This window comes from Xanthomonas arboricola pv. juglandis (assembly GCF_001013475.1).
Classification (GTDB): domain Bacteria; phylum Pseudomonadota; class Gammaproteobacteria; order Xanthomonadales; family Xanthomonadaceae; genus Xanthomonas; species Xanthomonas arboricola.
This window is the reverse complement of record NZ_JZEF01000002.1, coordinates 805,318-920,660: the sequence shown is the minus strand read 5'-3', so window position 1 is coordinate 920,660 and position 115,343 is coordinate 805,318. Positions and strand designations below refer to the sequence as shown.

At 65.2% G+C, this 115,343-nt stretch carries 95 protein-coding genes, 1 other RNA gene and 3 pseudogenes (2 of these 99 only partly in view); 43 read left to right on the top strand and 56 right to left on the bottom strand.

All coding sequences use genetic code 11. From position 1 onward, the window contains the following. Positions 1-267 carry the final stretch of a DUF72 domain-containing protein gene (locus XARJCFBP2528_RS09350; RefSeq protein WP_047124599.1) on the top strand. The gene continues 516 nt to the left of window position 1, outside the view, so 267 of the gene's 783 nt are visible here — the last part of the coding sequence; its start codon lies off the left edge, out of view; the stop codon is at positions 265-267. A gap of 406 nt (positions 268-673) precedes the next feature. Then, positions 674-2,347, top strand: a complete 1,674-nt coding sequence (treA, locus tag XARJCFBP2528_RS09345; RefSeq protein WP_047124598.1) for an alpha,alpha-trehalase TreA — start codon at positions 674-676, stop codon at positions 2,345-2,347. A gap of 145 nt (positions 2,348-2,492) precedes the next feature. On the opposite strand, the gene XARJCFBP2528_RS09340 is transcribed toward treA, so the two are convergent. The 3 genes from XARJCFBP2528_RS09340 to XARJCFBP2528_RS09335 all read right to left on the bottom strand — a co-directional run bounded on the left by XARJCFBP2528_RS09340 (position 2,493) and on the right by XARJCFBP2528_RS09335 (position 3,783). Then, positions 2,493-3,269 (bottom strand): arabinan endo-1,5-alpha-L-arabinosidase, encoded by a 777-nt coding sequence (locus XARJCFBP2528_RS09340; protein ID WP_016902974.1) that lies wholly within the window; start codon positions 3,267-3,269, stop codon positions 2,493-2,495. A 21-nt stretch (positions 3,270-3,290) separates the two neighbouring features. Continuing rightward, the gene (locus XARJCFBP2528_RS23980) at positions 3,291-3,452 is read right to left on the bottom strand and encodes a hypothetical protein (protein ID WP_016902973.1); all 162 of its coding nucleotides are present in this window, start codon (positions 3,450-3,452) and stop codon (positions 3,291-3,293) included. Positions 3,453-3,543: 91 nt separating this feature from the next. Further along, positions 3,544-3,783 (bottom strand): hypothetical protein, encoded by a 240-nt coding sequence (locus XARJCFBP2528_RS09335; protein ID WP_144422389.1) that lies wholly within the window; start codon positions 3,781-3,783, stop codon positions 3,544-3,546. 203 nt (positions 3,784-3,986) lie between these two features. On the opposite strand from XARJCFBP2528_RS09335, the gene XARJCFBP2528_RS09330 reads away from it, so the two are divergent. Together XARJCFBP2528_RS09330 and xopV are read left to right on the top strand one after the other, a co-directional pair. Continuing rightward, positions 3,987-4,682 (top strand): AIM24 family protein, encoded by a 696-nt coding sequence (locus XARJCFBP2528_RS09330; protein ID WP_016902971.1) that lies wholly within the window; start codon positions 3,987-3,989, stop codon positions 4,680-4,682. 430 nt (positions 4,683-5,112) lie between these two features. Continuing rightward, positions 5,113-6,135: a XopV/AopV family type III secretion system effector gene (xopV, locus tag XARJCFBP2528_RS09325; RefSeq protein ID WP_047124597.1), complete on the top strand. Its 1,023-nt coding sequence runs from the start codon at positions 5,113-5,115 to the stop codon at positions 6,133-6,135. A 149-nt stretch (positions 6,136-6,284) separates the two neighbouring features. Here the strand turns inward: xopV and cycA are convergent, their stop codons facing one another. Further along, the gene (gene cycA / locus XARJCFBP2528_RS09320; RefSeq protein WP_016902968.1) at positions 6,285-7,661 is read right to left on the bottom strand and encodes a D-serine/D-alanine/glycine transporter; all 1,377 of its coding nucleotides are present in this window, start codon (positions 7,659-7,661) and stop codon (positions 6,285-6,287) included. Positions 7,662-7,860: 199 nt separating this feature from the next. Between cycA and XARJCFBP2528_RS22330 the strand changes: the two are divergent. After that, positions 7,861-8,966, top strand: a pseudogene (locus XARJCFBP2528_RS22330) (expansin EXLX1 family cellulose-binding protein); the annotation flags it as partial. 62 nt (positions 8,967-9,028) lie between these two features. On the opposite strand, the gene XARJCFBP2528_RS09310 reads toward XARJCFBP2528_RS22330, so the two are convergent. Continuing rightward, positions 9,029-9,244, bottom strand: coding sequence for a hypothetical protein (locus XARJCFBP2528_RS09310; protein WP_026064430.1), 216 nt, complete (start codon positions 9,242-9,244; stop codon positions 9,029-9,031). A gap of 173 nt (positions 9,245-9,417) precedes the next feature. Here XARJCFBP2528_RS09310 and XARJCFBP2528_RS09305 point away from each other — a divergent pair, with 173 nt between their 5' ends. Continuing rightward, positions 9,418-10,209, top strand: coding sequence for a transporter substrate-binding domain-containing protein (locus XARJCFBP2528_RS09305; protein ID WP_016902965.1), 792 nt, complete (start codon positions 9,418-9,420; stop codon positions 10,207-10,209). Between the two features lie 136 nt (positions 10,210-10,345). On the opposite strand, the gene XARJCFBP2528_RS09300 is transcribed toward XARJCFBP2528_RS09305, so the two are convergent. Then, the gene (locus XARJCFBP2528_RS09300; RefSeq protein ID WP_016902964.1) at positions 10,346-11,221 is read right to left on the bottom strand and encodes a DMT family transporter; all 876 of its coding nucleotides are present in this window, start codon (positions 11,219-11,221) and stop codon (positions 10,346-10,348) included. Positions 11,222-11,471: 250 nt separating this feature from the next. Between XARJCFBP2528_RS09300 and XARJCFBP2528_RS09295 the strand changes: the two genes are divergently transcribed. Both XARJCFBP2528_RS09295 and XARJCFBP2528_RS09290 read left to right on the top strand, forming a co-directional pair. Continuing rightward, positions 11,472-12,374, top strand: coding sequence for a class I SAM-dependent methyltransferase (locus XARJCFBP2528_RS09295; protein WP_374057773.1), 903 nt, complete (start codon positions 11,472-11,474; stop codon positions 12,372-12,374). Between the two features lie 206 nt (positions 12,375-12,580). Continuing rightward, positions 12,581-13,135, top strand: a complete 555-nt coding sequence (locus XARJCFBP2528_RS09290; protein ID WP_016902962.1) for a hypothetical protein — start codon at positions 12,581-12,583, stop codon at positions 13,133-13,135. A gap of 171 nt (positions 13,136-13,306) precedes the next feature. On the opposite strand, the gene XARJCFBP2528_RS09285 is transcribed toward XARJCFBP2528_RS09290, so the two are convergent. After that, positions 13,307-13,519, bottom strand: a complete 213-nt coding sequence (locus XARJCFBP2528_RS09285) for a hypothetical protein (protein ID WP_016902961.1) — start codon at positions 13,517-13,519, stop codon at positions 13,307-13,309. Positions 13,520-13,938: 419 nt separating this feature from the next. Between XARJCFBP2528_RS09285 and XARJCFBP2528_RS09280 the strand changes: the two genes are divergently transcribed. Next, entirely contained in the window at positions 13,939-14,484 is a 546-nt protein-coding gene (locus XARJCFBP2528_RS09280) for a hypothetical protein (protein WP_016902959.1), read from the top strand. Positions 14,485-14,549: 65 nt separating this feature from the next. Here the strand turns inward: XARJCFBP2528_RS09280 and XARJCFBP2528_RS09275 are convergent, their stop codons facing one another. The 3 genes from XARJCFBP2528_RS09275 to XARJCFBP2528_RS09265 all read right to left on the bottom strand — a co-directional run bounded on the left by XARJCFBP2528_RS09275 (position 14,550) and on the right by XARJCFBP2528_RS09265 (position 18,330). After that, positions 14,550-15,449, bottom strand: coding sequence for an NAD(P)/FAD-dependent oxidoreductase (locus XARJCFBP2528_RS09275; protein WP_016902958.1), 900 nt, complete (start codon positions 15,447-15,449; stop codon positions 14,550-14,552). A 425-nt stretch (positions 15,450-15,874) separates the two neighbouring features. Continuing rightward, complete coding sequence (locus XARJCFBP2528_RS09270) at positions 15,875-16,315, bottom strand: Rrf2 family transcriptional regulator (RefSeq protein ID WP_016902957.1); 441 nt, start codon at positions 16,313-16,315, stop codon at positions 15,875-15,877. A 140-nt stretch (positions 16,316-16,455) separates the two neighbouring features. Further along, the gene (locus tag XARJCFBP2528_RS09265) at positions 16,456-18,330 is read right to left on the bottom strand and encodes a GGDEF domain-containing protein (RefSeq protein ID WP_047124596.1); all 1,875 of its coding nucleotides are present in this window, start codon (positions 18,328-18,330) and stop codon (positions 16,456-16,458) included. A gap of 440 nt (positions 18,331-18,770) precedes the next feature. On the opposite strand from XARJCFBP2528_RS09265, the gene XARJCFBP2528_RS09260 reads away from it, so the two are divergent. Next, positions 18,771-19,862, top strand: coding sequence for a DUF1615 domain-containing protein (locus XARJCFBP2528_RS09260; protein WP_016904218.1), 1,092 nt, complete (start codon positions 18,771-18,773; stop codon positions 19,860-19,862). Between the two features lie 50 nt (positions 19,863-19,912). On the opposite strand, the gene XARJCFBP2528_RS09255 is transcribed toward XARJCFBP2528_RS09260, so the two are convergent. Further along, on the bottom strand, positions 19,913-21,346 hold the full coding sequence (locus tag XARJCFBP2528_RS09255) for a GAD-like domain-containing protein (RefSeq protein ID WP_016904219.1): 1,434 nt from the start codon (positions 21,344-21,346) through the stop codon (positions 19,913-19,915). 403 nt (positions 21,347-21,749) lie between these two features. On the opposite strand from XARJCFBP2528_RS09255, the gene XARJCFBP2528_RS09250 reads away from it, so the two are divergent. After that, a complete protein-coding gene (locus tag XARJCFBP2528_RS09250) occupies positions 21,750-24,074 on the top strand; it encodes a S9 family peptidase (protein ID WP_016904220.1) in 2,325 nt (774 codons plus the stop codon). Positions 24,075-24,394: 320 nt separating this feature from the next. Here XARJCFBP2528_RS09250 and XARJCFBP2528_RS09245 read toward each other — a convergent pair whose 3' ends face one another. Together XARJCFBP2528_RS09245 and XARJCFBP2528_RS09240 are read right to left on the bottom strand one after the other, a co-directional pair. Beyond that, complete coding sequence (locus tag XARJCFBP2528_RS09245) at positions 24,395-25,570, bottom strand: HBL/NHE enterotoxin family protein (protein ID WP_016904221.1); 1,176 nt, start codon at positions 25,568-25,570, stop codon at positions 24,395-24,397. Positions 25,571-26,050: 480 nt separating this feature from the next. Next, positions 26,051-26,386, bottom strand: a complete 336-nt coding sequence (locus tag XARJCFBP2528_RS09240) for a DUF3817 domain-containing protein (protein ID WP_026064749.1) — start codon at positions 26,384-26,386, stop codon at positions 26,051-26,053. 147 nt (positions 26,387-26,533) lie between these two features. On the opposite strand from XARJCFBP2528_RS09240, the gene XARJCFBP2528_RS09235 reads away from it, so the two are divergent. The 3 genes and pseudogenes from XARJCFBP2528_RS09235 to XARJCFBP2528_RS09230 all read left to right on the top strand — a co-directional run bounded on the left by XARJCFBP2528_RS09235 (position 26,534) and on the right by XARJCFBP2528_RS09230 (position 28,021). Then, complete coding sequence (locus XARJCFBP2528_RS09235) at positions 26,534-27,157, top strand: YiiX/YebB-like N1pC/P60 family cysteine hydrolase (RefSeq protein WP_016904223.1); 624 nt, start codon at positions 26,534-26,536, stop codon at positions 27,155-27,157. 45 nt (positions 27,158-27,202) lie between these two features. Next, a pseudogene (locus tag XARJCFBP2528_RS23400) lies at positions 27,203-27,343 on the top strand (alpha/beta hydrolase); the annotation flags it as partial. A gap of 216 nt (positions 27,344-27,559) precedes the next feature. After that, positions 27,560-28,021: a membrane protein gene (locus XARJCFBP2528_RS09230; RefSeq protein ID WP_016904225.1), complete on the top strand. Its 462-nt coding sequence runs from the start codon at positions 27,560-27,562 to the stop codon at positions 28,019-28,021. Between the two features lie 142 nt (positions 28,022-28,163). On the opposite strand, the gene XARJCFBP2528_RS09225 is transcribed toward XARJCFBP2528_RS09230, so the two are convergent. The 3 genes and pseudogenes from XARJCFBP2528_RS09225 to XARJCFBP2528_RS23395 all read right to left on the bottom strand — a co-directional run. Next, positions 28,164-28,559 (bottom strand): VOC family protein, encoded by a 396-nt coding sequence (locus tag XARJCFBP2528_RS09225; RefSeq protein ID WP_016904226.1) that lies wholly within the window; start codon positions 28,557-28,559, stop codon positions 28,164-28,166. Between the two features lie 79 nt (positions 28,560-28,638). After that, positions 28,639-29,613, bottom strand: a complete 975-nt coding sequence (locus XARJCFBP2528_RS09220; RefSeq protein ID WP_016904227.1) for a glutathione S-transferase family protein — start codon at positions 29,611-29,613, stop codon at positions 28,639-28,641. A 173-nt stretch (positions 29,614-29,786) separates the two neighbouring features. Then, positions 29,787-29,906, bottom strand: a pseudogene (locus XARJCFBP2528_RS23395) (SPFH domain-containing protein); the annotation flags it as partial. 219 nt (positions 29,907-30,125) lie between these two features. On the opposite strand from XARJCFBP2528_RS23395, the gene XARJCFBP2528_RS09215 reads away from it, so the two are divergent. From XARJCFBP2528_RS09215 to XARJCFBP2528_RS09195, 7 genes are all read left to right on the top strand, one after another. Then, positions 30,126-31,712 carry an SDR family NAD(P)-dependent oxidoreductase gene (locus XARJCFBP2528_RS09215; protein ID WP_047124693.1) on the top strand — a complete coding sequence of 529 codons (1,587 nt, stop codon included), beginning with the start codon at positions 30,126-30,128 and terminating at the stop codon, positions 31,710-31,712. A 135-nt stretch (positions 31,713-31,847) separates the two neighbouring features. After that, positions 31,848-32,873, top strand: a complete 1,026-nt coding sequence (locus XARJCFBP2528_RS09210; RefSeq protein WP_016903877.1) for an alpha/beta hydrolase — start codon at positions 31,848-31,850, stop codon at positions 32,871-32,873. A 286-nt stretch (positions 32,874-33,159) separates the two neighbouring features. Then, entirely contained in the window at positions 33,160-33,786 is a 627-nt protein-coding gene (locus XARJCFBP2528_RS09205; RefSeq protein ID WP_016903878.1) for a GntR family transcriptional regulator, read from the top strand. A gap of 397 nt (positions 33,787-34,183) precedes the next feature. After that, complete coding sequence (locus XARJCFBP2528_RS23390; protein ID WP_016903879.1) at positions 34,184-34,324, top strand: lasso peptide xanthomonin 1; 141 nt, start codon at positions 34,184-34,186, stop codon at positions 34,322-34,324. A gap of 48 nt (positions 34,325-34,372) precedes the next feature. After that, the gene (locus XARJCFBP2528_RS23385; protein ID WP_016903880.1) at positions 34,373-34,519 is read left to right on the top strand and encodes a benenodin family lasso peptide; all 147 of its coding nucleotides are present in this window, start codon (positions 34,373-34,375) and stop codon (positions 34,517-34,519) included. A 108-nt stretch (positions 34,520-34,627) separates the two neighbouring features. After that, positions 34,628-35,302, top strand: a complete 675-nt coding sequence (locus XARJCFBP2528_RS09200) for a lasso peptide biosynthesis B2 protein (protein WP_016903881.1) — start codon at positions 34,628-34,630, stop codon at positions 35,300-35,302. Continuing rightward, positions 35,302-37,035, top strand: a complete 1,734-nt coding sequence (locus XARJCFBP2528_RS09195) for a lasso peptide isopeptide bond-forming cyclase (RefSeq protein WP_016903882.1) — start codon at positions 35,302-35,304, stop codon at positions 37,033-37,035. The genes XARJCFBP2528_RS09200 and XARJCFBP2528_RS09195 overlap by 1 nt, the downstream gene beginning before the upstream one ends. Before the next feature lie 70 nt (positions 37,036-37,105). On the opposite strand, the gene XARJCFBP2528_RS09190 is transcribed toward XARJCFBP2528_RS09195, so the two are convergent. From XARJCFBP2528_RS09190 to XARJCFBP2528_RS09150, 9 genes are all read right to left on the bottom strand, one after another. Further along, positions 37,106-39,181 (bottom strand): Atxe2 family lasso peptide isopeptidase, encoded by a 2,076-nt coding sequence (locus XARJCFBP2528_RS09190; RefSeq protein WP_230673721.1) that lies wholly within the window; start codon positions 39,179-39,181, stop codon positions 37,106-37,108. A gap of 69 nt (positions 39,182-39,250) precedes the next feature. Further along, positions 39,251-41,698: a TonB-dependent receptor plug domain-containing protein gene (locus XARJCFBP2528_RS09185; protein ID WP_047124595.1), complete on the bottom strand. Its 2,448-nt coding sequence runs from the start codon at positions 41,696-41,698 to the stop codon at positions 39,251-39,253. Positions 41,699-42,390: 692 nt separating this feature from the next. Next, positions 42,391-42,714, bottom strand: a complete 324-nt coding sequence (locus tag XARJCFBP2528_RS09180) for a DUF4880 domain-containing protein (protein ID WP_016903885.1) — start codon at positions 42,712-42,714, stop codon at positions 42,391-42,393. A 94-nt stretch (positions 42,715-42,808) separates the two neighbouring features. Beyond that, a complete protein-coding gene (locus XARJCFBP2528_RS09175) occupies positions 42,809-43,381 on the bottom strand; it encodes an RNA polymerase sigma factor (RefSeq protein WP_100224805.1) in 573 nt (190 codons plus the stop codon). A gap of 462 nt (positions 43,382-43,843) precedes the next feature. Then, positions 43,844-44,257 (bottom strand): hypothetical protein, encoded by a 414-nt coding sequence (locus tag XARJCFBP2528_RS09170; protein ID WP_026064667.1) that lies wholly within the window; start codon positions 44,255-44,257, stop codon positions 43,844-43,846. A gap of 166 nt (positions 44,258-44,423) precedes the next feature. Beyond that, positions 44,424-44,909, bottom strand: a complete 486-nt coding sequence (locus XARJCFBP2528_RS24145; RefSeq protein ID WP_230673725.1) for a hypothetical protein — start codon at positions 44,907-44,909, stop codon at positions 44,424-44,426. A gap of 59 nt (positions 44,910-44,968) precedes the next feature. After that, a complete protein-coding gene (locus tag XARJCFBP2528_RS09160; protein ID WP_016903889.1) occupies positions 44,969-46,435 on the bottom strand; it encodes an XVIPCD domain-containing protein in 1,467 nt (488 codons plus the stop codon). A 14-nt stretch (positions 46,436-46,449) separates the two neighbouring features. Next, positions 46,450-47,079: a hypothetical protein gene (locus tag XARJCFBP2528_RS24140; protein ID WP_047124594.1), complete on the bottom strand. Its 630-nt coding sequence runs from the start codon at positions 47,077-47,079 to the stop codon at positions 46,450-46,452. A gap of 86 nt (positions 47,080-47,165) precedes the next feature. After that, positions 47,166-47,582, bottom strand: coding sequence for a SymE family type I addiction module toxin (locus tag XARJCFBP2528_RS09150; protein ID WP_047124593.1), 417 nt, complete (start codon positions 47,580-47,582; stop codon positions 47,166-47,168). Positions 47,583-48,232: 650 nt separating this feature from the next. Here XARJCFBP2528_RS09150 and XARJCFBP2528_RS24135 point away from each other — a divergent pair. From XARJCFBP2528_RS24135 to XARJCFBP2528_RS09115, 6 genes are all read left to right on the top strand, one after another. Continuing rightward, positions 48,233-48,670, top strand: a complete 438-nt coding sequence (locus tag XARJCFBP2528_RS24135) for a hypothetical protein (protein WP_016903261.1) — start codon at positions 48,233-48,235, stop codon at positions 48,668-48,670. Beyond that, positions 48,663-48,953, top strand: a complete 291-nt coding sequence (locus tag XARJCFBP2528_RS24130) for a hypothetical protein (RefSeq protein ID WP_230673728.1) — start codon at positions 48,663-48,665, stop codon at positions 48,951-48,953. The genes XARJCFBP2528_RS24135 and XARJCFBP2528_RS24130 overlap by 8 nt, the downstream gene beginning before the upstream one ends. A gap of 176 nt (positions 48,954-49,129) precedes the next feature. After that, the gene (locus XARJCFBP2528_RS09135) at positions 49,130-49,528 is read left to right on the top strand and encodes a hypothetical protein (protein ID WP_230673731.1); all 399 of its coding nucleotides are present in this window, start codon (positions 49,130-49,132) and stop codon (positions 49,526-49,528) included. Between the two features lie 22 nt (positions 49,529-49,550). Beyond that, positions 49,551-50,423: a hypothetical protein gene (locus tag XARJCFBP2528_RS09130; protein ID WP_047124691.1), complete on the top strand. Its 873-nt coding sequence runs from the start codon at positions 49,551-49,553 to the stop codon at positions 50,421-50,423. Positions 50,424-50,852: 429 nt separating this feature from the next. Further along, complete coding sequence (locus XARJCFBP2528_RS23365; RefSeq protein WP_144422368.1) at positions 50,853-52,025, top strand: hypothetical protein; 1,173 nt, start codon at positions 50,853-50,855, stop codon at positions 52,023-52,025. 1,049 nt (positions 52,026-53,074) lie between these two features. Continuing rightward, a complete protein-coding gene (locus XARJCFBP2528_RS09115; protein WP_047124591.1) occupies positions 53,075-53,959 on the top strand; it encodes a hypothetical protein in 885 nt (294 codons plus the stop codon). A gap of 219 nt (positions 53,960-54,178) precedes the next feature. On the opposite strand, the gene XARJCFBP2528_RS23360 is transcribed toward XARJCFBP2528_RS09115, so the two are convergent. The 6 genes from XARJCFBP2528_RS23360 to XARJCFBP2528_RS09095 form a co-directional block, all read right to left on the bottom strand. Next, positions 54,179-54,928: a hypothetical protein gene (locus XARJCFBP2528_RS23360; RefSeq protein ID WP_146011214.1), complete on the bottom strand. Its 750-nt coding sequence runs from the start codon at positions 54,926-54,928 to the stop codon at positions 54,179-54,181. A 98-nt stretch (positions 54,929-55,026) separates the two neighbouring features. Beyond that, the gene (aceE, locus tag XARJCFBP2528_RS09110; protein ID WP_016903264.1) at positions 55,027-57,714 is read right to left on the bottom strand and encodes a pyruvate dehydrogenase (acetyl-transferring), homodimeric type; all 2,688 of its coding nucleotides are present in this window, start codon (positions 57,712-57,714) and stop codon (positions 55,027-55,029) included. Positions 57,715-58,030: 316 nt separating this feature from the next. Then, positions 58,031-59,032: an arabinogalactan endo-1,4-beta-galactosidase gene (locus XARJCFBP2528_RS09105; RefSeq protein WP_026064500.1), complete on the bottom strand. Its 1,002-nt coding sequence runs from the start codon at positions 59,030-59,032 to the stop codon at positions 58,031-58,033. A gap of 844 nt (positions 59,033-59,876) precedes the next feature. Continuing rightward, positions 59,877-59,952: non-coding RNA, sX9 sRNA (locus XARJCFBP2528_RS22310), on the bottom strand. 86 nt (positions 59,953-60,038) lie between these two features. After that, positions 60,039-61,364 (bottom strand): XVIPCD domain-containing protein, encoded by a 1,326-nt coding sequence (locus tag XARJCFBP2528_RS09100; RefSeq protein WP_026064501.1) that lies wholly within the window; start codon positions 61,362-61,364, stop codon positions 60,039-60,041. After that, on the bottom strand, positions 61,361-62,020 hold the full coding sequence (locus XARJCFBP2528_RS09095) for a hypothetical protein (RefSeq protein ID WP_026064502.1): 660 nt from the start codon (positions 62,018-62,020) through the stop codon (positions 61,361-61,363). Before XARJCFBP2528_RS09095 ends, XARJCFBP2528_RS09100 begins: the two co-directional genes overlap by 4 nt. Positions 62,021-62,257: 237 nt before the next feature. Here XARJCFBP2528_RS09095 and XARJCFBP2528_RS09090 point away from each other — a divergent pair, with 237 nt between their 5' ends. From XARJCFBP2528_RS09090 to XARJCFBP2528_RS09075, 4 genes are all read left to right on the top strand, one after another. Further along, on the top strand, positions 62,258-64,207 hold the full coding sequence (locus XARJCFBP2528_RS09090; RefSeq protein ID WP_209236020.1) for a SpoIIE family protein phosphatase: 1,950 nt from the start codon (positions 62,258-62,260) through the stop codon (positions 64,205-64,207). After that, on the top strand, positions 64,207-64,638 hold the full coding sequence (locus tag XARJCFBP2528_RS09085; RefSeq protein WP_016903270.1) for an ATP-binding protein: 432 nt from the start codon (positions 64,207-64,209) through the stop codon (positions 64,636-64,638). The genes XARJCFBP2528_RS09090 and XARJCFBP2528_RS09085 overlap by 1 nt, the downstream gene beginning before the upstream one ends. Next, complete coding sequence (locus XARJCFBP2528_RS09080) at positions 64,635-65,054, top strand: STAS domain-containing protein (protein WP_005923815.1); 420 nt, start codon at positions 64,635-64,637, stop codon at positions 65,052-65,054. The genes XARJCFBP2528_RS09085 and XARJCFBP2528_RS09080 overlap by 4 nt, the downstream gene beginning before the upstream one ends. A 244-nt stretch (positions 65,055-65,298) precedes the next feature. Next, positions 65,299-65,922 carry an HAD hydrolase-like protein gene (locus tag XARJCFBP2528_RS09075; RefSeq protein WP_016903271.1) on the top strand — a complete coding sequence of 208 codons (624 nt, stop codon included), beginning with the start codon at positions 65,299-65,301 and terminating at the stop codon, positions 65,920-65,922. Positions 65,923-66,079: 157 nt separating this feature from the next. Here the strand turns inward: XARJCFBP2528_RS09075 and XARJCFBP2528_RS09070 are convergent, their stop codons facing one another. From XARJCFBP2528_RS09070 to mdcA, 9 genes are all read right to left on the bottom strand, one after another. Beyond that, positions 66,080-66,799: a GntR family transcriptional regulator gene (locus XARJCFBP2528_RS09070; RefSeq protein ID WP_016903272.1), complete on the bottom strand. Its 720-nt coding sequence runs from the start codon at positions 66,797-66,799 to the stop codon at positions 66,080-66,082. Between the two features lie 79 nt (positions 66,800-66,878). After that, a complete protein-coding gene (locus XARJCFBP2528_RS09065) occupies positions 66,879-68,219 on the bottom strand; it encodes an SLC13 family permease (protein WP_016903273.1) in 1,341 nt (446 codons plus the stop codon). An 87-nt stretch (positions 68,220-68,306) separates the two neighbouring features. After that, positions 68,307-69,227 (bottom strand): malonate decarboxylase subunit epsilon, encoded by a 921-nt coding sequence (gene mdcH / locus XARJCFBP2528_RS09060; RefSeq protein WP_016903274.1) that lies wholly within the window; start codon positions 69,225-69,227, stop codon positions 68,307-68,309. A 178-nt stretch (positions 69,228-69,405) separates the two neighbouring features. Beyond that, complete coding sequence (gene mdcB / locus XARJCFBP2528_RS09055) at positions 69,406-70,218, bottom strand: triphosphoribosyl-dephospho-CoA synthase MdcB (RefSeq protein ID WP_026064503.1); 813 nt, start codon at positions 70,216-70,218, stop codon at positions 69,406-69,408. Positions 70,219-70,568: 350 nt separating this feature from the next. Further along, positions 70,569-71,210 carry a malonate decarboxylase holo-[acyl-carrier-protein] synthase gene (gene mdcG, locus XARJCFBP2528_RS09050; protein ID WP_016903276.1) on the bottom strand — a complete coding sequence of 214 codons (642 nt, stop codon included), beginning with the start codon at positions 71,208-71,210 and terminating at the stop codon, positions 70,569-70,571. Positions 71,211-71,212: 2 nt separating this feature from the next. Next, a complete protein-coding gene (gene mdcE / locus XARJCFBP2528_RS09045; protein WP_047124590.1) occupies positions 71,213-71,917 on the bottom strand; it encodes a biotin-independent malonate decarboxylase subunit gamma in 705 nt (234 codons plus the stop codon). Continuing rightward, the gene (locus tag XARJCFBP2528_RS09040; protein ID WP_016902873.1) at positions 71,908-72,828 is read right to left on the bottom strand and encodes a biotin-independent malonate decarboxylase subunit beta; all 921 of its coding nucleotides are present in this window, start codon (positions 72,826-72,828) and stop codon (positions 71,908-71,910) included. The genes mdcE and XARJCFBP2528_RS09040 overlap by 10 nt, the downstream gene beginning before the upstream one ends. A gap of 244 nt (positions 72,829-73,072) precedes the next feature. Continuing rightward, a complete protein-coding gene (gene mdcC, locus XARJCFBP2528_RS09035) occupies positions 73,073-73,390 on the bottom strand; it encodes a malonate decarboxylase acyl carrier protein (protein ID WP_016902872.1) in 318 nt (105 codons plus the stop codon). Positions 73,391-73,399: 9 nt separating this feature from the next. Next, positions 73,400-75,046, bottom strand: a complete 1,647-nt coding sequence (gene mdcA / locus XARJCFBP2528_RS09030; protein ID WP_016902871.1) for a malonate decarboxylase subunit alpha — start codon at positions 75,044-75,046, stop codon at positions 73,400-73,402. Between the two features lie 192 nt (positions 75,047-75,238). On the opposite strand from mdcA, the gene XARJCFBP2528_RS09025 reads away from it, so the two are divergent. Together XARJCFBP2528_RS09025 and XARJCFBP2528_RS09020 are read left to right on the top strand one after the other, a co-directional pair. Continuing rightward, on the top strand, positions 75,239-75,781 hold the full coding sequence (locus XARJCFBP2528_RS09025; protein WP_026064409.1) for a PadR family transcriptional regulator: 543 nt from the start codon (positions 75,239-75,241) through the stop codon (positions 75,779-75,781). A gap of 356 nt (positions 75,782-76,137) precedes the next feature. Continuing rightward, complete coding sequence (locus tag XARJCFBP2528_RS09020; RefSeq protein WP_039811469.1) at positions 76,138-76,926, top strand: siderophore-interacting protein; 789 nt, start codon at positions 76,138-76,140, stop codon at positions 76,924-76,926. Positions 76,927-77,333: 407 nt separating this feature from the next. On the opposite strand, the gene XARJCFBP2528_RS09015 is transcribed toward XARJCFBP2528_RS09020, so the two are convergent. Both XARJCFBP2528_RS09015 and XARJCFBP2528_RS09010 read right to left on the bottom strand, forming a co-directional pair. After that, positions 77,334-78,065 carry a YceI family protein gene (locus XARJCFBP2528_RS09015; RefSeq protein ID WP_016902868.1) on the bottom strand — a complete coding sequence of 244 codons (732 nt, stop codon included), beginning with the start codon at positions 78,063-78,065 and terminating at the stop codon, positions 77,334-77,336. A gap of 229 nt (positions 78,066-78,294) precedes the next feature. Then, the gene (locus tag XARJCFBP2528_RS09010; RefSeq protein ID WP_016902867.1) at positions 78,295-78,885 is read right to left on the bottom strand and encodes a malonic semialdehyde reductase; all 591 of its coding nucleotides are present in this window, start codon (positions 78,883-78,885) and stop codon (positions 78,295-78,297) included. A 136-nt stretch (positions 78,886-79,021) separates the two neighbouring features. Here XARJCFBP2528_RS09010 and XARJCFBP2528_RS09005 point away from each other — a divergent pair, with 136 nt between their 5' ends. The 4 genes from XARJCFBP2528_RS09005 to XARJCFBP2528_RS08990 all read left to right on the top strand — a co-directional run bounded on the left by XARJCFBP2528_RS09005 (position 79,022) and on the right by XARJCFBP2528_RS08990 (position 82,449). Beyond that, positions 79,022-79,969 carry a mitochondrial fission ELM1 family protein gene (locus XARJCFBP2528_RS09005; RefSeq protein ID WP_016902866.1) on the top strand — a complete coding sequence of 316 codons (948 nt, stop codon included), beginning with the start codon at positions 79,022-79,024 and terminating at the stop codon, positions 79,967-79,969. Between the two features lie 50 nt (positions 79,970-80,019). Continuing rightward, a complete protein-coding gene (locus XARJCFBP2528_RS09000; protein ID WP_039811472.1) occupies positions 80,020-80,883 on the top strand; it encodes a DUF2145 domain-containing protein in 864 nt (287 codons plus the stop codon). Further along, positions 80,880-81,383 (top strand): hypothetical protein, encoded by a 504-nt coding sequence (locus XARJCFBP2528_RS08995; protein WP_016902864.1) that lies wholly within the window; start codon positions 80,880-80,882, stop codon positions 81,381-81,383. Before XARJCFBP2528_RS09000 ends, XARJCFBP2528_RS08995 begins: the two co-directional genes overlap by 4 nt. 508 nt (positions 81,384-81,891) lie before the next feature. Beyond that, complete coding sequence (locus tag XARJCFBP2528_RS08990) at positions 81,892-82,449, top strand: VUT family protein (protein WP_024937878.1); 558 nt, start codon at positions 81,892-81,894, stop codon at positions 82,447-82,449. Positions 82,450-82,584: 135 nt separating this feature from the next. Here the strand turns inward: XARJCFBP2528_RS08990 and glnE are convergent, their stop codons facing one another. The 9 genes from glnE to XARJCFBP2528_RS08945 form a co-directional block, all read right to left on the bottom strand. Then, on the bottom strand, positions 82,585-85,416 hold the full coding sequence (gene glnE / locus XARJCFBP2528_RS08985; protein WP_016902862.1) for a bifunctional [glutamate--ammonia ligase]-adenylyl-L-tyrosine phosphorylase/[glutamate--ammonia-ligase] adenylyltransferase: 2,832 nt from the start codon (positions 85,414-85,416) through the stop codon (positions 82,585-82,587). Between the two features lie 970 nt (positions 85,417-86,386). Then, positions 86,387-86,737 carry a DUF3325 domain-containing protein gene (locus tag XARJCFBP2528_RS08980; RefSeq protein WP_016902861.1) on the bottom strand — a complete coding sequence of 117 codons (351 nt, stop codon included), beginning with the start codon at positions 86,735-86,737 and terminating at the stop codon, positions 86,387-86,389. Beyond that, positions 86,725-87,048, bottom strand: coding sequence for a hypothetical protein (locus tag XARJCFBP2528_RS08975; RefSeq protein WP_016902860.1), 324 nt, complete (start codon positions 87,046-87,048; stop codon positions 86,725-86,727). The genes XARJCFBP2528_RS08980 and XARJCFBP2528_RS08975 overlap by 13 nt, the downstream gene beginning before the upstream one ends. After that, positions 87,045-88,643, bottom strand: coding sequence for a PepSY-associated TM helix domain-containing protein (locus XARJCFBP2528_RS08970; protein WP_087962322.1), 1,599 nt, complete (start codon positions 88,641-88,643; stop codon positions 87,045-87,047). The genes XARJCFBP2528_RS08975 and XARJCFBP2528_RS08970 overlap by 4 nt, the downstream gene beginning before the upstream one ends. 64 nt (positions 88,644-88,707) lie before the next feature. Next, on the bottom strand, positions 88,708-91,239 hold the full coding sequence (locus XARJCFBP2528_RS08965; RefSeq protein WP_052767994.1) for a TonB-dependent siderophore receptor: 2,532 nt from the start codon (positions 91,237-91,239) through the stop codon (positions 88,708-88,710). Between the two features lie 118 nt (positions 91,240-91,357). Continuing rightward, positions 91,358-92,407, bottom strand: coding sequence for a FecR domain-containing protein (locus XARJCFBP2528_RS08960; RefSeq protein WP_016902857.1), 1,050 nt, complete (start codon positions 92,405-92,407; stop codon positions 91,358-91,360). Positions 92,408-92,416: 9 nt separating this feature from the next. Beyond that, positions 92,417-92,926 carry a sigma-70 family RNA polymerase sigma factor gene (locus tag XARJCFBP2528_RS08955; RefSeq protein WP_016902856.1) on the bottom strand — a complete coding sequence of 170 codons (510 nt, stop codon included), beginning with the start codon at positions 92,924-92,926 and terminating at the stop codon, positions 92,417-92,419. Between the two features lie 420 nt (positions 92,927-93,346). Continuing rightward, positions 93,347-95,761: a hypothetical protein gene (locus tag XARJCFBP2528_RS08950; RefSeq protein WP_016902855.1), complete on the bottom strand. Its 2,415-nt coding sequence runs from the start codon at positions 95,759-95,761 to the stop codon at positions 93,347-93,349. Between the two features lie 205 nt (positions 95,762-95,966). Beyond that, the gene (locus XARJCFBP2528_RS08945; RefSeq protein ID WP_026064407.1) at positions 95,967-98,144 is read right to left on the bottom strand and encodes a translocation/assembly module TamB domain-containing protein; all 2,178 of its coding nucleotides are present in this window, start codon (positions 98,142-98,144) and stop codon (positions 95,967-95,969) included. Positions 98,145-98,532: 388 nt separating this feature from the next. Here XARJCFBP2528_RS08945 and scpC point away from each other — a divergent pair, with 388 nt between their 5' ends. Continuing rightward, the gene (gene scpC / locus XARJCFBP2528_RS08940; protein WP_016902853.1) at positions 98,533-100,047 is read left to right on the top strand and encodes a succinyl-CoA:acetate CoA-transferase ScpC; all 1,515 of its coding nucleotides are present in this window, start codon (positions 98,533-98,535) and stop codon (positions 100,045-100,047) included. A gap of 438 nt (positions 100,048-100,485) precedes the next feature. Here the strand turns inward: scpC and XARJCFBP2528_RS08935 are convergent, their stop codons facing one another. The 3 genes from XARJCFBP2528_RS08935 to XARJCFBP2528_RS08930 form a co-directional block, all read right to left on the bottom strand. Beyond that, entirely contained in the window at positions 100,486-101,559 is a 1,074-nt protein-coding gene (locus XARJCFBP2528_RS08935; protein WP_016902852.1) for a 3-deoxy-7-phosphoheptulonate synthase, read from the bottom strand. 27 nt (positions 101,560-101,586) lie between these two features. Then, on the bottom strand, positions 101,587-101,796 hold the full coding sequence (locus tag XARJCFBP2528_RS23355; protein WP_144422112.1) for a hypothetical protein: 210 nt from the start codon (positions 101,794-101,796) through the stop codon (positions 101,587-101,589). Between the two features lie 224 nt (positions 101,797-102,020). Then, positions 102,021-104,912 carry a TonB-dependent receptor plug domain-containing protein gene (locus tag XARJCFBP2528_RS08930; RefSeq protein WP_047124589.1) on the bottom strand — a complete coding sequence of 964 codons (2,892 nt, stop codon included), beginning with the start codon at positions 104,910-104,912 and terminating at the stop codon, positions 102,021-102,023. A 423-nt stretch (positions 104,913-105,335) separates the two neighbouring features. Here XARJCFBP2528_RS08930 and xopX point away from each other — a divergent pair, with 423 nt between their 5' ends. Continuing rightward, positions 105,336-107,453 (top strand): XopX family type III secretion system effector, encoded by a 2,118-nt coding sequence (xopX, locus tag XARJCFBP2528_RS08925; protein ID WP_016903374.1) that lies wholly within the window; start codon positions 105,336-105,338, stop codon positions 107,451-107,453. A gap of 118 nt (positions 107,454-107,571) precedes the next feature. Here xopX and groL read toward each other — a convergent pair whose 3' ends face one another. Together groL and XARJCFBP2528_RS08915 are read right to left on the bottom strand one after the other, a co-directional pair. Further along, positions 107,572-109,212, bottom strand: coding sequence for a chaperonin GroEL (gene groL / locus XARJCFBP2528_RS08920; RefSeq protein WP_026064539.1), 1,641 nt, complete (start codon positions 109,210-109,212; stop codon positions 107,572-107,574). 147 nt (positions 109,213-109,359) lie between these two features. After that, positions 109,360-109,647, bottom strand: a complete 288-nt coding sequence (locus XARJCFBP2528_RS08915; protein ID WP_003483210.1) for a co-chaperone GroES — start codon at positions 109,645-109,647, stop codon at positions 109,360-109,362. A 432-nt stretch (positions 109,648-110,079) separates the two neighbouring features. Between XARJCFBP2528_RS08915 and XARJCFBP2528_RS08910 the strand changes: the two genes are divergently transcribed. The 4 genes from XARJCFBP2528_RS08910 to aroQ form a co-directional block, all read left to right on the top strand. Continuing rightward, entirely contained in the window at positions 110,080-111,891 is a 1,812-nt protein-coding gene (locus XARJCFBP2528_RS08910; protein ID WP_026064538.1) for an endonuclease, read from the top strand. A 230-nt stretch (positions 111,892-112,121) separates the two neighbouring features. Continuing rightward, entirely contained in the window at positions 112,122-112,454 is a 333-nt protein-coding gene (gene cutA / locus XARJCFBP2528_RS08905) for a divalent-cation tolerance protein CutA (protein WP_026064537.1), read from the top strand. Positions 112,455-112,459: 5 nt separating this feature from the next. Further along, positions 112,460-114,784, top strand: coding sequence for a protein-disulfide reductase DsbD family protein (locus tag XARJCFBP2528_RS08900; RefSeq protein ID WP_016903369.1), 2,325 nt, complete (start codon positions 112,460-112,462; stop codon positions 114,782-114,784). A 449-nt stretch (positions 114,785-115,233) separates the two neighbouring features. Next, positions 115,234-115,343: the 5' portion of a type II 3-dehydroquinate dehydratase gene (aroQ, locus tag XARJCFBP2528_RS08895; protein ID WP_016903368.1), read on the top strand. The gene runs 376 nt beyond the window's last position; only the first 110 of its 486 coding nucleotides appear in the window; it begins with the start codon at positions 115,234-115,236; its stop codon lies beyond the right edge, outside the window.

Below are 115,343 nucleotides of genomic sequence, written 5' to 3'. Positions count from 1 at the left end.
GCGCCGGTGCCGGACGCCGCCACACCGGGTGCGACAGCCGGCCCGCAGTACTGGCGCTGGCATGGCGCACCGCGCATCTACTACAGCAGCTACGACGACAGTGCGCTGCAGACACTGGCCGACGCGGTGCGCAACGCAGCGCAGGACGCAGCGCACCCGCAGGCAGAACGCTGGGTGATCTTCGACAATACCGCCGCCGGGCTGGCGGTGCCCAACGCGCTGCAGCTGCAGCGTTTGTTGCAGACCGATCGGGAGCACCAAGGCTGACGCGCGAGGACGGCACGCCATCTGGCTTTATCCGGCGTGCCGCCGGGCGCGTCCACGCGGCGCTGCAATTGGTCAGGCGAGCAAGGCCGAACTGCTGCGGGCCGTTCCCACGTCCGCCGGCTGCCGTGCACAGGCAGTGCCGCCCGCCGCGCGCTGTGGCGCGCATCTTGCAGCAATGTCGGCAATCCGACGCGGTCTGCACACGGCTCAAGCTGCCTCGATCCGGGCCGATAGGCCTGAATCGGCAACGCAACCCGCGCAACCACCTGCAGCACCGCGTCGGATCACCTTGCTGAATCCAGTCGTCTCCGTGCGAAGCCTGTCGCCTGCCGACACCGTCGTCCGGCCCCGCCCGCCACTTCGGTCGTTTACCATGCCGCACGTCACTGCCCGTTCTGGAGATGCCATGAGTTCTGCCGCGCCCCCGTGCTGCACGTCGCTGCTTGGCCTGTCGCTGAGCATGTTCGTGGCCCCCTGCACGCTGACCGCCGCGCCCATGGACACCCAGGTCGTCAACGCACCGGCGGCCACACCGCCCACGCCCGACCTGGCCTACCCGGAACTGTTCCAGGCGGTGCAGAGCGGCGAGCTGTTCGACGACCAGAAGCACTTCGTCGACTTCCTGCCGCTGCGCGACCCGGCGCTGATCAACGCCGACTATCTGGCGCAGTACGATCACCCCGGTTTCGACCTGCGCAAGTTCGTGGACGCCAATTTCGAAGAGTCGCCGCCGGTGCAGACCGACGCGATCCGCCAGGACACCGCGCTGCGCGAACACATCGACGAGCTGTGGCCCAAGCTGGTGCGCAGCCAGACCCACGTGCCGCCATACAGCAGCCTGCTGGCGCTGCCGCATCCATCCGTGGTGCCGGGCGGGCGCTTCCGCGAGGTGTATTACTGGGATTCCTACTTCACCATGCTGGGCCTGGTGAAGAGCGGCGAGACCACGCTCAGCCGCCAGATGCTGGACAACTTCGCCTACCTGATCGACACCTACGGGCATATCCCCAACGGCAATCGCAGCTACTACCTGAGCCGCTCGCAGCCGCCGTTCTTCTCCTACATGGTGGAACTGCAGGCCGGCGTGGAAGGCGAAGCGGTCTACCAGCGCTACCTGCCGCAGCTGCGGAAGGAATACGCCTACTGGATGCAGGGCAGCGAAGACCTGCAGCCTGGCCAGGCCGCGCGCCATGTGGTGCGTCTGGCCGACGGCAGCCTGCTCAACCGCTACTGGGACGAGCGCGACACCCCGCGCCCGGAAGCCTGGCTGCACGACACCCGCACCGCCGCCGAGGCCGGCGACCGCCCGGCCGCCGAGGTCTACCGCGACCTGCGCGCCGGCGCCGAGAGCGGCTGGGACTACACCAGCCGCTGGCTGGCCGATGGGCAGAACCTGCGCACCATCCGCACCACCGCCATCGTGCCGATCGACCTGAACAGCCTGCTGTATCACCTGGAGCGCACCCTGGCCCAGGCCTGTGCGCAGCCGGGTGCCGAATGCGCGCAGGACTATGCGGCGCTGGCACTGCGCCGCAAGCAGGCCATCGATGCGCACCTGTGGAACGCGGCCGGTTACTACGCCGACTACGACTGGCAGACCCGCAAGCTCAGCGACCAGGTCACGGCCGCGGCGCTGTATCCGCTGTTCACCGGCCTGGCGACCGACGCGCATGCCAAACGCACCGCCAGCACCGTGCGTGCGCGCCTGCTGCGCCCCGGTGGCCTGGCCACCACCGCAGTGAAGACCGGCCAGCAGTGGGACGAGCCCAATGGCTGGGCACCGCTGCAATGGGTGGCGGTGGACGGCCTGCGCCGTTACGGCGAAGACGCGCTGGCGCGCACCATCGGCGAGCGCTTCCTCACCCAGGTGCAGGCGCTGTTCGCGCGCGAACACAAGCTGGTCGAAAAATACGGTCTGGAAGCCGATGCGGCCGGCGGCGGCGGTGGCGAATACGCGCTGCAGGACGGCTTCGGCTGGACCAACGGCGTCACCTTGATGCTGTTGAATCTATACCCGGACACAGCGACCAAGCCGGCGCCGGCCAAACGCGCGCGCAAGCCCGAAGCGGCCGCGCGCTGAGTGTGCGCCAGGGCTGCCGGGCACTGCCCGGCAGCCCTGGCGGCCTTGCGGTTCTGCAGTCGGCAACACCGGCGGATCGCTGCACCATCCATCGCCTGATCGCTGCGCCAGTGCAGCGCGCAGCAGCGTGTTCGATTGGTTGCTGCTACTGCACCACCGGCCATGCACTGCCGTCGTAACCCAGCCGGTTGATGCCCAGGCGCGCGTCGCCGCGGTCGTCGTAGTAGTGGTAGACCAGGATGTCGCCGTCGCCATCGCGGAACACCGATTGCCCGCCCGGCCCATGCATGCTGCCCAACCCGGACTGGATCACCGTGCCGCCGCCGTTGCGCATGTCCACACCGGCGCGATCCAGGTACGGCCCGGTCACCGAGCGCGCACGCCCCACCGCAATCTTGTAGGTGCTGCTGCCGCCCTTGCAGCACGCATCGAACGACACGAACAGGTAGTACCAGCCATTGGCCTGCTGGATGAAAGGCGCCTCCACCGCGCCCGGGGACGGCCGGCTCGCCAGGCTGTAGCGCGTCGTGTTGCCGGACAGCTGCTTGCCGGTGCCGGGATCGAGCTGGATCAGCTTGATCCCCGACCAGAACGAGCCAAACGCCAACCACCACTTGCCATTGCCGTCCACCACCAGATTGCCGTCGATGGCGTTGTAGTCGTCGCTGCTCTTGGAGGTGTAGACGATGCCTTGATCCTTCCACGAGCCAGGCTTGCCGGTGCTGCTGCTGGCAAGCGCAATCGCCGAGGTATTGGTGGCGAACTTGGAGGCGGTGTAATACATCAGATACTTGCCACCGTGGAAGGACACATCCGGCGCCCACAACTGGTTGTCCGGGTTGTAGCTGCGCACCCAGCTCGGCATGCTGCTGAAGATCGCGCCCGCATTGCTGAACTTGGTGCGGTCGGTACTGGTGACCACGCCGGTGGTGGCATAGATGTACTAACGCCCATCGCTCAGCTTGAGCATCGACGGATCGTGCACGATGGTGTCGCCGCTCACCACACCCGGCCCCACTGCCGCTTGCGCGGGTGCGCTATGCAAGCCAGTGGCAGCAGCGGCCAGGGCCAACAGCGACGCGATCGCGCCACCACGCAGCGACATTCCAGACCAGCCCCCTTCCACTCGACTGCCACCAACAACGCGCATCGCCCAACTCCTTGAACAACGTAAAGACGTTTTCTGCAGGAGCAATCTAGCCCTGCAGCAATGCCACGAATCCGACGCCGATCTCAGAAGCACGGTGCAGGCCGAGCGGTTGTTTTATTTGCGACGTGCCTTCGTGCCGAACTGTGTAACGCAGCTGAGATTTCATATGCTGGAGCGTGGCGCGCATAGAGTCACTGCACCAGTGGCGTATCGGCGTTATCTCTTCATCGTCGTGCAGTGCGTCGATGCCACCCCGCATCCATGACGCTGCAAAAAGCTGCAGCACCACTTCACCACGACGCACAGATCTTGATGGATGGGCACCTGGTTGTGGCTGTCATCGCGCGCGACGCGCTGACTGAGCACCATGTGCGCCGCAACATCGGCGCGCCATCTGTGCACACGCACAGCGACGCGCACACCAGTACGCTTCGAAGATACAGGCCTGCCGCGTATCATGCGCACTCTTTCACCCTCCAGGACGGACCCATGGCCGTACGCACGCTCAACGCATTTCTCGCCCATTCCAAGGAAAAGGACGTCAGCCCCGATCCGTTCGAACTGGAAAACCCGCACCTGCTGGAAGTGCGCCTCGACGGCATGGTGTGGTCCAAGGCCGGCGCCATGGTCGCGCGCACCGGCAACGTCAAGTTTACCCGCGAGGGATTGCTGGAACAGGGCCTGGGCAATCTGCTGAAGAAGGCGGTCAGCGGCGAAGGCATGCAGCTGATGAAGGCCGAAGGCCAGGGCCGGGTGTATCTGGCCGACCTCGGCAAGCTGGTGACCTTGCTGCGTTTGAATGGCGAGGCGATCTTCGTCAACGGCAACGACGTGCTGGCGTTCGAATCCGGCGTCGAGCACAAGATCACGATGATGCGCAAGGTGGCCGGCATGCTGTCCGGCGGCCTGTTCAACGTGCGCCTGAGCGGCCACGGCATCGTCGCCATCACCTCGCACTACGAGCCGCTGACCCTGCCGGTCACCGCCGCCAGCGGCCCGGTGTTCACCGACCCCAATGCCACCGTGGCCTGGTCGGGCACGCTGTCCCCGGAGCTGGTCACCGACGTGTCGATCGGCACGCTGTTCGGCCGCGGCTCTGGCGAAAGCCTGCAGATGCGCTTTGCCGGCGAAGGCTGGGTGGTGGTGCAGCCGTATGAAGAGGCCAGCTTCCAGGCCAAGGGCTGATCCAGACCCCCGGCAGCAATCAACAATGCGCATCGCCTGGTTGCATGCTACGCAGCTGGTCAGTTTTCCAGTCACGGCGCAGTGCGCAGTGACAGCTGCGCATCCCAGCCACCCTGTAGGAGCGCCCCTGGGCGCGAGGGCCTTCCCGGTAACGCCATGGATCGTAATCATGCGAGCGCGCGCGTTCGGTTGCGAATGGACGCCGAGCATCCTCTGCGTCCAATCCAGCGTCAATGCCGGCGCAGGCAAAGACCGCGCCTGGCGCTGCAGCAGCGCAGCGCCAGTCAGCTGCAGAACCAGCGATGCCCTGCTTCCTTGCCGGCAATGGCTTGTGACCCTGTTTCGCCGAGCCCCACATCAATTCGGAATCGTGCCTGCGCAGACGCACAGTTCCGTCCGACAGTGTGCTTTGACCCACTGGAGCAATCACATGAAAGTCTCCGCAACCCTTTCCCCGACAGCACACGCAGCACCGGATGGCATCGATCCGCCGGGCCCCAGCGCAATCTCCCAGCGTGGCGCCGCGCCCGCCGGCGGGCCGCTCGAGAGGCTGCCACGCCTGCGCCGCAGCAAGTCAGCTGCGGCATCCGCAGCGGCATTCCCGACAGACAGTGAACGCCTCGACGCGCTGTTCGGCAGCGCTCAGCCGGCACGCGGAAAGCTGCTCGAGACCGAGCAAGGGACCGTCCATCGAACGCCAATCCAGAAGCAGGAAATAGAGAATCTCGGCGACGGCCGCGCGCGGGTGAAGATCAATCCGACACGCCTGTTCGTCTCCACCGCCCCGGCGCTGGGCGCGGCAGATCGCAGTGATGCCTCCACGCTGGCTGCGCGATTCAACCTGCGCAGCGATCAGACCCAGCGCATGTTGAGCACGCCAACGTTCCATGCACATACCGAAAGAAACCCTGCAGGCACCTCGCAAGCCTCGCTCGCGCAGCGCCTACGGCTGGACGATCTCCGCGAGAAGAAAGTCGAATACAAATGGAACATCGCAAAGAACGGCAGCCTGGTGATCGGCGAGGTGCATCCGGGCGTGCCCCTGGATGAGCCGATGACAACCAAGCAGGCACGCAAAAAGAAGCAACCGTTCGCGCAAGGCCACGTCACCCTGATCGGGGGTCAGCCATGGCAGGAACCGTGGCAAGGCAATCGCCTGATCCCCGAAGCCCGCATCTGCGGCACGCTCTATTACGACGAACACGGCGAACTGTGCATCGATAACGATTCCGGCCGCTTCAGCGAGTATGCGGATCGCACGCCCGGGCATCTTGCGCGGGTCGCTGACATCTTCGCGCAGTATGGCCTGGCGGTGACACCGAAATGGTTGAAGAAAGAGCCCGTCGCACTGCGACATCAACCCGGCGCAATGCAGAAGGCGGCGCAAGCACAAGGCCAGTCCAGGGACGACGCCCAGGACGGTCGATTCGATACCTCACCTTTCGCAACCTGAGCGATACCCGCGCGCATGAGCAAACCGTGATCGTCCCGGGAAGATGGCCAGTGCTGCATGCGCACTAGGCGTCATTCGAATGACGCCTAGTGCAAACATGCGGCAACCGCCGTACCTCATATCGCACTGCTGCCAGGCAGACCTGCAGATCAGTGCTTTGGCTCCGATAGCCGCTTGATTCCGTAGCCAATCGCCAGCAGCAGGAACCACACCGGACTGGCCAGCAAAGCCTGGCGCGTGTCGGCCTGCAAGGTCAGCAGCACGATGACGAAGGCGAAGAACGCCAGGCACACGTAGCACATCAACACGCCACCGGGCATCTTGAATGCCGAGGCCGCGTGCTGCTCCGGGCGCTTGCGCCGATACGCGATATAGGCGCACAGGATCAGCGACCACACTAACATGAAAAGCACCGCCGACAACGTGGTGACCAGCGTGAACGCAGTGACCAGGTTGGGGATCAGATACACCAGCATCGCGCCCAGCAACAGGCATACGCAGGAGAACAGCAGCCCACGCGCCGGCACCGCTGCGCGCGAGAGCTTGGCGAAGCCCTTGGGCGCATGCTGCTCCTCGGCTAGGCCGTAGAGCATGCGGCTGGTGGAGAAGATGCCGCTATTGGCCGAGGAGGTGGCCGAGGTCAGCACCACGAAGTTGATCAGGCTGGCCGCCGCCGGCACGCCGGCCAGCACGAACAACTCCACGAACGGGCTCTTGTCGGCCACCACCTGCCGCCACGGCGTCACCGCCATGATCGCGATCAGCGCCAGCACGTAGAAAATCAGGATACGTACCGGGATCGAGTTGATCGCCTTGGGCAGGTTGCGGCGCGGGTCTGCAGTTTCCGCCGCAGTGGTGCCGACCAGCTCGATGCCGACGAAGGCGAACACCGCGATCTGAAAACCGGCGAAGAACCCGCCAATGCCCATCGGGAACATGCCACCGTCGTTCCACAGGTTCGACAGCGAGGCCACATTGCCCGAGGGCGAGCGGAAGCCCCACGCCACCAGCCCGGCGCCAGTGATGATCAACGCAGCGATGGCGACGATCTTGATCAACGCGAACCAGAACTCCATCTCGCCGAACAATCTGACCGTCACCAGGTTCAAGCTCAGCAACAACAACACGCACGCGATGGCCGGAATCCACGGCGCCAATCCCGGAAACCAGAACTGCGCATACGCCGCAATCGCGATGACATCGGCGATGGCGGTGATGATCCAGCAAAACCAGTACGTCCAGCCGCAGAAGAACCCGGCCCACGGCCCGAGCAGATCGGTGGAGAAGTCGATGAACGACTTGTACTCCAGGTTGGACAGCAGCAGCTCGCCCATCGCGCGCATCACGAAGAACAGCATCGCCCCGATGATCAGATAGACGAACAGGATCGACGGGCCAGCCAGGCTGATGGTCTTGCCCGAACCCATGAACAGCCCGGTGCCGATCGCGCCACCGATGGCGATCAGCTGCAGGTGGCGATTGGAGAGACTGCGTTGCAGATGATCGGGCGCGGACGGATCGGACATGGGGCACGGCACCGGCAAGTGAACAAGCCATCAAAAATACGAGATCGCGGCAGCGCGCACCAGCGGTTTGAACACCAACGCCGGGTAGGCCGGCAAATACGCCTGCGCATGCCGAGCGGACAGCGCCATGCTGCGGTGCGCACAGTGCGGGTTGCGCGCACCGTGTTGCACCATGCAGCTTAGGCTGCGCCCTGGCAGCGGCATGCAAGCCCTGCTCGCATTCGCCGATGGCGGTTGTGACAACTTCTCACCGCAGTTGGGCACGCAGCAGCAAGCCTGGACAGCCGGCTTGAGCACCTTCGCTACCCGCTACGCCAAGAACGCCGGCGTGATCGGCATCGACTTGGGCAGCAGCGGTTACCGCAATGCCACCTGGGCCGGAAACAGCGCAGATGCCGACTGGAATCGCATCGCCTCACGCGCGGCGCCCTGGGCGATGGCGACCCGCGCGACCCCGCATGGCAACAGGCATTGAGCGGCTATCTGGCAAGCACCGGCATGCGCAGTGCCTTTCTGGGCAGCTGGGAAGTAGGCAATGCCAACAATGGCGGCCTGCTCGCCAGCGATGGCAGCCCGCGCAGCGACAAGCTGCAGATCCTGCATCAAGCGTGGGGATGGGCGACAGCTACATCTGCCAGCGCATCCGCAAAAAGCGCGAGCACCGCCAACGCGAGCAAGGCGACCACCTGGAACAGCACCTTCAGCGGCACAGCGACCTACACCGGCTCCGGCTATTCCGGCGGTGCGGTCCTGCTGGATCCGATTCCCAGCAACGCGTTCATCACCGCACTCAACCCGACCCAGATGAACTTCGGTGGGGTCAAGGCCGCACTTGCCGGCGCGTATCTGGAAGTGACCGGCCCCAAGGGCAAGACCGTCGTCTATGTCACCGACCTGTATCCGGACGGCGCATCCGGCGGCCTGGACTTATCACCGAATGCCTTTGCTGCAATCGGCGACATGGTGCAAGGGCGCATCCCGATCAGCTGGAAGATCGTGCGCGCACCCATCACCGGCAACGTGCAATACCGCATCAAGGAAGGCAGCTCGCGCTGGTGGGCCGCGATCCAGGTGCGTAACCACGCCTACCCGGTGGTCAAGTTTGAGGTGAAACAAGGCAGCAGCTGGAAGAGCCTGCAAAAGATGGATTACAACCACTTCCTCGGCGAGCAGCTCGGCAACCAGCCCTTGTCCATTCGCATCACCGATATCCGTGGCAAGGCCATCCTCGATACCATTCCCGCGCTGCCAGAAGACGGCAACAAGCCTGTGTACTTCGAACCGGGCAACGTGCAGTTCCCCTGACGTGTTAATCAAATCGGACGTGTTAATCAAATCGCAAAACGCAGCCCAGCAACCAACACTTACTAGCCCCCAGCAAGCCCACCACCTACACGGCCCGGCAGTGCCTGATCGTCATCCTCTTCCAGATCGCCTACCTCCTCGCGCAAACCGCCTTGCTGCGGCGCCTGCTCCTCCAACGGAATTTCTTCTTCGTTGGTATCCGGATCGGGCGTGCCATGCCCCGCCACGCTTGTGGTGAATGTGGTCATCGGGCGAGCAGTACGTGGATTGAGATGCATGGACGACTCCGTTGCGTTCAGTGGTGCATCAACGCTAGGCCGCACAACGCTAGCGCGCCGTGAGCCTGAGCATCGCCGCGCTGACACGCTGTTGACGTGCGTTTGTTGAAAACGCGCCGAAACCAGCGGTGTAGTCCATCGTTATCATGACGACTCATCTTCGAGGCCAAACCATGCGTTATCGCACTCTGCTCGCATTCCTGCTGACCTGCGGCAGCGCGCAGGCTGCCGAGCCTGCCTCACGTCTGGATGCAGTGCTGCAATCCGGCGTGCTGCGCGTATGCACCACCGGCGACTATCGTCCTTATTCGTTGCTGCGCGCAAACGGGCAATTCGAAGGCAGCGACATCGCGCTGGCACAGTCGCTTGGCGCCAGCCTGGGTGCACGCGTGCAATTCGTACGCACCAGCTGGCCGCAACTGATGCCCGATCTACTCGCCGATCGTTGCGACATTGCAGTCGGCGGCATCTCGGTGACCTTGCAGCGGCAACGCCAGGCCAGCTTCAGCACGGTGCTGGACGTGGACGGCAAGATCCCGCTGGTGCGCTGCGCCGACCAGACGCGTTACCGCAACATCGCGCAACTCAATCGACCCGACGTGCGCGTGATCGAACCGCCCGGCGGTACCAACGAGGCCTTCGCGCGCCAACAATTGCCGCGCGCACACCTGCGCCTGTTCGCCGACAACACCACCATCTTCCAGGAGCTGCTGCAGCAGCGCGCGGACGTGATGATCACCGACGCCTCCGAAGCGCTCCACCAGCAGGCACGCCTGCCCGACCTGTGCGCAATCGCACCGGAGCAGCCGCTGCAATACGGCGAAAAAGCCTTCCTGCTACCGCGCAACGACCAGCCCTGGAAAGCGTACGTCGACCAGTGGCTGCACCTGAGCAAGGCCAGCGGCGAGTACGCGCGCATCGTTGAAACCTGGCGCGCACCGCGCAAGGAATCCACTGCGCCGTAGCGGGAATCGGGAATCGGGAATCGGAAATCGGAAATCGGAAATCGTAATAGCATCGAGCGCAGCGCGGCAGTTCGAAGCACCGCCGTTCCGATTCCCCATTCCCGACTCTCCATTCCCGCGGCGCACAGCGCCGCCCTCAAACAATCTTGGTCCGCCGCCACCACCGCGACACCTGCTCCTCGCGGATCAGCGTGAACAGGCCCGCGCCCAGAATCAGTGCGATGCCGACCGCCATCGGCCAGTCCAGGTGGTCGTGGAACAGCAGGTAGCCGAAGGCGATCGCCCACAGCATCTGGCTGTATTGGGTGGGCGCAACCACGCTCACCGGCGCCATGCGCGTGGCGTACATCAGGCAGATCGCCGCCAGGCCGGCAAGCAGGCCGTAGCCGGCCAACAGCCCCCACTGATACAGCGTGGGCCAGACAAAGGTCGGCAACATCATGATCCCGCCCATCACCAACGGGCCGATCACCCCGGCGCCGTACAAGGTCAGGCGTTTTTCGCTATGCCCGGCCATGCGCAGCGTGATGACCGAGATCGCACCGACCAGGCCACACACGATCGCGGCCACATGCCCGTGGGTGAGATGGCGAAAGCCCGGGCGCAGCACGATCAACACGCCGATAAAGCCGACGATCACCGCCGACCAGCGCCGCCAGTGCACTTCTTCCTTGAGGAACACCACCGACAGCACGGTGACGAAGATCGGCATCAGGAAGATCAGCGCAAACGCCTCGGCCATCGGCAAGGTGGTGAACGCAATCACCGAGGTCAGGTTGCCGATGGCACCGGTGAGCGCACGCAACAGCCACAGGCTGGGTTGCTTGGCCATCACCAGTTCGCGCAACCGGTCGTCCGGCTTCTTCAAAAATGGCACGGCCACCAGCATCAGCAGTGCACCGAGAAACAGCACTTCGTAGACCGGCAGCGTGCCTTCCAGCAGCTTCACGAACGCATCGCTGATCGAATAGGCCGCATAACAGGCAAACCCCAACAACACACCCTTCAGCATTGCCGATCCTCCACGGTTGGCGCCAATCGGACAACATGTCGACGGGGGCAGTGCGCAGTATGCGGTGCGGCGTGCGTCAGAGGAATCGGCGCACGCATCCGGGTACGACGGCTCATGTATCGCACCGTCACCGTCGCAGACGACCCGGCGGCTCGTGTCGCTGCAGATAAGCGCCGCTGCGCCGCCGCGCCATCATGCCGACGCTGCGCTGGATGCGCATGCGTGATGGGGTCGGTTACGATGCCAGTCCATCCCTCGCACCAGCAGCGCGCGTGACGCGCGCCCACCAGACCAGCGACTCGTGCCCCACTACTCCGGCCCATTACTCATTTCCTCCGATGCCCAGGCGCTGCTTGCCGCGCGCGGCAGTGGTCTGACCCAATGGACCGGCTCGCTGGACCTGGGCCGCAGTACCGGCACCGCGCAGATGGATGCGCAGACCTGGCAGTGGCGCGGCAGGGGCTACCCGTATCCGGGCAAGTTCAAGGAGCGCACGCTGTACTTCTGGGACGGTGATGATTTCGCCCCGATCTCGCGTTTCAGCGGTGCGCTGATCAAGCTCGTTCCCACCGAATGGGGTGCGCCCACCTTCGAGATCGATGGCATCAAGATGCTGCCGTCGGCGCAGCTGTCGCCGTTCGACGATGCGCGCCGCAAGGTGGCGCTGGTCGACCCGCGCGGCAAGATCGTGCTGGATACCTGCGGCGGGCTGGGCTACTTCGCCGCCTGCTGCCTGGAGGCCGGGGTGGCGCAGCTGCACTCGTTCGAAAAGAATGCCGACGTACTGTGGTTGCGCACGCTCAATCCCTGGTCGCCGGACCCGGACGATGCCGCCTACGGCGGACGCCTGCAGCTGACCCACGCCGATATCTCGCAGCACATCACCACGCTGGCAGACGATTCGGTCGATGCCATCCTGCACGACCCGCCGCGCTTCGGCATTGCCGGCGAGCTGTATTCGCAGCTGTTCTATGACCAGCTGGCGCGGGTGTTGCGTCGTGGCGGCCGCCTGTTCCATTACACCGGCGCGCCCAACCGGCTCACCAGCGGGCGCGATGTGCCCAACGAAGTGAGCAAACGCCTGAGCAAGGCCGGCTTCAGCACGCAACTGGCGCTGGATGGTGTGCTGGCGACGCTGCCGGCGCGGCGCTGATTGCGGGATTTTTGCGGCAACTGAAAATGCGCAGATCGGTCGCGGCCAGCTGCAGGTCGGCGCTGCACGCCAAGCCGCAATGCAGCAGACAGATGCCGACCCGGGCACTGGCCGCCTCCGTCTGCCTGGAGTGCAGCCGGTGTGCCAGCCACGCCTGACCAGCAAACGGATCTGCGATACTGCAGCGCCCACGACAAGGACGTTGCATGCGCATCCGCTTTCCGACCTGGTTGCTCGCCGCGCTGTTGGTGATGACCGGCGCACACGCGCAGACCGCGCCGCAGACGTCGTCGCCGCCGCAGCCCATGTCCGAAGTCACCACCCGCCATCCGGTGACCACCGCGGTCCTTGCCGGGCGTACGATTCGCCTGGGCGAACACGCCGGCAAGTGCGCAATCCTGCGCGATGACGAAGTGCTCCCGCTAGGCATCGGCGCACCGTGCTACTTCAGCACCAATCGCCAACACGGCGCCCAGGTGCACCATTTCCACGGCAGCGACATCGTGCTGGTGCAACACGCCCACCCCACCTCTGCGCCGGACTGGGATATCAAGCTGTACGGGGCGATCTGCGCGTTCGAAGCGCAGGCCGTGCGCGAAGTCGATGGCGTGCTGGAACCCGGCAGCGTCGCCAGTTCCTGGCACTGCGACCCGACCATGGGAGGCGATCAGAAGCAGTTCGTCTACAGCTATGACACCTGGCCCAAGCGCGAGACGCAGCCGCCATCACGCAAGCAAAAGCAAAAGCAGACACAGCCCTGATGGCCGCATGATGCGCAGGCATCGATCGGCGCAAACGGTCGCCACGGCCCTGTGACCCGACGGCTGATCAACACCGTGTACCAAACAGCGGCTTGCCGCACGCCTGCGCAGCCGCGTCGTCGTCGACAGTGCGGCACCGCAGTTGCGCATGCTGTGCAACCACCGCGCAGGTCATCGCCTGCCGCGTCGGTACGTCGTCCAGGCAACGTAGGTGAACCAGGCGATGATCGCCAACGGCACACTGGTCAGCAACGCATCCCAGCAGACGGCGATCCAGAACCGCTGCGGGTCTGCATCCGCGTAGAAGATCCTGGTCGGCCGGCCGCGGATGACGCTGATATAGCGCCCCGTGACGATCGCCTCCAGCACCAGCCACAGCCGCATGCAACAGGCGATCGCCACGACAACGGCTCCACCGCCGATGATCCATTCGTGGATCCGGGATGCTGCGGGAGCTGGCGCAGGTGGCGGTGATTTGGGCCGCTTTTTTTTCACGCAGGCATCGGTTCGATGGTGGCGGCGCAGTGTACGCGCAGCGCAACCGGCCGAGGCCATCCATCGCACGCATGCAGCACCTGGTGGTCGCGCAACGAGCGCATGACACGCACCTGCCGGCTGCGCGCGGCCGTTATACTGATGGCGCAGCGCACTCGCTCAGAGTGAATGGAATGCTCCACGCTGCATTCGTCTCAGGGAAGATGGCCAGCAACAATGCAACATGGATTGTCCGGGCGCTTCCTTGGGGTTTTTGCCGTCTTCGCCATGCAGTGGCGACAACGGCCTCGTACCAAGGATCTTTCGCTTTGAAGACGTTCACCACCTTCCTGCTTGTCTCTCTCAGTCTGCTGCTGGCTTCCTGCGGTGGCGGTACCACCACCGGCGCCTCCAAGCTCTCCTCCAGCGACTACCTGCTACACAACATCTCGGTCTGGAATGGCGCGGTCACCATCATCGACCCGTGGGTGTCGGGCGATCGCGGGCAGAGCCTGGTGGCCGATGCCGTCGCGCACAAGCCGCTGGACAGCTACAAGACCGCACTGGGCAGCCAGCGCAAGGCACTGGCCGCCAACGCGCAGGCCAATACCGCCGTGGCCTCGGGCGTGCCCGACAACGCCAAGGACCTGGACGGCAAGCTGTCGGCCTACCTCAAGCGTGCCGACGCGATGATGGCCGCGCTCGAACGCGTGGCGGCCCTGCCCAACGGCTACGGCAACGCCGAGCTGGCGCCGTTGGCCAAGGATCTGGAAACCGTGTCCGCCCAGCTCAACACCGATATGGAAGCGCTGAATACCGCGCAGCGCGCGTATTCCAAGCAGCACAAGATTGCGATGCAGGAAGTCAGCCAGTAAGCAGCGCAGCCACGATCTCCCCTGCAGGCCGGCATGGTCTGCATGGGTTGATCGCAACACGCCGCTCAGTTGCTCAGACCGAACATCAACGAGCGATGCGTTGCCACGCCGGCCATTGCGCCGCTGGCAACCGCAAAGGCGATCGATGCCGCCGGGTTGGCCACATCACCGCAGGCAGCGATACCCGGCACTGAAGTGGCCTGCATGGCATCCACCGCGATATGACGGCCCAGCGGCCCATCGCTGGTGCTGCATCCCAGCGATGCGGCCAAGGCACTGAGTTCGGTCTGGGTGGTGATGAACAAGCCATCCAGCGCACAGACCTGTCCATCCCGTAACACCAGCTCCAGCACGTCGCCGTCGCCTTGCAGCGCCGCCACTGCGCCGCCCACCACGTGCACGCCACGTGCCTGCAAGTGCGCGTGCTGTGCCTCTTCCAGCACCACCGCGTCGTTCAAGAACAGCTGTGTTGCACCCCAGTCCGGCAGCATGGCCGCCTGATGCACCGCAAAGGCGGAGGTGGCGAGCACGCCGATGCGCCCCTGGCCCAGCTCATAGCCGTGACAGTACGGGCAGACGAACACCTGCGTTCCCCAGCGCTGCGCCAGGCCGGCCAGCGCCGGCAGACGATCGACCACCCCCATCGCCAAAACAACGCGACGCGCGGTATGCGTGGAGCCATCGGCCAGCGTCACCTCGAAGGCTTCCGCCTCGCCGCGTAGCCGTGTCACCTGGCCGTCGGCCCATTGCACGCTCGGATAGGCCAGCAGCTGCGCACGTCCGGTCTCGGCAATCTGCGCAGGTGATGCACCGTCGCGGCTGAGAAACCCGTGCGAGGTGGTGGCAAAGCGATTGCGGCGCTGGCCGCTATCGATCACCAGGATCGTACGCCGGGCACGCGCCAGCTGTAGCCCGGCCGACAGTCCGGCATAGCTGCCGCCAATGATGATCACGTGGTGCTGCATGTCCGCTCCCGGTTGAAATCCGCTTTATGTACTTTTCGATGTTACATGAAAAGACCGGCGATTCAACCGCGCTGTGCTGACGTTGCTATCTGCTCGATGGTTGACGGGTTGCGCATGCGACCGAGGGTCGATGCGTTGCCCGCTGTCGCGCTTGCCGTGATCGGCTGCGATTCGCGTCATCGCCTGAAAGCAATGGGCAGTGCGGCGTGGCGGTGCTGCGCGGGTGCGCATATACACGCCACGTCAGGAAACGACAGCGTCCTGGCAACTGCGCCTGGCTAAGCGCGCCCTGTCTGCGATCGATGCCGACCAGCTGCCGCAAAGCGCATGCCTATGCCGCACGGGACTGCAAGCACAGGCACACCGCGCGTCTGCCATCCCGGCTGCACGCCATGTACAACGGCGTATGCAACAGCTGGTGTGCGTCAGCGCCTGCGTCTGCCTGTCGGCAGACCGGCAGGCAGCGAGGCTGTCGTGCACAGTGCATCGAACTCGTCCGCCAGCGTTGCCAGCGTCACCGTGCCCAGGCGCTGCAGCAACACGGCTTGCGCCTCGGCCAGCGCGTCGGCGATGGCTGCGTTGACCACGCGCTCCACGCCACATTGCGGGTTGGGGTGATCGGCGCCGATCGCAAACAAATGCGGGCCTCCCACTGCACGGTGCACGTCCAGCAATGTCACCTGGGTCAGGTCGCACGCGATATGCCAGCCACCGTTGTGGCCCTTGCTCGACTGCACGTAGCCGGCAGCACGCAAGCCGGCCATGGTCCGACGCACCACCACCGCATTGGTCGACAGCATGCCGGCGATCTGCTCGGAGGTCATCGGCTGCTGGCTTCTGCCCATGTGCAACAGCACATGCAGCATGCGGGAAAGACGGCTATCGGTTCGCACGCGGTCTCGGTTCGCTCAATCGACGGAAGGCAACGTGGCAGCGCCACCGCACGATTGTGCCGCAGCCCCGCGCAGATGTCGCAGCCGGAGCCGCGTAGCCGCGCATGCGGCACTCAAACCACCGCCCATTGATCGCGCCCGGCGGTCTTGGCGGCGTATAGCGCAAGATCGGCCTGCCCCAGCAGCACATCCAGGCCGCTCCCCGCAGTGACGCTCACCGCGCCCATGCAGAAGCGCACCGGCTGGTCGGCGGGCAGGCCGGCGATCTCGATCGCGGCCACCGCGTTGCGCAGCCGTGCGAACACCGCCGGAATCTCCTCTGCGCTGCAGCCCGGCAGCACCAGCAGGAATTCTTCGCCGCCCAGCCGGCCCAGCCGATCCTGCGTGCGCAGCGCCAGCCTGGAGGCGCTGGCAAGCGCCTTGAGCACGGCATCGCCGGCGGCGTGGCCATGCATGTCGTTGATCAGCTTGAAGTGGTCCAGATCGATCAATGCCAGCATGCACGGGACCTGCGAGCGCACCGATTGCTCGACCTGCTGCTGCGCCTCGGCGCGAATGGCGCGGCGATTGGGCAGGCCGGTGAGTTCGTCGCGCATCGCCAGCCGCGAGAGTTGCCGCCGGTGGCGCGCACCGAAGGCCAGCACCACCAGCGCGCCCAGCAACAACAGGCAGGCCGCGCAGAGCGCAATCCACAAGGCGCGTTGCCCGGCTTCGCGGGCCTGCAACGCCAGTTGCGCGGTCTCGCTGCGGCGGCGCAGCTCGGCGGTTTCCGCGCCGCGGCGCGCATCTTCATAACGCGCCTGCAGGCGCAGCATCACGGTGTCGCGCTGGCGATCCAGGCTCTGCGCGCGCAGCGTGTTGGCGCGCTGCAGTTCCTGGTAGGCCTCGGCATGCCGCCCCTCCGCCGCCAGTGCCTGGGCAATGGCATCGAGCAGTCGCGCGCGCCGCACCAACGGCAGATTGGGGTCGTCCGCTGCCCTGGCCGCGATGATCTCCATGCCGAGGCTGCCGGCCTTGAGCGCGGTCAATGCCCGCAACAACACCGCATGGCAGGCGGCCACGCGGCCGACATTGCCCTGGCGTTGCATCAACGGCAGCGCCTCGCGCGCCATTGCCAGTGCCGCGGTGGCATCGCCGGCGTCGATCAGCACCTCGCTGGCGCTGGTCAATGCCGCTGCCACGCCAGCCTGGTCGCCCAGCTCGCGGCTGAGCGCCAGCGCGCGCCTGAAATGCAGCAGCGACGCGTCCGGCTGCTGCGCTGCCAGCGAGGTGCCGTATTCGTATTCGATCAGGCTGCGCTGGAAGCGTGCCGGCTGGCCGCGCAGGCGCGCCAGGGCGCGCTGCAGATAGTCTTCGGCGTCGTTGTCTTCCGCCGAACGGCCCCCCACCCGGCTGGCCAACGAGCCGAGCTGGGTCAAGGCATCCAGCTCCAGGCTCAAGTTGTGTTCGCGCACCGCGCACTGGTAGCTGGCCTGGGCCGCGTTCCAGGCCTCGTCGCTGCTGCCGGAGGCGAGCATGCTCCACATGTCGACCGCTTCGATCTCGCACAGCAGATCGTTGCGCCCCAGCGCGCGCGCTTGCTGACGCAGCGCTTCCAGCCGCGCCAGCATGCCGCGGTTGGGGCTCTCGCGCACATCGCTGAGCGCCTGCACGATCGCCAGCCACAGCTGCGCCTGCGCCGCGTTGCCGCGCACCCGTTCCAGCAGCGCATGCGCCTGGGCCAGGGCTGCCTGGCGGCGCTCGGTCTCTTCCAGCGAAATCAGCACGCGCGCCTGCGCCAGCGAGGCCCAGAACTGCGCATCGGCGTCGCCATCGCTGCGGGCACGCTCGAACGCGGCCTGGGCGGCCTGCAAGGCGGCCCTGGGGTCGTCGATCGCGGCGGTCTCGATGCTTTTCCACGGCTGCGGCTGCGCCCACAGCGCCGCGCTGAACAGCATTGCAGCCATCCCCACGACCATGCGCCGCCAGCGTGGCGTCGCACTGCTCATCGACACCTCACGGCAACGATGAGCCACACCGCATGGCTGCCGTGCACAGCAAGCGCCGCCCGGCCCGTATCGGGTTTGCTGGTTGCTGCGGCACTCGAGCTCTCCCATGGTTGGCTGGCGGTGGAATCGGGGCGATGTCGGCGTCTGACTGACGCCACTTCGATGCAAAAACACGCGGTCATGATGACCGGCGAACACGGCAGGTCATGTGATCGCCACGCTATGCCTCAAGAGCGTTAGCGGCCTGCGTGCAGCGGGCTTGAATCGGCCTGCAGATCGCATGACCGCGGCCTGCGGCCGTGCCCCTTGGCAAGCGCTGCGGCCCGGCGGGCGACCCGCGCCGTCGCGGCTGCTGCACATCGCCGCATGCAACCACCCCGCGACAGCCACGTAAACTGCGGCACGGCACCTGCTGCCGCCCCCCGGATCCTGGAGACGCCGTGACATCCCGCCTGCCCCGCCTGCACACGCTGCTCGCCGTCGCCTTGCTGTCGGCCTGCGCCACCCAGGCGCCGCGTGCGCCACAGCGCTCCCCGGACGCGGTCAAGGCCGACATCGCGCGGCGCCTGCCGGCCACGCTGGGCGATCGCAACGGCTGGGCCGACGATGTCTACGTGGCGCTGTCCTCGCAGGGGCTGGACACCAGCGCCGAGCACATCTGCGCGGTGCTGGCGGTGACCGAGCAGGAGTCGACCTACCAGGCCAACCCGGTGGTGCCCAATCTCGGCAAGATTTCGCGCGCCGAGATCGACCGCCGCGCCAGCGCGCACCACATCCCCGGCTTCATGGTCGATGCCGCCCTGCGCATCGACTCGCCCGACGGCCGCAGCTACGCCACGCGCATCGCGAGCGCGCGCACCGAGCAGGAGCTGAGCCGCATCTTCGAAGACTTCACCGGCAGCGTGCCGCTGGGCGCGCGCCTGTTCGACGGGCTCAACCCGGTGCATACCGCCGGGCCGATGCAGGTCAGCATCGCCTTTGCCGAGCAGCATGCCGAGCGCTACCCGTATCCGCCCGGCGACTCGATCCGCCACGAGGTGTTCGGCCGTCGCGGCGGGCTGTGGTTCGGCACCAGGCACCTGCTCGGGTATCCGGCCAGTTACGACGCCCTGCTGTACCGCTTTGCCGACTTCAATGCCGGCTGGTACGCCAGTCGCAATGCCGCCTTCCAGGCGGCGCTGAGCAAGGCCAGCGGCATCGCGCTGACTCTGGATGGCGACCTGCTGACACCCGGCGCCGGCCTGGATGCGCCCGGCGGCACCGAACGCGCCGCACGCGCCCTTGGCAGCCAGCTGGCGATGAGCGACCGGCAGCTGCGCCGCGCCCTGGAAGCCGGCAACTCTGCCTATTTCGAAGACACCGCGCTGTATCGCCAGGTCTTCGCGCTGGCCGAGCGCAGTGCCGGCAAGCCGCTGCCGCGCGCGGTGCTGCCCGGCATCACGCTGGAAAGCCCCAAGATCACCCGCACCCTCACCACCGCCTGGTTCGCGCAGCGGGTGAACGAGCGCTGGAAGCGCTGCATGGGCAAGTAAGCCACTGGCTTGCCGCGCTGCGAGCACTGCCTGCGCTGCGCACCGCCATCTCATTCCCCGCTCAGGCGACTGGTCAACACATCGCCGACAACAGGACCATGTTCCACCTTGCCATCGCTACCGCGTTGATAGTTGATGCCGACCCGACACGCGGCAGGGTGCATCTCCCAGACCCAGCCATACAGGGCGCGCCCGGTGTCTGGCGGCGAGCGCAGCGGCATGTTCATGCGCAGCCCATCGTCCTGGCCTCGGTCCAGTGTGCACATGACGGTGCCGGCGCCGTCGTCTTCAGCATCCGGGTCGACGTCGTCCACATGGGTGATGGTGGCGATGATCGCTTCGGCAGTCACCCGTTGCTGTAACGCGCGTGGAAGATCGGCAAGCGGGGGCGCAGCGCGTCCACCGGATGGCTCCTCGACAAATGCATCGCCCAACCCCACCTTGCGAAAGTAGTACTCGCTTCGGCCCAGCGTTTTCGAGCCATCCATGGCCGTTGCCATGTCTGCCAGCTCGTCGGCGCGCAGCAGAAACATGTCGGTACCCGAGCGCATGACCACCAGCTGCGCATCGTTGGCATCGCTACCACTGGAGTCGCTGCGCAACCGAATATCGAGCGTCACCTGTTCGTCGCCAATCTCGGTATGCGTTACCTCGTAGCGGCCCGCATACGCACGCACATCGGTGCGTGCAAGGATGCGATGATCGATTTTCCAAAACAGTAGGCGATACTGGCCGTTGGGCTCGAGCGCCAGCATGCGATGCCAATCGATGTAAGACGACAGGTACACGCCCTGCAGGTCGTTGCTGCACTGTGGCGCGTTGAAGATGCCCTCGAACATAGAGCGCTGCGCTGCGGGCAATGCATCGCCATTGGTCGTAGGTGCATCGGCAACGATTACAGGGCCGTCGACAGCATCGCCAAGTCGGCTGTGCAGCGCCAACGCATCGACCTTGTTGACCCGCAACATCTGCATCGAAAACAACATCTGATCAATCTCGTAGACCTCGCCCGCCGCGAGCGGCCCGCACTCTTTGCGTGCGGCGGCAAGCAGGTCGGATGGAATCAGGCAATCACAGGATGCGGCGTCGCGCAGGTACTGATTGAAGAAGTCGTCCAGGTTCCAGGTCAGATCGCCAGTCGCTTTCGAGACCGGGTCCAGATAGGCCACGTCTTCGTCGGTGGCAGTCAGCTTGCGGTAGTACACCAAGACGCCGAAAGGGGTAAGCGCGATCGGAATACGCCGTACCGCGTCAGGTGGCGAGACGATCCAGCGATCCAGCACCGGTTGCCATTGCCGGGGGTCGATCAGCGCGAGTTGCATGTCGCCATAGTGCCCCAGTCCTTCTTGGCGCCACAGCTCAAGCAGGCTGGCAGGCAGCAGCGGCGCATAGGCGGCAATCAGGTCCGCCGGGGCAGGCTGCGTCTTGCGCGGCGGGTGTGCCTTGATAAAGGGGGACAGTGCCAAGCGGCGGAACCATGACATCAGACGGCCTCCAGTCAACGTTGCGTGCGTGCAATAGATCCAAATCGTGCCCAATGGCCCTGTGTGGACGCCGGGAAGCGTAGTTCATGCCGGGACATTCCCGCCGTCAGTGGCTGGCCGATCACCGGCGCGCGTGCGGTCCACGGGTGTGATCTGCCTCGATGGGCATCGCGCTCGACGAACCCCATCGGTCACGCTGTGGCGGTGCCGGACCGGCCGATGCGCTCGGCAACCGCTCCATCACAGGTCCGCCCCGCTTCGGTCGCCGAAACGCGTGCGGCCCGCCCCGGTCGACAATGGCGCGAACACGACTTCTGGCAGAGGCGCCCAGCCCATCTGGCGGGTAGCATCGGACGGTCGCGCCGACCGCGTTGCGCGCTCCTTTCGTCCCGGAGAGTCTTTCATGCCCACCCCGTTGCCGTTGCGGCAGCTGTTCGCCGCCATCGCCCTGGCCACCCTGCCGGCACTCGCCAGCGCACAGACGCCTGCCGTGACCGAGGCCGACTACGCCCGCGCCGAGCGCCTCACCAGCTATCTGGCGCAACCGTTGGTCGATCACCAGGCCACCCGCATCGACTGGCTGGACGCCACCCACGTGGTCTATGTCGACCACGATGCCAAGGGCAACCAGCTGTTGCAGCTGGACACCGCCACCGGCAAGAGCGCGCCGATCTTCAAGCAGTCCGCGCTGGTCGCCTCGCTCAATACGCTGCTGAAGACCGGCGACAAGCCGCTCAAGGCCGACACCTTCGCCCCGGTGGTCAAGCGCACCGCCGATGGCCGCTACCGCCTCAACGTGCGCGACACCGCCGTGGTCTGCGATGCGCGTGCGCGCTGCAGCAAGCTGTACGCAAAGGACAAGGCCGAGCCGGGCGTGCTGTCGCCGGACAAGCGCAGCGAAGCCTTCATCCGCAACTGGAACCTGTGGGTGCGCGATCTTGCCAGCGGCCAGGAGACCCAGCTCACCCGCGACGGCGTGGAAAACTTCGGCTATGCCACCGACAACGCCGGCTGGCAGCACAGCGACAACGCCATCGTTGCGTGGTCGCCGGACTCGCGCAAGATCGCCACCTTCCAGCAGGACCAGCGCAAGACCGGCGACATGTACCTGGTCAGCACCAAGCTCGGGCATCCGGAACTGCAGTCGTGGAAATACCCGCTGGCCGGCGACAAGGACGTGACCATGATCGAGCGCGTGGTCATCGACGTGCCCACGCGCAGCGTGCTGCGGCTGAAACTGCCGCCCGACCAGCACCGCTCCACCCTGTGCGATGACGTGAGCTGCTCGCCGGGCCTGTGGGACGATGTGAAGTGGGCGCCGGACGGCAAGACGCTGGCCTTCGTGTCCACCTCGCGCTTCCACAAGCAGGCCTGGTTGCGCATTGCCGATGTCGCCACCGGCGACGTGCGCACCGCCTTCGACGAAACCGCCAAGACCTATTACGAAAGCGGCCAGGTCGCCGCCAACTGGGCGTACCTGCCCGGCAGCAACGAGGCGGTGTGGTTTTCCGAGCGCAGCGACTGGGGCCAGCTGTATCTCTACGACCTGGCCACCGGCAAGCCCAAGCGCACGATCACCACCGGCGAGGGCAACGTCACCGAATTGCTGCGCGTGGATCCGGTGACGCGCACTGCGTGGTTCGTCGGGGTGGGCCGCAGCCCGGGCGTGGACCCGTACTACCAGCAGCTGTGGAAGGTGAGCCTGGACGGTGGTGAGCCGGTGCTGCTCACGCCGGAAGTCGCCGATCACAGCATCGCGCTGGCGCCCGATGGCGCGCGCTTTGTCGATACCTATTCCACCTCGATCACCCCGCCGGTCACGCTGTTGCGCGATGCCGGCGACGGACGCACGGTCAGCACCATTGCCACTGCCGATATCAGCCGCCTCAAGGCGGCCGGCTGGGTGCCGCCGGAGCCGATCACGGTCAAGGCGCGCGATGGCAAGACCACCCTGTATGGCCTGATGTTCAAGCCCAGTAACTTCGACCCGGCGCGCAAGTACCCGGTGATCGATTACGTCTATCCCGGCCCGCAAACCGGCTCGGTCCGCGGCCGCAGTTTCCTTGCCGGCCATGGCGACAATCAATCGCTGGCGGAGCTGGGCTTCATCGTGGTCGCCATCGACGGCATGGGCACACCGTGGCGCTCCAAGACCTTCCACGACACCTGGTACGCCAACATGGGCGACAACACCCTGCCCGACCAGGTGGCCGGCCTGAAGGAACTGGGCCAGCGCTATCGGTGGATCGACCTGGGCCGCGTCGGCATCTGGGGCCACTCCGGCGGCGGCAATGCATCCACTGCCGCGATGCTGCGCTACCCGGATTTCTTCAAGGTGGCCTGGTCGGAAAGCGGCAACCACGACAACCGCGGCTACGAGGACGACTGGGCCGAGAAGTATCACGGCGAGCACATCGTCAACCAGGACGGCAGCTCCAACTACGACGACCAGGCCAACGCCACCCACGCCGGCAAACTCAAGGGCAAGCTGATGCTGGTGCACGGCACCCTGGACGACAACGTGCCGCCGTATCTCACCCTGCTGGTGGCCGATGCCCTGATCAAGGCCAACAAGACCTTCGACATGCTGATGCTGCCCAACGCCAAGCACGGCTATGGCGAGCTCACCCCGTATGTCAGCCGCCGCCGCTGGGACTACTTCGTGCAGCACCTGCTCGGCGCAATGCCACCGGCCGACTATCAGATGAAGCCGATGCCCAAAAACTGAGCGGTGTGCACGGCATCGCTCCTTAGGACGCCAATGCAGCACCGTGCAGACGACGAACCGCCACCCGCGCCACTCGGGGTGGCGCCGGCCGTACGTGCTGGTGCTGTACGCTTCCACACTGCTGGAACCTGCTGACGACGACTGTGCACCGGCAACCGGAACATCGCTGGCCGCCGACGCGCTTCAGAAGGCGGGCTGACGGAAGCGTGTGGACATCCACATGCCTCCGCCAGCCCGGCCACATGCGCACCCGTCCATGACGACCCGATGCACGTGGCTCGGCAGTGCAGCCACCTCATCCAACAATGCGATGCCGATCGTCAGGCAGTGGCGGGGTCGGGAATCGTCGCGGTGGCGGGCGTTGCCTGGTTGTACTTGATCGAGGCGATTGTATTGCACAGTCCCACCAAGGTCTGCCAATCCTGGTTGGCGGAATTCAGATTGGACTGAAGCTGCGGCAGGTTCAAATTGGTGACGTTTCCGTTGCAGTTGGTCAAATCCGTCACCACGGTATTCAACTCGGACTCAAGCTCTTCCCAGACCTGCAATACCAGGGAAATCTGCGTGCTGGCCGCTTGCGAAAGCGTGATCAATCCATTGACCTGGTCATTCAGCACCGCCAGGCTCGCCGCCTGCTGGGTCACAGCATTCATATTGCTGTTGTCGGCCTCTACCTGGCTCTTCAACGCCTGAATCTTATTCGATGCGATGACCATCGTCGTGATCAGCGCTGCTGCGGCGACGATCCCGAATGCCAAGCCGATCCCAAACGAAAAAATTGCAATCACCGCGCCGGTAAAGAAGGCGACACCTGCAGCAATCGCGGATGCCGTCTCGACGGTTTGCCAATGGCTGATTTCCGACTGCAGCGACGCGATATCGGCCTTGAACGCAGCGATCTTGGCCTGATCCACCGCCTGCTCCTTGGTCGAGTCAACGACTGCCTGCGACAGCACTGCCGCATCGGAGGTCAGGTTATTGCTGAATGTAGTGATGGACTGCTGGACAGTCACCGCGCTCTGCGTATAGGACGTGATTTGGGAAATCATGCTGCCGAACTGAGACTTCAGCGCAGCAATCGCAGCGGCATTGGTCGGATCGTTCTGCAGCACCGCCACCAGGGAATTGATGGTGGACATGCTGACATTGAAGGAAATGCCATAGCCCGCAATCGAGTTGGGGATACTGACGAGATTGGTCGCAATCGGATACCAGCCATTGGCGTGAATCTGTGCATCGCTGAACGCTGTCTGGAACGTGCTGTACCACGTGGGCGAAGGCGAGATCGTCGGCAACTGCGTATTGCCGATGCCCAAGACATAAGCCATGACCGCATTATTGGCATTGAATGCGTTTGCAAGTTGCTGATCGATGGGCAAGGGATCGTTGGAGACGGCGGCCAGTACACGCGAGGTACCGATCGCACTCGCGATGCTGGTCACCTGCGGGGCCGAACTCAGAGCAAAGGGGAAAAACGGCTTCTTCTGCGCTTGCATGGATCGTCTCCTGATGCTGTCAACCAATGAATCGAGGAATGTCACCGCTAGATCCGGACCGCTGGCTCCCGGAATCAGACGTTCTGTTTACCTCACGTGCGTGCTGCCCAATGAATCCATCCACCTTGGATCCATGCCCGGTTGCGACCACCGATGCCCGAACCCGGACGCGTTGGACGCTCCATCAACGCTCGCCATTCACATAGCGACTGCCGGTCTGCTGGCACAACGGGACAGCACCGGTGATCGATGCTCTCAAGAACTTTGCCGTGCTATCTGCGAAAGCACCGAGTGCCCGAGAACCCAGCATCCCCTAACGGATGTGCACCGACCCGTCGATTTGTCTCAGCCGGCACATCGTCCGGCAGGTGCAGGCTCTACCACGCCGATCGCCAGGGACGTCCATGAACAGCGGATGCGCTGGTCGATCACTTCCACTGCAATGGCGATCACGCTGCATCGGGGTTCACCCCGACGCGGTCAGCCGGCAGTTCGCGTCGGCACACCCAACAAACCGATACGCCGGAACCACATTTCCAGCGGCACCGTCACCAGCGGCGGCAACGCGGCCAGCAGGCTCAGCGCCCACGCCCACCACGGCCAGCGCAGGCGCAGTGCGGCAAGCACGCTGACCGCCACATAGAACAGGAAGGCCGCGCCATGCAGCCGCCCGAACAGCCACACCACAAGCTCGGTGGTGTGCGTGCCGTACTTGAGCAACATGCCGAGCAACAACCCGGCCCAGGTCAGCCCTTCGATAAAGGCGGCCACGGCAAACAGCCGGCCGATCGGCGACAACGCAGAAGAAGCACGCATGCAACACTCCAGACGGACAGGGATTGCCGCGACGCGATGGCGGCGGCGACGCCCGCTGGCCGCTGTAGTTTACAGCGGGCATCGCGTGCCCGCCGCCCGCCGCCGTTCCTGGCGATAATGGTGGCCCTTGCACTCCCTGCCGCCCCCATGCGCACCCTCCTCCTGCTCGCCGTGCTTGCACTGGCACTGCTGCCCGCAACCTCCATCGCCGTACAGCTACAGGACGGCGACCTGCTGTTCGTCACCGCCGCCCGCACCGGCCTGAGCGGCGCCATCGACGATGCCACCGCCAGGCAGGATGCTCCCAGCTTCGATCATGTGGCACTGCTCGCCCATGGCGCTACCGGACAGGTGCTGCTGCACGCAGACGAACAAGGCTCGCGGCAGCAGCCGCTGCAGGCATTCGTCGAAGAGGCCAATGCCAAGCATCGGCAGGTCCATGTGTACCGGCTGGCCGCAGAACACCGCAGTGCGATCCCCGGCGCCATCGCGCAGGCGCAGCGCATGCTCGGCAAGCCTTACAACACCACCTACGTGCAGGACGACAACAGCTACTACTGCTCGGACTTCATTGAACGCGCGTTCCGTGCCCAGCACGTCTTCGCCCTGCAACCGATGAACTTCAAGAACCTGCAGACCGGTAAGATCTCGCAGTACTGGACCGACTTTTACCGCAGCAGGGGCATGGACGTACCGCAAGGCTTGCCCGGCACCAACCCGAACGATATGGCGGCCGCTCCCGTGCTGGCGTATGTCGGCCGTTTGAAGTGATGCGCGGGAATGCCGGCGACAACAGGCGCCTGCTTCGCCAGTAAGCTAGTGCAGACGCTGCGCGCGGCACAGTATCCGTCGCTGCAGCTGGAGCTGGAGGTGCTCAACGACGAAGATCACCTGAGTGTCGCACCGCGCGGCATCACCCATGGGCTGAAGTTCCTGTTGGGCACCAAGGCACCCTGAGTGCAATGCCGCGCGCCTGGTTGCGCGGCGCAAGCCGATACATTCCCGGCAGCGCATCGCAAGCACATCCAGTGCCGTGCGGGCGCCGCCCATGCACGGCATGCACAAGCTCTTGCCAATGCCCATACATGCACCGTCCTAGTGTGTGCACATCCATACAGCGTGCCGCACGCAGCGCATTCCGCCTGCGATTGTTGAGCACATGCAGAGGTGTACATGGCTTTGATTCATTCCATCCTGATGGGCGCCGTCGCCGGCATGCGCTCGATGACGCCGCTGGCGGCGGTCACCAATGCTGCGCGTACCGGCAAGCTTCCTGCCGACAACGGCGCACCGCCGCTGCTGGCCAATCCGCTGGCATCGGCCGGCATGCTCGCGCTTGCCGGCGGCGAGCTGGCAGGCGACAAGATGAAAACCGCGCCCGACCGCATCGTGCTGCCCGGCATGATCGCGCGCATCGCCACCGGCGTGATCGTCGGCGCGGCCCTGGCTCCCCGCCATCAGCGCGGCATCGCCGCACTGCTGGGCGCGTCCACCGCAGTGGCGGCCGCCTACCTCACCTTCAACCTGCGCATGCGTGCGATCGACCGCTACGGCCAGACCAGCACCGGCGTGGTCGAGGACGCGATCACGGTGGGCGCGGCGACGTTGATCATGCGCGATGCGGCCAAGCACTAGCGCGAGGTCCCTTGCCTGAGCCTGTCGCCCACCGCATCCACAGGGCGCGCTGTGGCGGCGGCCGTTCCACCGTCGCCATAGCAAAGCAATAACACGGTGCGCGGTCGCGCTGCGGCAGTCGCAGCAGCGCAGGGATCACAGCCTACGCAGGCCGGTAGACCGCGCAGAGCTTGTTGCCGTCCGGGTCGCGCACGTAGGCCAGCCAGACCGGCCCCATGCGGCTCTCACGCACGCCCGGCGGATCTTCGATGGACATGCCACCCGCCGCCACCGCAGCGTCGTGGAACGCCTGCACCTGCTCGGGCGAGCCGCAGCTGAAGCCCACGGTGGCGCCGTTGCCGCTGGTCGCGGGCGCATCGTCGATCGGCTCGCTGACAACGAACGTGCTGCCGGCATGGCGATAGAACAGGCGCACGTGGCCCGAGCCGGCAGGATTGACCAGTGGTTCGGCGGCACCGAGGACGCCGCCGAGCACCGCATCGTAAAACTGCCTGGATCGCGCGATATCGTTCGATCCCACCATCACATGATTCAGCACGCATCACTCCTGTCCGTATCGAAGGCGCACAGCTTAGGGCAGCGCGTGGATATCCGGCAGCATTCGGCGAGTAGCTGCATCAGCCGCCACGCCCATGCGGCGCCTGCAGATCCAGCACCGGCCCCAGCGGCAAGATGCCGGTGGGGTTGATCATGTCGTGACTCTGGTAGTAATGGTGCTTGATGTGCTGGAAATTCACCGTGTCTGCGATACCCGGCATCTGATACAGCTCACGCAGGTAGCCGGACAACTGCGGATAATCGGCAATGCGCCGCAGGTTGCATTTGAAATGGCCGACATACACCGCGTCGAAACGCACCAGCGTGGTGAACAGGCGCCAGTCCGCTTCGGTGAGCCGGTCGCCACACAGGTAGCGCTGCTGGCCCAGGCGCGCATCCAGCCAATCCAGGCTCTCGAATAGCGGCACCACCGCCTCTTCGTACGCAGCCTGCGTGGTGGCAAAGCCTGCCTTGTACACGCCATTGTTGACGGTGTCGTACACGCGCGCATTGATCGCATCGATCTGCTCGCGCAGCGGCGCCGGATAGAAATCGCCGGGCGCAGCGCCGACCGCGTCGAAGGCGCTATTGAACATGCGAATGATGTCGGCCGACTCGTTGCTGACCACCGTGTTGCGCTCGCGATCCCACAACACCGGCACGGTCACGCGCCCGGAATACTGCGGATCCGCCTTCAGATAGACCTCGTACAGATGCTGCGCCTGGTGGAGCGCATCGCCCACCACGCCCGGCCCTGGCGCAAACGTCCAGCCCTGCTTGCCCATCAGCCAGTGCACCACCGACACGTCGATCATCGACTCCAGACCTTTCAGGCGCCGGAAGATCAATGTGCGATGCGCCCACGGGCAGGCCAGCGACACATACAGGTGATAGCGCCCGGGAGCGGCCTGAAAGCCACCGTCCCCATGCGGGCCGGTGCTGCCATCGCGCGTCACCCAATTGCGGAACTGCGATTGCGAGCGTTCGAAACGCCCACCGCTCTTGTCGGTGTCGTACCAACTGTCCTGCCACTTGCCATCGACCAACAGGCCCATGCTGCCTTCTCCGCTACCACAGTAGGCCGCAACCCTAGCCCAGCCGGTTTGGAGAGTGCGTGAGCGGCCGTGGTGGCGTGAGCGGACGCGAGCAGCCAGCAGCGTTTGCAGACCGAAGACCCACCGCTGCAAGGCAACAGGAGCCCCGCGTTGCCATCGGCCGGCAGCGCACGCTACCTGGCAATCACCGACGTGCCGGAAGGCACCATGTAGCAGGCCTGCGCCTTCTTGCAGGCATCAGCATTGAGTTCGGCGATCTGGCTGGCCAGGTACTGCTCGGGCGTCAGACCGATCAGATACACCCTGGGCACCGGAGTCATCACCGCTGCCCCTGCCTTGGCACGCCATTGGCATCAACACCTCGGGATCGGCGAAAATAGCTGCGGTCCGGACGCTCCGGCCTGCGGCGGCAGCGGTCCAGGCCAGCGTGGCCGCTGGCCGCCATCCCTCGCGTCCACCGCGCCGCCCGCTGCATGCGCTCCGCCTTCTGCCGCTCTTTTTTCGGATCCATCTTGAACACCAACGCCCCACCCCCGCCCGCCGACGACCTGCCCCTGACCGACCGCCTGCGCGCGGCGCTGGACCTGCTGGAGACCATCGAGGCCGACCGCAGCGTGCTCGACACGCTGCCCGAGGCCGACCGCGTGCGGCTGCACCAGGTGGTGGCCAGGGTCTATCACCCCGAGCCCAAGGCGCGGCGGCAGCTGCTCAAGCAGCGCGAGCGCGAGCGGCACCAGGAGAAGGTGCGCAAGGCCGAAGCGCTGCTCGAGCAGCGCGGCATCCGCGCGCTGCGGCGCAAACCGGTGTTCAGCACGCCCAACTTCTTCCCGCCGCATGCCGCCGGCCTGCACGACGCGCACAACGGCCAGAACGCCGCTGCCGCACCGGAGCCCACGCATTCGCCGGAGTTGCGCCACTGCTACGTCTGCAAGCAGAAGTTCACCCAGCTGCATCATTTCTACGACCAGATGTGCCCGGCCTGCGCCGAGCTGAACTACTTCAAGCGCACCGAAACCGCCGACCTGCGCGGGCGCGTGGCGCTGCTGACCGGCGGACGGGTCAAGATCGGCTATCAGGCCGGTTTGAAGCTGCTGCGCGCCGGCGCGGAACTGATCGTCACTACGCGGTTTCCGCGCGATTCGGCCGCGCGCTATGCGCAGGAGCCGGACTTCAACGCATGGGGCCATCGCCTGCAGGTGTTCGGCCTGGATCTGCGCCACACCCCCAGCGTGGAAGCGTTCTGCAGCCAGCTGCTGGCCACCCGTGACCAGCTGGACTTCATCATCAACAACGCCTGCCAGACGGTGCGCCGCCCGCCGCAGTTCTACGCGCACATGATGGCCGGCGAAACCGCCGCGCTGCACGAGTTGCCGGAAACCGTACGCAATCTGGTCGGCCATTACGAAGGCCTGCGCACGCCCGAACTGCTGCGCGATGCCTCGGCAATGGCGCTGCCGGCGGTGCATGGCCGCGGCCTGGACGGCGCCGATGGGCTCACCCGCGCCGCCGAGCTGTCGCAGGTGGCGTTGCTGGACGACGAACTGGTCGGCCAGCAGCACCTGTTCCCGGATGGACGGCTGGATCAGGACCTGCAGCAGGTGGATTTGCGCGGGCGCAACTCCTGGCGTTTGCTGATGGACGAAGTGCCCTCGGTGGAACTGCTGGAAACCCAGCTGGTCAACGCCATCGCCCCCTTCATCATCAACGCGCGGCTGAAGCCGCTGATGCTGCGCACGCCCGAGCGCGACAAGCACATCGTCAACGTCTCGGCGATGGAAGGGCAGTTCTACCGCAACTTCAAGACCACCCGGCATCCGCATACCAACATGGCCAAGGCCGCGTTGAACATGATGACGCGCACCTCGGCGGCCGATTACCAGAACGACGGCATCCACATGAACAGCGTCGACACCGGCTGGGTCACCGACGAGGATCCGGCGGACATCGCCGCGCTCAAGGTCCAGCAGGAACGCTTCCACCCGCCGCTGGACATCGTCGACGGCGCCGCGCGCATCGTCGACCCCATCATCCACGGCGCCAACACCGGCGAGCATGTGTGGGGGCAGTTCCTCAAGGACTATGCGCCGACGGATTGGTAAGGGCTCTCAATCGCCAGGCGCCTGCACCGGCGCCTGCTGCGAATGTTGCCGCCATGTGCATAACGGCCGAGCTCCCTTGTCGCCCCATTGACTGCACCGCCGCTAGCGTCACGGTCAATCAACCGAGACGCGCACATGACAGAGCACGGCAAGCCCAACCCGATCATCGACACCCTCTCCAACGTCATCGGCGCCATCCGTGCCGACGACGACATGCACGACCTGGCCCAGGCCCACGATGCGCTCGAACCCAAGGCCATCGAAAAGCTCACGCCGGCCGAAGCCCGGCAGCAGCCGACCATTGCCGATGCGGTCAACAAGCTCCTGCACGACCAGGGCAAGACCGCCGACCCCGAGGCGCTGGTGCCCGGCGTCAAGCGCACCTCCCACACCCTGGAAACGCCTGCCGGCAATCTTCCTGCCTTCGTCTACACCCCACAGGGCGGCACCGCACTGCCGGTCATCGTCTATTTCCACGGCGGTGGCTGGGTGATCGCCAATGCCGAGGTCTACGACGGCGGCGCGCGCGGGCTGGCCAAGGAAACCGGCGCCATCGTGGTCTCGGTCGACTATCGCCAGGCGCCCGAGCACAAGTTCCCCGCCGCCTGGGACGACGCGCTCGCCGCCTACGAATGGGTGCTGGCAAACGCGGCAAGCATCGGCGGCAACCCGCAGCGCGTCGCACTCGCAGGCGAGAGCGCCGGCGGCAACCTCGCCATCGCCACGGCCGTGGCCGCACGCGACAAGGGGTTGCCGGCACCGACGCATATCCTGGCGGTCTACCCGGTCGGGCAGACCGGCAGCCTGCACACCGAGTCCTACATCGAAAACGCCATCGCCAAGCCCCTGAACAAGGCCATGATCGAATGGTTCGTGGGGCACCTGATCCGCAGCGATGCCGACAAGGCAGATACCCGTCTGGACCTGGTCAACGCCAATCTGCGCGGCCTGGCACCGGTGACGATTATCAACGCCACCATCGACCCGCTGCGCAGCGATGGCGCCAAGCTGGAAGATGCGCTGAAGGACGCCAACGTACCGGTCGAGCGTGAGGTCTACACCGGCGTGACGCACGAGTTCTTCGGCTGCGCCGCAGTCGTTGCCAAGGCCAAGGCCGCGCAGGAGTACGCAGGCAAGCGGCTGCGCGAGTCGTTCCGCTAACCAAGGCACAGCGTCTGGCACGACGGGAGTGCCACGCAATAGCAGGAACAGATAATGTCCACACGAGGGCCGCCCTGGCATACCAGGCGGCCCTCTTTTATTGGCCTCAGTTTTGGCGTTATAAAAACTCTTACTGTCGGGGCAGCGTATTGGCTCGCAGCCTGACTCGTACGCGGTACGATGTGACAAGCCCGGGACCAAAAGGACTACCGCAGCAACTCCTGCCGCAGCCATTGCATGTACGATCCAGCCAGGGGAGGCGTCGCGGTCAGACAAGGAGTTCGTCATGAGTGAAATCCACTCCAAACGTGCAGTTGCCTATGCGCAGGTCAGGCGCGCACTGCAGTCCGGGCGGTATCCGCCCGGTCAGCGCATCGACCCGGCAAAGCTGGCCATCGAGTTGAAGATCAGCTCCACGCCAGTTCGCTTTGCGCTGTATCGCCTGGTCGGCGAAGGCCTGCTCATCGATCACGCACGCTATGGCTTTCAGGTGCCGCTGCTCACCGAGGTCGCGTTGCGGGACCTGTACGACTGGATGGAGCGCCTGTTGCGGATGGCCTGCGATATCGGCGTTGCATTGGTGCCGCATGCCCCTGGCGAGCCGGAATCCACCAGTGCAGCGACAGACGTGGTCAAGCAGACCTGGAAGCTCTTCGATGCCATCGCCCGTGCCACCGCGCACTGGTCGCTGCACCACGCAGTCAGGCAGACCAATGACAGGTTGGCCCCGGTGCGACGTGCCAAACACGGCCTGCTCGACGGGCTCGATGAAGAACTGGCAGAGCTCACGCTGCACTGGCAGCAGCGCGACCTTGCGGCGCTGCAAACAGCGTTGCATGCCTATCACGTACGCCGTATCCAGGCCGTGCCGCGCATCGTGGCGGTCATGCATGAGCGTAGCCGTCAGGTTTGATAGCGCGGCCACGCTGCTGCCAGCGCAGCGTGACCCTGCGGCGCTAAGTGCTGTGCTGCATGCCTACCATCCGCGTCGCATCCAGGCCGTGTCGCGCATCGTGGCGGTCATGCGTGAGCGCGGCCGTCAGGTTTGAAAGCTCGGCCACTGACTGTCGCCAGCGCTACGCCTCGCAAGATCCACATTCTGTGCTGGCGCACCGCCGGCAGCGTGCGCCTGATGTGGAATGAATGGCGCGATGCGACGCCACCGGCCAGGCTTGCATGGTCATCTTCGATGGCGGTCACACAGTGCATTTAATTATGACGGTGTTACGACTTAATCATTTGAAAATCAATACACCCGTTTCCTAACGTGTCTGCGTCATGGATCCCCATGGCACAGCCAGGAGACAGCGATGAACATCAATGACACCACCCACAGCGACGCATCCAGCGAGATCACGGTGCTTGGCGTTGCCAGCACCGACACCAAAGGCGGCCCGCTCGCTGGCGAAGAAATCGGCGGCTTCAACGTGCCTGGCATTTCCGAAGAGTGAACCCGAGGCGTGCCTGAGTGCACGCCTCTCCCACCAGGAGTAGAGACCATGGATACCAGCAACAACGACGCGCACACCACGACGTTTGGTCAGGATCTCATCGTGCTTGGGATCGCAAGCCTGGACACGCAGGGCGGGCCACTGGCAGGCGAAGAAATGGGTGGCAGCACCACGCTGGGCATCAGCCAGGACTAGGCGCTGCCAACGCGCGGCGGTCGCCACTCGGCTGTACATGCCGGTGAGCAACTTCCCAGGCCACGGGGCGCACTGCAACGGTGCGCCCCTTCTCTCAAGGACAGCGCCATGCACCGCTACACATTGCGCGACGACCTAACGTTCTGCCGCATTGGCGAGCGCCTGGTGTTCCTGGATGTCGGAAACGACCGCTACTTCCGTCTGCCCGAGGCACTGGAGCACTCCCTGCTCGCCTACCTGGCGCATGACCCGGTATCGGACCTGGAGATCAACGACCTTGTCGAACGGGGCTTGCTGGTGGAGCTGTCGCAAGCGACCGCCGGCCCGCAGCTTCCCGTCATACCTGTTGCGCGTAGCGCGATGGAAATGCCCGTACCGGCGCGACGACCACAGCTGCTTGAAAAGCTCGAGGTGCTGGCACTTGTGCTGTCCACACGCCTGGCGTTGAAGCGCAGCCCACTTGGCAGGGTACTTGGCAGCCTCTCCGCTGGAGCACAGGGCCGGGGGATGCAGCAACGCTCGCTCGCCGGACTCGAGCAACGGCTCACCGATGCAGCGTCCGTCTTCCGGCACTCACGTGTGTGGGTGCCGGTCGAGATGCGCTGCCTGCTCGATTCAGTCGCATTGGCAAGATTCCTGCGTAGGCGCCAGCTCGACGCCCAGCTTGTCTTCGGCGTCGCACTCGATCCGTTTTCGGCCCATTGCTGGGTACAGACAGGCGATCTGGTCCTGAACGACACGGTCGGCAACGTCCACGCGCATACCCCCATCCGGGTGGTGTGATGTACCGCTACATCGCCTTGTTCAACCATGCGCAGGCACACCGCGATGGCGACCGCGCCGCTGTCGATGCGTCGTTGCGACAGATCGGGTTACAGCTACGGCAACGCGCTGGGCACATCGACCTGTATGCATCAGACGACACGCCCGTGCTCGACCTGCCTTGTGGCGGCGCACTGATCGGCCATGTCTTTTCGCAGCGCGACAACGCCCCCTTGGTCGACGGCGCATCGCTGCATGCGTTTTCCGCAGCACAGCGGACGCGGCACCTGATCGATACGCACTGGGGCGAGTACCTGCTGTTGCATGCACCGCACGCGGACCCGAGCGCCATCACCGTCATGCGCGAGCCTTCCGGCGGCGTGGCATGCGTTTACGCGCTACAGCATGGCTTCATCACTTCAGACATCTCGATCGCCACGCATGCGGGTGTGTACACGCGTGAGATCGACTGGGACGCCATCGCCCATCATCTGTACTACCCGCACCTCAAGACCGAGCGCACCGGGCTTGTCGGCGTACGCGAATTGCTGCCGGGCAGCCAGCTGTGTCTGCAGTCCAACCGCAGCAGTGTCGAACACGTCTGGAACCCCTGGGATTTCGTCGCAGCCTCTCGACGCCGGCACGACCCACTCGACGCACAGGCGCAGGTGCGTCAGGCGGTGGCCTCCAGCGTCACATGTTGGGCGCGGACCGATGCATCTTTGCTGTTGGAACTCTCTGGTGGCCTAGATTCTTCCATCCTCGCCGCATGCCTGAAAGACACCACCGCGCGCGTGGCGTGCTGCAATCTGGTCACGCCGGTGCCTGGCGCCGACGAGCGGCACTATGCCCGGCAGATGAGCGATCTGTTGGGCACCGAACTGATCGTGCGCACCCTGGGGCTCGACGCTGCACCGGTCGATTTCGCACCGCCGGCACATGCGGTCGCGCCCAGTACCTGGTTTCTGCAGCATGCCTCCAATGCGCTGAAAGAAGCGATCGGCACGCAGCTGGCCATCACCAGTTTCTTTTCCGGCGGCGGTGGCGACACCGTGTTCTGCAACACCAGAACCGCCGCGCCCGCCGCGGATGCCTTCCGTGCAGGCGGCCTGCGCGCCGGCGTCAGCGCAGTCCATGCGCTTGCCGAGCTGCACCAGTGCACGCTCTGGAAAGCAGGCAGGCTGACGATCAGGAAGCTCCGCGCCAAGGCCGGCCCGCCGCGCACGCCGGAACGATCGTTTCTGCCGAGCACGCAGGCTGCGGTTCCATTGCAATCACATCCCTGGTTCGATGCCCCACCCGACAGCCTGCCCGGCGACCGCGAACGTATTATCGATCTGGCCGGCACCCAGGTTTTCCGCGATGGACTGGCGCGCAGTGCGTCGTGGCACCTGCGCATGCCGCTGCTGTCGCAACCGGTGGTGGAAGCCTGCCTGACAGTGCCGAGCTGGATGTGGATCGCTGGCGGCCGCAATCGCGCCGTGGCACGCGATGCGTTTGCGGATGTGCTGCCTGCGCAGATCCTGCACCGCCGCAGCAAAGGCACCTTCATGAACTACTCCGGCGCGGTCTATCGTCGGGGCAGGCAGCAGATCCGCGATTATCTGCTGCAGGGTCGGCTTGCAGGCCAGGGCCTGCTGGATGCCGATGCCCTGCGCCACCATTTGGACCATACATTGGCCGACGGCGACCACAGCGTCATACGCATCTTCGACCTGTGTGCGGTCGAGAACTGGGTCCGTCATCAGGGCTGACATTGCCTGCGCTGCGTAGGTGCGTGCCGCCCGCATGCCAACGTGCCACGCGTCAGCCGCACCACCCACACTAGTCGTCACGCGCCGGCAGTGCCGCCTTGATTGCACGCCAGCGCGCGTACTGCGCGGCCTTTTCCGGTGCAGCGTCCTGGTAATCCTGCAACCAGAAGCGGAACCAGTCGACGTTGCGCGCATACACGGCCAACTTGTGCTGCGGCTGGAACTTCTGGTGCGGCTCGTTTGCAAACACGTACAACTCGGCGCGTTGCGCACGCAGCAGGGGAATCAGGTAATCCAGCGCGTACAGATACTCCTGCTCGGAATGCTGGAACAGGATGGGCGCGCGAATCCGCTCCAGCTTGAACGCCGGCGACAGCGCCTTCCACCGCTCGGGTGTCTGCTCCGGTGCACCCAGGCCCCACATCTCGCGCAGCCCCTTGAGGAAGGGCTCGCCCTTCATGCTGCCGAACAGGTAGTACGACGGCGACACCACCGGGTTGGCCACCGAAGCGGCAGCCAGCAGGTTCGACTCGGTCGCCGTCCACAGAGTCACCGCACCGCCGAAGCTCAGCCCGCCCATGCCCACCCGCCTGCGATCGATGCCGGCCTGCGACGACAGCAAGGCCACCGCGCTTTCCACCGCCGCCAGTCCTTCGCCGTGGCGTTCCACCGCATCCATGGTGTAGCCGGGTAGCTGATTGATGCACAGCGCTGCGATGCCTACCTGCGCCAACGCGGCGAGCGGCCACTCATCGCCCACGCCACCGCGTACGAAGCCAGGGCAGCTGTAGTAGGTGACGAACAACGGCGGCTTGCCCGCGCCGGTACCGTGTGCCGCGAAGAACTGCCCGCTGTATCGCCGCCCGCGTGCATCGTTCCACTGCAACAGCCGTGCAGGCGTCGCACGCGCCATGTCCGCTGCAAGCTCCGCATTTGGATCGAACAGCACCTGCCGCGTGCCATCGTCCAGGCCGATACGTTCCAGACGCGGCGGGCGATCGGCTTCGGCTGTCACGCACACCAGCGCAACGGCCGAGGCACCGCAGCGTGCCGCCGGGTCACGTCCGCCATTGATCAAACCGCGCCCCTGCACCACCAACCGCACCTGCCCGGTGGCCGGATTCCAGCGCTGGATGGATTGCGCCAGGCCCAGTGAAGGATCGGTGATGGTGAAGAGCAGCTCCGCACTCCCCGGGCGCCACTGCACTGCACTGATTGCCTTGTCCACGCAGGCCGCCGCGGTGCAGCGCACGGCCTTGCGGGCGTGTGCACCGGGCAAGACGGACAGCGCCACCTGCGGACGGAATAGCTGGCCCTTGCCATCACCCACACGCGACAGCACCGCAACCGCCCCACCGGGCGCAGGCACGGACTGCCACACGTCACCGTCGACACCGTGCGTACTGATGGGCGATTCCTCCGCAGGCAACGGCACATCCGCGAGTGGCCGCGTGGTTGCCGTCGCCAGATCCAGCGCCACCCAGTGCTCCGGCACATCCGCCGACAACCCGGTGCGATCGAACCACACCGTGCCGAAGCGCTGCGTCGCCAGCCGTCCTTGCACATTGCCCGAGCGGAACAGGCCTTGTCCGAGCGGCACCGTCTCGTCGATCCGGATGCCCTGCGCATACTCGTCCTGTTCGGCCGCCATCACCTGTGCGCGCGTGGCACCGACGCGGTAACGCAGCACCCGCCCATCCGCGTCCAGCGAAAACTCCTGCACGTCCGCCGCATCGTGGGTCACCGCTTGCGCGCCGGAACCGTCCGCTGCCGCGCGCCACACCGCGATCACGCCATCGATCAATGCGCGGTAGTACAGCCAGCGGCCATCCGGCGACCACAGCACCTTTGCAGGCAAGGACCCGCCAGCCGAATCGCGCAACGGCACGCCACCATCGGCGACGCGTCTGGGCGCAGCGTCCTGCAGGCCCTGCACGTACCAGACGCTGTCGTAGGTATTGCGCTGCACCGCTGCCTGCTCGGTGCGAAAGGCCACGCTGCGGCCATCCGGCGACAGCGTGGGGCTGCCGATATCCACCACCTCCAGCAATCGCTGGGACGATACCGTTTGCGCGTGTCCCACGCATGCACCTGCCGCCATCAGCACGCCTGCAAGCAGCAGGCGCCATGGTTTGTGATTCCTCACGCACACACTCCTCTCAGCAACGCTCAAGGACCATCGCCAATACATCGGCTGCAGCAGGCAGCCCACGCATCACCAGTGCTTGGACACCGACACGCTCACGAAGCGACCAATCGCCGAATAGTTGGTGGAGTCGTACGGCGCCACGTACAGCGGCGAGGTCACCCGATACAACGGCGGATCGCGATCGAAGGCGTTGTCCACCGACGCACCGAACTCCAGCCCCGCCCACGCATCGCGGCGTGCGCCGGTGGCGTAGCGCAACGCCATATCGAATATGGTGAACGATGCCGACTCCACCCCGTCGGCGCGGTTGCGCACCCCGCCGCGGTAGTTGCCGAACAGCGAGGCGGTAAGCCCGCCCTGCTTCCACACCGCGCCCACGCGGCTGCTCAGCTTGGGCGGGTTGAACAGCGTGCCGGACAGATCGAACGTCGGTTGCGCGGGCAACGTCTGCTGCGTGCTGTCCAGCCAGCTCGCCGAGCCGCGCAAGGTCAGCGTGCCGCGCGCCAACGCCACCTGGTAGCTGCCGCTCAGGTCCAGACCCTCGATGTCCTGCTGCGCCACGTTGGCGTACTGCGTGTAGATGATTGCCGCCACCCGGCTCGGGTCGTAGGCGACGCCGGCAAAGTTGGAGAATCGGCTGGCGAGCGCGATCACATCGGCCTGCGCCTGCGGCGTCGGCGTGCGGTCCACGAAGGGCGCGTAGATCGGATTGCGCAACGCCTGGCTGGCATTGGCGATCGGCTGCAACACGCGGTTGCTGTAGTCCACCCCGAACCAGGTCAGCTCCGCCTCCAGGCCATCCAGCGCCTCGGGGTGCCAGGCCAGCGAGACCGAGCGCGTGATGGCGCGCTCCGGCTGCAGATCCTGGTTGCCGCCATCGGCCACCAGCACCGTCGTCCCGGCGGGAAAGCCCACCCCGCCGAACGCGCCCGGCTGGAACAGCCACGCCTCCTGCGCGTAGTTGCGCTCGAACAGCGTGGGCGCCTTGAACGACTTGCCCCACGAGGCCTTGAGCGTCACATCGCTGCCAGGCGCATACAGCACACCGAACTTGGGCGTCGTCACCCCGCCGAAGCTGCTGTAGTCCTCCCCGCGCACCGCCGCTGTCAGCGTCAGTCGCTGCACACCGGGCACGCCCTGTGCCGGGCCCACCACCGGCAGGTTCAGCTCCGCATAGGCAAAGCGCGCGCTTTCGCTGCCGTCGATCGTCGCCGCGCCACTGACGTGGTTGACGTTACGGAATGTGTTGCTGCGATACCCCACCCCGGTGGCCAGGCGCGCATCGCCTGCCGGCAGCGCGAACAGCGGCCCCTCGGCGCCCAGCTCGTAACTACGGCTGTCGTTGCAGTAGCACAGGTCGGTCACGCTCACCGCACCGCTGGCCAGCGCCGTCTCCCGGCGGTATTGATCGTGCTTGCTGTTGCCGTCGGTGGCGCCCAATGTCAGCGTCCAGTCGTTGGGCAACCACACCGCAAGGCTCGGTGACAGCAGCAGGCTGGTGGTGGTCGGAGTGACCCGGCTGTTGCGGCCACTGACAGCATAAAAGTGCAGTTGGTCGCGTTCAGTGCGTAACGCATCCAGGCGCAATTCGGCGTTGTCGCCCAGCGCCTGGTAGGCACTCAGCAGCCCGCTGCGTAGGTCGCTGCCCGGATACAGTGTAGACGGGTCGGTGAGTTGAGTGGTGTAACTACGCTGACGGCTGTAGATGGGGTCTGCGGACACGTCCTGATAGGTCGCGATCACTCCACCACTGCGCCAGGTGGTGCCGGCCGTAACGCTGTATTGCCGCGAGGTGAGCCCGCCTTGCGTGGCCCGCCCGAAGCGCGTGCCAACGCTCACCCCATCGTAGTCGCGCTTGAGGATCACATTACCGACGCCACCCACCGCGTCCGACCCATAGATTGCCGACGCACCGTCGGCCACGATCTCCAGCCGCTCCACTGCCTCCACCGGGATCGCGCCGAGGTCCACCGCCTGGGTGAATCCACCATAGGCCAGCCGGCGCCCATTGAGCAGGGTGAGCGTGGCATCGGCGCCCAGCCCGCGCAGGTTGAGGCTCGCGCCGCCGGTCATGTTTTGGTTCGCATTGCCGGCCCCGGCCAGATTGCCGCTCAGCACGCCCGGGTTCTGCCCACCGGAAAAGTTCTGCGGCACGCTGCGGATCACCTCGCCCAGATCGCTGAAATCCTCTTCCTGGATACGCGCCGCGCTGATCGAAATCACCGGCGATGGAACTGCACCGCCCTTGATGCGCGTGCCGGTGACTTCGATGGACTCCAACTCGGTCGTGGCGGTTGGCACCGGCGGGCCCGCCGCAATCGCAGCCTCCGGCGAGCCGGGCCTGGGCGGCTCGCCGGCGTTCGGTGCTACGGCTGCCGGGGTTTTCTGCGCCGCTTCCGGAGGTTGCGTCGCCACCTGCGCTGTCGCTGCCCGTGCCCCCACCGCACCTGCCGCCCCGCTCGCCACGGCTAACAGGGCGAGGGAAATGGCGTTGCGTAACGTGCGTGTCTTCATGCTGCGTCCTTTGGCTTGCCTGGGTTGGCCCGCCGACGACGCACTCCGGGGTGACCCGGCGCGCATCGCCAGCTGAGCAAGATCGGTCCTGCACCCGACTGCTGAAACGCGGGCACCGCAGCGCGGCGAGCAGCGACCAGTATCACTAACTGTTTGATTTTCGAGCAATCAGTGCGCACGCAAAATGGCTCGGTACCCATCCGGGCCCGACACGTCATCGCTGTGTCCGCGGTTGCCCTGCTTCTACCCCCTGCTACGCGTCCGACGCGCTACACCCGCATCGCCACCACCCGTGCGCGCCTTGCCGTGGCCACGGGCACAAGCGCATCACCGCGCTGCGCATCGACGTGACCTGCAGGGGTTTGCACGCCTCGCGTGGCCGTGCGTTGATGCGCCCCAAGGTTGTGCAGCGACACCAGCGAGACAACCGCCAATGCCAGTCTGCTGCGTGCATGATCCAAACCGGCACTGCTCCCCGATACTGCCCGTCGTGCTTGCATGTGCATCCTTCGCGTCCTGGGCGCGGCACCATCGCCATTGCGTCCCCCGACAACAAGTGACGTTGCACAAGCGCAATGCCCTACCAACGACGTCTGCAACATGCAGGCAGCGCTGCAACATGCAGGCAGCGCTGCAACAGAGCGCACATCCAACGGTCTATGCAACACGCAGTGCGGCGTGCGGAGTGCGCGCTACTGCCCCAGCAGGTGATGCACCGCATAGCCAACTGCGGCAACCAGCATCGCTGCCAGCACCAGCCAGGGCCAGCGCTGACGCCGGCCGGAGCGCGACGTCAGCAGTTCCAGATCGCGTGCAGTAGCGGCCTGCAACTCGGCATCATCCAGCACCGCCGACGCGTGTTCGTCCACGTCGAGCAACTGCTGGTAGGCCACACGGTGGCGCGGATCGGCAGCCAGCCATGCCTCACGCGCAGCGCGCTCGGCGGCAGTCTCGCTGCCGCGTCGAACGAGATAGGCGGCCGCCTGCGCGTGGATGCGCCCGGACTCTGCACGCATGGCTGGTGACTCCCGACGGGCCGTCTGCCTGCGCCCTCGTACACGATGCTACCAGCATCTTCCGGCGGCGCCAGCCAGCGGCCTTGCGGGTCGGTTACTGCGGTAATTCCCCCACCGCCGCACGGCACGCCAGCAGTGCACGGCTGATGTGCTTCTCCACCATCTTGGTGGAAATCCCCATCGTCGCGGCGATCTGCGGATAGGTGAGCCCGTCAAACCGGCTGAGCTTGAACGCAAGCCGGCACTTCGGTGGCAGTTCGAGCAAGGTGCGCTTGAGCAGCACATCGAGCGTCTGGCGCGCATCGGCAATTTCGTCCACGCCGGCCTCGTCGGCGCGGATCGGCGCAACCTGGTCCAGCGACACGTGCAGCGCCGCCAGCCGCCGCTGACGCGAGCGCCGCAGCTCGATCACCAGGTTGTGCGCGATGCGGTACATCAGCAGCCGGCGGTCGCCGATGTTGGGCGCATCGCGGTACACCATCATCCGCGAGAAGGTCTCCTGCGCCAGGTCTGCCGCAGTCTCGGCATCGCGCGTACGGCGGCGCAGGTACACCAACAGCTCGGCATGCAATGCGGCCAATGCCTGGTCGAACTCGGCACGGAGACGGTCCCTTTCGGCGAGCGACGGCTGGCCGCGCACCACGGGCGGCCCGTCACGCGAGCTCATCGTGGTCGCCGCGCCTTCGGCCAAGTGCCGCTGCCCACCAACTCCCCCACGCATCTTGCGACACGACGCACCAGCGCAACGCGCGCGCGAGGGTCATGCAAGTGGATCTGAACATGAGCAGTGCAGCCGAAAGAGGGAGAGTGGGTGGTGGGAACCGCACCCCGAACCGCAGCCCCACCTCTTCCTCTATGACGGCAAGCGATGCTAACCCCCTACGTTTTGCGCGTTAGTCAGCATCGGTCGAGATCAACACGCACTCCACCCTGGTCGCTGCAAGCGCGGTCCTGCCCGCGGCATCGCACGGTTACAACGCTTTTCCCCGCGCACTCCATGCGACAGCAAAGCGGCACACTGCAGCAGTTGCAGCCAGCGAATACGCCGCTTGCTGCGAAGCGTGCACCACGCCAATGCATGTGCTCACCTGACGACTGGCGCGTGCATGCCTGCAACGTCGACCACTACTCAGCTTCTGTGTGCCGCCTTTTGAAACTCGACGGGCCCATGAGCGCCCGGATACTTCTTCTTGATCAAGATGCGATCGGACGGCGTGACACAGCTGTCCTGCAGCGAACCGGGCACATGTGCCTCATCAACGAAGAACTCTTCGTAAGGCAAGGGCAGCACGGACGTCTCCGTACCGCGATCGAACTTCAGCAACAGCCTGTCATCGCGCTCGAAGCACAGCCGCTTCCACGCGAAATCGGTCAGCCCGCCGGCCTCGATCACAGCCGAATCCTTGCCGGCCAGCAGCGCCACAACTTGCTCGGAAAACCGCTCCTCGGAAATCGGCGGCTCGATCTTGGCGCATCCCGCAAAGGTGGCAACTACAAGTGCAGCCGATGCGGAAAAGTGACAAGGGAAGATAGCAAATCGCATATGACGCGGCTCCTTCCAGCGGTAGAGCGATGGTCTACCAGAAGCGGCCAGCCTCCGCATCATTGCAAAGGTGGCAACTCCCTATTCCACTAAACGCTAGCCCTACCCACATAACGGACGCACGAATGCAGGGTGCCGTGGAGCCGTTGAGGTTCTGATCAGGCAATTACAGGAGATTTGAGTAGTCGCCGATCTGATTGCATATCTGTGACGGCGGGTTACCCACCTTGACGACTCTCCGTAGCCCCTTCTCATATTTCTCTTTCGGTGCAACCACACGGTAGACGAGATAGAACCCTTGCCGAGTTTCCCAAAGACCAAACGTCGACATCTCTGAAAATCGGAAAATTTCTCCATTAGATTGAGTAACGTCAAAGCTACATTCGGCGTATGCACCGAAGCCACAGCTGGCATCCAGGTAGCGCAGCCCGCCTCGCCCATCCAGATCAAAGTGATAAGAGCGGCCGTTCTCGTCTTCGAAAATCTGCGGTGTCACTCGCAGCGCCTGAGTTGTGTTTGCGCTCTCCCAGTCCAAGACCTCCGCACACAGCGATGAGCCGGACGGCTTGTCCACATCAATCTGAGCGAATATCCAGGTGCAACCCGTTGTAGCGAGGAACCAGAACACGACATTAGTCAGTGAATTTTTCACGGGCACCTCTCAGCCTCCGTCGCATTCGGTGACAGCCAATACCGACGACATGGAGTGTCTCAGCGCGCTATTGATGGTCCTGTCTGAGTAACAGCTTGCTGCGACTGCTCCAGCGCCTGCTGCTGTTCGCGCGCCTGGGCCTGAGTCTGGTTGATTGCCTGCAGGCGATCGAACGACTGGTTCTCTGGCGCCTGCACGGCGTCCACCGTCGGCATGTGCGCACGCTGGTGTGCCGGGTCGTTAAGGGCGCCCTGGACGACAAAGACCTTCTCGCCGCCGGCCAGCTGACCTGTGGGGTTATTGAGCACTACATGATCCACCCGCGACAAGCCTTCCTCTTTGGCCAGCGCAAGCAGGCTGGCAGTCATGCGCTGGCTTGCCCCGTCCCACTCTCTTCCGTGCTGGGCGTCGAGCTGCATCACACCACTTTTGATCTGCTGATATAGCGCGTGGTCTGGGTGGCCTGGCTGTGAGGGCGTCTGCGCTGGGGGACGTGGCGATTGTGGGTCGCGCTCTCGCAGCTCCTGCTCCAGCGCCTGGGCAGAAATCGGCGAGACGTGCAGGTGAGTGTCCTTGCTGTGCTGGAAGAGCCCAGGGGTTGGCGGCTGCGTACTACTGTCCAGGTATGGCATGGGGCGGGTATCGCTGCCCAGGTCAATGCCGTTGTGCTCCAAAATTTCTTCATTGAATCCCAGGCGCTGCATGTCCAGGATCATTGGCTGCTCCGGCTCGCCGGGCTTTGACTTGTTGTAGTGTCGCTCGTAGATGGCGGCTGTGCCGACCACCCACGGACCGTAATGGTTGACGTAGTCGGACTGGCCCGCATGACCGATACGGGTGTCCTTGACCGACTTGTCGAAGTAATTCACTCCCATTGCCTCGACATTACCCGCCGTGGGCGACAACGTCAGGTCGCTATTGAACGTCAGGTTTGCCTTCGGCGTATAGACGCTTGGATAACCGCTGCGCGTGACGAAATCTCTGGCCCGACCATCCGCAAACAGGTACACATCTTCAAGCGTAGGATTAGGGTTACGACTCTTGACCGCGCTCACGATAGCGTTCCATCCGGCTATTTCGGCCGTTGCTTCGTCCGCACGGTTACTGGCAAGCACCTTCTCGCCAGCAGCAGTGTAATCGTGCGTGCTACGGGCGATTTTTATTGCCTCTGTTTTGAACTGTTCCCGCGCAAGCGCAGCAGTGGGACTGTAAAGGCTATGCTGAATTTCATGTCCCAAGACGAAAGTCAAATCGCCTGCTGCTGCATGCTTGCCGTTGGCATCATTCACCAGCGCTGCAAGCGGCAGGTGAATTTCCTGATCGCGTGGATCATAGGTGCCTCCCGCATGCGGATCGTTTAACGGCGCGAAGCCTTTCAGCACCTTTTTCTGCACCGCATCGTTGATCTGGCGGGTCAACTCGGGCGAATCGTTCAGGACCCGGTTGAAGTTGTCCAGATGCTCACGTGTGACACCTGGTTGCTGACCGAATGACGCCACCACAGCACTTGCTTCTTGGCTCAACATGTCCGCTCCTTGGACTAGCGAATTTGAACCCACTCAACGCACTGATGAGTGGTGCGCGCTAAAGGTTCGTCAGCCTCGCCACGCGGGAAGAGCTCTACGCGCATCCCTGGGCGTTGAAAGATATCGCTCATCCATCGCCCATCTTCGACAAGATTGCGTTGTCGCAAGAAACCCATTTTTTCGAGGTGCGCCGCAAATGCCTCGAAGTCGATCTGGCAGATATCCGACATAGACGGAGACGCTTCTGGCGGATTAGGCAGGAACAGGAACTCGAACCATGCACCCTTTATTTCGGTTTTGTTGACACCAAACCCGTAGTTCCAGTTTTGGGTCAGCACTCCGCTGGCACCGAACCGCCCGGAACCATCACCGCGGTGCTGTACCGACTGGCCCATTGCTCGAGACACATGGTCGGCAGTGAACGATTCAATACTGGTGCTTGTGCGAATCAGCTCCAGTACCCGCTCCAATGCTTCCTGCGCGGTACGTGGTCCACCTTTGGAAGGATCTGCAGGTACGTGATTGGCTGAGGAACTCATGGCAGATGTCTCCGTGACGGTTGCCGGGGCTGGGGTGGCCGCCGTGTGGGCGCATGCGCCCAGAGCCAGGGTGGCGAGCAAGGCGTAGAGGGGGCGCGCGATCATGAAGCGTCCGTAGTGCGCTGGTGTGGCTGCGACGCTAGTGGCATCCGGCACCGAGGTCAATCGCAAAGGGTCTGGCAGCCGCACCATCATCGCCGCACGCTGCGCGCCTTGGCCGGCACCTCCACCGGCGGCAACACCTCCATCAACAGCTGCCCTTCGCTGGCGGTGATGCGCAGCTTGGTGCCGATGGCAAAGCCCAGTTGTTCCAGCCATAGGCCGCTGAGGCGGACATGGGGCACGTGCTGGTCGCCGGCGTGGTCGTGGGCGCCGGGGTAATGGGTGTAGCTGACCGTGCATTGGCGCGGGCGGCGGGCGCGGCGGGGTGCGCGTAGCGTGCCGGGGCCTTGCGGGGAGGCGTCCGGGTCGGGCGGCAGCATCGGTGGCAGCTTGGTGCGGTCGGGCTCCACAACAACCCACTGCACCCGCTTGGGCGGCGCGGGGCGCGTACGTGTGCAGATGGGCCGTGCGCTGGCAGATGCCGTGGGTGGGCGGCGGCGTGTCATGGCGCCTCCGGGTGATGGTTGGTAGATGCGGAGACGCGCTGCTGCAGCGCCACGGCACTGAGTGCGAACCGGCCGCGGAAGGTGTGCGGCAACGCACCGAGTTGGCGACTCAGCGGATGCGCGGGATGCTCGCTCGCCTGCTCAACAGCTGCGCGTGCGACGCGCCGGCGCAGTACCTCGCCTACATCTAACAGCGGGTGGTGAGCAGAAGCTGGCAACAGATCAACCGACACAGAGGCCGGCATGGATGGTGCGGTAGACATGGCAACGCCCTCCTGGAACAACCCAAGAACCGCCGCCAACGGCGACGGGATGTCGGGAGGTTCGAAACCGTACATAGTCGGCGGGCATATTCCCCTTGCGGGTGTTGTATTAGCCGCCCTCCCGACGCAGGCATTGCATCGGCTTGTACCTGCAGGATGCAGGCACAAAAAACCCACCAGTTTGACGGAGGTGGGTACCGCTATGTACGGAGTTTCGACGCTCCTTGTGACTAGATTGCGAGTGCAGCGTGTGCGTGTCAATAGCAACTGAGGAGGATGTTTGACGCGTCTGTGTAGCGTGCTGGCGCACGATCGGCAGCTGAGGAATACTGACGATCACAGCCATTCGTTGGCTGCGCGATCCCCGAGGGAAGCCAGGTGAGTTCAATGGATGAAGTAGCAACGGAACACAGCGCCGACATCGATGGAGAAGCGATCAAGCTCACAGACCCGAGCTTTCCATCGCTCTCTTCAGCAATGGCCCATTACGCACAGGTGACCGAGCAGAGCCGCGCCGGCCCAGTCGAGCGCTGGAGCTTGACGATTGGCCTGATCGGTGCCGGCATCGGAATCTTGTCCGGTGCTCTGTTGGACGGCAAAACTGGTAGCTATTTAGCTGTCTTCGGACTTGTGACTGAGCTGACAGGCTTCCTGATTTCGGCAGCGCTAACCGTCAAGCGCGAATGGCCGGGGTTCCGTCGCCCCTATGCGGATCACGCAGAGCTGATGGAGCGGGAGTTCCATCAGTATCAATCGATGGTCGCGGCGCTTCGCAGGTTTCCGCTGGAACAACGGCGTCGACGCGAGGCATGCATTCATGCGTGATCGTCGCACCAACATGCACGACCGCCTGGGCCTGTTCACCGGTGGCATGGAGAAGCTTGGCTTCATGCCTGTCCTGCTTGCCCTCTATTTGCAGTTGAAAGACTGGCGTTTTGGCGACTGGACGGTACTGAGCAAGATCACCCCAATCCAGGGTGTGCTGGCCTTCACGCTACTGTTTGCCTTTGCGATGTCATGGCACCTCATTCGTCTACGTATACGCGTGCAGTCTTACGAGCAATTGTTGGCTGAGGCTAATCGTCAAGACAGCGCCCCCAACAAGTAGATGACCGTCAAGCGCTGCAGCTCGAGCCGTGGCGTAGTAATGAGCCCAAACTGCCATGGAGACATTGCATATCTACTGGCTTATTGTTAACGCCCAAGCGTGGCTGCGAGCGGGTTTTAATATCCTGACTTCTAGCTTGCCGAGGTAGCAGGTGCTAACGTACCTCGTCAGATCCCATGCTGGGCATGAACATGGATATGAAAAGTAGACTGATGTTTGCTACGGGGCTACTCGCACTCTCAACCTTGGCTGCTTGTGCAGGAGGAAACATGCGCTCTGATTACAAGAAGAATGATGTTCAGCCGGTCAAGATCGAAAAATCAGGCGATTCACTTCAAATCACGTACCACATGCCTGCAGAAAGCCTGTTTTATTCTCCCGGTATTGATTTCGTAAATGAGGGCGGCGTATTGCGTATCGCCATCCGTAGATGTGGCATCAAAGAGAAGTGTGATGCCATGGCGAAGGCTGCCTTGCCACCCGCTGAGCCTTGGACACCCAAGGTCACCGTACCGTACGCAGGCGAAAAGGTCGTACTGGTCTACTCAGACACTGAAGAAACGTTGACTCCATAATTCCAGTCAAGGAGCGATGCAAATGGGCACCGAACCGGCTAGTGAGCGCGTTGTGCTTGGAATACATAGCAGGGGTGGACAGGGTGGCCTGACCGATGGCCATGCCTGGATTACGGTCAAACGGGGCAATTCGCCCATAGAGTATTATGGATTGTGGCCCGACGATCATCCGATGGTGGAGGATAACGGGGCTGGCACCGATATTCGCTCCGGAATGGAAAAGACACAGCGTTCTGATGCAGACCGCTACTACGACCTGTCACCGGCTCAAACCAAAGCCCTCGACCAGTCGCTTCGCGAGAATGTCACCTGGGAGCTAAATAACAATTGTTCGTCGTGGGCTAGCGAAACGGTGTCTCGCGTCACCGGGAAGCATATTGACGCGGGAACGTGGTTACCCACTGTGGAAACGCCCAACGCGTTGATCGACACTATTCGCGAGCTGGAGTCTCGACATCCGACGTCCCCGTCCACGCCAGAAGTGAATGAGCCCGCGCGCGAAGTACGATCAAGTAACTCACTTGGGCAGAATGACTCATCACAAGAACGTAGCAACCCTCCGACCAATGCGATGACTGATCCAGGGCACGCTGGAAATCGTCTTTTCGCTGGACTACGCGAAGGGTTGCCTCAGCACATCTCCGATGAACGAGTCGCCTTCGCTGCTCAGCGTGCACACGAAGCTGGAATCACTGACATGTCAAAAGTGAGCCGCGTCATTGAACGCGACGGCGACGTGTTCATCGCAGGAACGACTCCTGGGTTTCGCGCATCGGTACTTGCAGGCGAGCAACCTCCCACCATCGAACATTCCAGTACAGCGCTGGCTCAACGTGCTGCCGCGCAGCCTTCAATGGAATCCGATGCTCAGGCCGTTAGTCCCCGAATGGTTTAGCGAACTGATAGGACCAACCCGGTGCTGACACTCCGCACTGACGCCTCCCCTGCTAGCTTGCGCTTGGCAACGATCCGGTTGGGCAATACAACGCTTGCCGTGCCCTTCTCGATGAAGCGCTGTCCGACGAACTGCTCGCAAGCATCTGCCTTCATCTACAGCAGCAGTGAGTCCTTGGCCACTATGCATTTCGCGCGATGATCGAAAGCCAAGACCCGCCGCTTTGCGTGCGTCAGGCCCGCTCATCGGCTGCGCAAGCTAAGCATTGTCGACTGATAACGTGAGCTGCCCCCATTATTCCCAGCACGTGCCACGCATGAGTACCTAACCGAAATTCCTGCGAAGACATCTCTGAAGTTCTAATTCGAAAATATGCTCGCAATTGATTTTTTATACCCACCATTATTTTTATCTAAACCATGAAAATTCATGCATAGAACATTCGGAAAAATTGCTTGCATAAAAGCATCCAGACCACCGGGATCTATTCCTGAACTTACATTTGAGCGCATGAGGCTGAACCAAAGCAATGGAATCGCCACACAGCTCATACCCGACTGCAACGTAGTAATCGACATGATACTTGCTGCGGGCAGTACAGAGAAGGCGGAGTTGGCCAAAGCGCGCCTTGCCCCGTTCATACATTTCCTCCAGAGCTGCCAGTCGCAAGGTATCACCTACTACCTGAGCCCCTTCATGGGCTTAAATGAAATGCGAAGATCTGAAGCGGCTCTCGGCCCATCAGCGCTTGAAAGATTCAGTGAAAATCACGGACTAACGTGGACAGATACTCATCCACACCTCAAGCCAAACCTCGCCGAAGTCGGGCTAGTAGAACGGGGGTACGATGCGCTATCACCCGAGTCCCAAAGCGTTTTATGTAAAACGTACGGACCAATATTGTTGATGTTAGCGGTTGCACGAGACACTCCTCACCTGTCCCCATTGGCGCGATTTCGAACTTACCTCCGCTTCTACCATCGCATCATTGACGTGGTTTCCGTGAGGGAAATCACAATAGCAAGATTCGTTTTTTCTGTCCCTCCTCCGGCGACCGATCCTGCATATGAAACATGGAAAAACATCAGTCTGAATTTCACTGGACGAAGAGATTTATCTCAAAATTACCCAAGAACATTCCGTCAACTTGACCGGACCGCACTAAATGGGGCACTTGATCTAATCATATTGGATTCCGCACTACTGGCCGATTATAAAGGACTCGATGGCCAACGACTTGATACTTGGGTGGTTACAGCCGACTTGAAGCTAGCAGCTTTGACAGATGCCATACATCATACCGATGGGGGAACAGGCCAAACCGGATTGTTTTTAGCAACCCAAGATTACCGAGACCTAGGTAGGTATTGGAATGAAACCCAAAACGACATGGATAATCTTAACCATAAATTCCGTCCAAACCTGAAATTTTCGGGTGCAGTGCAACGAGCTCGTACAGCCCGAGTGGTGGGATTAGCGCAGCAAGGAATCGATGGAGCAATACGCTGCCCGGGTAGACCTTTGCGTTTTTCAGGAATTCAAGATCCTGATCGTTCCGACTCCAGACCTAACTTTTTGATTATCCCACAACCTTTAGGTTAAATCATAACTGATTCCAGCGTTGATTTTTAAAGGGGCAGGATGTTTAAAGGGAGGGTTTGAAACGACGGGAACAAGTAATCAATCTGAATTTCTCCGGCGGGACGACCACGCGGACGGCCCGTCGTTGGCCTGCCCAATCACGCTCCACCATGGCCTGGAAGCGCGAGTCGCCCAAGGCGCGCTCCTGAATTGGCCGCTGAGCCGCATCGCCGAAGACACCGTGCCCGCCTTATCAGCCTAGACCATTAGGTGCACGAGATGGTCCATCAGCACAGACGCATACGCTCGCAGGCCACGCGTAGTAGCAGGCAATGGTAATGCCGATCCTCATCGTCCAGGAAGACCGCTCATCGGTTCACGTCGCTCTGGACGACATGCAGCGGAACCCCGGGCAGTTCCAGACGCGGCTGACGCGGCATGGCGGGGCCTCCTGCTCAAGAAGCAGACCTCAGCTTGACGGCGGTGACACAGCCCCTGCTATCAGACATCACCGGGCCGGCCTGTACGACCGGCTCGCTAAATTACCTCCGTCCCCTTTTGTCAACCTGACCCAATTACTTCATGATCACCGAATAAGTCAGTCCGACCACGCCGCCAATTCTCTTGCATCAATCGATGTAGTGTGCTATCCAAAGTTCAGTCGCAACCGGTGCGACTCATAGGTTGTTGTATAGGCCATCTCAGCAGTTGAATCACCTCATCCACGGAGAGCATGCTTGGCAACCGTTAGGGAGATAGAAATGATCCGGTCGTTTAGAATTGAATCCAGTGACCTTCCAGGAATCGAAGAATCCGTAAGGGAATGCATTAATCGAGGGCAGTGGCTACTATTTAGATCAGGTAGAGCCGGTGTCGTAGACGGCTCTCCCTACTTCTTAAAGGCTGGCCGTGAAATATTTAAACTCGACAGCCGAGGCAGTCTTCTGGAAAAAATAGTGGACAGCGAATTTAACTTAGGAGTAGATGAGGTTTTTTATTTTTCGGATATTCCTCAACCAGATTCCCTAAGCAATGGCCGTCGCAGGTCGCTATAGATCTCAGGAAAATTAATGGGATTACTTACTGAAAGGACTAACTGGGTACTATTCCTAGCTTCAAATGGAGAACCTGAAGACCGCCATATCAGGGACCTCGCCTTTGGAGTTTTCTGCTTAGAGATTTCAAGAATTTCCCCTTCCGATATTTCGATCTATATAGATGGCAGCAATCGCAGCCTGATCAGCCAAATATTTTCGAGCGGAACGGGTAATAATTATTTAATCAAAAAGTCCGCCGATTTCTTTGTAGATCTAGGTAAAAACACCCACACTAATATGGTTTTATTTGTAACCGGCCACGGGAGCATAGAAGGTTTAGATGCGCCCTCACCGATTACGCCATCTCCGTTATTGCAAGCAATCAGATCAGCACCCGGGCTTAGCAAAGCGGTGTTATACCTAGGCCAATGTGTTGCCGGCATCTTTAACTATGTTGGTGCAGGCACTAAAGTAGCCAAAGAGCCCGGAGCTGATGTAATTATCATTGGCGCGACCAACCTACATTCAAGCATTAGCGCACCTACCACTGAAAATATTCACTCAGGGCCTACGCCGTGGGTAGCGAATCTTTTCCTACTGCACGTTTTCAAGTGGATTTCAGCACCAATGGATGTCGATGGCGACGGTGCAATGACGGTGATGGATTCATATAAATATGCGGGCGTCATGTCCAATAATGCCAATAAAGACATAAAGGTCGTATCCTTCGTAACATCGATGGATTTACACCAAAAATGGCTGAACGCAAAAGCGACATTTGCAGCAAATCCAACACTGGCGAACAGCTTGGCGTATCAGGCAGCAACAGACCTACACCAGAGCAATTTAGACGTTAGATATACACACCAGGAATGTTGGATACTTAATGCCATTCCCGCCCAAAAATTAGAGTTCTGATTACATCAGACTGTATTAGCACTCAAGGTTCTTTTATCTGAACTCATCCCCGACATCAGCAACCTAAAATTAAGAAACAGACATAAAAATTAAAAATATAAATGCTGTAAATACATAGGCGCGAAGTAAGAAGAGATAAACGCGCAAGGAGGAATTTTTTTAATGTTAACCCAACTTAACTATAGAGCGATTTAATTTAATCGTGCTACTAAGCAACCACTAGATATGGTCTACTCCATAATAAAAGACGGGTATAATCGCAATTATAAAGGGAAGTCTACATTCAAAAAATGGCGCGGACCTCATAATCATAGCAGTCTGCATCCGAATAAACAGGGCAGCGCCATGGAAATAGCCTACTCCCACTTTAGCGACCATCTCGAGAGGCATTTTACCCGCCCCCCCCCCAAGACTTCTATCAATTACTGTCCAGACAACAATTCGCCACGCGTCGCCTTCACCGTAAGACTCATACCGTGCCAGTCCAGAATAACGTAGTTTTGGCTTGCGCAAGAGATTTATACGCGACCTTTTTCGGTAATATTTCCGTCTTGCAAGATGCATAATGTACTTAAAATCAGAAACCACTCGCTCAAAAAGGAAATGCGGGCGGAAAACTAATTTGTACTTGTGAAACCTTTCCATCTCTTCATAGAGCACCATTTCGTGCTCGTCCGGAATCCCTATACCCGCAACCGCCCTATGCATTAGAGGTGCAGAGAGTTTCTGAACTGAACGCTGATAATCCAACTTCAAATAATATGAGTAGTGTTGATATGCTCGCAAGAGGAAATACAGCCACAGGACCCACACAGCATGAATTATAGCCGCAGGATTTCCAATTTGGATTTTCAGAAATGATATATTTGCAGAACTATTTATTTCAGCATCTGCATATTTAATAAAAACCAGGAAGAATGAGACTAATATTAAGTTTCTTCGCTTGGCATCAAAACTTTTCTCATCCATCGCACCGTCCTTGCCTACTATTAATCGCAGACTCCCACCCCCCTTAAAATCGAGGCGGCCAGTGGCCGCCTCGATTAAAAAAGCAATTCCACTAAACCTCAAACCCCAACAGGATTCGCCTTCTCAGGATCAATCTTGTACTGCTTGATCGCCCGGGCCACATCCTTGCCCGTCATCTTGCCGTCCTTCGCCAGCGCGGCAATCGCCGCATGCGCGATGTAGTAACGGTCGACCTCGAAGAAGCGGCGCAGGTTGGCACGCGTATCCGACCGACCGAACCCATCCGTGCCGAGCACGGTGTAGGTCATCGGGACGAAGGCGCGGATCTGGTCGGCGAAGGCGCGCACGTAGTCGGTGGCGGCGATGGCCGGGCCCTGGCGGCCTTCCAGCAGCTGGGTGACGTACGGCTTGCGCTGTTCGGCTTCCGGGTGCAGGCGGTTCCAGCGTTCTACGGCGTAGCCGTCGCGACGCACTTCGTTGAGGCTGGGGCAGGACCAGATGTCGGCGGTGACGCCGAAGTCCTTGTCCAGCAGCTCGGCCGCAGCAATGGCCTCGCGCAGGATGGTGCCGCTGCCCAGCAGCTGCACGCGCAGCTCGCCCTTCTTGGGCTTGCCGGCGTCCTTGAGCAGGTACATGCCCTTGATGATGCCCTCGGCTGCGCCGTCCGGCATGCCGGGGTGGGCGTAGTTCTCGTTCATCAGGGTGATGTAGTAGTACTCGTCAATCTGGTCTTCCATCATCGCCTTCATGCCGTGCTGCATGATGACGGTGACTTCGAAGCCGAAGGTCGGGTCGTAGCTACGCACGTTCGGAATCGAGCCGGCGATGACCTGGCTGAAGCCGTCTTCGTGCTGCAGGCCTTCGCCGTTGAGCGTGGTGCGGCCGGCGGTGCCGCCGAGCAGGAAGCCCCGCGTGCGCATGTCCGCTGCCTGCCAGGCGATATCGCCCACGCGCTGGAAGCCGAACATGGAGTAGTAGATGTAGAACGGCAGCATCGGCACATCCGACACCGAGTAGCTGGTGCCGGCGGCCATCCACGAGGCGATGGCGCCCGGCTCGCTGATGCCCTGCTGCAGCACCTGGCCGGTCTGGTCTTCGCGGTAGTACATCAGCTGGTCGGCATCGACCGGCTTGTACTTCTGGCCGAACGGGGCATAGATGCCGATCTGGCGGAACATGCCCTCCATACCGAAGGTGCGCGCCTCATCGGCCACGATCGGCACGATGCGCGGACCCAGTTCCTTGTCGCGCAGGGCGATGTTGAGGCTCTGCACGAAGGACATGGTGGTGGAATAGCTGCGCTCGCCGCTGTCCTTGAGCAGGCGCTCGAACTTGTCGAGCGTGGGCGCCACGAACGACTTGCTGGCCTTGGGGCGGCGCGAGGGCAGGAAGCCGCCCAACACGTTGCGGCGCTCCTTGAGGTACTGCACTTCCGGGGAATCTTCGCCGGGGTGGTAGAACGGCACCTGGCCGTCTTCCAGCTGGGCGTCGGTCACCGGGATGTTGAAGCGGTCGCGGAAGTGCTTGACCGCCGCGTCGTCCAGCTTCTTGGTCTGGTGGGTGGGGTTGAGCGCCTCACCGGCCGAGCCCATGCCGTAGCCCTTGACCGTCTTGGCCAGGATCACGGTGGGCATGCCCTTGGTGTTCACGGCCTGGTGGTAGGCGGCGTACACCTTGTGCGGGTCGTGGCCGCCACGGTTCAGGCGCCAGATGTCGTCGTCGGACAGGCCGGCGACCATGGCCGCGGTCTCCGGGTACTTGCCGAAGAAGTTGGCGCGCGTGTAGGCGCCGCCGAAGGCCTTGCAGTTCTGGTATTCGCCGTCGACGGTTTCCATCATCAGCTTGCGCAGCACACCGTCGGTGTCCTTGCCCAGCAGCGCGTCCCAGTAGCCGCCCCAGAGCAGCTTGATGACGTTCCAGCCGCCGCCACGGAACACGCCTTCCAGCTCCTGGATGATCTTGCCGTTGCCGCGCACCGGGCCGTCCAGGCGCTGCAGGTTGCAGTTGACCACGAAGATCAGGTTGTCCAGGCCTTCGCGGCCGGCCAGCGCGATGGCGCCGAGGGTTTCCGGCTCGTCGCTCTCGCCGTCGCCGATGAAGCACCACACCTTGCGGTCGGACTTCTCGATCAGGCCGCGGTTTTCCAGGTAGCGCATGAACTGCGCCTGGTAAATGGCGGCCAATGGGCCCAGGCCCATCGACACGGTGGGGGTCTGCCAGAACTCGGGCATCAGCCACGGATGCGGATAGGAGGAGATGCCCTGGCCGTCCACTTCCATGCGGAAGTTGTCCAGCTGGGCTTCGCTGATGCGGCCTTCCAGGAAGGCGCGGGCGTAGACGCCCGGGGCGCTATGGCCCTGGATGAACAGCAGGTCGCCCGGGTGCTGGTCGCTGGGCGCGCGCCAGAAGTGGTTGAAGCCCACGTCGTACAGCGTGGCGCTGGAGGCGAACGAGGCGATGTGGCCGCCCAGGTCGCCCGGCTTGCGGTTGGCCCGCACGACGGTGGCCATGGCGTTCCAGCGGATGATCGAGCGGATCTTCCACTCCAGCGCGGAGTCGCCGGGGTTCTTGGCCTCGTTGGCCGGTGCGATGGTGTTGACGTACTCGGTGGTGGGCGAGAACGGCAGGTAAGCGCCGGCGCGGCGGGTCTGTTCGACCATGCCTTCCAGCAGCTGATGGGCGCGCTCCGGGCCTTCGACGTCGATGACGGCCTTGATCGATTCGAGCCACTCCTGCGTCTCAAGCGGGTTCGGATCGTTGTGCAGCACTTCGTTCAACCAGTTCATTAGCGCTCCCGGGGGGACACACCCCGCGGGTGTGTCGACATCGTGAATTCGTGAACCCCCAAGTGTACCGCACGCACCTGTTGCCATTCCTCGCTACGGGTGCGTATGGAATGGGACGGTGTCGTGCGCGGGTGGGGTACTGATGCCGGCTGGGACGACGATCCGGTGCAGCGGGCGCTGCCGGTATACGACCAAAGGATAAGGGCCACCGGCCGGAATGGACCGACACGCATACCCGTAGGAGCGCACCCGGGCGCGAGAGGCGTTACCGGTGAAGCCCGTCGCGCCCGGGTGCGCTCCTACGGCGGTGGGGTGGTCAGAACGCTTGTAGCGCTTCGGTCAGCTGGCCGTTGTTGTTGACCGCGCCCATGGTGTAGCCCTGCCAGCCGGGGTAGGCGTTGGGCTCCCAGTAGAAGATGCCGAGCACGCGCGACCCGATGGCGCTGCTGCGGCTGAGCAGGTTGGTGAGCATGGCGCGGGTGGTGGCGGCCTGCTGCCAGTCCATGCCGACCTCGGCCACGATCACGCCGCTGCCGTAGCGGGAGATCATGTCGCGCATGTTGGTGTCCAGCCGGTTGTTGTAGTCCTGCCAGCTGCCGACCGGCGGGTAATGCGACATGCCGATGACGTCCCACTTGCCGCCGGCCGAGCGCAGGTTGTCGAAGAACCAGCGGAAGTTGGCGTTGTCGTAGCCGTTGGCCAGATGCACGATGACCTTGGCGTTGGGGTACACCGCCTTGGTGGCGTTATAGCCGCTGTTGATGAACTGGCCCAGCGTGGCGAAGTTGGGCGTCTTGCCCTCGTTCCACAGCATGCCGCTGTTGATCTCGTTGCCCACCTGCACCCAGCTGACGGTGATGCCGTTGTCCTTGAGGTATTTGAGGATGCCCTGGGTGTGGCTGTAGACATCGGTATTGAGCTGGGCGACGGAGTGGCCCGCCCAGGCGGCGGGCTTGGTCTGCTTGCCGGGGTCGGCCCAGCTGTCGCTGTAGTGGAAGTCGATCATGATGCGCATGCCCTGCGCGGCGGCGCGCTTGGCCTTGTCCAGGGTGTCGCGGCCATCGTTCCAGCCGCCGGACGGGTTGACCCACACGCGCAGGCGGATGGCGTTGCCGCCCACATCCTTGAACAGCTTGATGAAGTCGGTGGTGTTGCCGGCCGCATCGCGAAACACTTGCGGCGGGTTGGCCGCGGCCTGCTGGTTGAGCCAGCTGACATCGGCGCCCTTGGCGATGCCCTGCGCGCCGGCGCCGGCACTAAGGCCACCCAGCAGCAGCACCAGCAGCAAACGGTGGTACCCCTTGCGAAAAACGTGCATGAACCCTCTCCCTTGATCGATGGATGTCGCGCCACATGGCGCCCTGCCTGATCCCCCTGAACTCGCCGCGTGCCTGTGGTGAATGCGGCGCTGCCCGCAGCGGCCAGACACGCCGCGAAACGGTGGCGATTGCAGCACGGCGGCGCAATGCGGTCGCGCTCGCTATAGCTGCTGCGTGGTTGCGGCATATCTCGCGGCGGCAAACACCTTGCGCCAGCGAACTGGCGATATTTTCGCCAGCGCATTGTTGTGCGGGTGCAACAGAAAACCGCCGCGATAGTGCGCAGCGGGTCTGTCACTGGCGATCGGTCGCTGAGGTGACAGGCGTGGTCGACTGTTAGGGCAGCACAAGCAGACCTGGGCTCGATGCGATGCGATGCGGCGACGTGCTGCCGACTTCCCGGCACCGGGGCGCGTTGCTGGAAGCACATACCATCGTCGTACGCACGCCGCTCACTGCTCACCGCTCACCGCGCGCAGCGGCAGCGGCTGCGGCTGCGGCTGCGGCTGCGCTGTGACTACGGCTGCGTGGCTGTGGCTGTGGCTGTGGCTGACAGCTGATTCTGTAAGGACACCCCTGGCTCGATTACCGTCACCGGCGCTGCGCGGCAAAGTGCGATTCCAGCTCGACAGCAGCAGCCCGACGGGTGAAGACCGCCCGCCTTCTAGCTGCCCTGCCCGCTCGGCGCACTCGACAAGCTCGCGTCCGTAGGTGGGCAGCGGCCGAACGAAAAACGCCGGGCAAGCCGGCGTTTTTTCTGTGCACCACGCGATGGCAGCAGTTGGCAGATTGAAGCGCCGCCGCGTCAGCGCTGCGGGTCAGGCGCATCACCGTATCAAGCGCGACTCCCAACGTGTAGCGAGCGGCCGTCAAATGGTGCGGATGGCGCGCTCAGCACCGCAGTGCACGCGTGGTCCACGCCGATTCCGAGGAGCAGCCGCGCCCACCTGATGGCTGCGCAGCCGTTTTGTCGACCGCTCCGCGCCCATGCATGCATGAACGCGCTCAGCCCAGCGCGCGTGCGCCCTGCTGTTGTTGCTGAGTCTGGGTTTGCTGCTGCTCCAGCGCCACCGCTTGGCGTGCCGCATTGTCTGCCACGCGCTGGCTGCTCTGCTCCAGCGGGGTGTTCATCGCGGTCATGGTTTCCACGCTGACGCGCAGCTGCGCGGGGTCGTCCACGCGGCCCTGCACGGCGAAGGTGCGTGCGGCATCGGGGCTCATCATCACTGCGTCGATGCGCTGGCCGCCGGCGGCGTGCATTTCCGAGGCGAGCGAGCCGGACAACTGGGCGCTCTGCTGGTCGGGCGCGCGTCCTGCACGTGCGTCCTGTGCGTGCACGCCACGCTGCGCGTCCTGGAACAGGGCGTTGCCCACATGCCCCGGCTGGTCGATACGCAGCGAGGTGTGCTCGTTGCCGTGCTCGCGTGCGTCGTGCTTGGCAGGCTCGCCCGGAGCGAGCGGGCCACGGATGGCGTCGATGGCGTCCTGGCCGAGGCCCTTCGGCCCCCGGCTCAACAAGGTGATGCCGGCGCGGATCTCGCTCAGATCTGACCGGTACTCGTTGATCAGCCGCTCGTTCTTCTCGGCAAGCTGGCGAGCATTCGGGTCATTGAGGGGCGAGCGCTCGCCGAGAAAATTGCCTAATTTATGGTAACCAAGCGAAGCGACCGACGCGGCAACTGGCGAATCAGGAATCAAAAAATTGGCCTGACTGTTGCTATAACCCGCCGCGCTCAGCGCCGCAATCTCTTGCGGCCTTGCGTAAATACGCACCTGCCCGAAATGAGGCGATGCCGCGCTGACCGGATCGGAAGCCATCACGTGATTTACCACGTTGGTTCCGCCCTCGGGTATCCGATATGCAAGGCTAGCGGCCCCGTATGAATTAAATGTCTCGCCTTTGAGATCGAAGTGGTGGGCTGTTACCTGGGCCAACGCGCCGCCCAGGGAATGACCGGTGACGCTAACTTCAGGAGCGTGCCCGCTGCGTTGCGCCTGCTTGCTCGCATAGTCCAAGGCATGCTTGGTCAGCGCGATTGCATCAGCAGCCTGCGGATTGTCGCGATTGAACACCATCGAGCCGTCGGCCTGCACGGCATCACGATAAATTTCTTCGGTGCCCCGATGCGCAACGACGATGTCTCCACCCCCTACGCGCTGATAAATGGTTCCCTGATAACCGGTCCTGCGATTATTGACATGCTCCAGAACTTCATACGTCGCGCCGCCAACATCTAACCGCTCGCGACCACCCGGCCGCCGCACGCCCACCTCACGGTCAACGTACCCGTCGTTCGACAATACAGCATATTGCTGAGATGTCGGCTTCATGGCCGTGCTTCCTTGGCGACAACAGTGACCGAAAACAGTTCCTCGCGCAGCTCCGGCTTAAAATCTGCTGCGTTGGACAACCCCATGTCGGCATAGTTTTCGATGTCTTCGCGCGGGTACCCGCCTTTCCAAAAATAGAGTGTCGCCGGCTTTCCGGAGATTATGTCCTTGAAATCGAGGAACGGGAGAAACTCTGTTTCAGCGGCTGCACCAGTCGCTTTCAACGACACACGAGTGCCAGTCAATTCCCAATGACAGACGCCACGGCCGTAGTAATCCTCGTCTTGCATAAGATCAAGGTAGATGGTGCCGTGATACTCCTGCTCGGAGACTTTCTGCAATGCGAATGATTCGTTACTGGTAATGCGACGACCGACACCTGTTTCAGGGTGGATACGCCCACACTCGCTGTCGTTAGTAACGTCGTACTGCGCGTACCCATTGACAGCTCCGAACGCTCCCGGTGCTTTGTCGATCTTGACGGTGACCTCATACGCCTTGCGCGGGCTCGGATTCAACTTGGCAAGGCCGCGGCCACCGGCCTCGACGTCGGCTTCTGCAGCGGCCTCGGTTGCGGGGGATTGGGTCTGGGTCATGCTGGTCTCCGGGGCGTTACAGGCCGTAAGCAAAAGGGCCAGCAGGCTCGGGGTCAGAATCTGGCGCAAGGCCGGCCTCCATGGCGATAGGGGGAGTCAATCTAGTTTGCTTGACCCGCTGGGGTCAATTTACGGCAGCTGAGGATGAGGCGGCCGTGAGCCGGTTGCCGGCGGCCGTAAAACTGCCATGATCGAGGCCATCCGCCGCCACGGAAGCGCGCCATCTCCACGGGTCCCACATCGCCAGCCGACAGCGTGGCCGCCACCCCGCGGGTGCACTGGCGGCACAGCCTGCGCATGCGCGTGTTGCTGGCCGCCACTGCGGTGCTGGTGGTGTTGCTGGCGTTGCTGGGCACGGTGTTCTACCTGGGGGCACGCGCCGAGCTGGTGGAGGCGGCGCGCACCGAGGTGGATGGCCTGACCGAGCAGACCGCACGCAGCCTGGCGGCGATGCTGGACTCGGTGCAGGTGAGCGGCCGCACGCTGGCGGCCAGCAGCAGCGCGGTGGGGCTGCAGCCGTTCAACCTGCGCGCGCTGCTGCTGGCCACGCTCAGCGGCGATCCGGATATCGGTGCTGCGCGGTTGATCATCGAGCCGCGCACGCAGAAGGCGCGCGACACCGGGTTTGTCTGGTACGTGCATCGCGACGGCACGCGCGTGCTGGAGAAATCGGTGCAGGACCTGGGCTACGACTACCGCGCGATGCCGTGGTATCTGCGCACCCAGCGCGAAGGGCGCGCGTGGTGGTCCGAGCCGTATCTCAACGCCAATGGCGGCAATGCGCTGTACACCAGCTACAACCTGCCGTTGCGCCGGCCGGGCGATGCGGTGGATGCCGCGCCGGTGGGCATGGTCAGCGTGGACCTGCCGCTGCAGCACCTGCGCGAGATCATCGACCAGCTGCCGCGCGACATCGGCATCCAGCCGATGCTGCTGTCGCCCGAAGGCATGCTGGTGTTCAGCCCCGACCCGGCGCTCAACCTGCGTTACACGCTGGAGCGCTACGTGGCGCATTCTCGACCGGATCTGGCACCGCTGCAGCGCGCGGTGGCGGCGGGCCAGCCGATCTCGTTCGCGCACACCGCGCCGGATGGCGAGCGCTTTTTGACCCATAGCGCGGCGGTGGGGCGCAGCGGCTGGACCTTTGTGCTGTCCGCCTCGGAGGGCTATGTGCTGGCGGGCCTGAACTGGCTGGCCGCGTGGGTGGCGCTGGCGGCGTTGCTGGGCGCGGTGGTGTGGTGGTGGCTGATGGGGCGGATCACGCGCAAGCTGACGCGCCCGATCGAGGAATTGACCGATACCGCCGAGCACTTTCGCCGTGGCGAATTCGCATACCCGCTGCAGCACATCGAACGCCGCGACGAGGTGGGCGTGATGGCGCGTGCGTTCGACAGCGCGCGCGATGCGATCCGCGACCATATCGCGCAGATCGGCGAGATGACCGCCGCGCGCGAGCGCATGCACAGCGAGCTGCAGATTGCGCGCGAGATCCAGCAGGCGATGCTGCCCTCCGGGCGCACCTTCGACCGCGCCAGTTCGCATCTGGAAACCTGCGCCTGGCTGGAACCGGCCAAGGCGGTGGGCGGCGACTTCTACCACTTCGTCGAGACCGAGCCGGGGCTGCTGTGGTTCGTGGTGGGCGATGTGTCCGACAAGGGCGTGCCGGCCGCCTTGTTCATGGCGCGCGCGGTGAGCGTGCTGGAAATCGCCGCGCGCCGGCATACGCGCCCGGACAGCATCCTGATCGCCGCCTCCACGCGGCTGGCCGAAAACAACGACACCTGCATGTTCGCCACGGTGCTGTGCGGGGTGATCAACGTGGTGAGCGGCGACTACTGGCTGGCCAGTGCCGGCCACGAGCCGCCGGTGCTGATCGACATCGACGGCAGCGCGCGGCCGTTGCCGCTGGACACCGGCGCGCCGCTGGGGATCGAGCCACAGGTGGCCTACCCGGTGCTGCAGGGCCGCATGAGCGCCGGGCAGACGCTGCTGGGCTATACCGACGGGGTGACCGAAGCAATGGACGAGCAGGGCGCCAGCTACGGGCTGGAGCGCCTGCTCGGCGCCTTGCGGCCACGCCGCAGCGCGGCGGCGCAGTGCAAGGCGGTGATCGCCAACATCGCCCACTTCACCGGCCAGGCCGACCCGTACGACGACATCACCCTGCTGGCGATCCGGCTGCGCCAGGAGCATGCTGGGCGGGTCGCAGACGCTGGCCGGGACGCACCCGGAAAGGCAACGACCTGATGAAGCTCGACCTGGCCATCGCGCCCTCGCTGGCCCAGCTGGCCGGCGCCAACGACGCGCTGGAACACTCGCTCACGCTGGAAGGCCTGCACGCCGAGCGCATCGGCCAGGTGCGGCTGATCGTGGAAGAGCTCGGCTGCAATGCGCTCACCCATGGCCAGTGCGCCGAGCAGCCGCTGCGCCTGCAACTGCAGCTGGACCCGCAGGCGCTGGTGCTGGAGATGCACGACCCCGGCAGTGCGTTCGACCCCACCACCGCCGCGATGCCGGACCTGAGTGCCGAGCTCGACGAGCGCACGATCGGCGGGCTGGGGCTGTTCCTGGTGCATCAGTTCGCCGATCACATCGACTACCGCCGCGATGGTGCATACAACGTGGTGCGCGTCACCCTGCTCCACCCGTACGCCCCCGTCCCCGAGGCCCTGTCATGACCACGCTCGCCATCCAGATCGACCCGCCGCAGGACACCCGTCAACGCGTCATCCTGACCGGGCGCCTGGACACCCACACCTACCAGGATCTGGACGCGGCGCTGTCGCCGCTGCTGGGCACCCTGATCACCACGCTGGTGCTGGACCTGACCGCGCTGGAATACATCTCCAGCGCCGGCATCCGCTGCATCTTCAAGGCGCGCAAGGCACTGGCCACGCGCCAGGGCAAGGTGCTGGTGACCAACCCGCAGCCGCAGATCCGCAAGGTCTTCGACATGGTCAAGGCAGTGCCGCTTAGCGATGTCTTCGCCTCCACCGAAGAGCTGGATGCCTACCTGGCGGCGATGCAGCGCAAGGTCATCGAACAGCATGCGCAAGGCGATACGCCGATCGTGCCGCATTTCGCCGAGGCCTGAGCGCGGCCAGCGCCGCACCGCTAACCGGCGCCGGATGGATGTAGACGGCGCGCTCGGCAGAAGGACACGCTTGGTACATGCCGACCCCGGCATCGGACGCCCGCCCGCCTGCCTGGCGATGCGTGCAGCGGTTGTGCCGATCGCTTTGCGGTGTCGCCTCGCCTGTGCGCACATCGGTGGCGTGTCTGCGCACGGCGTGTGCGCGGCAGTGGTTAGGCTATGACGCCCCGATCCCTGCGTTGCGATGCCCAAGCTGATCATCTTCGATTTCGACGGCACCCTGGCCGACTCGTTCGGTTTCTTTCTGAGCACGCAGCGCGTACTGGCAGAGCGGCACGGCTTCCGCGCCGCGCAAGCGCATGAAGTGGACGCCGCGCGCCGCCTGAGCACCCGCCAGCTGCTCAAGCAATCGGGCCTGAGCAGCTGGCGCATCCCGCTGGTGGCCGCCGACTTCATCCGCCTGATGCGTGCCGCCCCACCGATGGCCTTGTTCGACGGCATTGCCGGGGTGCTGCAGGCCCTGCACGCCCGCGGCACCTGCCTGGCCCTGGTGTCGTCCAACTCGGTGGAGAATGTGCAGCGCGCGCTGGGCGAGGAGCTGAGCGCGAAGTTCGCAGTGATCGACGGCGGTGCGCATCTGCTGGGCAAACAGCGCGCCTTGCGTCGCGTGTTGCGCAGCGCCGGGCATACCGCAGCGCAGGCGGTGTACGTGGGCGACCAGGTCGCCGACTGGGAGGCGGCGCAAGTGGTGGGCTTACCGTTTGCTGCAGTTGCGTGGGGCTATGCGCATCCGGACGTGTTTGCCGGCTTGGCTGAGACGCGGGTGATCGAACGCGTGGATGACTTGCTTGCGTTGGGCGGGGAGTAGGCGGCGGGGATTGGGGATTGGAGATTCGCCAGAGCGAGAAGCTTCCCGGTGCTGCGTGCGCACCTACCCTCATCCGCCCTCCGGGCACCTTCTCCCGACGGGAGACGGGATGTGCGATCTCGGTGCGCGGGGTGATGCGCCCGGACAGCGCCGACTGCTAGACCCCACCCACCCTCGGCAAGGGCGCCGGCACGTTCAACATGCCGCCCGCTGCCACATACGCTGCCAAGGCCTGGCCCTGGCTCAGCAGATGCCCGTGCATCGTGCGCTCTGCGCCTTCGGCGTCGCCGCGGCGCACGCACGCCATCAGCTCGCGGTGCTCGGACAGCGACTGCGCCATGCGCCCGGGCGTCAACAGCTGCCGGCCGCGGTGCATCTTGAGGATGCGGTGCAGATCGTGGGTGACGCGGATCAACCACGGATTGCCGGCGTACTGCTGCACGGTCTCGTGGATCAGATAATTGTTGCGGTAGTACTCGGCCAGGTCGCCAGCGGTGGCGGCGGCTTCCATCGCCGTGTGCAGCTCTTCCAGGCGTTGCACGCCGGCCGCGTCGATACGCTTGACCGCATCGTGGGCGCAGCGGCCTTCCAGCATCGCCATCACCGGGAACAACTGGTTGAGGTCTTCCAGCGTCAGCCGCGTGACCCGGCTGCCGCGGCCGGCGTCCAGCTGCACCAGGCCTTCGGCGGCGAGCAGCTTGAGGCTCTCGCGCAGCGGGGTGCGGCTGATGCCGAGTTCCTCGGCCAGCGCCGGCTCGTCGATCCACTCGCCCGGCGGCAGCGCGTAGTCGTAGATCTTCTGGCGCAGGCGCTCGGCCACTTCCTCGTACAGCGGTACGCGCTTCTTGGCGCTGCGCGAATCAGGGGCGAGGGTCATGGCAGGCGGGTCGTCGATGCTGGCGTGGGGGCGCCCATTCTACCGGGGCGCCCCAATGCCCTGCCGGACGCGGGCCGGATCACAGCCAGCCCGGCACCACGAACAGCAGCCAGGCCACCAGCGGCCCCAGCAACACCACCAGCCCGCTGTAGACCAGGAAGCGGCGGAACAGCGCGTCGCGCTCTTCCTTGGCGGCCGAGGCCACCACCAACGCACCGTTGGTGGAGAACGGGCTGACATCGACGATGGTGGACGACACCGCCAGCGCGCAGATCACCCCGGCCGCGCCAAGCTGGCCCTGCATCAGGAACGGTACCGCCAGCGGAATGGTGGCGCCCAGCACCGCCGCCGACGAGGCGAATGCGGAGACGATGCCGCCGACGTAGCAGACCAGCAGCGCCCCCAGCAACGGCATGCCGATATGCGATACGCCGGTGCCGATGTAGTCCACCGCGCCGGCCTTTTCCAGCACTGCCACGTAGGTGACCACGCCGCTGATCAACAGCACCGTGGACCAGCTGATGCCGTCCACCGCGCCCTTCTGCGCGCTGGGCGAGATCAGCGCCAGCGCCACCGCCACGGTGATCGAGACCAGGCCGACGTTGAGGTTGTAGACCAGCGCGGCGATGCCCAGGCCGAGCAGGCCGACCAGCGTGATCACCCGATCGCGCGTGATGGCGACCGCCTCCAGCGCCAGCGGATTGGTCGACAGGGTGCCGCCACCGGCAGCCACCAGCGAACCATGCCCTTCGATCGCGAACGGGCGCTTGGAGGCCTGGTCGTCGGCCACCGCCACATACTGCGCATCGGCCAGCGAGACTTCCTGCCGGCGCATCAGTTTGAGCCCGCCGAAGGCGCAGAAGCAGATGATCGCCATCATCAGGTTGAAGCCCAGGCTGGTGAGGAACACCGCCATCTCGGTGACGTCCAGCCCGGCCTTTTCCACCACCTTGTTGGTGATGCCGCCGTACACGCTGATCGGCGAAAAGCCCTGCGCGCCATGGATCACCAGCAGGCCCATCATCAAGGGATTGATGCGGTACTGCTTGGCAAAGCGCAGCGCCACCGGGCCGATGATGGCCACCGCCGCCGGCCCGAGCGCACCGAAGGCGGTGAGCAGGCCGGTGATGACGAACATCACCCAGGGAATGGCGACGATGCGCCCGCGCACCGCCCAGTGCACCAGCAGATCGATGGTGCCGTTCTTCTGCGCGATGGCGAACAGATAGGTGATGCCGACCAGGGTCAGGAACAGGTCGCCCGGAAAGCCGGCCAGCACCTCCTTGCCGTCCAGACCCACCCACACGCCGCCGATGATGAAGGCCAGCGCGAAGGCCACCGCGCCCATGTTGATGGGCAATGCGGTGGCGACGATGAACATGATCACCAAGCCAAGAATCGTTGCAATTTGCGGGGTCATGCGCCCTCCCAGACACCTGATACGCGTACAGCACGGATGGCCACCCGCCACCCAAGGGTCACGCCGTGTGCAGCACCTGCTCGACCGTCATGCCGCGCGCTCGCATGCGGCGTTGACCCACTCGACCACCCCGTGGGTACTCTGAAATTCGTCGACCGATCGCGCTTCGCAGCCCGGCACGCGCTCGCGCGCCATGCGCGCCAATGCGCTGCCTGGCCCCAGTTCGAGAAACACCCGCGCGCCGCGCTCGGCGGCCTGCACCAGCACCTCGGACCAGCGCACGGTCTGTGCGATCTGTGCGGCCAGCGTGTCCACCACCAGGGCCTGCGTGGTGACGGCACGCGCATCGATGCCGGCCAGCACGCGCAGCCTGGGCGCCTGCACGGCCGCGTTGTTCAATTCGACGGCGAAGGCGTCGGCGGCCGCCCGCAACCACGGCGTATGCGCCGGCACGCTCACCGGCAGCGGCGTGACGCGTGCGCCCTGCGCCTGCGCTGCATCGCCCAGTGCCTGCAGCGCCGCCTGCGGCCCACCGAGCACGGCGTGGTCGTCGCCATTGACGATGGCGATGGCCGCGCCATGCGTCTGGCACAGCGCCTCGAGCGTACGCAGCGGCAGGCCGAGTACCGCCATCAAGCCGGCATGTTGCGGGCTGGCCGCATCCATCAGGCGCGCGCGGGTGGCAGCCAGCTGCAAACAGGTGGCGATCTCCATACTGCCGGCAACCGCATGCGCGGCCAGCTCGCCGACGCTGTAGCCCAGCACCAGCACCGGCGTGGGCAGCTGCGCACGCAGCACCTGCCAGTGCGCCAGCGTGCCGGCGCAGACCAGCGGCTGTGCGATGGCATTGGTGTAGCGGGAGTTGTCTGCGGCCAGCGTTTGCGCCGAAGCGCCAAGCAGCTCGCTCGCGGCAGCGATTACCTCGGCCGCGGCAGGCGCATCGGCAACCCGCGCGAACATCGCGGCGTGCTGCCCACCCTGGCCGGGACAGAGCACGGCCAGGCTCATTGGATGGCCTGCTTGCAGAAAATGCTGTGCCTTGTGCGAGCGTGGCCCTCATTCGCGCTGCGGGCACTTTGTTCCGTGACCAGGACAAGCACGCCGTTCACTGAGACAGTGCGAAGAGCCGCGCAGCCACACGCCTGCAGGGACGTCGCCTTCGCAGTTGCCAGTGCTCGACACAGGCTCATGCCGTCTCCTGAGAGTGCAGGAACCAGGCACAGGCCAGCAGATCGGCGCTGCCGCCCGGGCTCAGACGACGCGCGACGAATTGCCTGCCGATGGCGTGCAAGCATGCGCGCCACTGCGGGTGCGCGATGCCGCCATCGTCCAGAAACGCATGCGCCTGCGCCTTTGCGTAAGCCAGCCCGTCTTGCCCGCCGCGATGCAGCAGGTTGAGATCGTCGACCTCGGCAATCAGGCGCATCAGGGTCTGCGCCAGTGCGGCCTCGCGCGTGGCGTCGCTGCGCAATGCGCTGCGTAGTGACGGCAGTGCGATCTCGCGCAGCAATGGATACCCGGCCGCGGCCTGTTCGCGCACGCCACTGATCCGAAACGCCGCGCGCACGCGCTGGCCATTGCTGCGTGGATCCAGCGGCGCGGCCCGCAACGCATCGCGCCACTCTTTTACCGCGCTGCAGACTGCTTCGCCGCTAGGGGCATGCCCGTGCACGGCACGCAAGCGCGCCGCCTGCGCAGTGAGCAGGCCCAGGCTGAAGATCGCACCGCGATGGGTGTTGATGCCGCCGGTGGCGCGCAGCATCGCCGCTTCGGCCGCGATGCCGAGCTGGCGCAATTGCTCGAACGGCGCGTTGTCGATACCGGCCTGTGCAATCGCGACGAAATAGCCGCGCAGGGCGAACAGGCTGCGCAGAAATGTCGACGCATCCATATCGGCATGGCTGCCGCTGTCGAACGGCGTGACCAGGCCGGGTTTGGGCGCGCAGCCGAGTTCCGTATGCAGGGCGGCGACCGCCAGCCGACCCAGCCGATGCGCCAGTGCGCCGGCAGTGCCGGCTTCAGGATGCGATGCGTCTTGTCGGGCTGCACTGTCTTGCAGCTCGCCATGCGTGCATGCAACGCGCGATGGCGCATGCACGCGGTCCGAACCATCGTCTGCGGGGGCAAGGTGCAGTAGCGGCTGCGGTGGTACGTCGTGCGCCGCTGCCGGTGTCGGTGCGAGCGTCGATTGGCGATCGGCACGAATCAGGTGCGTCGACTGGCTGGCCGCATCAAGCAGGGATGGTGCGATGCCCATTTCCTTGGCTCCTGTCACTGGCCGCTGCCGCTCCACCGCGTTGCAAGGCGTCACGGAGCGCCTGGCATCGGCAGTGCGTTCGACCAGTGTGCTCATGCCGCGCTCCACACCGGAAACAGCGCGCTGCGCGGCAGCAAGCGGCAGCCGTTGGTGGACTTCACCAAGACCTGTTGCGCGCTGCCGGCGTATTCGCGCCAGTTCACCGCGGTGTCGTCGGGCAGCAGCAGTTCGCCGTCTGCGCGCAGCCCGTGGCGCTGTTCCCAGCGCTGCAGCACTGTCACCACTGCCTGCGCCTGCTCGGGTGTGGCGATGGACCACAACAGGTCCAGATCCGATTGCGCGTGCACATACGCAAGCCCGGTCAGGACCTGCCATGCGAAGCTGCCGAAGACGCGCGGCTGCAGGGCGTTGGCATTGCACTGGGTCAGCAAGGCCTGCAGTGCAGGCTGCGTTGCGGCGGGTGCGGCTGCGATCACCGCGTCCAGCGCCAATGGCGCGGTGCTGCGCGCAACCTCGTCCAGGCCGGCGCTCAAGGCCAGGCGTTGCTTGCCTTCGTCTGGCGGCAACGGCACGCCCAGCCGCAGGCTGCCGGGTGCCTCGCTGCCATCGCCACGCGCCACCACTGCCGGCAGACCTGCAGCAAACCACTGCTGCAGCCGTGGCTGCGCACCCGGCGTCAGCGCTTGCCAGCGCGCGCCGGGATGCAGCCACAGCAGTGCGTGGCGGCCGGGCATGCTCAGGCCTCGCCCGCAGCCACGGCCGCAGCGACATCGCGCGCCAGGGTGCGCCCGCCACGCTGCGCGCCAAGTGCCCGGCGTTGATCGCCATCGCTGGGCGCGGCCAGGGCATCGCGCAGCGCCTGCGCCAGATCGCCGTCCCAGAGCGACTCCACCGCGCCCATGCGCACGTAGTTCTCCACCCCGGGCGCGAACACCGGCGAGCTCTTGCTCAGCGCCTGCAAGGTGTCCACGCTCTGCTTGGTGACGCGCGCCATCGCGCGCAGATCCATCACCCGGATCTGCGCATCCGGCAATGCGTGGATATGGTCGGCCATCAGACCGAACGACAGAAAGCCGCCGCTGACCGATTCGCCATACACCAGCGTGACCAGCCGCGCGCCGCGCTTGCGCGCCAGATCCAGCGTGCGTGCCAGATGCGCGAAATAGCCGTTGATGCCCAGCAGTTCGTCGCGGCGCGCCAGCCGTTGCCCGGCGGTATCGGCCAGCATCACGATCGGCCGCTGCGGATGCGCGCGCGTGCTCGCCAACACGGTCGCCGCCAGTGCCAGCGCGTGGTCCACACCGACTTCCAGCTTGTTGGCGGTGCCGATCACGGTGACCTCGCCCGCGGCCGTGGTGGCACTGCCGGTGAGCACATCGTCGTTGCGGGCGATCGCGTGGCCGAGCGGAAACAGCTGGTCCAGCAGTTGGCTCAGTTCCATGGCGTGCTCCGGTCGGCGGTGGCGGCGAGGAAGGCGTCGGTGTCCAGCAGCGGCAGGCGCTGCGCCTCGACAATGCCCTGCCGCTGCCAGATCTCCAGGCCGTCGCGGCAATCGCCGTAGGCGGCGATGCGCGCGGACAACTGCTGCTGCGCAAGTTCCAGCGCCTGCAATGCGGCCTCGCCTTCCGGCTCGGCCAGCGTGTCCAGCGCCTGCACGGCGGCATCGGCGAATGCGGCGATGCGGTCGGCCACCAGCGTCTGCGCCTCGCCCAGCAGATAGCGGTGCTTGCCGCCGGTGACGCGCCACACCAGGGCGCGATCGCGCGCGTCGAACTCCTCCACACCGCGCACGGTTTCGATCACGTCCGGGCCGGACAGCGACAGGCGGCCTTCTTCGGACATGATCACCGCGCTGCAGCAGCGCGCCACGATGCCCATGCCGCCGAAGGCGCCGTTGCCGCTGCCGATCAAGGCCAGCACCGGCACGCCGGCGGCGCGCGTGTCCAAGGTGGCGCGCATGATTTCGGAGATGGCGATCAGGCCGGCGTTGGCTTCATGCAGACGCACGCCGCCGGTGTCGAGCAGCAACAGCACCGCCGCCGGTTGCGTGGCGGTGGCGCGTTCGAGCAGGCCGGTGAGCTTGGCGCCGTGCACCTCGCCGACGCCGCCGCCCATGAAGGCGCCTTGCTGCGCGGCGATCAGCACGTTACGCCCACGCAGCGTGCCTTCGCCGACGACGATGCCGTCATCGAAGGCGCCGGGCGTGTCCAGCTGGGCCAGATGCGGGCTGATCAGGCGACGGCGCGGACCGACGAATTCGCGGAAGCTGCCGGCATCCAGCACGCCATCGATGCGCTCGCGCGCATCGGCCTCGTAATAGCTGCGCTCGGCGATGGGAATGGTGGTGCTCATACATATCTCCCAACGACATGCGTAGGAGCGCACCCGGGCGCGACTGAAGCGTTACCGGGAACGCCCGTCGCGCCCTGGTGCGCTCCTACGAGATTGCTGTGGTGTGCCGGTTCGTTGTGGCGGCGCTCGGCACTATCGACAGTGCTCCCGACGACGCGCGTAGGAGCGCACCCGGGCGCGATTGCAGCATTACCGGGAAAGCCCGTCGCGCCCGGGTGCGCTCCTACGGGGTGAGAGGGGCGGCTCATGCGGCGGCTCCCTGCAGGACGTCCAGCGCCTGCTCCAGGCGCAGGCTCACCACCGCTGGCGTGGCGCCGACATCGTTGATGCTGATGCGCACATCGCGCAGCGGATGGCGCGCGGCGAAATCGTCCAGCACCGCCTGCCAGATGGTGCCGAAACCGCGCGCGGCGGTGAGGATCTCGATCTCCATCGCGCCGTCCAGCGGCACACGCTCGACCAGCACTTCCAGGTTGCCGGAGGCGACCACGCCGACCAGCGCATGGTCCAGCCCGGCGCGTGCGCCATGCTGACCATCGAAGCGATACCGCAGGGTTTCCATGCTGTGCCCCTACCAGTTGCGAAAACGTTTCGGCGGGTCGTACAACCCACCGGACCAGCGCACCAGGTCCTTGACCGTGCGCGCGGCGAGCAGGTCGCGCGTGGCATCGCGTGGCCGGATGCCCAGGTCTTCCGGCCGCTTGATGACGCCGCGATCGCGCAGGTTCTCCACCGCGCGCTTGTCGCGGCCCAGGCCGACGGCGGTGTAACCGGATACGCCACGGATGGCCTGCTCGCGCTCTTCGGCGCTGCGGCACAGCAACAGGTTGGCGATGCCTTCCTCGGTCAGCACGTGGCTGACGTCGTCGCCATAGATCATCACCGGCGGCAGCGGCATGTTGGCGCGCTCGGCCAGCTCCCAGGCATCGAGCCTGTCGACGAAGGCCGGCGCCATGTGCTCGCGGAAGGTTTCCACCATCTGCACCACCAGCTTGCGTCCGCGCGGCATCTCGCCGGGGCGCGCCGCCTCGCGCCCGGCCTTGAGCCAGACATCGCTGGCGTGCCGGCGCCCGCGCGCGTCCGAACCCATGTTGGGCGCGCCGCCGAAACCGGCGATGCGGTCGCGCGTGGCGGTGGAGCTGTTGCCCTGCAGATCGATCTGCAGGGTGGAGCCGATGAACATGTCGCAGGCGTACAAACCGGCAGTCTGCGACAGCGCCCGATTGGAGCGCATGCTGCCGTCGGCGCCGGTAAAGAAGATGTCCGGGCGCGCGGCGATGTAGGCCTCCATGCCCAGTTCCGAACCGAACGAATGCACCGAGTGCACGAAACCCGATTCGATCGCCGGGATCAGCGCCGGATGCGGATTGAGCGCCCAGTGCCGGCAGATCTTGTCCTTCAGCCCCAGCGATTCGGCATAGGTGGGCAGCAACAATTCGATCGCGGCGGTGTCGAAGCCGATGCCGTGGTTGAGCCGGTCCACGCCATATTCGGCGTAGATGCCCTTGATCGCCATCATCGCCATCAGCACCTGGATCTCGGAGATCTGCGCCGGGTCGCGGGTGAACAGCGGTTCGATGTAGTTGGGCCTGGGCGCCTGGGTGACGAAGTCCACCCAGTCGGCCGGGATGTCCACGCGCGGCAGCGTGTCGACGATCTCGTTGACCTGCGCAATCACGATGCCGCCCTTGAACGCGGTGGCCTCCACGATCACCGGGGTGTCTTCGGTATTCGGGCCGGTGTAGAGATTGCCGTGGCGGTCGGCGGCCTGCGCGGTGACCAGCGCGATGCGCGGGGTCAGGTCGATGAAATAGCGGCCGAACAATTCCAGGTAGGTGTGGATGGCGCCGATCTCGATGCGGCCCTCGCCGACCAGCCCGGCCAGGCGCGCGGCCTGCGGGCCGGAGAACGAGAAGTCCAGCCGCTTGGCGATGCCGCGCTCGAACACGTCCAGATGCGCGGGCAGCGACAACACCGATTGCACCATGTGCAGGTCGTGCACGCGCGCCGGGTCCACCTCGGTGAGGCAGCGCGCCAGGAAGTCGGCCTGCTTCTGGTTGTTGCCTTCCAGGCAGACGCGGTCGCCGGGTTCGATCACCGCCTCCAGCAGCGCCACCACATCGTCGGCGGCCACCACGCGCCCCTGCGGCGCCAGTGCTGCGGCGCGCTGCAGGCGCTGGCGCCGGCTTTCGGCCTGGGTGTCCCACTGTCGACTCATGCGTCTGCCTCATCGGGCCGGGCCCGTAATGTCGAAATAATTACATCGTAATTATGGAAACCAGCTGTGTCTAGCCGCGTTGCAGCATGGCGGCAGGGATAACCAGGCCGGTCAGCCGGGCGACAGGCAAGCGCTTGCGGGCCAGCACGCTTCGATATATCTTTTCGCCATGCTTCGATATATCGAATGACGATGCGCTCCCGCCATGACGACCTGCCGAGCGAGTTCGATCCATCCGCAGCGCCCAGTGCGACGCGCCGTGGTGGCGCCGGGCGCGCACGGCCGCTGGAACATGGCGACCTGCGCTTGCTGCTGCTGGCGCTGATCGAGCAACAGCCGCGCCATGGCTACGAGTTGATGCGGCAGATCACTGCGCTGTTCAAAGGTCTGTACACGCCCAGCGCGGGCGCCATCTATCCGGCGCTGGCGCAGCTCGAAGCCGATGGTTGGGTGCAGACCGCGCTGGACGAAGGACGCAAGCGCTACCAGGTCACCGCCTCCGGCCGTACGTATGCGGCGCAGCACCGCGACGCACTGGATGCGGCGCTGGCCCGCACCCACCGCCGCGCGCGCGAGCTGATCAAGGCACAGACCCCGGCGCCGATTCGCGAGGCCATCCACCGCATCAAGCACGGCCTGTTTGCGCGGCACGGGCAATGGACGGATGCAGAAACCACACGCATTGCCGCGCTACTCAACGCCGCCGCTGACGGCATGGAGCGCGACGACGGCTGAGTACGTCTATCGCCGTGATCCGAAGCCAACCGATGCTGGCTTGATTGCGCCTTGCGGCAGAGCCGCGTCATCGCGGTGGTTGCGTTGCGTGGCGTCAGTGGCATGCATGCATTGCTGTCCCTGCGCTGTTCTGCGATTTGATCAGCGTGTCGCTGCACGACATCGACCTTGCTTGTTTGGCAGATACACGCGGCTTCGCCCGCACCCATAACCCCCTGCGGGGCACCTTCTCCCGATGGGAGAAGGCTGAGCAACAACCGCTGTTCCTTGCCAGCTCGCTGGCCAGATCGTCGCATCACCGTTTGCAGTCACTCCCCCGCCGCGCATCTGCGCGCCACATCCAGGAATCGCACTACATGGCCATCCACACCCACACCCAACTCCGCCGCGATCCGCGCCTGCGCTCCGTGCAGGTGGTGCGCTGCGAATCGCTGACGCCGCAGATGCGCCGCATCGTGTTTGGCGGCAGCGAGCTTGCCGGCTTTCAGAGCGAGGCACCGGACGATCACGTCAAGCTGTTCTTCCCCAATGCCGATGGCGCCTTCGTGCTGCCGACGATGACGCCGGAGGGCCCGCGCTATGCCGAAGGCGCGCTGCCGTCGCCCGGCCGCGATTACACCCCGCGCGCATTCGATCCGCAAAGCGGTGAGCTGAGCATCGACTTCGTGCTGCACGGCGACGGCGTGGCCTCCAGTTGGGCGGCGCAGGCACAGCCCGGCGATACGCTGAAGATCGGCGGCCCGCGCGGCTCGTTCCTGGTCGCCGACGACTACGACCACTACGTGCTGATCGGCGATGAAACCGCGCTGCCCGCGATCGGCCGCTGGCTGGAAGCGATGCCCGCCGACATGCATGCAGAGGTCTTTATCGAAATCGCCGATGCGGCCGAGCGCCAGGAACTGCTCAGCGCCGCCGAGGTGGAGGTGTACTGGCTGGAACGCAACGGCTTCGATGCCGCCAGCAGCACGTTGCTGGAAGACAGCCTGCGCGATTACGAGCCGCACGACGGCGACACGTTCTACTGGATCGGTACCGAATCCATGCGCGCGCGTGCGATGCGCAAGTTTCTCGAAGAGCACATGGGCGTGGACAAGGACTCGGTGCGCGCGAAGGCCTACTGGAAGGCTGAATCAGCTCCGCACTAACGGACAGCATGGCGGCGCTGGGTGCGGGGTTTCACTCAAACGGCGGTTGATGTGTCGCTTTTCCGCAGGGCCCTTGGCCGCCCACCATCGCGGGGCACGCCGCAAGTACGTCCCTGTAGGCTCTTACGCGGCATCCATGCCGCGTAAGGCCCCGCGACGGTAGACGGCCAAGGGCCAGTCGAATTGATCGGTCTGCATGGCTTTCAATTAAACGAGCCGCAAACTGTCTGCTGCAGTGTCCTCGCCGCTCGCGGGCTCGATCGCATTGCCCATAAAAAAAGCGGCGCCTCCCACCGAGGTGGAGAGGCGCCGCTTTCTTCAGTGAACAGCATCAAGCCAATCCGCGGGCTTTTGCGTTCCGCACATCGGTGCGATCGCTCGCACCGATGCATCGACTGCGCAGCGACTTACTTGGCAGCAGCAGCGTCACCGGCCTTGGCCTGCAGGGCTTCGGTGGTGATGCGGATCTTCACTTCGTCGCTGACGTTCGGGGCGTACTGGCCCACGCCGAAGTCGGTGCGCTTGATGGTGGTGGTGGCGTCGAAACCGGCTGCTGGCACCTTCTTCATCGGGTGCTCGCCGGCACCGTTGAGGGTGACGTCCAGCACGACCGGCTTGGTCTGATCCTTGATGGTCAGATCGCCGGTGACGGTCAGCTTGTTGGGGCCGGCCGCTTCGACCTTGGTGCTCTTGAAGGTGGCGGTCGGGAACTTGGCCGCGTCGAAGAAGTCACCGCTCTTCAGGTGCTCGTCGAACTTGGCGGTGAAGCTGTTCAGGCCCGACAGCGGCAGGGTCACCTGCACGGTGGACTTGGTCACGTCGGCCGCGTCGTACACCAGGGTGCCGTCGACATTGCCGAAATGCGCGCTCGGGTTGGAGAAGCCGAAGTGGCTCCACTGCGCGATCACGTCGGTGTGGCTCGGATCCAGCGTGTAGGTGCCGGAGGCCACTTCCACGGCCGGCGCGGTCGAGGCGGCCGGCGCAGCAGCCGGGGCCGGGGTGGTGGCAGCGGCATCGGCCGGTGCGGTGGCGGCCGGGGTGTCGGCAGCCGGTGCGGCGGCGTTGTCGGCCGGCTTGGAGCAGGCGGCGATGGCCAGGGTCAGGGCAAGCGGCAGCAACAGTTTGTGGGTGGTCTTCATTGAAACTCCTTGAGATGAGGGACCGCATTGGATCAACGCGGATGGAACAGACGCAGACGGACGAGGACTGCAGGAAAATCGAAACGTGCGCCCGGGGCGGATTGCACAAGGCGCGGTCGTCAGGTGGTGCGGGTGGCGCGCCCCGAAGCCGGAGTGTACGTGGCTCCTGCCTGCCGGAGCGCCGGCTGCGCCCGCCTGACGGTGCGCGCAGCCGCGGTGCCCGCCGCTGTTACTCGATGCGTGCGGCTTCGTCGAAGCTCAGCCGCGGCAGCCGCGGGAACAGCTCGGCCGGATCGCCGTAGCCCAGATTGACCAGGAAGTTGGACTTGATCGGCGTGCCGGCAAAGAACGCCGCATCCACCTTGTCATTGTCGAAGCCGGACATCGGGCCGGCATCCAGACCCAGCGCCCGTGCGGCCAGGATCAGGTAGGCGCCCTGCAGCGAGCTGTTACGGAACGCGCCGGACACGCGCATCTCGCGCGAGCCTTCGAACCAGCTCTTGGCGTCGGCATGGGGGAACAGGTACGGCAGCTTTTCGTGGAACTCCTCATCGGAGCCGATGATCACCGTGACCGGCGCGGCCAGGGTCTTGGTGGCATTGGCCTCGGACAGTGCCGGCTTGAGCTTCTGCTTGCCCTCCGGCGTGGTCACGAACACGAAACGCGCCGGCGACCCGTTGGCGGCGGTCGGGCCCCACTTCAGCAGATCGTAGAGCTCGCGCAGCTGCGCCTCGCTGACCGGCTTGTCGAGAAAGGCGTTTTGCGTGCGGGCGGTGCGAAACAGCTGATCCAGCGCGGCAGCGTCGAGCAAGTCGGACATGGAGACTCCGGGAAGCAAGGGAATGGGCGACAGTAGGGTGCAGCACCGGCGCCAGCGTGAAGACCCGCAGTGTAGAGTGACGCGATTGCGGCAACACACGCTCAATCTGAAACAAATCTATGTCGGATCTGAAACGATGGCGCTGACCTGGGCGGTCAGCGACGGCCGCGCCGGCAATGCACGCCAGGCCGAGGCCTTGGCGCAGGCGCTGCACTCCGCACCGGTCACGGCGCTGCATCTGCAGGCCCGCGCGCCATGGCGTTGGGCCGCACCGCGCCTGTTGCCGGGCGCGCAGGCGGCGTTTGGATCCGGCTTCGCCCGGCAATTGCAGCAGCCGCCGGCGCTGGCGATCGGCTGCGGGCGCCAGGCCGCGCTGGCCACCCGGTTGCTGCGCGCGCGCGGCAGCCAGGTGGTGCAACTGCTGGATCCGCGCCTGGACCCGCGTCACTGGGATCTGCTGGTCGTGCCCGAGCACGATGCGCTGCGTGGCGCCAACGTGCTCACCCTGCTCGGCAGCCTGCACCCGGTGGACGATGCCTGGCTGGCCGCCGGGCGCGCCGCCTTCGCCGCGCTCGGCGCGCTGCCCGGCCCACGCGTGGCGCTGTTGATCGGCGGCCCCACCGCGCAGCTGCCCTGGACCACCGAAGCGCTTGCGGCACTGTGCACGCACCTGCGCGCGCAGGTGCTCGCCGCCGGCGGCAGCCTGCTGGTCACCACCTCACGGCGCACCCCGCCCGAAGCGATCGCGACGCTGCGCAAGCTGCATGCAGGCCTGCCAGGCCTGCTGTGGTGCGACGAGCGCGACGGGCCCAACCCGTACGCCGGCCTGCTGGGCTGGGCCGATGCGATCGTGGCCAGTGCCGACTCGGTCAACCTGCTCTCCGAAGCCTGCGCCACGCGGGTACCGGTGGCAGCGGCGTTTGCCGGACAGGCGCAAGGCCGGGTGGCGACGTATGTGCGGGCACTGCAGGCACGTGGCCGTCTGTGCGATGCCGGCGATGTTTTCGCAACGCCGCCGCAACTTCACCCATTGCGCGAAACCCAGCGCATCGCTGCACTGGTGCGTGCGCGCCTGCGCGTATGATGGTGCCGCCGCCGATGCCACCGGGCAGACACAAGGACGCTGCACTCCCCATGCAACTTGCACACAAACGGCGCGGCTGGCCTGCAACGGCGCTGTTGCTCGTCTCCCTGACGTGCGCACTCCCCGCCTTCGCCGCGCCGGTGTGCACCCCGCACTATCCAACGCCCGCCACGCTGGCGGCGATGTTCGACATGGCCAGGTCCACCCAGCAGGCGCTGGACGCAGTGGACGGTGCGCAGGTCGTGCTGCTGGCACGCGGCGGCCAGGATCTGAGCCACTATGGGCTGAAACACAGCCATCTGGCCTTCGCGCTGCGCGAGGACGACGGCACCTGGCGGGTGAAGCACCTGCTCAATCACTGCAAGTCGGACAACTCCGCGCTGTATCACGAAGGTCTGAGCAACTTCATCGGCGAAAGTGCCCTCACTGCCGATCTGCGCGTCGGCGTGCCGGCACCGGCGCTGCAGCAGCAACTGCGCACGTTGCTGCGGGATCCGGCCACGCTGGCACATGGGCTGCACGAGGCGCGCTACAGCATGATCGCCTACCCGTTCTCCACCGATTATCAGAATTCCAACCAGTGGGTGCTCGAAGTGCTGGCGGCTGCATTGGCGGCGACCCACACAGCAGATGCGACAGCTGCACCGGCGAGCGATCGACGCAGCGCGCAAGCCTGGCTCAAGCGCAACGGCTACCAACCTACCCGCCTGCATCTGGATCTGAGCAAGCGCATCGGCGCCCGTTTCTTCGTCGCCAATGCCGCCGTGACCGACCATCCCGCCAGCGAGCGCATCTCCGGCAACTATTCGGTGATCACGGTCGAGTCGGTGTTCGATTTCCTGCAGCAGCAACAGATGCAGCAGCAGGACCAGTCCATTCCACACAGCGTTGCCACGCACGGAGCATCTCCATGAACATCCCTCTTCGATCTGCCGGCCTTGGGCTGCTGCTGGCCATCTCGTTTGGCCAGCCGATGCAGGCCCATGCAGGCCTGACCACGATCACCCGTGGCGATGCCTCGGCGATGTCGGCGATCCTGGTGATCTCCGCGCCGTACTTCGTGTCGTTGGCGCTGGGCCATAGTGCCATCGCAGGCTCGGAAGCCTTGAGCGACGCATCGCACAAGGCCTCGGCCGGGCCGTTGCCGCCGATGCGGGTGAAGTCGGTGGAAAAAAAGACTGACGGCGGCTGCCAGGTGCAGTTGCAGGATCCGGCGAACGCCGAGAACACCGCGCTGCTGCGCTGGCCGGCCCGCCAGGACGACCCGACTGCGGGCTTTCGCGTTGGCGAGACGGTGACCTTCCAGCCGAGCCCGGCTGGTGCCGGCTGGACGGTGCAATCGCCACAAGGCCAGGCGCTGGCATTCGTGCCGACCGCGGAATCTGCCGCGCAGAACAGCAGCACCACCTGGTGATGCAGGGAAGCCGCTTGCAGACGCTGTCGGCCAGGATGGCGCGTCACTGACGCACCGTTTGCGGACATGGTGCTGCGTGCCGTGCGCGCAGAGGCATCTTCCACTGTCTGCCGAACTGCCTGCGTGGCAGTTTGTTGATCGTCCCCGATGTGTACGGCCGCGTGCAGTTGCAGAGCCTTGGCGCGCCGATGTCTGCCACGCACGCAGGTAATTGCCAGCGCGCTGATCGCGCCGTAATCGGTAACGCTATAAGCGCAGATTGACCTGGTGACCCGCCGGCATGCGCTCAAACGGCAGCGCAGCGCAACGCCGGAGTGCTCACGCATCACGCGGTTGCGCGAGCACGAGCGATCCGCAGCGCGTCACTCACCAATGCTGGCGGCCATGCGTGACCGGCATGCTGGTTGGACCAGCAGCACGCGGCCGTGTCGTGCATGCGCATTGGCGCACTGGCCCGCATGCGCCAACGCGCGGATAATCCGCGCTGTTCTGTCACTACCGCACCGTCATGTCCAGCACCGCGCCGACGCCGTTCGCCCCACTCACTGCGCGCGCATTGGCGTGGGCGGTCCTGGCCATGGGCGCGGTGGTGCTGTTGTCCAACATCCTGGTGCAGTACCCGATCAACGATTGGCTGACCTGGGGCGCGTTCTCGTATCCGCTGGCGTTTCTGGTGAGCAACCTGATCAATCGGCGCTTCGGCCCGCGCGCGGCGCGCAAGGTCGCCTGGTGCGGGTTTGCGCTGGCGGTGGTGTTGTCGCTCTGGCTGGCCACCCCGCGCATCGCGGCGGCCTCGTGCACCGCCTTCATCGCTGCGCAGTTGCTGGATATCAGCGTGTTCGACCGGCTGCGCAGTGGCAACTGGTGGCGTGCGCCGATCGTGGCCACCACCTGCAGCGCCACGCTGGATACGACGATCTTCTGGAGCATCGCCTTTGCCGGCGCTGGCCTGCCATGGATCAGCTGGGCGGCCGGCGACCTGGCGGTGAAGCTGGGCATGGGCGTGTTCCTGCTCGGCCCGTTCCGCGCACTGCTGTGGCGCAGTGCGCCGCGCCCGCAGGGCTGATCGGCTCGCCTGCGCACCGGCAATCAGGCCGACACCAGGCGCGGTGGAGGGATGCCACTGCAACGCACCCGCGCTTCTGCCAACCCGGGCTGCGCACCGCACGCGTCTCACCTTGCAACGCCAGCTACCGGCCGCTCAAGGCGGTAGCGTTGCCACGACCTTGCCGAGCGGAAACTCCAGCCCTTGCGCGTGCGCGGTAGTGAAGATGCTGTGCCGTGCCTGCTCGATGGCAGGCGTTGGTGGGATCAGCCGCGGCCGGCGATCCAGGGTGCAACTCAGGCCTGCTTCCACCAAGGTGGCATGCGCCTGGTGCAGCGGTGCGGCACGCTCGGCCGGCAGCCATTGCACCTGCACCAAGGCGTCGATCAAGGCGGGCGTGGCGCAGGCCAGCAGCAGCGCCGGATGCTGTGCGGCCTGGCCGAGCACGCCGGCCTGCAGGACGAATTCCAGATCGACCAGGCCGCCGGCGCCCTGCTTGAGATCCAGCCGCCCCGCATCGCTGCGATCCAGTTCGCTGCGCATGCGCGCGCGCATCTTGCGCACATCCTCGTGCAGCACGGCGGTATCGCGAACGCGCGTCAGCGTGTCGGCACGCACCTGCGCGAAGGCCGCGCATAGCGCCGCATCGCCGGCCACCGCACGTGCACGCACCAGCGCCTGATGCTCCCAGGTCCAGGCACGCTCGCGCTGGTAGTCGCGGTAGCTGGCCAGCGATGACACCAACGCGCCCTTGCCGCCATCCGGGCGCAGCCGCACGTCGATCTCGTAGAGACGGCCGGCGCCGGTTTCCGCGGCCAGCAGTGTCATCACCTTCTGCGCCAGCCGCGCAAACCAGCGCCCGGCTTCCAACGCTCGCTTGCCATCGGAGGCTTCCACCTCGCGTGGATGGTCGTAGAGAAACACCAGATCCAGGTCCGAGCCGAAGCCCAGCTCCAGGCCGCCCAGGCTGCCGTAGCCGATGATGGCGAATGCCCCGCCCGGCACCTGCCCGTGCGCGGCGATCAGTTCGCGGCGCGCCAGCTGCAGCACCGTCTGCACCACCGCTTCGGCCAGCCAGGCCAGTTGCTGGGTGCTGTCCACCGCCTGCTGGCGGCCATCGAGCGTGGCCAGCGCAATGCGGAAGCTCAAGGCGAGCCGGCGCTCGTTGAGTTCGCGCAGCGCCGCTTCGGTGTCCTCGATCTGCAAGGTGTCCAGGCATGCAGCGTGCAACGCGTCGCGGTCGGGCAACGGACCGCTGATCCGGGTGTCGAGCAATTCGTCCAGCAACAGCGGATGCGCAGCCAGGCGTTCGGCCAGCAAGGCACTTCGCGAGAGCACATCGACCAGGCGTGCGAGCGCGCTGGGTTGTTCGTCCAGCAAGGCCAGGTAACTGGTGCGGCGCAAGGTGGATTGCAGCAGGCCGAGCATGCGGCGCACGGCGGCATCCGGCTGGCTGGCGCGGGTGGCCGCATGCAGCAGCGCCGGCATGACGCGGTCCAGCCGCGCGCTTGCGGTATCGGAGAGCGCACGCACGCCGGAGGACTGCGCAAAATCGGCCAACACCTGATGCGCACCGGCTGGATCGTGCAATCCGATGCCGGCCAGCGGCGCGGCATCGCCTTCCGGCAGTGCGCGCCAGTAATCGGCAAGCGCGTCGGGCGCGGTGGCGCGCACGCGCGGTGCCAGCAGCTCGGCAAATTCGGCGGCAACGCGCGCACGTTGCGGAGTGAGTGCCTGCAGCAGTGCCGGCCAATCCGCATAACCCAGGCCCAGCGCGATGCGCTCGCGATCCAGCGGCGCCTGCGGCAAGGCATGGGTCTGTGCATCGCGCAACATCTGCAGACGATTTTCGAGCCGGCGCAAGAAGCGATACGCCTCGGTCAATGCATGCCCGTTGTCCGCATCGATCTGGCCGGCCTCCACCAGCGCCTGCAAGGCAGGCAACAGGCGACGCTCGCGCAGGCTCGGCTCGCGCCCACCGCGAATCAGCTGCAGCGATTGCGCCAGGAACTCGATCTCGCGGATGCCGCCCGGCCCGCGCTTGATGTCGTCCAGACGATCGTGGCGGGCGACTTCGGCAGTGATCGCCGCCTTCATCTCGCGCAGGCCGTCCAGTGCGGTGAAGTCCAGATAGCGCCGGTAGACGAAGGGGCGCAGCGTCTCCAGCCAGGCTTCGCCGGCGTCGATGTCGCCGGCCACGGCGCGCGCCTTGAGCCAGGCATAGCGCTCCCAGTCGCGTCCTTCGCGCTGGAAGTACTGGTCCATGCCGGTGAACGACAGGGCCACCCGCCCGGCCGTGCCGAACGGGCGCAGACGCAGATCCACGCGATGGCTGAATCCATCGGCGGTGGTTTCGTCGAGCAGCTTGGCCAGCTGCTGGCCAAGGCGCGCAAAATATTCCTCCGCTGCCAACGGGCGTGCACCATCGGACTGGCCGCCCTGCGGATACGCATAGACCAGATCCACATCCGAGGAAAAATTCAGCTCGCCACCACCGAGCTTGCCCAGCCCGAACACCACCAGCCGCTGCACGCTGCCGTCTTCGGCAATCACCTGGCCGTGGCGGTCGCGGAACTGCTGCTCCAACGCCTGCAGCCCACATTGCAGGCAGGTTTCGGCCAGGCGGGTGGCACCGGCCAGGGTGGCATCGACGCTGTCCAGATCGAGCACGTCGCGCCAGACCAGGCGCGTGGATTCGGCACTGCGGTAGCGCCGCAACTGCGCCGGCCAGGACTGTGGCTGCGCGGGGTCGAGCACCGGCAGTAGCAACGGCGGTGGATCCGGCTGCGCCAGGTGCTGCAGCAAGGCCGGCTGACGCACCAAGGTATCGAGCGCAAACTCGCTGGCAAGCGCAAGCTGTTCGAGCCGCCGAGCGAAGTCATCGCCCGGCCAGGGCTGGTCGGCCGGCACGGCATGGCGGACACGCGCCACGGCCCGCTCGATCAGGGCGGTCAGCGCAGGAGACACGGATGAGGTAGGCAGCGACATGCGCCGATTCTGGCATCCCTGCGCGATGGCGGCATGTGTCTACGGTTGATCCAGCGGTGTCTAGGGGCAGCAATACAACTACCGGGTTTACCGCCGCGCTGCGTGTGACCCCATCAGCATGCGGTCATGTGGGCGGGCGTGATGTCCTCACTGGTTCCGGGCTCCTTGGCGGCTTGTTCGACCTCTCGATCTTTTTAGGCGTTGTGTCCCGAAGGTGCCTCAGCAGTGTGGATAGATCAGTTGCGGAGCGGTTGGTCTGTGGACTTGGTGCAGGGCCCTTGCCCGCCCACCATCGCGGGACACGCCGCAAGTACGTCCCTGTAGGCTCTTCCGCGGCATCCATGCCGCGTAAGGTCCCGCGACGGTGAGCGGGCAAGGGCCTGGCGAGATGGTCGGTGTGCATAGTTGCAAGCGGTGCATGCGGTGCACGACGTGCGCTGGTTGGATCACTCGGCATTCGCCCAACTTTCATCATTTCTCCATCGCAAGCCGAGCGGCAGGCAAGCCTCCAACACGCAACCTGAAAATGCCACGTCTGCGACGCAGTCCGAGTCACACGCTTTCAGGAAAGCAGCCGACCAACTGTCTGATGCGGTGGCCTCGCCGGTTGCGGGACCGTGTGGCGGCATGGATGCCGCCACCGAGCACCCAGGGATGGGTTCACGGCGTGTCGCGCAAGCGGTGAGGACGCCGCGCACTCGACGAGCTGAGCTTTTGATTCAGGCATTGGATCGCAGTTAAAGAGGCCACCGTTCTAAATCTCGATTGCTTTAAGCGTTGCTTCTTGAGCGCCTGGCAATGCAGATAGATCAGTTGCGGAGCGTTTGGTCCGTGGACTTGGTGCCGGGCCCTTGCCCGCCCACCATCGCAGGACACGCCGCAAGTACGCCCATGTAGGCTCTTACGCGACGGTGGACGGGCAAGGGCCAGTCAAGCTGGTCGGTGTGTGTGGCCTTCAAACAACAGCAAACTACAGCACGTGCCAACCCATCACGCCGCATGCGACGCAGCCCAGCAGCACTGCCAGCCACGCACTCCAGCGCGGCGCGTACGCCAGGCCCAGCGCTACCCACAGCGCGGCCACGCTGACAAACCCCAGCCACAACAAGGTGCCCACCGTTCCGCTCCAAGCGATCACGCACAGCACCAGCGCGGCGATCAACAGACAGACAGCCATCGCACGCAGCAACCATCGCTGCATGACCGGCGCAGTGCGGCGGCCGGTGAGCTGCTCGTAGTGGCGATGCATCGCCACGGCCAGGGCCATCATTGCGGCGTGGCAGAGCGCGGTGTCCAGCAGCGCGGTGATCAGGCCATCCATGGCGGATGTCCCAGCAACCAGCTCGCGCCGCCCAGCGCAGCGATACCCACGCCCAGCCAGCCCCACATGCGCGATGCACTGCGCGCACGAAACATCCACAGCACGACGACGGTGTAAATGGCGAAACTCAGCAAGGTCATGCTCAGCACCGAGACCGCAGGCGACACGCCGGCAAATCGCGACAGCAACTGCGCCAGCACGCTGCAGCCGGTGGAGGTCAGCGCATAGCCGCCGACACTGGCAGCGAGCACGCGACCGGCAACCGACCAGCGGTAGCGCGTCACCGACGCGGTGCTCGAAGAACGCTTCACAACACATCCATCGCAGCAGCGGCGCCGCGCCTGCCGCGTGTCGGCACCGGTCGCACCGCGCTGCGATGGGCCCGATATGTCGCGTAAGCAAATGCAACGCCGAAGACGAGCGAGACCAGCTCGACCCCGGCGCGCTGCAGGTCGCCGGCAGCCAAGTACACGCCCAGATGCTGCCCGGTGGTGACCGCATTGAGCAGCGGCAAGCCGACACACAGCAGCGCCGTCATCGCCAGTTGCTCCACCCATGCACGCGCGGGCGGGCGCAGCAGCGCGTGCAGCAGCGTGGCCGCCCATACCCACAGGAATGCGTGGATTTCGATCTGGCTGCGCTCGGCCTGCGCGATCGGCACCAGGCGGTTGGCATAAAAATACGCAATGCTCGCCAAGGCGGTTCCCGCAAGCGCGGCGGCATTGAGCGCTTCCACTACCCGATAGATGCCGGCGGTGGACGCGCCGAACTCCTGCTCGCTACGCCGACGCCGCTTGATCGAAAACAGCAAGGTACCGGTGGCCATCATCAAGGTGCCAGCCAGGCCGCAGATGAAATACAGCCATTTGCTGGTCCAGCCGCCGAACCCCGCCACGTGCAAGGTCTTGATGACCTCTTCCACATCCTGCGCGTGCAGGTCCGTGCGTGCGGCATCCGCGTGCCGCTCCAGAAGCGCGCCGCTGTTCGCGTCGAATACCACGCTGTTGGCTGGGTTGAGCAGGCGCCGCGAGCTGCCGGTCGCGGCCACGCGCGCGATCACGCGCAGCTTGCTGCCGGGTTGATCGGGCCGCTCGATCACCAGCGTTTGCGCGGGCGCAGCGTTGAGCGAATCTGCACGCTGCACCAGTTCCGGCAGATAGGCGGGCACATTGTTGACTGCTGCTTCGTCTGCGCTGGTCGCAGGCATTGCCGGCGACAGGTCATCGGCGTAACGCGTGTAGGCGTCCTCGTCGCTGCCATACAGTGCGTGCAACGGCGCGGGCATGTAGCTGGTGTAGAAATACGCCAGGCCGGTGTAGACGATCATCAGCAAAAACGGCAGCGTCAGCACCGCCGTGGCGTTGTGCGCGTCCAGCCACGAGCGCTGTCCCTTGCCCGGACGGAAGGTAAAGAAATCCAGAAAGATCCGCTTGTGCACGATCACCCCGGATACCAGCGCGATCAGCCCGCACAGCGTCACCCAGCCCACCAGCCAATAGCCGGGAATGCCGCCATGCAAGGTGTAGTGGAAGCTCATGAAATGCCGGCCGCCTTCGGTCTGCCGGCCCCACGGAGACGGCAGCAACTCGCCGCTCCCCGGGTCCAGCGCTGCCTGATCCTGGCCCTCCGGTGTCCGCCAGAACAGCGTGAGCGCCTCACCCGGATGCGCGGGCAAGGTGACCCGCCACAGGCGCGCCTGTGGCGCAAGCTGATGCAACTGCGCCAGTGCACGCGGCACCAGCGCTGCTTCCGACAGGACCGTCTGCGTGCTCGCACTCGGCAAGTCCGGTGTGCCCTGCATCCAGCTGGTGATCGGATCGCGAAACACACTGAGCGTGCCGGTCAGGAAGATTGCGCACAACAACCAGCCACAGCTCAGGCCGCACCAGGTGTGCAGCCAGGCCATGCTTTGGCGAAAGCCTTCTTTCATCCGGCACGCGCCATGCGCCACCGCAGCGCTGGTGCGCGCATCACAGCGCGCCGCGCAGGGTCACCATCACATTGCGCGGTTCGCCGTAATAGCGCCCGTTAACGAAGCTCGACAAGGTGTTGTAGTAGTGCTTGTCGAACACGTTGTTGAGATTGACCGCCACCGACCATTGCCGGTTGACCTGGTACCGCGCCAATGCATTCCAGACCGCACGCCCCTGGATCGGCGCGGTGGCGCTGCCGATCTGCCGATACGCCGCGCTCTGCGCGCTGACACCGCCACCGACGGTGACGTCCTGCAGCGCGCCCGGCAGACGGTAGGTGGTCCATACCCGCAGCAGGTGCTTGGGCGTGTAGCTGTTGAAGGTCTGGCCCTGGCTGCTGACATCCTGCAAATAGGTAGTGCGGTTGAAGGTGTAACCGGCAAACACGTTCCAGTCTCGCAGCACCTCGCCGCTGACTTCGGCATCGAACCCGCGGCTGCGCACCTTGCCACTGTCGATGTAGCAGAAATCGTTGTTGCGGCAGGTGGGGCTGGTGGTCAGGTCGGCCTGGGCGCGGTTTTTCTGCTCGATCTGGAACAGCGCAAACGCGCTATTGATGCGCCCGTCCAGCCACTCACCCTTGACGCCCAGCTCGTAGTTGGCACCGGTCATCGGCTTGAGCATCTCGCCGGCTTCGGTCTGCGCGTTCTGCGGCTGGAAGATGTCCGCATAACTGGCGTAGGCCGACCAGGTCGGGCTCAAGGCGTACAACAGGCCGGCATACGGCGTGACCTGCCCGGTCTCGCGGGTGTGCTCGATCGATTGCGACGGCGACAGCCCGGTGGTGGTGGTGTTCCACAGGGTGTCGTGCCAGCTCACGCGGGTGCCGACGATGGCCCTCAACGGATCCGTCAGCTGCCAGCGCAGTGCGCCGTACAGGCCGAATTCGCGCGAGGTGCCATGCCGGGCCTCGCGCGCATTGGCGAAGATTTCTGCATCGCTGATCGCCCGCACATTGCGCTGCAGATTAAACACATTGAAGGTCTGGAAGTTGTTTTTGTTGCCGTAGACCGTATCCACGGTGGTCTCGGCGAAGTTGCTGCCGATCACCAACTCGTGCCTGCGCCCCAATGCATTGAACTGCCCGATCACATTGGCGTCGAAGCCAAAGGCGTCCGCATCGGAAATGGTGCGCGCGGCCAGCAGCGCGCCGGTGCCGTTGGCCGGATTGATCGCGCGACTGGAGCTGGCATATTTCAGATTGTGCAGCTCGCGCACCTGCACCGCACTGAGCTTGAACACCCAGTCGGCATTGAAGCGATGGTCCAGGTCCAGATACAGCCCGCGATTGGACGAGGACTGTCGGTTCCATGTCGCACCCAGATTGGTCTGGCGCGGCAGGCCGATATCACGGCCATCGCTGAAACTGGGCAGACTACCGAAGAACGGGCGGCCTTCCACCTGTTCGTAGCTCACGCCCAGGCTGAGCTGGGTCTGCGGCGAGAACGTGTAGTCGAGCGTGCCGTAATAGGTGGGCGTGCGGCGCGTGACCCCATCGACGAACGAGCGCTGCTCCTGGTAGTCGATCACTCCGCGCGCGCGCAATGCGCCATCGGCGCTGAGGTTGGCGCTGCCATCGATCAGTGCGCCGTAGCGATCCCAGCTGCCGCCCTGCACCATCACGCTGACGCCCGGCACATCCAGCGGGCGCTTGCGCACCAGGTTCACCGCACCGCCGGGGTTGCCCGCACCCTGCAGCAGACCAGCCGCACCGCGCAGCACTTCGGCGCGATCGTAGATGCCCATGTTGGCGCTGTAGTTGCTTGCCCGGCCATACATGCCGCGATTGAGCGGCACGCCGTCGTACTGCACCGTGGTGATGTCGAACCCGCGCGAATAGATGTACTTGCCGCCCTGCGGGCTCTGCACGATGGTGATGCCGGTGGTGCTGGCCAGCGCGTCGTAGACCGAGGTGATGTTCTGCTCGTCCATCAACTGACGGGTGACCACGCTGATCGATTGCGGGATGTCCTTGAGCGACTGCTCGCCGCGGCCGATGCTGACTGCGCGCGCGGTATAGCTGCCGGTGCCGCTGGTGGTCGCACTGCGGTTGGCCTGCGCGGTGACCTTGACGGTGGGCAGCAGCCACGCGTCCACCTCGCGATTGTTCGCGCTCAGCTGCGGCGCGGCGCGCAGCACGTAGCCGCCGGTCTGCAACGGCACGGCCTGCAAGCCGCTGCCCGCCAGCAGCGCAGCCAGGGCCGCCGGTGCGGTGTAGCTGCCATCCAGCCCGGCGGTGGTCTTGCCGTCGGTCTGCGCGGCGGTGAAGCTCAGCAACAGGTTGGCCGAACCGGCCAGTTCACGCAGCGCCGGCGCCAGCGGGCCGGCGGGGATGCGGTAGGCCTGGCGTGCATCCTGCGTGGCAGGCGCGGTCTGGGCGATGGCATCGGGCATGCCCGCACACACGCCCAGGCTGCAGAGCGCAACCGCCACGGCGGTGCCGAGCGGCCGCTGCACGGCCTGCACCAGGGCGTTGCGCTGCAACGACGAAGAGGAAAGTTGGCCGCGGCGGCGGGCAGTGATCGACATGCTGTTCCCACAAAGGTTTGGTGTCGCACTGACACCGTCATTGGGGAGGTGCCACAACTGCGGCGATCGGGCAGCCCGGATGCAAACTTTTTCCGGCGACGTGCCGGCTGGCGGCGCCTCAGCCCTGCCCGGCCGCCTGCACCGTCACCCAGTAACGGCTGCGCCGGCTCACCCGCACCGGCAGCACGCTGGGCAGCATTGCCAGGATGCGGTCGGTGTCGTCCAGCGGGAACACGCCGGAGACGCGCAGGCCGCCCACCTGCGGGTCGCAGCGCAACAGCCCGGCGCGATAACGGTCGAGTTCGGCGATGAAGGCATCCAGGCGCCACTCGTCGGCGATCAGCTGCCCGCGTACCCAGGCCGCGGCCTGTGCATCGACCGGCGCGATGGCGCCGAGCGCGTCGGCGGTAAACCGACACTGCTCCCCTGCCTGCACGCGCCCGACGGCCTGCGCGGCCGCATGTGGCCGCACCTCCACCGCGCTTTCCAGCACGCTCAGCCGGGTGTCGTGTTCGTCCTGGCGCACGCAAAAGCGCGTGCCCAATGCCTGGATATCGCCCTGCGCGGTGCGCACCAGCAGCGGCCGCGCATCGTGGCCCGCGCCCAGCGCGTGCGCGGTGGTCACCATGATCTCGCCGGCCAGCAACTGCAGCAGCCGCTGCTGCGCGTCGAACCGCACGTCGATGGCGCTGCGCGTGTTGAGGGTGATGCGGCTGCCGTCCTGCAACTGCACCTCGCGGCGCTGGCCGGTCGCGGTGGCGTAATCGGCGGTGGCGCGCTGCCAGCGTTCGGTGCGCGAGGCCAGCACGCCGGTGGCCCCGGCCACCCCGCCCCACAGCAGCAGATTCAGCGCCTTGCGCCGGCCAGGTGATGCCTGGCCGTTGCTACCCGCATACGGCGACAGGCTGCGATAGGCCGCCTGCGGGGTCAGCGTCTTCAGCCGCCCGGTCACCGCCTCGATATGCGCCCACGCCCGCGCGTGGTCCGGATGCGCATCGCGCCACTGTTGCCAGCGCTGCAGCTGCGCCTCGCTCGCGGTGCCGGACATCAGCAGCGTCAGCCATTGCGCGGCCTGGTCGGCGACCTCGGCGCTGATCGGTTGCCCGCCAGCCAGCGGCGCACGCTGGCCGGCAGCGGTGCGCGCACGACGTGAGCCGGCATCAGCCATCCGTGCAGCTCACGCCGACAGGGCGAACAGGCAATGCCGGTTGGCACGCGTGAGGTATTGCTTGACCGAGCTGCTGGACACGCCCAGCCGCTGCGCGATCTGCGCGTAGCTCAGCTCCTGCAGATGCGCCAGCAAAAAGGCTTCCTTCACCTTGGGCGGCAGGCCATCCAGCGCCTGGTCCACCTGCTGCACCGCTTCCAGCGCCAGCAGTTGCAGCTCCGGCGACGGCGCCAATTCCTCCGGCAGCGCAGCCAGCAGTTCCAGGTAGCTGGTTTCCAGCAACTTGCGCCGCTGCCGGTGCGCCATCAGCCGGCGCGCGATGGTGGCCAGGAATGGGCGCGGCTCGCGGATCTCGTCGGCGGCGCCTGCGCTGATCACGCTGATGAAGGTGTCCTGCGCCAGGTCGGCAGCCACGAACGCATCGCCCAGCTTGCGCCGCAGCCAGCCCTGCAGCCAGCCATGGTGGTCGGTGTACAGGCGCTCCACCTGCTGATGAAGCGCGCCTTGCGTGACCGACACGATGACCTCCTGGACGGCTGGACCCAGGCGGCAAGGCGCCCGGCGATAAATGAGAATTGATCTCATTCTAGCGGAAGCCGACGGCGTGTGCAGGCGCAGCCGCCGGCCACTCCCATCACGCGGGTCGAGAACATGTAGGCGGTTGACGCTCAAAGCGACCCGGCAGTGGCCTGGGCAAGCCTTCAACAACTGGGGGTTTCGCGCGCTGAGCGGAGGCCAAGTGGCTTGACTGGCCAGGCTTCAGGCAATAAAAAAGCCCGCTTGCAGCGAACTGCCAGCGGGCTTTGCTCCCTCCCCCACGTCGGGATGCAGGATCATAGTGCGCGCCCCGAACGCCACTTGCACGCTGCACTGCAAAACAACACCAGGCAGTACAGAACTGGCGCTTTTTCCTTCACACCGCACTGGCGCGCGACGACCTCAGCGCAGCAGATCGGGCTGGGCCTGGTACCACTCCGGTGCACGCAGCAGATGCCATTCCGGGGTCTGGCCGCGCAACCCCACCGCCGCGCTCAACATGCCCCAGCGCGCGAGCAGACTGCCGCTGCGTTGGCTGCCCTGCAAACGCAGGCGCGCATCCACCTGGAAGCGTTGGTTGCGTGCCTGCAAGCGATCGACGATGACGGTGTCGCCCTGCCAATGCACGCGCCCGGTCACCTGTGCCTGGCCTGCATCCACCAGCCGCAGCATCCAGTTCGGGATCGAACGGTCGCGCGCGTACAGCGCCATCAGGAACGCCAGATCGCGCACCTGGATGCGCACGCGTCCATCCACACCAACCGGCTGGTGCCATTGCATGCGGGTGTCCTCCAGCACGATGCGCGCCCACCAGCCATCGCGGCGCTGACCATCCGGCCCGGTGAATCCGATATTGCGCAGCTGGATGGTGCTGGCGTCGAGGCGAAAGTTTTCCGCACGCAGATCGCCGCGCTGCAAGCGCAGATCCGCATCCACATCGCCACGCAGTGCCAGGCCGGCAAACTGCAGCCGCGCCGCACGTGCACCGATGCGCAGGCCACCCTTGCCGATACGCCCACCGGGTTCGATCTGCAGATCGCCACTGAGCACACCATTGCCGCCATCGAAACGCAGTTGCTGCTGCGGCAGATAGCGGTTGTAGGCACGCAGATCCGGCACGCGCGCATTGGCGAACACCAGATGCGCGCGCGTGGCGTCGCGCAGCGTGGCCAGGTTGCGCGCATCGGCGCGCGTCTGCAGATCCAGACGCAGGTCGCGGCCCTGCACGAACGGGCGCGTGGTCGCATCGCTGTGCGCAATGGAGAACTGCTGCATCTGCAAGGCAAGCGCCGGCAACAGCTGTCCGTTCGCATCGGCGCTCACCCGCAGGTCGGCACTGGCCTGCCCATCGATCGCATGCCCCATCACGCCGACATGCGCACGCACGTGCGGCACCTGCAGGCGACTGCCGGCACCGAGCTGGCCGCGATCGATGCGCAGATCCGCATCCACCAGCCCGTCGCCTTCCAGCGTCAGCCAGTCCACGTCCGGGAACAGCGCCGGAATCCAGCTCAGCGAAGACAGTTGCCAGTGCAGGCGCGCATGCCCGGAGGTGCGCGGCAGCAGGCTGCGCATCGATTGCAGCGGCAGCTGCCGGCCTTGCACGCGTAGATCCGCATCCAGGGTCAGCCCGGCATCGGCCGGCTCAGGCATGCTCACCTGCAGGCGCATGTCCTGATCCACCTGCAGTTGCGCTGCAAGCTCGCCCAGCAGGGCGGCCGGCGTGCGCGTGTTGTCGTGCAGGGGTGCGCGCCATTGCAGTTGGCTGCCGGGCTGCAAGGCGCCACGGATCCAGCGCAACTGCCCATCCGCACGCCCCGTGCCGGCGCGTGTGGCGAGCGTGTGGCGCCCCTGCGCATTACGTACGACATCCAGTGCCGCAGTGTCGCCATGCACGCTCACCTGTGCATCGGCAAGCTGCAACATGGCCAGCCCACGCGCCTGCTCCGGCGCATGCCGCGCGATGCTGGCTTCGATGCGCAGCTGGCCGTTGCGCAGCACTTCGCTGTCACCCCAGCGCATGCGTGCGTTGTCGAAGCTCGCCTGCGAGGGAAACACTTCCATCGGCCCGCTACGCAACTGCTTGAACAGGCCGAGCTGCAGCTGACCATCGCCTTCGATCCGCAGCTGACGCAGCGTCACTGCCTGCACCTGATCGGCGACGATGCGGTCGAACTGCAGGGTCCAGGCCGGAGCGATCAATGCGGGACCTGCGGGTGCGCCAGCGGTATTGGCGACCCCAGAGGATGGCGGCGCACGGGTGGCTGCGCCGGTCGTCCGTGCGGGCGGCGGCGTGCTCGCCGCGAGGTCTGGGGTGCGTGTGGGTGGCTTGTCCTGCGCGGTCGTTGGCGGCGGCGCACCGGCTGCGTCAGCCGGTGGCGCAGCAGCCACCTGCGTGTTCGGCGCTGTCGCCGGTGCTGGCGTCGCCACGGTAACGGCGGTGGGTACAGCCGCCTGCATGCCGCCGCGCACCCCGTGCGCATGCAGCTCCGGCACCAGCAACTGCCGATGCAGCAACGGCAATAGCCGCACCTGCCCGCTCATGCGCTGCGCGCTGACGTTCCAGCGGGTGCGTGTGGAGCGCCCTTGCAACTCCACCTTCCACAGCGTCAGCCGGCCCGGCCACCAGGTCACTGCCGGGCCCCAGTGCATGGTGAACCTGTCCGGCTTGCGATTGAGCGCGGCCGGCCCGAGTGGCGTGTTGAGCAACAGGTTGCCGAGCAGCAGATAGCTTGCGTACACCACCAGGAACGCCAGCAACGGCCAGCGCACCAGGCGGGGCAAGGTTTGCCAGCGGGCGCGAACAGGCATCGTCATGACGGCAGGCTCCTGAAGACCGCGCACGCGGCGTGGCGCAGTGTGCCAAGGAAACCGTGAGCGCGGTGCGCAGCGGCGATTGCGGCTGGGCACCGGCAGGCATCCCGGTGTGCATTGGATGTCCTACACGCCCGGCAGTGCGCGCACTGCCTCTTCGAAGACGGCAAAGCTGGCCGCAATACGCGAGCCTCAGACAACGAGCCGCTTACTTCGCTTTCGATACCGCCGGCAACAACCCCGGCTGCGCGTCGTACCACTCGCGCGCGCCGGCCAGATGCCACTGGCGCTGCTTGCCATCGAGCTCGATCCCGGCGCCCAGCACGCCCCAGCGCAGATACAGATCGCCGCGCCGCTGCTCGTCGTTCAAGGCCAGCCGCGCGCGCAGCGACAGCCGCGCATTCTCCGCATGCAGGTCGTCGATCAGCAACTGCTGCTTGCGCCAACGCACCCTGCCGGTGGCGTCGAGCTCGCCCGAATCCAGCAAGCCCAGTACCCAGCGCGGATAGTCGGCACGTTGCGCAAACACCGACAGCAGCGGCGCGACATCGCGCATGCGGATCGCCGCATCGGCATCCACCTGGAACGGTGCGCTGGCCTGGATGGTGCCGGCACCGACCTGCATCTGCCCCCACCAGTTGGCATCGCTGCTGTCGTCGCCCACACGCATATTGCGCAGGCGCACGCGCGTGCCGCTGAGGTCGAAGAACTTGTTCTTGAAATCGGCACGCTGCAGCTGCGCCTGCAATTCGGCATCGCCGCGCATCTGCACGCCGGCCAGCGCCAGATGCGCGCCCTGCCCGCGCAGGTTGGCGTGGCCGCTGCCCACATCGCCGGCGGCATTGAGCGCCACATCGCCGGTCAGGCTGCCGCTGCCGCCGAGCAGGCGCACGTTGTTACCCGGCAGGTAACGGTTGTAGACGGTGAGATCGGGCACGCGGGCATCGCTGAAACGCAGCTGCGCCTTGAGCGTGTCGCGCAGGCGCGCCAGTTCGGCGTCGCCATGCATGGCCAGCTGCAGATCGCGGCCGTGCAGCAGGATCTGTTTGGGTGCAGCGCGCGGCGCGGCCTTGAAGATGGGGATGCTCACGTCCAGATGCGCCTGCGGCGTGGCGGCATCGTCGATGCGTCCATGCGCCTTGGCGACACCGGCCAGCCGCGTATCGAACACCTGCGCCACTGCCTCCACCCGCGGAATCTCCAGGCTGCTGCCGCTGGCGAGCCGGCCTTGCGCCAGGCGCAGATCGGCCTCGACCAGGCCACCGCCTGCGAGCTGGAACCACGGCTTGCGCACGAACAGCTCGGCAATCCAGTTCAGCGATTCGAACTGCCAGCGCCCACGCACCTGCCCGGACAGGCGCGGCAGCACCTGCGCAGGATCCTGGAAGGGGATGCTGCGTCCGGCAACGCGCAGATCGGCCTGCAGCTCGCTGCCCGTCTTTGCGTCGCGTGGCAGCCGTGCCTGCACGCGGATGTCGCGCGCCACGTCCAGCTGCAGCGCCAGCATGCCGCGGTCGGTCGCCCCGACGCCGGCCATCAACGGCAGGCGCCAGACCGCATGGCTGCCTTCCTGCAGCGTGCCGCGGTCCAGCGTGATGTCGGCCTCCACCCGCGCCGCCGACGGCCCGCTTCGGATGTCCACATGCGGCGCACCGGTGTCGATCTTCAACGCCACCGTAGCGGCCTTCAGCTGCAGCCGCGCGTGGGTGATGCCGAGCTTGCGCAGGCCCGGCGCTTCATCGCGGTAGTGGCGCGGAAACTGGAATTGCGCATCCAGCTGCGCGCCATTGAACACCTGCACCCCGTCATAGCTGACCACCGCATCGCTGAAGCCTGCCTGCGAGGGAAACAGCTCCGACGGGCCACCCTTGAGCTGCTTGAGGAAGCCGACGCTGCCATGGCCCTGCCCGGCGATCAGCAGCTTGCCCAGGCGCGCGCTGCGGATGCTGTTGCTGGTGATCGCATCGAAGCGCAGCGTCCAGCCCTGGTCGCCGCGTGGCGGTGGCGGAATCGGGGTGTCGGAGGTTTCCACCTCCGCGCTCAGGCCGGTGGCGTGCAACCACGGCAGGCGTACCTCGCGTCGCAACAGTGCCAGCAAGGCCACGCGTGCATTGGCGCGATCGGCATGAAACACGTACACGGTACGGTTAGCCTGCCCGCGCATGCGCACGTTCCAGGCCATCACCTGCCCCGGAAACACCGTCAATGCCGGGCCGGTCTGCATGGTGAATTTATGCGGCTGCCGATTGGTGACGGCATCGAACAGCGGCGTGTTGAGAAACAGGTTGCCGGCCAGCAGATACAGCGCATATAGCGCCACCAGCACGACCACTGCGATGCGCCATGGCCGGGGCCAGCGCTGGAAGCGGTCGCGAAGAGAGGGCATGGGCGCAGGCACAAGTCGAGTCTGCCGCCACTATCGCGGTTGCGCTGGCGGCGAGGCGTGAACGTGGCCGGTGGCGCGTCACCGCATCCGCTGCACGGCAGCTGGGGATGCGTTGACGATTAGTGCTACAGCGCAGCAGTGCACAGGGCTTGCCGGCCTGCGCTCACCAGGCGACCGCAGGCCTGCCAGCGGCGACGCCAACGCCAGGCTCCATACGCGGAAACGAAGGCGGGTGAAGCGTCAATGTGTTGCCCCAACCGACCTGCCACGCAACAGCCCGCTTCGCACGCAGTTAAGGCCATCCGCACCATTGCATTGCACCATGGTCGCAGCGCGGCCGACGCATGCAGCGGCGATAATGGCAGTCCCCTGTCCCGCTGTGCCGCCCATGTCCGACGAACGCATCCTGTACGCGCCGCTGCGCGAGCGCCTGGTTTCTGCCGAGGCCGCTGCCGCATTGATCCAGCCCGGCGAGACCGTGGCGATGAGCGGCTTCACCGGCTCCGGTTACCCCAAGGCAGTGCCGATGGCGTTGGCGCAGCGCATCGAAGCGGCGCATCTGAAGGGCCAGCCATTCCAGATCAAGCTGATGACCGGCGCGTCCACCGCGCCGGAACTGGACGGCGCGCTGGCCAAGGCCGACGGCATCGCCATGCGCATGCCGTTCCAGTCCGACCCGGACGCGCGCCAACGCATCAACGCCGGCACGCTGGACTATATCGACATCCATCTCAGCCACGTCGCCCAGCACGTGTGGTTCGGCTTCTATGGGCAGATCGACACTGCCGTAGTGGAAGTCTCGGCGATCCGCGCAGACGGCAGCCTGGTGCCATCCACCTCGATCGGCAACAACAAGACCTGGCTGGACCTGGCCAGCAAGGTGATCATCGAAGTCAACGACTGGCAGCCGGCCGGCCTGGATGGCATGCACGACGTGTACTACGGCACTGCGCTGCCGCCGCAGCGCAAGCCTATTCCGTTGATCCACGGCGACGACCGCATCGGCGAGCCCAGCCTGCGCTGCGACCCGGACAAGATCGTGGCTGTGGTGCGCACGCATGGCCCGGACCGCAACAGCCCGTTCGCTGCTGCCGACGACAGCAGCGAACGCATCGCCGAGCACCTGATCGCGTTCCTGCGCCATGAAGTGGACAAGGGCCGGCTGCCGGCCAGCCTGCTGCCGCTGCAATCGGGCGTGGGCAATATTCCCAATGCGGTGCTGGCGGGGCTTGCACGCAGCGGCTTCCGCGACCTGGAAGCGTTCACCGAAGTGATCCAGGACGGCATGCTCGCGCTGTTGCGCGATGGCGTGCTGCGCTACGCCTCGTGCACCGGTTTTGCGCTCAGCCCGGAGGGCAACGAGGAGTTCAAGCGCAATATCGATTTCTACCGGCAACGCATCATCATGCGCACGCAGGAGATTTCCAATCATCCGGAGCTGGTGCGCCGGCTCGGCTGCATCGGCATGAACGGCATGATCGAGGCCGACCTGTACGGCAACGTCAATTCCACCCACGTGATGGGCAGCCGCATCATGAACGGCATCGGCGGCTCCGGCGACTTTGCGCGCAACGGCTTCCTGTCGATCTTCCTGAGCCCCAGCATCGCCAAGGCCGGCAGCATCTCGTCGATCGTGCCGATGGTCAGCCATGTCGATCACACCGAACACGATGTCTCGGTGATCGTCACCGAACAAGGCCTGGCCGATCTGCGCGGCCTCACACCCAAGCAACGCGCACGCCAGTTGCTCGATCACTGCGTACACCCGCGCTACCGCGATGCGCTGGAAGATTATGTGGCGCGCGCCAATCGCGACAGCTATGGCAAGCACACCCCGCATCTGCTGACCGAGGCGCTGTCGTGGCATCAGCGCTGGTTGGAGACGGGGGATATGTTGGGGTGAGCAGGGAATCGGGAATCGGGAATCGGCGGTTTTAGCGCAGCGTGACGGTGTTGCTAGAGAGATCGGAGCACGGTCGTCGTGCCGGTGTTTAACGCTTCGCGAACTTCATTGCTGGCATCGACATGCTGCGACATCGCGATGTCACGGATGTGGCGGATAACGTTCCTGCCCGCTCGCATTCGGCGGCAGGACGGCTCTCTCCCCCTCCTGCCGCTGGGCGCGACGGGTCACCACTGGGTGGTGTCCAATCCGTCGGGCCGGCTCCCTGCGCCGGCCCGGCGTTCTCGTTCTGGAGCGGCCATCAGCACGCGCACGCTTGTGTTCATTGCCAGGCTGCTCGAGAGGGGCTTATCCCTTCTCACGGCGGGAGAAGATGGCGCGCAGCGCCGGATGAGGGTGCGCGCGAAGCCTCGTGTTCTCACCCCACCGCCTCAACGATCACGCAGCTTCGGCAACCCGCCTTGCGCGACGTGCGCGTACGGCCGTCGCCAGGCGCTCGAGCACTTGCACCGAGGCGTCCCACCCCAGGCAGCCGTCGGTGATGCTCTGGCCGTAGGTCAGTGCGCAGCCGGGCACCAGTTCCTGGCGTCCGCCGACCAGGTGGCTTTCCACCATGACGCCGACGATGCGGGTCTCGCCGCCTTCCAGTTGCGTGGCGATGTCGTCGATGACCTTGGCCTGGTTCTCGGGATTCTTGCCGCTGTTGGCGTGGCTGGCGTCGATCATCAGCCGCGCCGGCAAGCCGGACGTGGTGAGCACCTGGCTGGCCGCTTCCACATTGGCCGCGTCGAAGTTGGGCTGCTTGCCGCCGCGCAGGATCACGTGGCAATCCGGGTTGCCTGCGGTCGCGGCCACCGCGGTGTGGCCGTCCTTGGTCACGGCCAGGAAATGATGCGGGTGCGAGGCCGCACCCACCGCGTCCACCGCAATCTTGACGTCGCCGCCGGTGCCGTTCTTGAAGCCCACCGGGCACGACAGGCCCGAGGCCATTTCGCGGTGCACCTGGCTTTCGGTGGTGCGCGCGCCGATCGCGCCCCAGGCCACCAGGTCGGCGATGTACTGCGGCGAGATGATGTCGAGGAATTCCACACCGGCCGGCAGGCCGAGGTTGTTGATGTCGCGCAGCAGACCGCGCGCCACCCGCAGGCCCTTGTTGATCTGGAAGCTGCCATCCAGATCCGGATCGTTGATCAGGCCCTTCCAGCCGATGGTGGTGCGCGGCTTTTCGAAGTACACCCGCATCACGATCTCCAGCGCGTCGCCGAGCTGCTCGCGCAGCGGGCGCAGGCGGTGCGCGTAGTCCATCGCCGCGACCGGATCGTGGATCGAGCAGGGCCCGATCACCACCGCCAGGCGGTCGTCACGGCCATGCAGGATCTCGTGCAGCGCGGCACGCGAATTGGTCACGGTCTCGGAGGCGCGCTCGTCGCAGGGCAGCAGCGACAGCAGCTGCGAGGGCGGGGCAAGGGCTTCGATCTTGCGGATACGCAGGTCATCGGTCACAGGCGGCATAACAGTGTCTCGGTGGGCGGTGTTGCATCAGGGAGCCAGGCGCGGCGGCAACAAAAAAGCCGCCAGTGTGCGCTGGCGGCTTTTCGGGAATGCTGCTGAAGATTTCTTCAGGGTGAGCGCAATCCGTCCTTCGCCAGCGGCATCGGAAAACCGTAGTACCAAAAGTAAAACTGGCTGCGGGGTGCGTTCATTGAGTGCATTGATACCACGCACGTTTGGCCGTTGCCACTGTTTCATCGGCAACGGAACGTTGCAGCGGTGCTCCCGCGGGGTGCCTGCAGGCCGCATGTGTCGCGCCGACCACCGCGGCGCACGACAAGCTGGGCGAACCGATGCGCGGCATTACCACGCGCGCATTGGCAAGCCGGGATCGGGCACGGCTTGCCTGCGCAGGTGCCTTCGACGATGCATCGCACGCCACGGCGCTGTGCCGTGACGTGCGATGCGGCCACCACCTTCAATCAGAACGTAAACACATATTCCGCCGCCACTTCACGGCCGATCGGGTTGAACAAGGTGGTGTTGTAGAAGCCGTAACCGTAGAAGCGCTCCTTGTTCTCGTAGCCCACTTCGTTGAACACGTTGTTGACGTAGAAGTTGACCTTGGCGTGGTCGGTGATCCTGTAGCCGGTGCTGAGGTTCCAGTAGATCGCCGGGCCGACGCGGCCGAAGTAGCGCTTGCTGCTCTCGCCCAGATGCACGTTGGCGGTGTCGGTGACCACGCATGCGTCCGAGGCACTGGGTTGGTAGCCGTCATCGAAGCGCTCGCAGGTGCCCCAGTTGACCGCGCGCATGGAGCCGAGCCGGCGGAAGTACACCGTCCAGTCCCAGGCGCCGCCGTTGTCCCAATGCACGCTGCCCCGCACACGGCTGCGCACGCGTTCGTCGCGACGGTTTTCATCGCTGTCGGTGCGGTAGATCTGCTCGCGATAGGCCAGCAGGTTGTTGTAGTCCAGCGACAACTGGAAATTCCCCCAACCCGCCGTGGCAAGCCGGTATTTCAGCGAGGCGTCAATGCCGGAGGTTTCCATCTGCGCCAGGTTGATCGGGCCGCGCTCGATGCTGGCGATGGTGCCGTCGGCATTGCGCAACACGCCCGAGGTGATGGTGTCGCAGTAGCCGGCGCCGCCGGGATTGTTCCAGGCGCCGCCGCTGATGGTGGTGCCGGTGCGGCAGCCGGCTTCGGCCGAGAGGATCTCGTCGCGGTCCAGATCCTTGATCATTTCCTCCAGCTCGATGCGGTAGTAATCCACACTCAGCGACAGGCCCTGCACGATGTCCCACACCACCCCGCCAGTGAACGAGCGGCCGGTTTCCAAGCGCAGATCCGGCGTGCCGCGACGGTTCACGTCCACGGTGTAGTAGATGTTGCTGTTCTCGTCGTTGCAGCCGCCGGTGAGATACGCACCGGTGGCGATGCAGCGGTATTGGTCGATCACGGTCTGGTTGGTGGAGCTGGGTTCGCCGAGCACGTAATGCATGTCCGGCGCGCGGAAGCTGGTGGCCAGCGTGCTGCGCACCAACAGGCTCTCGACCGGGCGCCATTCCAGACCCGCGCTCCAGGTGGTGTCGCTTTGGGTGCCGACATCGGTCGGAATCGCCGCCGAAGAGCGATAACTGCCGTAGCGATCGTAGCGGCCGGCGACATTGGCGCTCAGCGTCGACAGCAGCGGAATCTGCAATTCCAGCCCGGCCGAACTGCGCATGCGCTCGCCGCCGCCACTGTCCACCACATCGACCGGATAGCACTCGTTGGCGCAGGGGTCGGGCGACAGCTGGTAGCCTTGCTTGGCGACTTCGGCCACGGTGGCGAAGCGGATCGGCCCGGCCCAGCCCTGCACCAGATCGCCGCTCAGGCTGAAGCTGGCCTGGTTCACCCACGAATACGCCGAGTTATGCGATTTGGCGACCAGCTCGTCGTACTCGCTCGAGGACAGCGGCGCATACAGGCGCGCCTGGTTGATCGCATAGATCGGCGTGCCGTCGGCGGCGGTGCCGGTGGGGCTGCCGAGGAAATAATCGGTGGCGCGGGCGGTATCCACGGTGCGCACGTATTCGTCCACCGTGTAGCGCGAGCGGCCCACGCTCAGCTCCCAGTCGAAGCGGTCGGCCCACACGCCACGCAAGCCGGCGCTCAGGTCCCAGGACTGCTCCTTGTTGTAGTTGGCCAGCCGGTCCCAGCCACCGGCCTCGCGCCGGGTGAGCTGCCGGATCGCATACAGCGAGCGGCCGGTGTCGACGTCCTGGAACGGGCCCAGATACACGTACGGCGGGTCGTAGGTCCAGCGGCCGATACTGCGGTTGGCCGACAGCGTGGCCCAGGCTTCGGTGTGCTCGCCGAACTTCCAGGTGCCGTAGAGATACGCCGAGTAGTCCTCGCTGCCGGTGACCAGCCCCCAGTCGCCGTAGTCGCGCGCCACGCCGCAGTAATCGCCGGCGTTGGTGACCACCCCGGTGTTCTGGTTGTAGCTCAGCCGCTGCCCGTCGATGAACTCGCCGCCGAAGCGCGCGCAAGTGCCGGCGGGCGGTGCGAGGCGTTCGTTGGTGTTGGCATCGACCAGACTCAGGCCGGTGAACGGGTTGAAGCCGTAGCGGCGGTTCTGCCCGGTCCAGTTGGAATAGGCCATGTCGTCGGAATCGTCCATCTCGGGGCGATCGCGCCCGCTCAACGGATCGCGGCGGGTGGCCTGCAGCGCGTAGGTCAGGCTCCAGTTTTCGCCGGTGCGCCCGCCGGCCCAGGACACGTCGAAGCTGTCGCGGCCGCCTTCGGTGGCAGTGCCGCCGCGCAGCCGCACCTGGTCGCCCTGGTAATCGCGCTTGAGGATCACGTTGACCACGCCGGCCACCGCGTCCGAGCCGTAGATCGCCGAGGCGCCGCCGGTCAGGATGTCGATGCGCTCCACTGCCGCGGACGGGATGTTGCTGTAGTTGGAAAAGTTGCTCTCGCCGCCGTAGGGCAGCGGGTAGTCGGCCACGCGGTGGCCGTTGACCAGCAGCAGGGTGCGGCCCGGCCCGAGGTCGCGCAGGTTGATCGGCGAGGCGTTGGGCGTATGCGAGCCCCATTGCGTATCGGCCTCCACCGAGCCCTGCTGGTTCATGCTGTTGAGCACGTCGCAGACGGTGGCAAAGCCCTCCTGCTGGATCTGCTGCGCGGAGATGGTGACCACCGGTTGCGCGCCTTCGACCTGCGCGCGCTTGATGCGCGAGCCGGTGACGCTGACCGCGTCCAGGGTGGAGGTGGCGCGCGGTTGCTCCGGCTCGGCCTGCTGGGCCGCCGCCGACGGTGCGATGGCGGCGGTCAGGGCGAGGGACAAGGAAATCGACAAGGCAAGGCGATGACTGCGGCAGTTCATAAGATCCCCGGAAGAGGCCGGCATGGCCGGCGTGGCGTTCCACTGCAACGACGCCTGCGAGCGATGCACCGCATCGCCGCCCCCTGTCCGATGGCCCCCCGACCATTCGGCGCAAGCGCCTGCCCAGCGACGCTAAGGCTGCGATGACATCGGTGTCAACAGGCGGTCATGGAGTGTGACGGCGATCGACGATCCGGCAGGCTGGGGCTGCCCCCACCGCGATTGTTGCGCGCCCAGCGCACTCGACCCTGCGCAGCCGGCAACAGGTCATGCGATCACAAGTTGCCATAGTTCTGCCCGGTTGGTTCTTCCTGCAACGCAGTAGTTCGCATCGGATTAGGCCGGCCGGGCAGGCTTGTTCGAATGATGCAGGCGAGCCAGCCAGTACGCGCTGGCCGCTCCCCCTCATCAAGGAAACCCACCATGGAGATCAAGAAACAGCAAACCGCAGGCCCCTCTTCTCTGGCGCCATTGCACGACATCCATACCAACAACGCCCCCCTCGCCGACGCCACATCGCCGACGCAAACGCCGCTCCCCCCCAGCCTGGCGGCGCTCACTCCGCGCAGCCGTTCGGGCGCCTCCAGCGCCGACTCCGAGCGCGGCGCTTCGCCGGTGCCCTCGCACGACCCTGAACCGCAGGCCCACTCACCCGAACGCGCCTCCGGCCCGTCCACCGCCGCAACACTTGCCGCACGCGCAAACGCTGCATTGGCAAGCGGCGTTCAGCAGGCTTACGCAGCGGTCTCGAAGGGGGCTTCCAATCTCTGGTCGCTGGCGGATCTGCGCACCATGCTGCAGATCCATGCGGACGATCCGGCATTCCTGCAGATGGTGCGTCACAGCGACCCGGAACAGAGCGCCCCGCACACTCTGGCCGCGTGCCGCCAGCAGATCACGCAGCTGCGCGACGCCATCGAAGCGGCAACCGGCCTGGAAGCACGCTTCCGTCAACAATTGCTCGGCGACATCAAGGCCGTGGAAGACGCGCTGCAGCCGCTGGAGCACGGCACACCCGCGACCGGGCGGGCGCTGAAGTCGCTTGCCAACCTGGTCAATCTCTGGCCCCTGCTGGTCCCCAGTCCGTTGCTGGGCAACCAGGCCAAGACCTTCGCCTATTCCATCGCCGCGGCAACCAAGGGCGTGATGACGCTCTCGGCATCTGCGCTGCGCCCCACCTCCGACGGGCTACCGTTCCCGCTGATGGGCGGGCAGCTGGGGCGCGACGCCAACGAAATGCACTTCTATTCCGTCCTGCTCAACGGATTGTTTCTCACCACCGAACTGCCCAAGAAGTTCGGCACTCCCTCCATGCGACACCAGGCCGAAACAGTGGAAAACAACCTGGGATTTGCCGCGGCCGCATCGACGGCGTGCGCGGCGATGGTGCTGACGCCCTTCCTCTGGAACAGCCTCAACGTGCTTGGCAATCGACTGCAGCACAAGCTGTCGCATCTGGGCGCCGGCATGGCAGAAAGCGCCGGTTTTCAGAGCCAGGCGCAGCGATTGCGTGCACGCCTGACGCCCGGCCAGATCAGCGCGCAACTACGCACGCAACTCAACGAGATCACCGCCGCTCTGGAGAGCGGCCGGGAAGCGTTTCAACAGGCGCGTCGGGACTTCACCGACCCAAGCCAGGGGCGCGAGCTCACCCGCACGCTCAATGCCCAGTGCACGCACCTGCTGCAGACGCTGGACCAATGCAGCAAGCGCCTGAGCACTGCACTGCAAGTGGACCAGGACGGGCCAGCCACCATCCCGCGCCAGGTGACCAATCACGACATCGCCCCCAAATTGGCATTGGCATTGCTGGGGGCCGGAGTGACCGGGCTGACGGTCTACCTGATCCAACCGGATCGGATCGGCACGGTGGATCTGTTGGCCGACTCCGTCGTGGTGACGGCGGTGATGATGCAGTCGGCGGCAAACGCACATGCGACCCGTCAGGACGCCATGGAACGCTTCAAGGCCATGTGCTCCGGCAGCTTGGTCATGGCGCTGGCACTGGGCGTGGAGAAACTGTCCAAGACCTTCGCAGACAAGAGTCTGATCGAAGCCTCGTCGGCATCGCCCTACTACGCCGGCGCGATCATGTCGCTGATGTCGATGAGCATGCCGGGCCCCATGGCGCGTGGCGCGGAACTGGCGATGAACTGGGGCGGCGGTCAGATCATGCGTGTGCTCAGGGGGCCCGACGGTACCGCGCTCGCAACCCGCATGCCGTCCTCGCCCGAGGAACTCATCCAGAACGTGCAAGACACCGCCAGATATGTGCAAAGCCTGTCGCCGGAACATGCGCAGGAGTACGCGCAGCGGGTCGGCGATATCGCCCTGCAGGTCATCGAGGACGCCGGCGCGCAGGCGCAGACCACACCCAGCAGCAGCGTCACGATCACCGAGATCGACGATATCGCCGATATCGAGGAGACGAACGATGCCGCCGCGTTGGCCGCAGCCAGTGCATCGCCTGAGCAACGCTCGCCTGCGCACGCGCATCGGTCGCCGGATCAGGCCGCAACCAGCACAGCGCCTTCGTCCTGACGGGACGAGCGCCGGTCATCGGCAACCGCCGCGTGCATGCGCAAGCGTGGGTGACGCGCAAAAAAAACCCCGCCTTTCGGCGGGGTCCTTTTTGCTGCAACAGCCGAAGTGGCGTGGATCAGAAATCCATGCCGCCCATGCCGCCCATGCCACCGCCGGCCGGCATCGCCGGCTCGTCCTTCTTCGGTGCATCGGCCACCATGGCTTCGGTGGTGATCATCAGGCCGGCGATCGAGGCGGCGTTCTGCAGTGCCGAACGGGTGACCTTGGTCGGGTCCAGGATGCCGAACTGCACCATGTCGCCGAACTCGCCGTTGGCCGCGTTGTAACCGTAGTTGCCGGTGCCTTCCTTGACCTTGTTCAGGATCACGGACGGCTCTTCGCCAGCATTGGCCACGATCTCGCGCAGCGGGGCTTCCATCGCGCGCAGGGCGATCTGGATGCCGTGGGTCTGGTCTTCGTTGGCACCGGTCAGGTTACCGACGGCCACCAGCGCACGCACCAGGGCCACACCGCCGCCCGGGACCACGCCTTCTTCGACGGCTGCACGGGTGGCGTGCAGGGCGTCTTCGACGCGGGCCTTCTTTTCCTTCATTTCGATTTCGGTCGAGGCGCCGACCTTGATCACTGCAACGCCACCGGCCAGCTTGGCCACGCGCTCCTGCAGCTTCTCGCGGTCGTAATCGGACGAGGTGTCTTCGATCTGGGTCTTGATCTGGCCAACGCGGGCTTCGATCGTGGCCGAGTCGCCGGCGCCGTCGATGATGGTGGTGTTCTCCTTGGAGACCTGCACCTTCTTCGCGCGGCCCAGGTCCTTGATCGTGGCCTTCTCCAGCGCCAGACCCACTTCCTCGGAGATCACGGTGCCGCCGGTCAGCACGGCCATGTCTTCCAGCATCGCCTTGCGACGGTCGCCGAAGCCCGGTGCCTTGACGGCCACGACCTTGACGATGCCACGGATGGTGTTGACCACCAGGGTGGCCAGCGCTTCGCCTTCGACTTCTTCAGCGACGATCAGCAACGGCTTGCCGGCCTTGGCCACGCCTTCCAGCACGGGCAGCAGGTCGCGCACGTTGGAGATCTTCTTGTCGTGCAGCAGGATGAACGGGTCGTCCAGGTCGGCCGACTGGCTCTGCTGGTTGTTGATGAAGTACGGGGAGAGGTAGCCGCGATCGAACTGCATGCCCTCGACCACGTCCAGCTCGTTTTCCAGGCCCGAGCCTTCTTCAACGGTGATCACGCCTTCCTTGCCGACCTTCTGCATCGCTTCGGCAATGATGTTGCCGATCGATTCGTCCGAGTTGGCCGAGATGGTGCCGACCTGGGCAATCGCCTTGTCGTCGGTGGTGGGCTTGGAGATGTTCTTCAGCTCGACGACGGCAGCCTTGACGGCCTGGTCGATACCGCGCTTGAGGTCCATCGGGTTCATGCCGGCGGCCACAGCCTTGGCGCCTTCGCGGATCAGGGCCTGGGCCAGCACGGTGGCGGTGGTGGTGCCGTCGCCGGCGTTGTCGTTGGTCTTGGAAGCGACTTCCTTGACCATCTGCGCGCCCATGTTCTCGAACTTGTCAGCCAGTTCGATTTCCTTGGCGACGGAAACGCCGTCCTTGGTGATGGTCGGCGCGCCGAAGCTCTTCTCGAGCACGACGTTGCGGCCCTTCGGGCCCAGGGTGGCCTTGACGGCATTGGCAAGCACGTTGACGCCACGAACCATACGGGTACGTGCGTCTTCACCGAAACGAATGTCTTTAGCAGCCATTTGTATGTAACTCCGGAAATGGGGAATAGGGAATGGGGAATCGGTAGATCAACAGCGTGAATCGGGGCGGGGTGGGATGGCGAAGTGGGTTAGCCGCTTTGCCTATTCCCGATTTCCAACTCCCGATTCCCGGCGCATAGCGCCTGATCAGCCGATGACCGCCAGGATGTCGTCTTCGCGCAGCACCTTGTACTCGACGCCTTCGGACTTGTAGCTGCTGCCGGCGTACTGGCCGTAGATGACCTTGTCGCCGACCTTGACCACCGGCGCGCGCAGGCTGCCGTTGTCCAGGGGCTTGCCGGCGCCGATGGCGACGACTTCACCCTTGGTGGACTTTTCCTTGGCGGAGTCCGGGATCACGATGCCGCCGGCGGAAACTTCGTCGGCTTCGATCGGCTTGACTACAACGCGGTCGTGAAGCGGCTTGATGCTCATAGAGAAAGACCCTCTTAAGTGATTGATTGGTCTGGAAATTATCGGCGATGTTAGCACTCGTATGTGACGACTGCCAGCACAGCGCGCGGAAAAAACCCGACAGAGCGGGTGCGGGCCAGAGATTGTGCTGTGTGGCCAGCTTTCAAGGGCTGGGGGCAAAAAATTTTCGCCGGGCAGTTCCGTGCCAGGGCCACGACGCGGCCGACACGACCTGGCAAGCAGTACGACCGCTGGCGACCGACAGCCGGGTGGGAACCGGGCTGCGCAATCGCCAGCTGCGCCTGAGACCGGCTACCGAGCCACTGGCACGCCGGGCAGTGCGCACCGAGCAGTCGCCGGAGCAACCGCTCTAAAAATGGAACCAGGTTCCACCGATTGTCATGCGCACGTTTTACAGTCGGCCACGCATTCCCCGATCACAAGGAGCTGTCGATGAGGTTGCCGTCCCCCGCCCGTGTTTTCCCCTTGCGCTGGTCCCCCAGCTGCACGCTTCCCCTGGCCTGTGCGCTCGCGCTGGCCGTGCCCACCGCCCACGCGGCGGTGTTCATCAACGAACTGCATTACGACGACGCAGGCGCCTCCGGCGACAGCGGCGAAGGAGTGGAAGTGGTGGCCACCGCCGGCGAATCGCTGAGCGGCTACCGCATCTATCTGTACAACGGCAGCACACCGGGCGCGGCGACGGTCTACGCCAATACGGCGGTGCCGGCCGGCAGCCTGGTCAGCTGCGGCAGCCAGGTGCGCGTGGCCACGGTCGGCTACGCCAGCAACGGCGTGCAGAACGGGCCCAACGACGGCGTGGCGCTGGTCGACCCCAACGGCCAGTTGGTGCAGTTCCTCAGTTACGAAGGCGCCATCACCGCCAGCGGCGGGCCCGCCGCCGGCATCACCAGCCAGAACCTGCCGGTCAGCGAGAGCAACAGCAGCGCGGTCGGCAGTTCGCTGCAACTGACCGGCACCGGCAGCAGCGCGGCCAACTTCAGCTGGGCCGGCTCGTCGGCGCAGACCTTTGGCGCGTGCAACCGCGGCCAGAGCTTCAACGGCAGCGGCGGTGGCGGCGAGACCGGCGCGGCACCGACGATCACCAGCACCACCCCGACCCAGGGCGCGACCGGCTTTCCCGGCGCCGGCGACCTGAGCGTGGGCTTCAGCGAGGCGGTGACGCTGAGCAGCGGCGCCTTCGCACTGAGCTGCGCCAGCTCCGGCACGGTGGCGCTGAGCTACCCGACCAGCGGCACCCGCTTCAGCCTGTCCACCAACACCGCCTTGGTCGGTGGCGAGCGCTGCACCCTGGCGATCACCGCCAGCGCCATCCGCGATGCCAGCGGGCTGAGCCCGGCCGCCAACCAGTCGATCGCCTTCACCGTGGCCACCGCCAGCGGCGGCGGCACCGGTTACTACTCGCGGGTCAACACCGCCAATGCCAGCCAGCTGCGCTGTTCGCTACATGCGGTGATCAAGGGCCACACGGTCTATCCGTACAGCGGCTCGGGCACCAGCACCTGGACCATCCTGGAGATGGCCGACGAGGATCCCAACAACAGCGGCCGGATCCTGGACGCCTACCGCAACCGCAGCTACGCCAAGGTCAGCGACCGCGCCGGCACCGGGAGCGGGCTGACCTACAATCGCGAGCACACCTGGCCCAATTCGCTGGGCTTTGGCAGCGCCAGCGGCGACAAGGGGTTGCCGTATGCGCCCTACACCGATACCCACATGCTGTATCTGACCGATACCGCCTTCAACGCCGACCGCGGCAACAAGCCCTATGCGGCCTGCACCAGCAGCTGCGGCGAGCGGGTCACCGAGGTCAATGACGGCAGTGGCGGCGGCAGCGGGCGCTATCCGGGCAATTCCAACTGGGTGCGCACCCCGGACGGCAACGGCGGTACCTTCGAGGTGTGGGGCAAGCGCAAGGGCGACATGGCGCGTGCGGTGATGTACATGGCAATCCGCTACGAGGGCGGTACCGACGCGGCCACCGGGCAGTCCGAGCCGGACCTGGAGCTCACCGACGACCGCAGCAAGATCGTGCAGACCTCGGCCTCGCCGGCCTACATGGGCCTGTTGTCCACGCTGCTGGCCTGGCACCAGGCCGACCCGCCGGACGATGCCGAGCGGGCGCGCAACCAGGTGATCTTCAGCTTCCAGGGCAACCGCAACCCGTTCGTGGATCACCCCGAGTGGGCGACCTCGAGCCTGTTCACCTCAGCCAAGCCGGCCAGCTGCCAGCTGGCCAATTGATCCGGCCCGGCCCGGTGCCCCAGGCGCCGGGCCGGGAGACGGCCTGCAACGGCAATCCACGTGCCCGACCGCGCAGCAGGCGCGCGAGCCGTCGGCCTGCGTCATTCAACATCAGCGGGCAGGCGCAGGACCGGTATTGCCGGCCAGCCACCAGGCTCAGCGAACTTGACACCCTGTTCCGGAATCTGCGGTCGATCCCCCGCAGACAGGGGATTACACTGCGCGGTCACATGAGCGCCTCTTCCCTCCATCTGTTGTTCAGCACCTGCCCGGATGCCGACAGCGCCGAGCGCATTGCGCGCGTGCTGCTGGACGAGCGTCTGGCCGCCTGCGTCACCCAGTTGCCCGGCGTGCAGTCGCTGTACCGCTGGAACGGGGCGATCGAGCGCAGCCGGGAAGTGCAGCTGTTGATCAAGACCTGGGAAGACCGCCTGCCGGACGCCATCGCGCGGCTGCAGGCGCTGCATCCGTATGAATTGCCGGAGGCGATCGCGGTCCAAGCCAGCGCCGGGCTGCCGGCGTATCTCGATTGGGTCCGGGCCGAAACCCGCAAGGAATCCTGACGTCCATGAAGTCTCTGTCCCGCTGGATCGCCCGCTGCGCATTGCTGGTCGTACCGTTGCTCGCCGCGCCGCTGGCGCTGGTGGCGCCCCTGCCCGCGCAGGCCGCGGTCACCGAGGCCGACCTGCTGCCGGTGGATCAGGCCTTTACCCTGGGCGCCACCGCCGACAGCCGCGACAGCATCGCGCTGCGCTGGAAGATCGCGCCGGGCTATTACCTGTATCGCCACCGCATCAGCGTCAAATCCGGGCAAGGCTTTGCCGCCGGCGAGCTGGCGCTGCCGGAAGGCGAGAGCAAGCACGACGAGTTCTTCGGCCAGGTGCAGACCTACCGCAAGCAGCTGCAGGCCAGGCTGGCCGGCAAGGCCGATGCCGGGTTGCAGACCGCCGTGCTGCAGGTGCAATACCAGGGCTGCGCCGACGCCGGGGTGTGCTACCCGCCGCAACGCCGCGAGCTGCGCGTGCGCCTGCCCGATGCCTCGGCCCACGCCGCGACGCCCGCCACCACGCGCGAAAACCTGGGCGCGCTGGTGCCGCGCGCACCGGCAGGCCCGCGGCTGTTCGGCAGCACCGGCCAGGCCGCCGGCGTGGACGCACTGCCGCTGCCGGCCGAGCAGGCCTTCACCTTCGAAGCCATCGTTGGCGACGGCAACAGCCTGCTGCTGCGCTTCACCCCCGCGCCCGGCTATTACATCTACCGCGACCGCACCTCGCTGGCGCTGGAAGGCGCCGGCGGCGTGCGTCCCGGGCTGCCGCGCTGGCCGCAGGGCAAGGCGCACCGCGATGAGCACTTCGGCGATGTGGTGGTGTATTTCGACCAGGCCGAAGTCACCTTGCCGCTGCTGCGCGAGCACGCCGAACCGGTCAAGGCGACCCTGGTGGCGACCTTCCAGGGCTGCCAGACCGACGGCATCTGCTACCCGCCGATGACTCGCCGGGTGGCGCTGGAGTTGCCCGCCGGCACGGTGTCGCCGCAAAACCAGGCGCAGGCCGCACCGCTGATGATCTCGCCGCTGCCGGCCGGGCAGCTGCCTGCAGAACCGGCGCCGGCACCGACGCCCGCGGCGACTGCAGCGCCAGCCGCAGATGCCTCGGCCGACAATCCGCAGCGCACCCAGCCGCCGCACACCGACAAGGGCTTGCTGGCGATGCTGGTGCTGGCCCTGCTTGGCGGGCTGGTGTTGAACCTGATGCCCTGCGTGTTGCCGATCCTGTCGCTGAAGGTGCTGGGCCTGGCCCACAGCGGCGAGAGCCGCAGCCACGCGCGCAGCCATGCGATCTGGTATTCGCTGGGCGTGCTGGTGTCGTTTGCGGCGATCGGCGCGCTGGTGATCGGCCTGCGCGCGGCCGGCCAGGCGGCCGGCTGGGGCTTCCAGCTGCAGCAGCCGTGGTTCGTCGCGGCGCTGGCCTATCTGATGTTTGCGGTGGGCCTGAGCCTGTCGGGCGTGTTCACGCTGGGCAGCAATCTGGGCGGCATCGGCCAGTCGCTGGCAGCGCGCAATGGCCCGCTGGGCGACTTCTTCACCGGCGTGCTGGCCTGCGTGGTGGCCAGCCCCTGCATCGCCCCGTTCATGGGCACCGCACTGGCGTATGCCTTCACCGCCCCGGCGCTGCTGGCGATGCTGGTGTTCCTGGCGCTGGGCCTGGGCCTGGCGCTGCCGTTCCTGCTGATCGGCTTCATCCCCTCGCTGGCGCGGCGGCTGCCCACGCCCGGCGCGTGGATGGAAACGCTCAAGCAGGTGCTGGCGTTCCCGATGTATCTCACTGCGATCTGGCTGCTGTGGGTGCTGGGCAAGCAGCGCGGCGTGGACGCGCTGGCGCTGATGCTGGTCGGCGCCACCCTGCTGGCGCTGGGCCTGTTCTGCTTCGAGCGCAGCCGCTGGAAGAGCCATCGCCTCGGCATGGGCCTGGCCGCGGTGATGCTGGTGCTGGCGATCGTGCCGGTGGTCGGGGTCACCCGCCTGCGCCTGCCGGCCGCCACTGCCGCCGAGGGCGTGGTGGCGTTCTCGCCGCAGTTGCTGGACCGCCTGCGCGCCGACAACCGCGTGGTGTTCGTCAACATGACCGCCGACTGGTGCGTGACCTGCAAGGCCAACGAGAAGAACGTGCTGAGCAGCGCCGACTTCCGCGACGCGCTGCGCCGCGTCGACGCGGTCTACATGAAAGGCGACTGGACCAATGTCGACCCCAGGATCAGCGCCTTCCTCGACCAGCACCAGGCCGTCGGCGTGCCGCTGTACGTGGTCTACGGCCCCGGCGCACCACCGGCGGTGCTGCCGACCGTGCTGACCAACGCGATCACCGAGGATGCGTTGCTGCGCGCGGCTAGGTGAGCCGGTCGGTCAGACCCGCGGGCCGGCACGCCGGCTCGAACGGCGGCCTGATGCATGGACGGCATGGGGCGATGATGAATGGAGCGAGCGCCGATCGGCGCTGAAGTGGCTGGATGCCGGCGAACACCAGCCAGCCAGCGCCGCCGAGCATGCCACTCGACAGCACGACAGATAGCAGGGGCCGGGACGCACGCCAGCGAACACACAACTTCCGCGAATGGACGCGCTGCACTACGCCCCATGGCGATTCAGCAGATGGTCGGCATGCGACCGACCGGCAAGGCTGGGTGCCTGCCGCGAAACCGCAGCCCCACAGGGCCTGGCGCACCAACGCAGCAGCGTGCCACCACGAAATTAAAACAATCGTTTAAAACAGACCTAACTTCGTCTATCTGGACAGCATCGGCGACATCGCGCAGACTTCCGGCCTTTCCGCTCTCCCGGATGTCATGGCCCACCTGCTGCTGTTGCACGGCCCCAACCTCAACCTGCTCGGCACCCGCGAGCCGGATGTCTACGGGCGCACCACGCTGGCGCAGATCGATGCGGCCCTGGTGGA

Bases quoted from the DNA above. Each gene is read 5' to 3' on its own strand.
- XARJCFBP2528_RS09245 (WP_016904221.1), bottom strand. From the start codon at position 25,570: ATGCAAGCGCAGAAGAAGCCGTTTTTCCCCTTTGCTCTGAGTTCGGCC.
- XARJCFBP2528_RS23385 (WP_016903880.1), top strand. From the start codon at position 34,373: ATGGATACCAGCAACAACGACGCGCACACCACGACGTTTGGTCAGGAT.
- XARJCFBP2528_RS09270 (WP_016902957.1), bottom strand. From the start codon at position 16,315: ATGCTGCATGTGCTGTTGCACATGGGCAGAAGCCAGCAGCCGATGACC.
- XARJCFBP2528_RS24135 (WP_016903261.1), top strand. From the start codon at position 48,233: ATGGATGAAGTAGCAACGGAACACAGCGCCGACATCGATGGAGAAGCG.
- XARJCFBP2528_RS09115 (WP_047124591.1), top strand. From the start codon at position 53,075: ATGGGATTACTTACTGAAAGGACTAACTGGGTACTATTCCTAGCTTCA.
- XARJCFBP2528_RS08980 (WP_016902861.1), bottom strand. From the start codon at position 86,737: ATGGATGGCCTGATCACCGCGCTGCTGGACACCGCGCTCTGCCACGCC.
- mdcA (WP_016902871.1), bottom strand. From the start codon at position 75,046: ATGAGTCGACAGTGGGACACCCAGGCCGAAAGCCGGCGCCAGCGCCTG.
- XARJCFBP2528_RS23390 (WP_016903879.1), top strand. From the start codon at position 34,184: ATGAACATCAATGACACCACCCACAGCGACGCATCCAGCGAGATCACG.
- XARJCFBP2528_RS08990 (WP_024937878.1), top strand. From the start codon at position 81,892: ATGTCCAGCACCGCGCCGACGCCGTTCGCCCCACTCACTGCGCGCGCA.
- XARJCFBP2528_RS09175 (WP_100224805.1), bottom strand. From the start codon at position 43,381: ATGAGCTCGCGTGACGGGCCGCCCGTGGTGCGCGGCCAGCCGTCGCTC.
- XARJCFBP2528_RS08910 (WP_026064538.1), top strand. From the start codon at position 110,080: ATGAGGTTGCCGTCCCCCGCCCGTGTTTTCCCCTTGCGCTGGTCCCCC.
- XARJCFBP2528_RS08950 (WP_016902855.1), bottom strand. From the start codon at position 95,761: ATGACGATGCCTGTTCGCGCCCGCTGGCAAACCTTGCCCCGCCTGGTG.
- XARJCFBP2528_RS09020 (WP_039811469.1), top strand. From the start codon at position 76,138: ATGGCCATCCACACCCACACCCAACTCCGCCGCGATCCGCGCCTGCGC.
- XARJCFBP2528_RS24130 (WP_230673728.1), top strand. From the start codon at position 48,663: ATGCGTGATCGTCGCACCAACATGCACGACCGCCTGGGCCTGTTCACC.
- XARJCFBP2528_RS09000 (WP_039811472.1), top strand. From the start codon at position 80,020: ATGCAACTTGCACACAAACGGCGCGGCTGGCCTGCAACGGCGCTGTTG.
- XARJCFBP2528_RS09070 (WP_016903272.1), bottom strand. From the start codon at position 66,799: ATGACCCTCGCCCCTGATTCGCGCAGCGCCAAGAAGCGCGTACCGCTG.
- XARJCFBP2528_RS09015 (WP_016902868.1), bottom strand. From the start codon at position 78,065: ATGAAGACCACCCACAAACTGTTGCTGCCGCTTGCCCTGACCCTGGCC.
- XARJCFBP2528_RS09160 (WP_016903889.1), bottom strand. From the start codon at position 46,435: ATGTTGAGCCAAGAAGCAAGTGCTGTGGTGGCGTCATTCGGTCAGCAA.
- XARJCFBP2528_RS09090 (WP_209236020.1), top strand. From the start codon at position 62,258: ATGCGCGTGTTGCTGGCCGCCACTGCGGTGCTGGTGGTGTTGCTGGCG.
- XARJCFBP2528_RS09255 (WP_016904219.1), bottom strand. From the start codon at position 21,346: ATGTCATGGTTCCGCCGCTTGGCACTGTCCCCCTTTATCAAGGCACAC.
- XARJCFBP2528_RS23980 (WP_016902973.1), bottom strand. From the start codon at position 3,452: ATGTCGCTGCGTGGTGGCGCGATCGCGTCGCTGTTGGCCCTGGCCGCT.
- XARJCFBP2528_RS08960 (WP_016902857.1), bottom strand. From the start codon at position 92,407: ATGGCTGATGCCGGCTCACGTCGTGCGCGCACCGCTGCCGGCCAGCGT.
- mdcG (WP_016903276.1), bottom strand. From the start codon at position 71,210: ATGCCCGGCCGCCACGCACTGCTGTGGCTGCATCCCGGCGCGCGCTGG.
- XARJCFBP2528_RS08945 (WP_026064407.1), bottom strand. From the start codon at position 98,144: ATGCCCTCTCTTCGCGACCGCTTCCAGCGCTGGCCCCGGCCATGGCGC.
- XARJCFBP2528_RS08930 (WP_047124589.1), bottom strand. From the start codon at position 104,912: ATGAACTGCCGCAGTCATCGCCTTGCCTTGTCGATTTCCTTGTCCCTC.
- XARJCFBP2528_RS09265 (WP_047124596.1), bottom strand. From the start codon at position 18,330: ATGAGCAGTGCGACGCCACGCTGGCGGCGCATGGTCGTGGGGATGGCT.
- XARJCFBP2528_RS09230 (WP_016904225.1), top strand. From the start codon at position 27,560: ATGGCTTTGATTCATTCCATCCTGATGGGCGCCGTCGCCGGCATGCGC.
- XARJCFBP2528_RS09005 (WP_016902866.1), top strand. From the start codon at position 79,022: ATGGCGCTGACCTGGGCGGTCAGCGACGGCCGCGCCGGCAATGCACGC.
- XARJCFBP2528_RS09135 (WP_230673731.1), top strand. From the start codon at position 49,130: ATGCTGGGCATGAACATGGATATGAAAAGTAGACTGATGTTTGCTACG.
- glnE (WP_016902862.1), bottom strand. From the start codon at position 85,416: ATGTCGCTGCCTACCTCATCCGTGTCTCCTGCGCTGACCGCCCTGATC.
- mdcE (WP_047124590.1), bottom strand. From the start codon at position 71,917: ATGGAACTGAGCCAACTGCTGGACCAGCTGTTTCCGCTCGGCCACGCG.
- XARJCFBP2528_RS09025 (WP_026064409.1), top strand. From the start codon at position 75,239: ATGCGCTCCCGCCATGACGACCTGCCGAGCGAGTTCGATCCATCCGCA.
- XARJCFBP2528_RS09200 (WP_016903881.1), top strand. From the start codon at position 34,628: ATGCACCGCTACACATTGCGCGACGACCTAACGTTCTGCCGCATTGGC.
- mdcC (WP_016902872.1), bottom strand. From the start codon at position 73,390: ATGGAAACCCTGCGGTATCGCTTCGATGGTCAGCATGGCGCACGCGCC.
- XARJCFBP2528_RS08970 (WP_087962322.1), bottom strand. From the start codon at position 88,643: ATGGCCTGGCTGCACACCTGGTGCGGCCTGAGCTGTGGCTGGTTGTTG.
- XARJCFBP2528_RS09240 (WP_026064749.1), bottom strand. From the start codon at position 26,386: ATGCGTGCTTCTTCTGCGTTGTCGCCGATCGGCCGGCTGTTTGCCGTG.
- XARJCFBP2528_RS09285 (WP_016902961.1), bottom strand. From the start codon at position 13,519: ATGCGGCTGTGGCTGGTGCTGGAGGCGATCGTCACGGGGCGCTATATC.
- XARJCFBP2528_RS09180 (WP_016903885.1), bottom strand. From the start codon at position 42,714: ATGCGTGCAGAGTCCGGGCGCATCCACGCGCAGGCGGCCGCCTATCTC.
- XARJCFBP2528_RS08995 (WP_016902864.1), top strand. From the start codon at position 80,880: ATGAACATCCCTCTTCGATCTGCCGGCCTTGGGCTGCTGCTGGCCATC.
- XARJCFBP2528_RS08915 (WP_003483210.1), bottom strand. From the start codon at position 109,647: ATGAGCATCAAGCCGCTTCACGACCGCGTTGTAGTCAAGCCGATCGAA.
- XARJCFBP2528_RS09100 (WP_026064501.1), bottom strand. From the start codon at position 61,364: ATGAAGCCGACATCTCAGCAATATGCTGTATTGTCGAACGACGGGTAC.
- XARJCFBP2528_RS08900 (WP_016903369.1), top strand. From the start codon at position 112,460: ATGAAGTCTCTGTCCCGCTGGATCGCCCGCTGCGCATTGCTGGTCGTA.
- XARJCFBP2528_RS09275 (WP_016902958.1), bottom strand. From the start codon at position 15,449: ATGCAGCACCACGTGATCATCATTGGCGGCAGCTATGCCGGACTGTCG.
- xopV (WP_047124597.1), top strand. From the start codon at position 5,113: ATGAAAGTCTCCGCAACCCTTTCCCCGACAGCACACGCAGCACCGGAT.
- XARJCFBP2528_RS09185 (WP_047124595.1), bottom strand. From the start codon at position 41,698: ATGAAGACACGCACGTTACGCAACGCCATTTCCCTCGCCCTGTTAGCC.
- XARJCFBP2528_RS09085 (WP_016903270.1), top strand. From the start codon at position 64,207: ATGAAGCTCGACCTGGCCATCGCGCCCTCGCTGGCCCAGCTGGCCGGC.
- XARJCFBP2528_RS09065 (WP_016903273.1), bottom strand. From the start codon at position 68,219: ATGACCCCGCAAATTGCAACGATTCTTGGCTTGGTGATCATGTTCATC.
- XARJCFBP2528_RS09305 (WP_016902965.1), top strand. From the start codon at position 9,418: ATGCGTTATCGCACTCTGCTCGCATTCCTGCTGACCTGCGGCAGCGCG.
- XARJCFBP2528_RS09010 (WP_016902867.1), bottom strand. From the start codon at position 78,885: ATGTCCGACTTGCTCGACGCTGCCGCGCTGGATCAGCTGTTTCGCACC.
- XARJCFBP2528_RS09310 (WP_026064430.1), bottom strand. From the start codon at position 9,244: ATGCATCTCAATCCACGTACTGCTCGCCCGATGACCACATTCACCACA.
- XARJCFBP2528_RS09150 (WP_047124593.1), bottom strand. From the start codon at position 47,582: ATGACACGCCGCCGCCCACCCACGGCATCTGCCAGCGCACGGCCCATC.
- cutA (WP_026064537.1), top strand. From the start codon at position 112,122: ATGAGCGCCTCTTCCCTCCATCTGTTGTTCAGCACCTGCCCGGATGCC.
- xopX (WP_016903374.1), top strand. From the start codon at position 105,336: ATGGAGATCAAGAAACAGCAAACCGCAGGCCCCTCTTCTCTGGCGCCA.
- XARJCFBP2528_RS09080 (WP_005923815.1), top strand. From the start codon at position 64,635: ATGACCACGCTCGCCATCCAGATCGACCCGCCGCAGGACACCCGTCAA.
- XARJCFBP2528_RS08935 (WP_016902852.1), bottom strand. From the start codon at position 101,559: ATGCCGCCTGTGACCGATGACCTGCGTATCCGCAAGATCGAAGCCCTT.
- XARJCFBP2528_RS09195 (WP_016903882.1), top strand. From the start codon at position 35,302: ATGTACCGCTACATCGCCTTGTTCAACCATGCGCAGGCACACCGCGAT.
- XARJCFBP2528_RS09170 (WP_026064667.1), bottom strand. From the start codon at position 44,257: ATGCGATTTGCTATCTTCCCTTGTCACTTTTCCGCATCGGCTGCACTT.
- groL (WP_026064539.1), bottom strand. From the start codon at position 109,212: ATGGCTGCTAAAGACATTCGTTTCGGTGAAGACGCACGTACCCGTATG.
- XARJCFBP2528_RS09330 (WP_016902971.1), top strand. From the start codon at position 3,987: ATGGCCGTACGCACGCTCAACGCATTTCTCGCCCATTCCAAGGAAAAG.
- XARJCFBP2528_RS09235 (WP_016904223.1), top strand. From the start codon at position 26,534: ATGCGCACCCTCCTCCTGCTCGCCGTGCTTGCACTGGCACTGCTGCCC.
- aceE (WP_016903264.1), bottom strand. From the start codon at position 57,714: ATGAACTGGTTGAACGAAGTGCTGCACAACGATCCGAACCCGCTTGAG.
- mdcH (WP_016903274.1), bottom strand. From the start codon at position 69,227: ATGAGCCTGGCCGTGCTCTGTCCCGGCCAGGGTGGGCAGCACGCCGCG.
- XARJCFBP2528_RS08965 (WP_052767994.1), bottom strand. From the start codon at position 91,239: ATGTCGATCACTGCCCGCCGCCGCGGCCAACTTTCCTCTTCGTCGTTG.
- XARJCFBP2528_RS23360 (WP_146011214.1), bottom strand. From the start codon at position 54,928: ATGGATGAGAAAAGTTTTGATGCCAAGCGAAGAAACTTAATATTAGTC.
- XARJCFBP2528_RS09250 (WP_016904220.1), top strand. From the start codon at position 21,750: ATGCCCACCCCGTTGCCGTTGCGGCAGCTGTTCGCCGCCATCGCCCTG.
- XARJCFBP2528_RS09105 (WP_026064500.1), bottom strand. From the start codon at position 59,032: ATGCACGTTTTTCGCAAGGGGTACCACCGTTTGCTGCTGGTGCTGCTG.
- treA (WP_047124598.1), top strand. From the start codon at position 674: ATGAGTTCTGCCGCGCCCCCGTGCTGCACGTCGCTGCTTGGCCTGTCG.
- XARJCFBP2528_RS23355 (WP_144422112.1), bottom strand. From the start codon at position 101,796: ATGAAACAGTGGCAACGGCCAAACGTGCGTGGTATCAATGCACTCAAT.
- XARJCFBP2528_RS24140 (WP_047124594.1), bottom strand. From the start codon at position 47,079: ATGATCGCGCGCCCCCTCTACGCCTTGCTCGCCACCCTGGCTCTGGGC.
- XARJCFBP2528_RS09075 (WP_016903271.1), top strand. From the start codon at position 65,299: ATGCCCAAGCTGATCATCTTCGATTTCGACGGCACCCTGGCCGACTCG.
- XARJCFBP2528_RS09210 (WP_016903877.1), top strand. From the start codon at position 31,848: ATGACAGAGCACGGCAAGCCCAACCCGATCATCGACACCCTCTCCAAC.
- XARJCFBP2528_RS09290 (WP_016902962.1), top strand. From the start codon at position 12,581: ATGCGCATCCGCTTTCCGACCTGGTTGCTCGCCGCGCTGTTGGTGATG.
- XARJCFBP2528_RS09040 (WP_016902873.1), bottom strand. From the start codon at position 72,828: ATGAGCACCACCATTCCCATCGCCGAGCGCAGCTATTACGAGGCCGAT.
- XARJCFBP2528_RS09300 (WP_016902964.1), bottom strand. From the start codon at position 11,221: ATGCTGAAGGGTGTGTTGTTGGGGTTTGCCTGTTATGCGGCCTATTCG.
- XARJCFBP2528_RS09220 (WP_016904227.1), bottom strand. From the start codon at position 29,613: ATGGGCCTGTTGGTCGATGGCAAGTGGCAGGACAGTTGGTACGACACC.
- XARJCFBP2528_RS09130 (WP_047124691.1), top strand. From the start codon at position 49,551: ATGGGCACCGAACCGGCTAGTGAGCGCGTTGTGCTTGGAATACATAGC.
- scpC (WP_016902853.1), top strand. From the start codon at position 98,533: ATGTCCGACGAACGCATCCTGTACGCGCCGCTGCGCGAGCGCCTGGTT.
- cycA (WP_016902968.1), bottom strand. From the start codon at position 7,661: ATGTCCGATCCGTCCGCGCCCGATCATCTGCAACGCAGTCTCTCCAAT.
- XARJCFBP2528_RS23365 (WP_144422368.1), top strand. From the start codon at position 50,853: ATGCATAGAACATTCGGAAAAATTGCTTGCATAAAAGCATCCAGACCA.
- XARJCFBP2528_RS09205 (WP_016903878.1), top strand. From the start codon at position 33,160: ATGAGTGAAATCCACTCCAAACGTGCAGTTGCCTATGCGCAGGTCAGG.